We start from the raw sequence: 111,593 nt of genomic DNA, 5'->3' as shown, positions 1-111,593 counted from the left end.
CTTCAGCCCCCGCGAGGTGGTTGCCAGGGTCAAGGCCATCCTGCGCCGTGGCCCCCAACTGCTGAGCAGTACCCCAGCGCGACTGCTGATCGACGAAACGCAGTACCGCGCATCACTCGACGGCGTCGCTTTAGACCTGACGCCTTTGGAGCTGCGACTGCTGAGCACTTTTGCACGTTCCGCCGGCCGGGTATTTTCCCGCGACCAACTGCTCGACAAGCTCTACTCCGACCACCGCGTGGTCACCGACCGCACGGTGGACAGTCATATCCGCAACCTGCGGCGCAAGCTGGAGCAGGCGTGTCCAGGGGAAACGCCCATCGAGTCCTTGTATGGGGTGGGCTATCGGTTTCAGTTGTCCGGCGCCTGAAGACCCGCTGGGCGCCGGTCGCCGAACAAAACGACATGAGTCTATTGAGTGGCCCTAGGTAGAACGGCCCTCGTTACGATTTTGTTGTTTTTTAACGCCTTTCCCGTTCCTTCGCTCATGTTGGTGGTGAATGAACCAGGCGACCAAAAGTAGACCTGCCACACCAAAAATGAACAACAACAGCTCTATTGCGGGACCTTCGTGTGAAAACATGTTTCGTTCCTCGTCCTGAAGTATCGCGCCTCAAAAACCAGCGCCTCCGAAATTATTCGTAACAATCCATACATTTTCAGAGTAATCGCCAAAACCAGAGGTGACAACCCTAAAAGCCTCATAACCCTTGATCCAGACACGTCACTCGTCGAAAAACCGCGAACGCACAACATAGGCTGACGCCGTAGACAACCCCTCACCGCTCCACACTGAGCAATGACGGCCAGAGATTGCGCCAGCCGTGAACCGCCGGCACTTTTTCAACTGCGGCATGTCAACTTCACATCAATGCCGAGTGATAGCTCATCATGCACAGCTGGAAGAAAATGTCGTTGACTGAGGGTTTAGAGCGGAGCCTGCCCGGGCATCAGGTAGATTGCATCCTGGTGAATGGCTGGACTGCGACCATACTGGTGCGACAGCCCGACCATGACGCTATGTTCTGCACGACAGGTATCAATCTTGCCACGCTTGCAGATGCCCCAAGCATTCAGAAGCTTGCTGATGAACTTGTGTTTGAGATCGATATGTCGAAGGGAGGGAGAGCGGGCTAGCTCTCCCCTACACATTTATTCTGCGGTACTTACGAGAAATTCGCCCGCTCTGCGAACAAGCCTCCTCCACTCCCTCTCATTGATGAGGCCGGTGCTCTCCATATCGTCGGCCCTCCTCAGCAATTTGAAATATTTATCCTCAATATCCTGTTCGTCTACCGCATGGGCGTAGATATCTGCCCAGGCTTTTACCGCAGAACGCCGCGCTGATGGTTGCATTTGAGCACCTGATTATGTCCGCGGAAATAGAGCGGTGCCCAGCAAAAATCGTTCATCCGTGCGGCAGTCGATCCGACCAGTGGTGGCATGTAGCCATGGTTGATTCTTATTCCCTGGAGTGCCGGGACATGGAACTCTTCCCGATATCACCACGCCCCAGGCGACGAGCACCTGCAAGCGCGCCGCTTGATGATCAGCATGCGCCAGGCGGTATCCCATCCTTGTTGAAATCCTTCAGGCGCTCGCGCTCTTTCTCAGTCGAATGCGCCGGGGTTTCTTGCTCGGGCTCGTTGTTCTTTTCTTCAGTCATCAGGATGTCCTCTGGGTGGTAGTTGTTTCGGCAGCTGCCGGAATCAGCAGTTCAAACCAATACCACTCCACCTTACACAGTGCTCGAAAAGCGCCGCCCCAATTGATTAGCGCGCAATCATTTGGCGCACCTATTACCTCAATACATTTTTTTGCATTCTTCGTTTCAAGCACAGCCCGCAAGCTGCAACTGGAAATCACTGTGCTGCATGTAAAGGCCGCCTTTGTTCGTGATCAACGAAATGACGTGGGAATGCCACGCCACTAAAACCCGGCCCTCGGAGGCCTATATGAAATTAAGATCCTTGAGTATCGCGCGAAGAGCTTTTGTCTGCTTTGGCCTAATTACATGCCTGCTCATGAGCTTGGCAGGCTTCTCTTATCTGCAAATTGATCGGCTACGCGCTGCAGAACAGGGCATCGAGCTAAACTCCCTCCCCAGTATCCAGGTCATTGACGATATCCAAATCGCCCTCCTTCACGCCCGTCTTGAAAGTATTCGCATGCTCTCAAGCACCACCCGCGATGTGCATGATTTCTCGCTGGCAAAGGTCCAAGAAGCAATACAGACACTTCAGTCGAAGACTGATTATTATCGCGCGCACCTGATGTCTGGGGAGCAAGACGAAATCCAGTTCGCAAAAGCCAATGAGGCTATGACTGCCTATATCGACGGCCTCAGAAAAGTCATTGCAATGGATTCATCCGACCATGATCAAGCGGTTATTTTTGCCAATACTGACCAAGCGCAAAGAGCCACCGTCTATCAAGAGCAACTGACACTTCTGCGCGAGCAAAATGCACGCCAGGCCGTGGCGTCTGGTGTGGACGCTACCAACGTATACAACCATAGCGTCCAAGTGTTGGTAGCGGTGCTGATCGTGGCGTTTATCTTAACCATCGTACTGGCTGTTTTGTTCACTAACAGCATCGTCAGCCCCATCAGCTCATCCCTTAAGTTGGCGGAGGATATCGCTGCGGGCGACCTTACCCATGATCTTGAAGTAACAGGTTCAGATGAAGCTTCGCGCTTGATGCATGCACTCAATCTGATGCAGAAAAACTTACGACACACCATTTTAGAAATCTCAGGAGCATCGTCCCAGCTGAGTACCGCTGCCGTTGAAATGACCTCGATTACTGAAAGTGCTGATCGCACACTTCAGCAGCAGAACAGCGAAATAGAGCAAGCCGCCACCGCGGTCACTGAAATGAGTGCCGCGGTCGAAGAGGTTGCCCGGAACGCCAACTCCACCTCTGAAGCCGCAATGCAGTCGAGCATCGCCGCAGACCTCGGCAATCAAAAAGTCACTGAAACATTAACGGCGATGCGCGGGTTGACGGGCTTGGTTGAAGTGTCATCGGATCAGGTGAAAGAACTGGCAGCCCAAGCTCAAGACATTAGCAAAGTCCTAAGTGTGATAAGGGCAATTGCTGAGCAAACCAACCTGCTTGCCTTGAATGCCGCCATTGAAGCGGCTCGTGCAGGAGAACAGGGTCGCGGTTTTGCAGTAGTCGCAGATGAAGTTCGAGCGCTGGCACACCGAACACAAACATCGACGCAAGAAATTGAACAGATGATATCCACGATTCAAACAGGCTCTTCTGCCGCGGTCGAATCCATGCAAAAGAGCACGTCCGAGGTCTATAGCACGCGAGACACTGCAGAACATGCAGGCCAGTCACTGCGCCAAATTATCGATTCGGTGCTTGAAATTAACGACCGTAATATCCAGATTGCAACCGCCTCAGAGGAGCAAGCTCACGTGGCGCGGGATGTTGATCGCAGCCTGATAAGCATCCGCGACCTTGCAGTACAGAGCAGTGAAGGCACTCGCCAAACACTGACCGCGAGCAACGAACTTTCTCGCCTGGCCGTCAACTTAAACGATTTGGTTCTTAGATTCAGAACCTAGGAAATCGCTGGAACGCAATTTTAGGTGTGTGGCAGGTTCTCTCTCACGCCAATGCGACGCGCCCCGCTAAACACAGCATAGGTGAAATATGGACAAGCCCGAAATCACCTTGCACGCTGTGCTTAATTCAGATGAGCGATCAGCGTTGGCTGAGATTGAGGCTACCACTAGCATTTTAAAGCTCGTTACACGGATTACGGGCATGCGGTTTGCCGGGATTGCGAAATTCACCGAAGCAGACTGGGTCGTCTGCTCAGCTTACGACCCGCTGCATATGGGGATAGAGACGGGTGACACGCTAGCGCTAGAAATCACGCTTTGCAGCGAGCTCCGGAGAGACCCTAAGGCACTTTTTATTCCTAAAGTCAGCGAAGACGGCAGGTACTCAAGTCGTGCGGTAGTTAAACGGTATGCGATCGAAAGCTATGCCGGCGTTCCCATCTTCCTTCCAGATGGACGGCTATTTGGTGCTCTATGCGCCCTGGATTCGCGCTCAATATTATTTGAAGATCCAGATCTGGAGGAGACTTTGGTTTTATTTGCCAGGTTGATCGGAAGCGTTTTTTTCACTAATTCGCTGCTGAATTAGACACGTTGCTGCCACTGGCTGAATCCGTGGCATCGATCGGCGTTTCCGCTTCTCCTATCGAGCAGCTTGACCCGTTCATTGGCGATCTGCCGTTCACGCACCTGTTGCTCACCGAACTGCCGAACCCTCTGCTGAGGACTCGGCGGGCGGAGTGAAAAAGCAGGCATGAAGAGCGGCGATGAACGCTTGGTGATCCTGGATCAATGTGGCGATGTGCATCATCGATGGCCAGCGCTGACCCTATTGAGGAGGAAGTCGGGATGATCCCCCGCAAAAGTCCCCACGCATGAAAAAGCCGAACGGGTAAGCGTTCGGCTAAGTCATTGAATAATATGGTCGGGACGGAGTGATTCGAACACTCGACCCCTAGCACCCCATGCTAGTGCGCTACCGGACTGCGCTACGCCCCGACTAGGCGTGTTACTGGGTTCGCTTCTTGACGAAGCGATCCGGAATATACCGCAAGCTTTTGAAATGTGGAAGTATTTTAAAAGCCGGAATTACTTTTTCAGAACCACCAGCACATCTTCGAGCTCGGAGATCATCTGGCGGATCAGTTGCTTGTATTGGGTGGTGTCGTCTTTGGCTTCATCACCGGACATGCGCTGGCGTGCGCCGCTGATGGTGAACCCCTGGTCGTACAGCAACGCGCGGATCTGTCGGATCATCAGCACATCCTGGCGCTGATAATACCGACGGTTCCCGGTGCGTTTGACGGGGTTGAGTTGAGGAAACTCCTGCTCCCAATAGCGCAGCACGTGCGGTTTTACCGCACAGAGCTCGCTGACTTCACCAATGGTGAAGTAGCGTTTGCCTGGGATGACGGGTAGCTCGTCGTTATGACTTGGTTCCAGCATAAGCCTCAACTCGGGCCTTCAACTTCTGCCCTGGACGAAAGGTGACCACACGGCGAGCCGTGATCGGGATTTCTTCTCCCGTTTTTGGATTGCGGCCAGGCCGCTGGCGTTTGTCCCGCAGGTCAAAATTGCCGAAACCGGACAATTTGACCTGTTCGTTGTCTTCCAGAGCGTGTCTGATCTCTTCAAAAAACAGCTCAACCAATTCCTTAGCTTCGCGTTTGTTCAGACCCAACTCTTCGTACAGACGTTCCGCCATCTCAGCTTTCGTCAAAGCCCCCATACGTCACTTCCTTAACGTGGCGTTCAACCTTTGTTCGAGCGAGGTGAGGATATTTTGTGTCGTGGTATTCACCTCATCGTCATTAAGAGTGCGCGATGGATGCTGCCAGGTCAAGCCAACTGCGAGGCTTTTTCTATGCGGATCAATACCTTTACCCTGATAGACGTCAAATAGCCTGAGGTCTGTCAGCCATTCCCCTGCATTTTCACGGATTACGTCCAGAACGGCAGTGGCGGCCACTTCGCGGTCGGCGATCAGCGCCAAATCGCGGCGTACTTCAGGGAAGCGCGACAGCTCGCTGAATTTAGGCATTTTGCCCGAGGCGACTTCAGCCAGGACCAGTTCGAACACGAAGACCGGACGGTCGAGACCGAGGGTTTTCGACAGCTCAGGGTGAATGGCACCGACGAAGCCCACCAGGCGCCCTTCGCGCTCGATACGTGCCGTCTGGCCAGGGTGCAATGCCGGATGGCTGCCAGGAACGAAGGTGAAGGCATCCAGAGCACCGGCAAAGCCCAGCACCGCTTCTACGTCAGCCTTGACGTCGAAGAAGTCCACGGCATCGCGGCCCTGCGCCCAGCCTTCCGGCAGACGGCTACCGCACACCACGCCAGCGAGCATTGGCTCTTGTTTCAGGCCGTCGAGCTGGCCGACAAAACGCAGGCCGCTTTCGAACATACGCACGCGATCTTGCTGACGGTTCAGGTTATGGGAAAGTGCTTTCACCAGGCCTGGCCACAGGGACGAACGCATGGCCGCCATGTCGTTGGAGATCGGGTTCGCCAGCAGCAGCGGCTCGACGCCAGGGTTGAACAGCTCGAACTGTTTAGGATCGATGAAGCTGTAGGTCACCGCTTCCTGGTAGCCACGGGCAACCAGCAGACGACGCAGCTCAGGCAGGTGCGCACGCGCCTCGGCCTTGGGTTGCGGCGCCAGGCGCGCTTGCGGGTAACGAACCGGCAGGCGGTTGTAGCCGTAGAGGCGAGCCAGTTCTTCGATCAGGTCGACTTCCAGGCTGATATCGAAGCGATGACTTGGCACTTCAACGGTCCACTGCCCTTCCCCGCCTGCGGAAATACCCAGGCCGAGAGCGGATAACAGTTGCTCGATTTCAGCCGGCGCGATGACCAAGCCGAGCATCTGCTCGACACTTTTGGCGCGCAGGGTGATCGGCGCAACGGACGGCAAGTACTGCTCGCTGACGGTTTCGGTGATCGGACCCGCTTCGCCGCCGGTGATTTCCAGCAGCAGGCCAGTGGCGCGCTCCATGGCTTCACGCGCCAGCTTCCAGTCCACGCCGCGCTCGTAGCGATGCGACGCATCGGTGTGCAGACCATAGGAACGGGCTTTGCCGGCGATGGCGATCTGGTCGAAGAAGGCACTCTCAAGGAACACGTCGCGGGTGGTCTCGGACACACCGCTGTGCTCGCCACCCATCACGCCGGCAATCGCCAGGGCGCGGGAATGGTCGGCGATGACCAGGGTGTCGGCACGCAGGCTGACTTCCTGGCCGTCGAGCAGCACCAGCTTCTCGCCTTCTTCCGCCATGCGTACGCGGATGCCGCCGTTGATTTCGGCGAGGTCGAACGCATGCAGCGGTTGGCCCAGCTCCAGCATCACGTAGTTGGTAATGTCGACGGCCGCGTCGATGCTGCGCACGTCAGCACGGCGCAGGCGCTCAACCATCCACAGCGGGGTTGGCTTGGACAGATCGACGTTACGGATCACACGACCCAGGTAACGCGGGCAGGCGTTTGGCGCCAACACGTCGATCGGGCGTACTTCATCGTGTACCGCAGGCACGGCGGCAACTACCGGGCGGGTGACCGGGGCGTTGTACAACGCGCCCACTTCACGCGCCAGGCCGGCCAGGGACAGGCAGTCGCCACGGTTCGGGGTCAGGTCGACCTCGATGCTGGCGTCTTCCAGCTCCAGGTAGCCGCGGATGTCCTGGCCCACCGGCGCATCGGCCGGCAGTTCCATCAGGCCATCATTGCCCTCGCCGACCTGCAGCTCCGCCTGGGAGCACAGCATGCCGTTGGACTCGACGCCACGCAGCTTGGCTTTCTTGATCTTGAAGTCGCCTGGCAGCTCGGCACCGATCATGGCGAATGGGATCTTCAAGCCCGGGCGCACGTTAGGCGCTCCGCACACGACCTGGAAGGTTTCCGCGCCATTGCTGACCTGGCACACACGCAACTTGTCGGCATCGGGATGCTGCTCGGTGCTCAGCACCTCGCCCACTACGACGCCGCTGAAAACGCCGGCCGCCGGAGTGACGCTATCGACCTCAAGACCGGCCATCGACAGACGAGCAACCAGCTCGTCGCGATCTACCTGCGGGCTTACCCAGCCACGCAGCCATTGTTCACTGAATTTCATCCTGCTCTCCTAAAGATTCGTTACGACTAGCGAAATTGCGCGAGGAACCGCAAGTCGTTGTCGAAGAACAGACGCAAGTCGTTCACGCCGTAACGCAGCATGGCCAGACGCTCAACGCCCATGCCGAAGGCAAAGCCCGAGAACTCTTCTGGATCAATGCCGGACATGCGCAGCACGTTGGGGTGAACCATGCCGCAGCCCATCACTTCCAGCCAGCCGGTCTGCTTGCAGACGCGGCAGCCTTTACCGCTGCACATCACGCACTCCATGTCGACTTCAGCGGAGGGTTCGGTGAACGGGAAGAACGATGGACGGAATCGCACCGCCAGCTCTTTCTCGAAGAACACCCGCAGGAATTCTTCGATGGTGCCTTTGAGGTCGGCGAAATTGATATCGCGGTCAACCAGCAGGCCTTCGACCTGGTGGAACATCGGCGAGTGGGTGATATCGGAGTCGCTGCGGTACACACGGCCTGGGCAGACAATGCGAATCGGCGGCTTGTTCGCTTCCATGGTGCGGACCTGTACCGGGGAGGTATGGGTGCGCAACAACATATTCGCGTTGAAATAGAAGGTGTCGTGCATCGACCGGGCCGGGTGATGACCTGGGATGTTGAGCGCCTCGAAGTTGTGATAGTCGTCTTCGACCTCAGGGCCTTCGGCGATACCGTAGCCAATGTGGGTGAAGAACTGCTCGATACGTTCCAGAGTCCGGGTGATCGGGTGCAGACCGCCCGAGGCCTGGCCACGGCCAGGCAGGGTTACGTCAATGGACTCGGCGGCGAGCTTGGCCGCAAGATCGGCCTCCTCGAGCGACGCCTTGCGCGCATTGAGAACCTCTGTGACACGCTCCTTGGCGACGTTGATCAGCGCACCGACTTGCGGACGCTCTTCAGCCGGCAAATTCCCCAGGGTCTTCATCACCTGAGTCAATTCACCTTTTTTGCCAAGGTAGTGAACCCGGATTTGCTCCAGGGCATTTACATCTTCAGCGCTTTGCACTGCCTCAAGGGCTTGAGCAACGAGCGCGTCCAGGTTTTCCATGTACAGACTCCAGATACAAAATAGGGGAAGAGCTTGAAGGCTCTTCCCCTATTTATGACGTTTACCACCGTGGACTACAGGAGTAGCCCAGGGTGACTGTCGGGGGTACTTAAGCCAAGGTGGCTTTAGCTTTCTCGACAATCGCAGCAAACACCGCTTTTTCGTTCACGGCCAGTTCAGCCAGAACCTTACGGTCGATTTCGATGGACGCTTTTTTCAGGCCAGCGATGAAACGGCTGTAGGACAGACCGTTAACACGTGCACCGGCGTTGATACGAGCGATCCACAGAGCGCGGAACTGACGTTTTTTCTGACGACGGTCGCGGTAGGCGTATTGGCCTGCCTTGATTACCGCTTGCTTGGCAACACGGAATACGCGTGAACGCGCGCCGTAGTAGCCTTTAGCAAGTTTCAGAATTTTTTTGTGACGTTTACGGGCAATGACGCCACGCTTTACACGAGCCATGAGTTACTTCCTCTATTCTTGATCCAAAAATTAACGAAGGCGCAGCATGCGCTCGACTTTTGCCACGTCAGACGGATGCAGCAAGCTGCTACCGCGCAGTTGACGCTTACGCTTGGTCGACATTTTGGTCAGGATGTGGCTCTTGAAAGCGTGCTTGTGCTTGATACCGTTAGCAGTTTTCAGAAACCGCTTAGCAGCACCACTTTTAGTCTTCATCTTTGGCATGTTCGGATACTCCGCATTCAGTTGATAAACATAATCAGAAGGCCTGCCGTGCCCTGTTGATTACTTCTTCTTTTTCGGGGCGATGACCATGATCAGCTGGCGTCCTTCCATCTTAGGATGCTGCTCGACGGAACCGTACTCCAGCAGGTCAGCTTCAACCCGCTTGAGGAGTTCCATCCCCAGCTCCTGGTGGGCCATCTCACGGCCGCGGAATCGCAAGGATACCTTGGCCCTGTCCCCATCACTCAGGAAACGTACCAGGTTGCGCAGTTTTACCTGGTAATCCCCTTCCTCCGTCCCTGGACGAAACTTGATTTCTTTTACTTGAATCTGCTTCTGGTTCTTCTTCGCTGCGGCAACCTGCTTCTTCTTTTCGAAGATCGACTTGCCGTAGTCCATCACCCGGCAAACGGGTGGGATTGCATCGGCGGAAATTTCCACCAAGTCCAATTTGGACTCTTCAGCAATACGAAGCGCTTCATCAATCGAGACGATGCCAATCTGCTCGCCGTCAGCGCCAATTAACCGAACCTCGCGTGCCGAGATATTCTCGTTGATCGGGGCTTTCGGTGCAGCTCGTTTATCTTGTCTCATTTCACGCTTAATAATAATTACTCCGAATCTGGGCGACCACGCCGGGAAACCGCTTGCGCGAGGAACTCAGCGAACTGGGCGACGGGCATCGAGCCCAGGTCAGCACCTTCACGAGTACGCACAGCGACAGTCTGCATCTCGACTTCCCGATCTCCGATAACCAAGAGATAGGGAACCTTGAGCAAAGTATGCTCGCGGATTTTAAAGCCGATCTTTTCATTTCTCAAGTCGGACTTGGCACGAAATCCGCTTTCGTTGAGTGTTTTTTCAACTTCAGCGGCAAAATCTGCCTGTTTATCAGTGATATTCATGATCACTGCCTGAGTCGGCGCCAGCCACGCAGGGAATGCACCCTCGTAGTGCTCGATCAGGATCCCGACGAACCGTTCGAACGAGCCGAGGATCGCCCGGTGCAGCATAACCGGGTGTTTACGGCTGTTGTCTTCGGAGACGTATTCGGCTCCCAGACGGATCGGCAGGTTAAAATCGAGCTGCAGGGTACCACACTGCCAGACGCGGCCAAGGCAATCTTTCAGCGAGAACTCGATCTTCGGACCGTAGAACGCGCCCTCACCCGGCTGCAGGTCGTACGCAAGCCCCGCACTGTCCAGCGCTGCGGCCAATGCCGCTTCGGCGCGATCCCACAGCTCGTCGGAGCCGACGCGCTTTTCCGGACGAGTGGACAGTTTCATCTCAACTTCGGTGAAGCCGAAATCGCGATAAACGTCCATGGTCAGCTTGATGAACGCTGCGGATTCGGCCTGCATCTGCTCTTCAGTGCAGAAGATGTGGGCGTCGTCCTGGGTGAAGCCACGCACACGCATGATGCCGTGCAGCGCACCCGACGGCTCGTTACGGTGACAGGCACCAAACTCGGCCAGGCGCATCGGCAACTCGCGGTAGCTCTTCAGGCCCTGGTTGAACACCTGCACGTGGCATGGGCAGTTCATTGGCTTGATGGCGTAATCGCGGTTTTCCGACTGGGTGGTGAACATGTTGTCGGCGTAGTTGGCCCAGTGCCCGGATTTCTCCCACAGGCTGCGGTCAACGACCTGGGGAGTCTTGATCTCCAGGTAGCCGTTTTCGCGCTGAACCTTGCGCATGTACTGCTCGAGTACCTGGTACAGGGTCCAGCCGTTGGGGTGCCAGAACACCATGCCCGGCGCTTCTTCCTGGAGGTGGAACAGGTTCAGGCGCTTGCCGATCTTGCGATGGTCGCGTTTTTCGGCTTCTTCGATGCGCTGGATGTAGGCCGCCAGCTGCTTCTTGTCAGCCCAGGCAGTGCCGTAGATCCGCTGCAGTTGCTCATTCTTCGCGTCGCCACGCCAGTAGGCGCCGGACAGCTTGGTCAGCTTGAAGGACTTGAGGAAGCGTGTGTTCGGCACGTGCGGGCCACGGCACATGTCGACGTATTCTTCGTGGTAGTACAGGCCCATGGCCTGCTCGTCCGGCATGTCTTCCACCAGGCGCAGCTTGTAGTCTTCGCCACGGGCGGTGAACACGTCGATCACTTCGGCGCGCGGCGTGACTTTCTTGATCACGTCGTAATCTTTTTCGATCAGCGCGTGCATGCGTTGTTCGATGGCGGCCAGATCGTCCGGGGTGAAAGGACGCTCGTAGGCGATGTCGTAATAGAAGCCTTCGTCGATGACCGGGCCGATTACCATCTTCGCGGTTGGATACAGCTGCTTGACCGCGTGGCCAATCAAGTGAGCGCAAGAGTGGCGAATGATCTCCAGCCCCTCTTGGTCCTTGGGCGTGATGATTTGCAGGCTGGCGTCGTTGGTGATCAGGTCACTGGCGTCAACCAGCTTGCCGTCGACCTTGCCGGCCACGGTGGCCTTGGCCAGGCCTGCACCAATGGATGCGGCGACCTCGGCTACGGAAACCGAATGATCGAATGAACGTTGACTGCCGTCGGGAAGAGTAATAGTTGGCATGGCGCCTCCTCTCCTAGTGGTGACCCCTACCAAAGGTCACGTGGGTTGGGATGAGCCAGTACAAGATCCAACACCAGGCCGTTCAGTGATGAACGCCTGCCTTACAGCGGCAGGAGCCTTTCGGCCAACCGATAATCGAACCAGAGTGACTGGAGTGAGCTAAAAAGAACATGGCAAGGCGGCAATTGGCGCGCCTGGAAATAGCCAAGCGCAAGATCCTAGCACAGATGAACGGTCATCGCGGGGCTGCTATCTTGCGTAAAGACAAATTCCAGCCTTTATAGCTGCAAAAGTGAACTTGAGCTGTACGCAATGCCTCAAACCCACTGAGAATCGCCGTTCGTCCTCGACCCAAAGGAGCATCCTCATGATGCGTTTTACCTCCACCCTCGCTCTCGCCGCTTCCCTGACCCTCCTTTCCCTCGGCGCGCAGGCAGCAGCCCCGTCGAACTGGCCAGCCGGTGCCCGTGACAGCTTCGTCAGCGATTGCAGCGCAGCCGCCAGCCAGAACGTGGACGCCAAAACTGCCAAAGCCCACTGTGAATGTGGCGCTGACAAGATCAACGCCGAATTGAGCACTGCGGAAATCAAAGAGCTCATGACCAACCAGAACGCCAGCCCGGAGCTGAAAAACAAGGCAGTCGCGGCTATTTCGTCCTGCAAAGTCGTGAAGAAAAAGTAAGATTTGCCGCTGATCTCACGGCTTTTTTGGCGGTAAAACAGGCTTAAAACTGCCGTTTCTCACAAATTACGCAGCTTTTGCGGCTTTTTTTACCAGTTGATATTTCGAGCCAAAGCCCCGTAAATCGGGGCTTTCAGCCGGATCAGGCACTAAACGCAACGCTATTGATTAGCAAACAATGCCTTGGGGGGGCTCCCAAGCCGAACATTTCGACTATGATAGCCCGGTGTGCCCAGTTGGCCTGAGCAGCACAGCACTACTGAAAATATATGTTTCTTGGAGATACACCATGTCTAATCGCCAAACCGGCACCGTTAAATGGTTCAACGATGAAAAAGGCTTCGGCTTCATCACTCCTCAAGGTGGCGGTGACGACCTGTTCGTACACTTCAAAGCTATCGAAAGCGACGGTTTCAAAAGCCTGAAAGAAGGCCAAACCGTTTCCTTCGTGGCTGAGAAAGGCCAAAAGGGTATGCAAGCTGCACAGGTTCGCGGCGAGTAATTCTCCGCTGAGCTAAAAAAACCCCGTCCATGTGACGGGGTTTTTTATGGGCGCTGCAAAAGCCTTGAAAGACCTAGCCGCAATTGACTCGCGTGATCACCAGGTTGTCATCGGTGTTCAGGTTCAGGCGGTCGGAACGGTATTCCAGCGTGATCATGTCGTTAGGCTTGAGGATCCGTGCGTTCTGCGCACCGGCGCGGGTACGCGCCTGCTCCAGCAATTGGGGCGAAGCTTTCTGGCCGATGGTGAATTCGGCGGCCTTCGACTCACAGCGGCTATGACCGGTATCGGCCACGGCGGCGTCTTTGGCTGGCTCAGAGGCACCCGGGGTGCTGCAACCCGCCAACGCGAGTGCTGCCAACAAAGTACCGAATGATGCGAGCTTCCAAGGCATGAAGCCTCCTATGATAAAAAATGGACAGAGATCGTGCGACAGCGATTGGGCGGATTGGTTTCAAGACGTAAACCGCCGCAGGGCAAGTCTGCCTGACTCTCGGCAGGCATTCGCCCGGTCAATCGTGACCAGATATGAACGAAATCAGTAGATGTCGATGTAGTCAGACGCCGGCTTCGGCCAGTTTTCCTTCAGTGCATTCAAGATCTGCGTCACCCAGACTTCGTCGCTGGCGGCCACATTCCCTACGTATCCGGAGCCCTTGGCCCAGGTCTCCAGGCGAAACAGCAGCCCGTCGATGCCCACACCGCCCACCACCTTCCCTGAGGAGATATAGGCGATTCCGGCCTGGGTCACCCGCAGTTGGGCATGTTCGTCGTCATTAGCACTGGCGAGAAGCTGGCGCACATTCGCCAGCGTCAGGTTCTCGGGGTTGTTCAAGTCGATCTGCACGCGGTGTTCCCCGGCAATTAAACAGGCGGCCAGTGTCGCACAGGGCGACCGTCATTCCGAATCGCCTCATGCCTAAGTATCAGTGCCAAATACGATGCAAAATGGTTAACTGGGCCGGTAAGAACCGCGTTCCAGCGCACTGCCCAGTACTTTCAGCCCCGCGAGACAGTCATGACCACCGTAACGCTCCAAGCCGACATCAAAGCCAAGTGGCCCCAAGGACAGAGCTCCTACAGCCCCGGAAGCCCGGAGGAATTGGCGATCATTGGTATCGACCTGCTGGTCAAGGAGCTGGGTACACAAGCGGCGCAAGCGTTCATCGGCCAGATATTCGAGAAATACCCGGCCGACCACATGGGGGCACACAACCCCGAGCGCGAATAAGAACCGGCCGGCGAACGCCGACCGGTCAACACCTTACTTCAGACGCGCCAGGCGCTCGGTCAACAGATCGAAGAAGCCTTGGGCATCACCGTTCTCCACCCAGAACGCGTTCTTCGGTTGCTTCAGACCGTCGTACCAGTCGACGATGGTTTGGCCGAAGGTCGGGCCTTCCCGGCTGTCCACTACCACGTTGACTTCACGGCCGGTGAACAGTGAAGGCTTGAGCAGGTAAGCGACGACGGTCGCGTCATGCACCGGGCCGCCTGGAATACCGTAGTGCTCCATGTCGCCCTTGACGTATTCATTGAGAATATCGCTAACCACCTTGCTTGCGTTGTTCTTGAGGTCGGCGATCCCTTTCAGGCGGGCTTCGCTGGTCAGTACCTTGTGGGTCACGTCCAACGGAAGGTAGGTCAGCTTGACGCCACTCTTGAGCACAATCTCGGCCGCCACGGGGTCGGCAAACAGGTTGAACTCCGCCACCGGCGTAATATTGCCGCCGTTGAAGTGCGCGCCCCCCATCACCACCACTTCCTTGATGCCCTGGGTGATTTCCGGTGCCTGGGTCAGCGCCAGCGCCAGGTTGGTCTGCGGGCCGAGCATGGCGATGGTGATACTGTGAGGCTTGGCGGTGCTCAGGGTCTTGATCAGGTAGTCGACGGCATTGCCTTCAGCCAAGCCCTTTTTAGGCTCATGCACGGTGACACCGGAAATACCTTCCTTGCCATGGATGTTCTCGGCGTAGATCGGCGTGCGCAGCAGCGGCGCTGGCGCACCGGCGTACACCGGGATGTCCTCGCGCCCTGCCCATTCGCGGGCCAGGCGGGCGTTGCGAGAGGTCTTGTCCAGACGCACGTTGCCGGCGACGGTGGTCAATGCACGGATGCTCAGTTCATCCGGCGAAGCCATCGCGAACAGCAACGCCACCACATCATCAGCACCGGGATCGGTGTCGATGATCAGGTCGATTTTTTCCGCCGCCTGGGCGCTTGCAGCAGTGAGTGCGGACAAAAGCAGAACACTCCGGAACAGGTTTTTCAGGGTTGGGAGACCACGTTGCATAAAACACTCCTTGTCGTTGAGAACGTTAGAACGTTACGCCGGACACCAGCGCGATATTGCAGTAAGGCTGGCATTCGCCGGTGCGCACCACGGCGCGCGCCTTGCGGCTGAGCTGTTTGAATTCTTCATGGCTGACCAGGCGCCGCTCACCCAGGGCCGCTTCGTCGCTGAGCGTATTAAGCTCGTTCAGCGCCGGCGGCTGCTTGAGCAGGATTTCTTCGGCCAGCACATGGCTTTCCACTTGCATCTCGCTGAGCACGATGCGCAAGGTGCTGATGAAATCCGGGATGCCCTGGGTCAACGCCAGGTCAATCAACTCGACGCCCGGCGGCACTGGCAGGCCAGCGTCGCCGATCACCAGGATGTCACCGTGCCCGAGTGAGGCGATGACACGCGACAGGGCGATATTGAGCAGAGGTGTCTTTTTCATGAGGGCACAAAACCTTGTACGTCGTGCAGCGTTGGAATAGAGGGTTGCGCGCCGGCGCGGGTGACCGACAGTGCCGCAGCAACCTGGCCAAAACGAATGGCCTCGGCCTCGCTTTTGCCATTGGCAAGTGCCGCAGCAAAGCCACCGACGAAGGTATCGCCCGCTGCGGTGGTGTCGACCGCCTTGACCTTCGGCGCCAGCAGGTGCTCAAAGCCCTGGCCGTCAGTAAACAGCGCGCCCTGAGCCCCCAGGGTGATGATGACTTTGCCGGCGCCCGCCTGGATCAGGTGGGTTGCCGCTGCCTTGGCGCTGTCAATGGAGTCGACCGTCACGCCGCTCAGTGCGGTGGCTTCGCTTTCATTCGGGATCAGGTAGTCGATCGAGGCATACCATTCAGCCGGCAGCGGAGCGCTGGCCGGAGCCGGGTTAAGGATCACCGTCTTGCCCAGTTCACGACCGCGCTTGAGGGCATAACCCACCGTATTCATCGGCACTTCCAGCTGGCAGACGATCACGTCAGCCGCTTGCAGCACCGCATCGAACGCCTGCAACGAGGCTGGCGTCAGTTCGCCGTTACTGCCCGCCACGATCACAATCGCATTCTGGCTGCTGTCATCGACCACGATGAGGGCCACGCCACTGGAGCCGTCTACGGTACTGACGGCTTGGCAATCGATGCCCTCCACCTGCAACGCATCACGCAATTGCGTGCCATAGGCATCGGTACCGACACAGCCAATCATCGACACATCGGCCCCCAGGCGGGCCGACGCTACCGCCTGGTTCGCGCCCTTGCCGCCGGGCACGGTGGAGAACGTCTGGCCGATCAAGGTCTCACCGGCACGCGGCAACCGGCTGGCGCGGGTCACCAGGTCCATGTTCAAGCTGCCTACTACCACTACTTTTGCTGGCATACATCAGTACTCATCAATTCGGTTCAGCGGTATTGGGCGAACGTACCGGCGACGGGCGCCGTCGACTCACGCAACACGATGCTCGGCGTCACGATGCGTTGATCGATCGGCAGTTGGGGTGTCGCAATTCTACGCAGTAATAGTTCGGCCGCCGTCTCGCCCAGTTGCACGATCGACTGCCCGACCGTGGTCAACGCCGGGTAGACGTAACGGCCCATTTGAATGTCATCGAAACCGATCACCGACAGCTCACCCGGCACTCGGATATTGCGCTCGGCTGCCGCGCGCAATACGCCGAAACCTATCATGTCGTTGCTGGCAAAAATCGCGCTGGGCGGGTTGTTCGCCAGTAACTGCACGGCGGCGGCATAACCGCCCGTACTGGTGAAATCGCTTTCCTGGGTGCGATTGGCCGCCACTGCCACGCCCGCCTCTTGCAGCGCACGGTGATACCCCGCCAGACGCATTTGCGCGACACGGGTATGGGCAGGACCGCCGATGCAAGCGATGTCACGGTGGCCCAGTTCGAGCAAGTGCCGGGTCGCCAGGTAGGCACCCTCCTCGTGATCGATACGTACCAGGTCCACGTCTATGCCATCCAGCGCCCGGTCGACAATGACCATGGGCGTGCGCACCGCGCTCAAGCCTGCGGCCAGGCCACTGTCGTCGCCGCCAACCGAGGTCACGATCAAGCCGTCGATGCGCTTCTCCAGCAACACGCGCAAATAGCTGCGTTGCTTTTCCGCGTTATCGTCGGAGTTGCAGAGGATCACACAGTAACCGTTACGCTCGCAGTAATCCTCGATACCACGCGCCAACTCCGCAAAATACGGGTTGAGGCTGTTGGGCACCAGCAAGCCGATGGTGGCCGTGGTCTTCGCCTTGAGCGAACGCGCGACGGCACTGGGCACGTAGTCGAGCTGCTTGATCGCGGCTTCGACCTTGATGCGTACCGGCTCGCTGACCGGCCGTGTCTTGTTCACCACATGCGACACCGTCGTGTAGGAAATACCTGCAAGCGCTGCCACATCCTTGATCGTTGCCATGGTTCAGCCTCGCCGACTGGCGCGTTGGCTGCGGTAGGTATCGAGGACCACGGCAATCACGATCACGGCACCCGTGATGATGCGTTTCGTAGGTTCCGTGGCACCGATCTGCGCCAGGCCAGCGGCCAATACCGAAATAATCAACACACCAAAAAAGGTACTGATCACCGAACCGCGCCCGCCCATCAGGCTGGTACCGCCGATCACCACGGCCGCGATCACTTGCAGCTCCAGGCCTGAACCGGCGTTCGGGTCCGCCGCTTCCAGGCGCGAAATCTGGAACAACGCCGCCACACCGGCCAGCAGGCCCATGAGGCTGAACACCAGGATCTTGTACGGTTTGGGGTTGATGCCCGCCAGGCGCACGGCCTCTTCATTGGTGCCGATACCGATCAGGTAACGACCAAACACCGTACGCGTCAGTACAAGCTGCGCGGCGATAATCACCAGCAAGGCAATGATGAATGACGGCGAGATACCAAAGGCAATCGGGTTGGACAGCCAGGCAAACGAATCACCGATATAAGCGGTGCGCGAGCCGGTCATCTGGTACGCCACGCCACGGGCCATTTCCAGCACGCCGAGGGATACGATAAACGACGGGATGCGCCAGGCCACGGTGATCGAGCCGGTGATGGTTCCGGCCAATGCGGCACAGCCCATGCCCAGCACCGCAGCCGGTAGCACGCTCCACCCCCAGCTGAGAATCGCCACGCTGACCGCTGATGCCGCCAGTGCCAGCACCGAGCCCACCGACAGGTCAATACCGCCGATGATCAGGATGAAGGTCATGCCCACCGCCAACACCATCAGGTCCGGAATCTGGTTGGCCAGGGTGCTGAAGGTGTCATAGGACAGGAAGTGATCGCTGAGCACCGAGAACAGCGCAATCATCGCCAGCAAGGCGCCGGCCAGGCCCAGGTAAGTGCCCAGGCCGTAGAAGTTGCCGCCCGTTTTACCGGGGGAAGTTGTGGTTTTCATGGGGTTTCCCTAAGCACTGCGTCGTTGAGCAGCGCATCACGTTTCTGATAGCCGGCGAAGGCGGCGGCGAGCAATTCGTCCTGGGTCCAGCTGTCGCGCTCGAACGTCTCGATCAAGCGCCCGGCGGACAACACACCGATGCGGTCGCAGATCAGCATGAGTTCACGCAGATCGCTGGACACCACCACCAGTGCTTTGCCTTGACGGGTCAATTCGCCCAGCAAGGCATAAATATCGAATTTGGCACCGACGTCGATGCCGCGAGTGGGTTCGTCGAACAGCATCACCGAGCAGTCGCGCTCCAGCCAGCGGCCAATCACCACCTTTTGCTGGTTGCCGCCGGACAGTTCCGACACCAATTGCGCCGGACTGGAACTGCGGATGCGCATGGCATCGATCTGACGCTTGGCCAACGCCGTTTCGTCGCGGCTGTTGACCACGCCGCCGCCGGAGATTTCCGGCATGTTGCCCAGGGCAATGTTGGCGCTGATGGACTGAGTCAGCAACAGGCCCTCACCCTTGCGGTCCTCGGTGATCAGGGCAATGCCATGACCCACCGCGTCCACGGGCGAGCGAATGCTCACCACCTGGGCGGGCGAGCCGAGCGCCACAGTACCGCTATCGGCGAGGTCGGCGCCGAAGATCAGACGCAGCAATTCAGTGCGCCCGGCGCCGATCAGGCCGGAGATACCGTAGATCTCGCCCGCGCGCACTTCAAAGGACACGTCACGGACCTTGTCCGAGCGCGTCAGGCCTTTTACCGTCAGGGCCGGCCCACCGATGGTGCGCGGGCCCAGGTCAATGTGCTCGCCCAGCTCACGACCGACCATCAAGGTGACCAGTTGCTCGCTGTTGTAGTTGGCCATCGGCTCGACGCAGACCAGCTTGCCGTCGCGCAATACCGCAATGCGTTGGGCGACACGGGCCAGCTCTTCCAGCCGGTGCGAAATATAAATAATCGCCACGCCCCGGGCCTGCAGGCGGGTGATTTGTTCAAACAGCATCTCGACTTCACGCGCCGTGAGCATGGCCGTGGGCTCGTCGAGGATCAGTACGTGGCAATCGCCGATCAGGTTGCGGGCAATCTCGACCATCTGCTGATGGCCAATCCCCAGGCTGCCAACCAAGGTATCGGGGTCGATGGCGTCCAGGCCGACCTGGGCCATGGCCTCGATCGCAGCCTTGCGCAATTGTTTGCGACTGATCCAGCCACAATGGCTGGGCAGGTTATCCAGGAACAGGTTTTCGGCGACGGTCAGCGTCGGCAGCAGGTTGAGTTCCTGCATGACCATGCGCACGCCCAGCTCTTCGGCCTGGGTACGGCTGCCCGGCGTGTAGGCCTGGCCATTGAACTGCATGTGCCCAGTGGTCGGGGTGACCAGGCCGCCAATGATCTTCGACAAGGTACTTTTGCCTGCGCCGTTCTCACCGGTCAGCGCCAGCACTTCCCCGCGGTTGAGCGTCAGGGTGATGTCGGACAGAACCGGTTGGGCATAGGTCTTGCCGATACCGCTGACCGAGAGGACAGCGTTCGGGGCGGAAGATGACATAGGAAAATCTCCAGGCGCCCGCTCAGGACGAGCGGACGCTGTTGGGTGCTGCCAGGATTACTTCTTGAGGACGAGTTCGACCGGGGTTTCGATCACGCCATCCTTGGAGTCGACTTTCTCACCCTTGACCAACTTGAGCGCGTTCTGGATACCGAACACGGCTTGCTGGGCAGCAGCCTGGTCAGCGGTTGCCAGTACACGGCCGTCCTGCAGCATCGGCTTGATGGCTTCGATATTGTCGTAACCCACGACCAACACCTTGCCGGCCTTGCCTGCCGCACGTACGGCGGAGACAGCGCCCAGGGCCATGTTGTCGTTACCGGCCAACAGGGCCTTGAGGTCCGGGTACTCGCTCAGCATGGCGGACGCCACTTTCTGGCCCTGGTCGATTTCCCAGTTGCCGGATTGGGTGGAGACAATCTTCATGCCGGCAGCATCCATCGCATCCTTGAAGCCTGCGGTACGTTGCTGGGCGTTGGTGGTGGTCGGTACACCTTCAATAATGCCGACCTTGTCACCCGAGGCCAGTTGCTTAGCCAGGTAGTCGCCCACCAGCCTGGAGCCTTTGCGGTTGTCCGGGCCTACGAACGGAATATTGAGGTTTTTGCTTTTGAGCACGTCCGGGTCCAGGCGGTTGTCGATGTTGACGACCTTGATACCGGCATCCGAAGCCTTCTTCAGCACGGTCACCAACGCCTTGGAGTCGGCGGGTGCGATGACGATAGCGTTGACCTTGGAGAGGATCATCTGGTTGACGATGTCGATCTGCGCGCTGGTGTCGGTTTCGTTCTTGATCCCGTTGGTGATCATGTCGAAATCGGCGGCGTGATCTTTCTGATAGGCCTTGGCGCCATCTTGCATGGTCACGAAAAATTCGTTGGCGAGGGACTTCATCACCAGGCCGACCTTGGGTTTGGCGGCGGCGTCATCAGCAAATGCAGAGGAAAGAGGTAAAGCGGCGGATGCGGCAGCAAGCACAGCGACAGCGAGAAGACGTCCAGCAAATGGCAGCTTCATGGGTTCACTCCGATCTTATGATTATTGTGAGCAACGCTTGCACCGAAGAGCGCTTCGGCAGCCGTCCCACCTGGGTGGCTGATACGAGCTGTCACGATACTCCAGGAGTGTTCCGTGAAACATCTCGCAAACGTTTGCGTTATTCAAACTATGAGAACCTTGTCGAGATTTGTCAACGGTTGAAAACAGCCTTTCATCCAAGCCATCGAGCCCCGCCCTCTTGTCCTGCAAAGGCAGCCGCTAAACATCGCGCGCGCCCGGTCGTTCTCTAAAACGACAGGCTGTACGTGGCACTCACGCCTTAGCCGAGTGCGCACCGTCCACTTTTTCGGACAACCGAACGCAAGGCAGTCCGATGTTCGGAAAGCCGGACGCCTACTGGCGCCGTCGCCAAAAAACATCAATATAATCTGTTTTAAATCAATAAGTTGTTTTATATCCGCGAACACAATCAGCCTGGTACAGATCCTGCTCTACCCCATCACCTCGTGGCATTCAGAACCGCCCGGGTGTTCTAGATGAACCTGCTACAGCACTCATCAAAAACCAGAGAGAAAAATAATGAAATCTGCACTGAAGACTTTTGTTCCGGGCGCGTTAGCCCTGCTGCTGCTGTTCCCCGTTGCCGCCCAGGCAAAGGAAGCTGAAACCAAGACCAAACTGTCCAACGTGGTGATCCTCGCCACCGGCGGCACCATTGCCGGCGCCGGCGCCAGCGCGGCCAACAGTGCCACCTACCAAGCGGCCAAAGTCGGCATCGAGCAATTGATTGCCGGTGTTCCTGAGCTTAGCCAGATCGCCAATGTGCGTGGCGAGCAAGTGATGCAAATTGCATCCGAAAGCATCAACAATGAAAACCTGCTGCAACTGGGTCGCCGCGTCGCCGAACTGGCCGACAGCAAGGACGTGGACGGCATCGTGATCACCCACGGTACCGACACCCTGGAAGAAACCGCCTACTTCCTGAACCTGGTGGAGAAGACCGACAAGCCAATCGTGGTGGTCGGCTCCATGCGCCCAGGCACTGCGATGTCGGCGGACGGCATGCTCAACCTGTACAACGCCGTGGCTGTGGCCGGTAGCAAAGATGCGCGCGGCAAGGGCGTGCTGGTCACCATGAACGACGAGATCCAGTCGGGTCGCGACGTCAGCAAGATGATCAATATCAAGACCGAAGCGTTCAAGAGCCCATGGGGCCCGCTGGGCATGGTGGTTGAGGGCAAATCCTACTGGTTCCGCCTGCCGGCCAAGCGTCACACCATGGATTCGGAGTTCGATATCAAGAACATCAAGAGCCTGCCTGATGTTGAGATCGCCTATGGCTACGGCAACGTGAGCGACACGGCCTACAAGGCACTGGCTCAAGCGGGCGCCAAAGCCATCATCCACGCCGGTACCGGCAACGGCTCCGTTTCTTCCAAAGTCGTACCCGCCCTGGTGGAACTGCGTAAGCAAGGTGTACAAATCATTCGTTCTTCCCACGTCAATGCCGGCGGCATGGTATTGCGCAACGCCGAGCAGCCTGACGACAAATACGATTGGGTGGCTGCCCTCGACCTGAACCCACAGAAAGCCCGCATCCTGGCAATGGTCGCCCTGACCAAGACCCAAGACAGCAAAGAGTTGCAACGGATGTTCTGGGAATATTGATTCCCGGTGACACCTTGGCAGGGGCGGTTACCCGCCCCTGCTTCCTCGCAAAAAACCCTCGATACATACACTTTCGCCCTACATAAAATTGCCTGATCTGCTGTCAGACGAACTCCTTGAAGTTTAAGCAGTTGCGAAATCGCCTACAGTTAAATACTGTATGTGCGTACAGCAAACTAAGGAACACTCCGTGGCAAAGTCCTCTTCCGCAGTGCCAACCCCGCCCGATGCCTACCAACGCCTGGCAATCCGTGTGCAAAAGATCATCAATTCGACCAACGCCCAGAAATCCAAGGCGGCGTTGATCTTCCGCTTGCCGGATGAGCCAGAGGATGAGTGGGCGCGTTTGCTGGAGGAAATCGCGGAGAACGACAACGTCACCCTCGCCTATCGGGACGACGGTGGTGTGCAAATTTTCTGGGTTGTACCGAAGGAAGATTGATTCAATGAGTGTCCGTTTTATCGCGGTGTGCTGCCTGTTTTTCGCCGTCACCGCCCACGCCCAGGCCCCCCGAACGTTCAGCGAAGCCAAGAAAGTCGCCTGGAAGCTTTACGCCCCACAATCCACCGAGTTCTATTGCGGCTGTAAATACACCGGCAACCGCGTGGACTTGAAAGCCTGTGGCTACGTCCCACGCAAAAACGCCAGCCGCGCCGCGCGCATCGAATGGGAGCATATCGTTCCAGCCTGGCAGATCGGGCATCAGCGCCAGTGCTGGCAGGACGGTGGGCGCAAAAACTGCACGCGCCACGATGACGTGTTCAAGCGTGCCGAAGCCGACCTGCACAACCTGGTGCCGAGCATCGGCGAAGTCAACGGTGACCGTAACAACTTCAGTTTTGGCTGGCTGCCGGTGCAAAGCGGGCAGTACGGTTCATGCCTGACCCAAGTGGACTTCAAGGCCAAGAAGGTTATGCCGCGCCCCTCCATCCGTGGAATGATCGCCCGCACCTACTTCTACATGAGCAAGCAATACGGCTTGCGCCTGTCAAAACAGGATCGCCAGTTGTACGAAGCCTGGAACAAGACCTACCCGGTGCAGGCCTGGGAGCGCCAGCGCAACCAGACCGTGGCGTGTGTGATGGGGCGTGGCAATGAGTTTGTCGGCCCGGTGAACCTGAAAGCCTGCGGTTGAACGTGGGCAGGACTTGCGCCCCGCCAGGCCGTTACTGCGCGGTTTTATGCTCAACGACCTCTGAGATCGTGTCAGTTTTCTTGGCCCGCGCCATCTTCTCGTTGAGCAGCGTCTGCTTGGCCTCAGCCTCAGCCTTGGTTGCGAACGGCCCCAGCAGGACTTCGTCCTTGCCGTCCACTTTCACGATGTAGAAATTGAAACCGTGCTCCAGCAACCAGGCCGTCAGGTCGGTGATCGCCTGTAACTTGTGGTCAGGCGGGCCTACCCACACGTCCCATTCCTGGGCGGCAATCGCACCGGTCTGGGGCTGGCTTTCGGTCACGGCAGGCTTGGCCTTGGGCGCCTCGACGCTTTTGCCTTCACCGCAACCGGCCAATGCCAACACCGCAATTGCCATCGCTACTTTACGCACTGCCCTGCTCCTTAAAAGATAAAGAGGCGACTTTATCATTCACTGTCTATTCTGGCCGTCATAAACGTTGGCTTAAACAATGCGAATGATGTATCGCAGACCTGTATGATGCCGCCATGGGAATTAATGTCGCCTCTATGCGTCCTAAAAGAGGCAGTCACAGGGAAGCGCTTAGCAGTAAGCTACACACATCCGACACCTGCCCTGTCTGAAACATGTGTCCTTAAAAGTAATCAAGGAGAAGTCCATGCTTATACTCACCCGCAAAGTTGGTGAAAGCATAAACATCGGTGATGACATCACGATCACCATCCTGGGCGTCAGCGGCCAGCAAGTACGAATCGGCATCAACGCACCCAAGGATGTTGCCGTGCATCGCGAGGAGATCTACCAGCGCATCCAGGCTGGCCTGACCGCTCCGGACAAAAACCAGACGCCTTGAAGCCCCCTCAGTAGCCAGCCCTTTCGTTCACTGTAACGGCTGGCGAAAACGCCTTCGGACTGATCTTGTGTTGTTGCGTGATTGACCTCGCCGATGTGCTCATCTTCATGGAAAGATGAAACTGTCTTCACGCCTGGAACTTGTTGTTTCATTTACAGCCGAATCTCCTGACTGACACCCCCGCCATTCGTGTGCATTCAGGAGCACGTCGATGAGGCCTACGAACGCACCACCATTTGCCTACAGGTCTTGGATGATCGCCTTATTGATAGGGCTGGCCTTCCTCGGACTGGCTTATGCCTTAAGGTGTGCAATAGAAGACACGGGTTCTGCCGAACCCCACTCCTGGCTGGACCTGACGCTGATGCTCTGCGGGTACCTGTTCCTGTTTTGTCTCAAGCCTATCCAGAAGACCGTGCAGCGTAGATTGTGTCGACGGACTAATGGACAAACGACACGCTGAAGCGTCGTTCTCCGTAATTAGATCACCGGTATTTACAGCGCCGCAACAGGACCTATGCTTGGGCGTGCCCCCTCCGTAAAAGGCGCGCAAGCAGATGGACACCCTGAGTAAATCCCAAATCGAATCAGCACTGGCGGCCCGCCTGCCCAGCTATCAAGTGACCTGCACGTTGCACGCCGACGGGACTCTTTCAGCCGTGCTCAGCGGCCCGGAAACCGACCATTTCGCAATTACCGGAATCGTGCGCGCGCATTATCGTGGTGCCGAAGCGATTGCGCGGCTGGCGAATGAAATCCTCAGGGAGATGGTGCTGTCACGCCAGGGCATTAGGAATAATCGAATGCAACCCCCCGACCCAGCCAGCCTGGAACAAGGCCGAGACCGGTAACGGGCTCGGCCTTTTCGTATCAGCCCACCGCGTTCTGCACGTACAACAAGCCTTGCGTGTCGCGCTGTACGTTTAGCTGCACGTAACTGTCAATCGAAGGATGTTCGGTAACCATCGGCGTGTGATGCGTCGACGTCACGACCATCACATCCGCCCCCGCCGCCTCTCCCGCACGAATGCCCACCGTCGCATCTTCAAATACCAGGCACTCCTGCACCGGTACACCCAAACGTTGCGCACCCAGCACGTAACAGTCGGGGTTCGGCTTGCCGATGGCCACATCTTCGGCCGTGACCAGCACCGCCGGCGGCGCAATGCCCGCCGCTTGCAGTCGACGCAACGCCAATTCCCGGGGTGCAGAGGTGACCAGCGCCCATTGGTCACCCGGCAAGCTGCTCAGAAACGCGACGGCGCCGGGAATCGCTACAACCCCCTCGACATCATTGAGTTCAGCCTCGGTAATCCATTGCGCCTCAACCTCGGGGTCGACGCCAGGCAGTGCCTGGCGCGTGATGGTGTCAATCGCGCGGGCACCGTGAATGGTCTTCAAAAACGCTGCCACCTCCAGGCCATGGCGTTCAGCCCAGATGCTCCACACCCGCTCGGCGGCGGCGATGGAGTTGAGCAAAGTCCCATCCATATCAAACAGAAAGGCACGGTAACGGCGGTTGAATACGGCGGGACCTCGGATCGACACTGTGCGGTTCCTCATAGGCGGTGACAAATGATGAGCCCGGTGCAATCTACGGATCACGTCGGTGCTTGTAAACGCTACCGACATCGATTGCATTACAGGTTTGTAATCAAGCTGTAAGTCTTGTCGGCACCCTCACTTCATACAGTGGAGTCGTCAGTCGCCCTCACCGGATGACGCCACTTCCTACTGATGAAAAGGGGTACCCCATGAAACCTGCAAGCAAACTCTGCCTGATCGCCGCCAGCCTGCTGATGCTGGGCACGGGCACGGCACTGGCCGGCACTGTCGCGTCGGTCAAAGCCAATAACGTAGTGCTGGTGCACGGTTCCTGGGCTGACGGCTCCAGTTGGTCCGAGGTGATCACCCGCCTCCAAGCCGCCGGCCTGCACGTCACCGCCGTGCAGAACCCGCTGACCTCGGTGGCCGACGATGTCGCCGCCACCAAACGTGTGCTGGACCAACAGGACGGCCCTACCGTGCTGGTCGGCCATTCCTACGCCGGTACGGTAGTAAGCGATGCCGGAGTCGACCCGAAAGTCAGCGCCCTGGTGTACGTGGCCGCCCGCGCACCGGACGCCAATGAAGACTTCGTCGCGCTCTCCGCCCAGTACCCGAGCATGCCGGTGCGGTCTGGCGTTGAAGATCACGACGGCTACCTCACCTTGAGCCAGGACGCCTTCCTCAAGTACTTCGCCGCCGATGTACCGCAGGCCAAGGCCCTGGCGTTGTACGCCGTGCAGCAACCCATCACCAAGACCCTGTTCAGCGGCCGTACCGTCAATGCTGCCTGGCACACCAAGCCGTCCTGGTATGCGGTGTCGGCGAATGACCAGACGATCAACCCGGACCTCGAGCGCTTCCTCGCCAAGCGCATGAACGCCACGACCATCGAGTTGCCGTCGAGCCACTTGTCGCTGGTGTCCCACGCCAAGGAAATCACCGACCTGATCCTCGAAGCCTCTGGCCGCCCGCCCGAAGCCCTGCATTAAAAAACACTGCATTACAAACTTGTCATCCTTCTGTTGGTTGGCTGTTCGGGGCGCCTGGTTACTGTGAACTCACCGCCACGAACCGGCGGCCACCCCTTTAAAAGAGAGACCACCATGAAACTGTTTATCCTCGGCTTTGCCGCGTTACTCGCTACCGGCTCCGTACTGGCTGCTGAACCGGTGATCCACGACAAAACCGGCTTCTTCGTACACCTGGACGTGGCCAAAGTGCTGTCGAGCACCGACACCTACGGCCAATGCGGCATCGTCCCGGCGCGACTCGACTATCTGGACAGCCAGGGCCGCGAGCACGTGCTGGATTACCAAGTCCAAGGCATCGGTTGCGCCAGTGACAATTGATCGGGCTACACTTGCGCCACGCACTGAGACAGGACACTTCCCATGAACATTCTCGTCGTCGAAGACGAACCCAAGGCCGGCAATTACCTGCTCAACGGCCTGCAGGAACTCGGCTACTCCGTCAGCCTCGCCCGCGACGGTGTGGACGGCTTGCACCAAGCCCTTGAAACGCCGTTCGACGTCATCGTGCTGGATGTGATGATGCCGAAAATGGACGGCTGGGAAGTGCTGCGCCGTCTGCGCAAGGAAGCCGACACGCCGGTACTTTTTCTGACGGCCCGCGACGACATCGCTGACCGTATCAAGGGCCTGGAACTGGGCGCCGATGACTACTTGATCAAGCCCTTTTCCTTCGCTGAACTGGTAGCACGCTTGCGCACCCTGACCCGCCGCGGGCCAAGCCGCGAAGAGGAGCAGTTGCAGATCGCCGACCTGCAAATCGACGTGCTGAAGCGTCGCGTCACCCGCGCCGGCACGCGCATCACCTTGACCAACAAAGAGTTCGCCTTGCTGCACCTGTTCGCGACCCACCAGGACCAGGTGCTCTCCCGCTCGCTGATTGCATCGCGGGTGTGGGACATGAATTTCGATAGCGACACCAACGTGGTAGACGTGGCCGTGCGGCGCCTGCGCTTGAAAATCGACGACCCTTTCCAGCTCAAACTGATCCACAGCGTGCGTGGCATCGGCTACCGTTTCGATACCCAACCATGAATAAGCGCCGTCACTACTCCCTGACCCTGCGCTTGGCGTTAATCTTCGCCCTCCTCGCCTTCGCGCTGCTGGCGACCCTGGGTGTGGCGCTGTACCGCGAGCTGGAGCGGGAGTTGATCATGCGTGACGACGCGGCCTTGATCAACCGCATCGATCAATTGCGCAACCTGCTCAATGACAGCAATACCCTGGACCTGATCAAGACCAAGCCGGAACTGTTCCAGAACATGCTGGGCAACCGCGAGTCGGTACTGAGGATTGTCGCACCGGGGCAAAAGCCGCTGCTGACGGTCAACCCTGGCAATATCGAACTGCCATCCGTGCCTCCGGTCCCCAAGAACCACGCACTGACGTTCGCCGACGTGCACCATTTTCCCAGCATCAATGGCGTGCCCTTCGCCACCGTCGCGGCCTCCATCGACTCCGGCGACCTGGGCAGCCTGCAAGTCACTACGGGGCGCCTGATGACCGAGCGCACCGCCGTGCTCGCCAGCTATCGCTTGAGCGTTTATATCCTGGCGAGCATGGCCGCAATCATCCTGGCCGTGGTGGGTTACCTGCTGGTTCATCGCGGGCTTTTGCCATTGCGCCGTCTGGCCCGACACGCTCAGGGCATTGGCGTCGGTAACCTCGCCGAACGCCTCGACACCCACGGCGCACCGAAAGAACTGCTGCCGATGATCGACTCGTTCAACACCATGCTCGAGCGCCTGGCCAAGGGCTTTGTTCAACTGGGCCAGGTGTCCACCGACATGGCCCACGAACTGCGCACGCCCATCAACAATCTGCTGGGAGAAACCCAGGTCGCGCTGCAACAGAGCCGTAGCATCGAGAGCTATCAGCAACTGCTGGCATCTAATGTCGAAGAACTTGAACGCCTGGCGCGGATGCTCGACAACATGCTGTTCCTGGCCAGGACCGACCCGGCCAGCGCGCTGCGCCAGCGTCAGGAGCTGAGTGCAGCGGATGAGGTAGAACGCATCGCCGACTACTTTGAAGGTTTGGCGGGTGATGCGCAGATCAGCATTCACGCCGAAGGTGAAGGGGTGATCTGGGCGGAGCCGATGCTGCTGCGCAGGGCCCTGGCAAACCTGTGCGCCAACGCCATTAAATATGGTGCGCCGTGCACTGAACTGGTGATACAGGCGGTGCCCAATGCCGAAGGCATTCACCTTAGGGTCAGCAATCGAGGCGAAACCATTGCAGCCGAGCACCTGCCGCGACTGTTCGAACGGTTTTACCGAGTAGATGAGTCACGGGAACGCTCGGCTCAGTCCAACGGATTGGGCTTGTCGATTGTGGCAACCATCATGCAGCTGCATAACGGACGGTACAGTGTGAGCAGTGAAGCAGGGGTCACGTGCTTTGAGCTGTTCTTTCCACGGCGGGAGGACTCGCCGTAGAAGGCTGGTGTTATTTTGCAAAGGTTTGCCTCTTAACGTTGGACTCACGCCACACTACGCTCGCGTCTCAAGCACATTCTGGCTCAAGGCTGAGCCTGCAACAGCGAACATGGAGATTCAGGAATGGAAATACGATTGGGTGTACTGGAAAAGGGGCTGGCTGAGATGAAAGAGAAGCTGATCACCGTTTCGGGCCGGGCAGACTCCATGGATAAGCACTTCGCTTCCAAGGCAGACCTGGCAACCACTGAACTGAACCTTATCAAGTGGTACGTGGCAACCGCATTCGCAATGACAGGCCTGGCTTGCGCCATCACCTTCGGGCTGACCCGACTGTTTGCCGGTTGAGACGCGCCGGGCCGGTCAGCTGACCTGTCCGCCCGCTTCTTTCGCATCCACCGGTGTTTGCCACGCAGTCAGTACGGCGGCGTGCAATCCGGCGACGATTGTCTCCAGCGCCATCGAGGGCCGCTGCGAACCCATCACCTGCTCCGGCAGATACGGTACATGGATAAACCCACTGCGTACGGCCGTCGCGGCCAAAGCATGCTGCAATAAATAAAACACCTGATTACACACAAACGTGCCGGCCGTCTGCGATACCGAGGCGGCAATCCCCGCCCCGCGCACGGCCCTGACCATCGCCTTGATCGGCAGGGTCGTGAAATAGGCCGCCGGGCCGTCAGGCGCCACCGCCGTATCAATCGGTTGCTCGCCCAGGTTATCGGGAATGCGTGCATCGTTGACATTGATCGCCACCCGTTCGATGGAAATATCGCTACGCCCCGGCCCCAGGCCGGTAGCGATCACCATCTCCGGATGCAATTCGTCGATCAACTGGGCCAGGCGCGCGCCCGCCGTGGCAAACGCGCAGGGCAGTCGACGCGCAATAATTTGCACATCATCAGCCAGTTGCACCCCCTCCAATTGGCGAACCGCCTCCCAGGACGGATTCACCGGGTCTTGATCAAAGGGCTCGAAACCCGTCAGCAGTACGATTCGCATCTCGGCCTCACATCAACAGATAAAGCAGCACAATATTGACCACCAGCATCATCAGCGCGGTCGGCAGCTGGGCCTTGATCACCGCGTTCTTGTCGGGCAGTTCGAGCAACGCCGCCGGTACGATATTGAAGTTGGCCGCCATAGGGGTCATCAGGGTACCGCAGTAGCCGGAGAACATGCCGATGGCTGCCATCACTGCTGGATTGCCGCCGTAGATACCCACCAGCACCGGCACGCCGACGCCGCCGGTCATCACCGGGAAAGCCGCGAAGCCATTACCCATGATCACTGTAAACAACGCCATGCCCAGCACGTAGACCATCACCGCCACTAACTTGAAATCCAGGTTGATATAGGTCGTGGTCACATGCGCGACAGCCGTACCGACGCCGGCCTCGTTAAACAGCAAGCCAAGCATCGCTAACATTTGCGGAAGCACCATGGCCCAGCCCAGGGCTTCTGTCAGGCGCCGGGATTCGCGCAAGGCTTGCACCGGCGTATCGCGGGTCAGCCAGCAGGCCAGGCCAAGGGCGATCAGGCAGCCGATACCGAGGGAGACGAAGGTGGTGTTTTTCGGGTCCAACAGCGGTACGCCGCCGATCTCGGTGTGCTTGAGCACTACCGAGCCGATCACCGTGGTCAGCGGAATGGCCAGCGCCGGGATAAACAGCTTGTGACCCAGCCGACCGGCACTGGCACGGGACGCCTTGTCATGCAGCTCGACATGCGTGCCACGGCCGACACCGCCTAAACCTGCGATCAACGCCATCACCACTACGCCAGCGCCAATGACCACCGACGGCAGGCGCTCCCCCACCAGGAATGGAATGGCGAACAACAGCCAGAACAAAGCACTGGACCAGCGTTTAGGGTGGGTCCTGTCCAACAGGATCATACCCGCCGTGATCAGCAGCAGAACCCCGGCCAGCCAGTACAGGTATTGAATGGAAATGATCATTGCGCGGCCTCCACAGCCGTGGCGGCGGGCGTCATCTCACGGGTCAACCGTCGGTCGAACCGATGCAGGCGAATGGCATGGATGATGAAAGCGCAGATCGCAGTAGGAATTCCCCACACCGCAATATGCAGCGGCTCCACATCAATTCCCGAGCCGAGCAGGAAGGTGTGCATCAACGCGATCGCACCAAAGGCGACAAAAATATCTTCACCAAAAAACAGGCCGACGTTGTCCGTCGCGGCGCACATGGCCAACACCTTATGACGCAGTTTATCCGGCAGTTTGCCGTAGCGCTTTTCCGCCGCCCCCTCAGCCATCGGTGCCAGCAGCGGGCGCACCATCTGCGGGTGCCCGCCCAGGCTGGTCAAGCCCATGGCCGCCGTGGATTCACGCACAAACAGATAGATGATCAACAAGCGCCCCACGGTGGCGCGCTCGAACCGTGCAATCCAGTTCTGCGCATGCAGGCGCAACCCATGGCGCTCCAACAGGCCGATGACCGCCAGGGGCAATAACAGAATCAATTGCAGGGCACGGGTCTGAAGGAAGCCATCTCCCATGGTGGCGAGGATTTTTTCCAGCGGGAAATGGGCGGCAAGCCCGGTGGCGATAGCGGCGGCGGTGACCACCAACAGCGGGTTGAAGCGCAAAACGAAGCCAACCACGATCACAAGTACGCCGATCAACGGCCATAAGTTCACAACAGTTTGCATGGCGGTGAGGTCCTTAAGTGCGCGCTGCGGCGCCATTACAGCAGGATGTGAACAAAGGGTTCACAGCAGGAAGTGGCGTGCAGTCGGCTCGGTTTTTTATTGTTGACCCGAAAGGGTGAGCGTCAGTGGCGGCAACTTTGCTGCCTGAGAGCGGGAGGTGTCCAACAAGAAAAGTTGTTGCTGCGAACCAATAAATTTTGTGGGTGATTGAAGCGCGCGCATGTAACGAGATGTGGACAGACCAGCAGGGATTCGCGCATCTTAGCGCCGCCTGTTTTATGAGGCGTGCGCCTCAAATCAGCACACGTCTCCCCATTACTGTTATGGATATGGAAATTCTATGAAAACCCAAAAGGTCCTGATCGCGCTCTCCTGCGCTGTGGCGTTGTCCCTGCTGGGCGGATGTGCCGCCAAGGTCAAAAGCGGCGGCAGCGTCGCACTGGCCATCCCGGAAGCCGCCAAGCAAAACCTGGTGGTCAGCATCAAAGGCGACAGCCAGGTCGAGCAAAACCCGGACTGGAACCTGCTGACCCGTGACTGGAACAACGCACTCCAGGTGGAAGCCCGCCAGGCAGGTTTCAACGTCACGCCAAGTGCCTCGGTGACGCCGAGTGGCGAAGACGGTGTCGGCATCAGCATCAATGTGAGCAAGTTCCGTTACATCGAACCGGGCTCGCGGTACGTCGCAGGAGCGCTGGTCGGCAACGCCTGGGTGTTCTCCCGCGCCGACTACTCAGACCTGAAGACCGGCGCGCCCATTGGCTCGCGCACCTACGACACGTCATCGTCCGCCTGGGAAGGGATTGCCTCGGCCATGACACAGAAGCAAGTACAGGCCATTGCCAAGCAGATGATCAGCGACATCAAGAACGCCAAGGCCAAGTAAACCGTCACCGAGCGCGCATGCCTCGAATGTATCGGGAAGCACATCGGTTTGGCGTACAGGCGGCTTGAAGGGGTGGTGGTCGTTGAATCGGTGTTGCTGCAGATTTTCCTCGGAGATAGCGGCTGAGACGGCCACCCGGTATTGTCAGGCCCAAGCGACCTTCACTGAACAAGGGCCTGCATCGGTGACTACACCCCCTTCAGATACCCGCGCCGACACCGGCCTCAGCGTACAAACCCGCCTGATTGCCTTGGTGGTCGCGGTGACCTTCTTTATGGAAAACCTCGATGCCACGGTGATAGCTACCGCCCTGCCGACCATGGCATCGGCCTTCGGCGTGACGCCGGTCGACATGAACATCGGCATCACCGCCTACCTACTCGCCGTGGCGATCTTCATACCGCTGTCCAGCTGGATCGCCGACCGATTTGGCGCGCGCCAGGTATTTGCCGGTGCGATCATCGTCTTCACCCTCGCGTCACTGCTTTGCGGCCTGAGCCAGAACCTTGAGATGTTCGTGTTTGCCCGCGTCCTGCAAGGCATCGGTGGCGCGCTGATGGTGCCTGTGGGGCGTTTGGCGGTGCTGCGCAATACCGACAAAAAAGACTTGGTAAAAATGATCGCGATCATCACCTGGCCAGGGCTGGTCGCACCGATTCTGGGTCCATTGGCAGGTGGGTTGATCGTCACCCATGCCTCGTGGCCGTGGATCTTCTACGTGAACCTGCCGTTAGGCGCATTGGCACTGATCGCCGCGCTGTGGTTGGTGCCTGAAGGCCGCGAGGCCAGCGTACGCAAGTTCGACGCCAAGGGCTTTGTGCTGCTGGCAGGCGCCTGCGTGGCGCTGCTCGGCGGGCTGGAATGGCTGGGCAGCCAAGCTGGCGAAATGCTCATCCCTGGCGCCGGGCTGGTGGCGGCAGGCCTACTGCTGTCGGTGTGGGCAGTGCACCATTGCCGGCATTACCCCGATTCGTTGTTGCCGCTGGAAACCCTCTCCATCAATACCTTCCGCGTCAGCATCTACGGCGGCTCACTGTTCCGCCTGGCCATCAGTGCCCTGCCCTTCCTGCTGCCGTTGCTGTTCCAGGTCGCCTTCGGCTTATCGCCAGTGGACGCGGGTCTGTTGGTGTTGGCGGTATTCGCCGGTAACCTGGCGATGAAACCATTTACCACGACCCTCATGCAGCGCTTCGGGTTTCGCAAGGTGCTGATGCTCAATGGTGTGATCGGGGTGGTGTCAATTGCAGCCTGCGCCTTGTTCACCGCGCAGACGCCATTGGCAGTGATTGCGGCGGTGTTGTTCGTCGGCGGCCTGTCACGCTCGATGCAGTTCACCTGCTACAACTCGATTGGCTTCGCCGACGTGCCGAAAGCGCGGATGAGCGAAGCGTCGGCGTTGTTCAGCATGTCGTTCCAACTGGCCATGGGCATGGGCGTAACGGTGGCGGCGTTGTTGTTGCGCGCGTCCATGAGCGTGCAGGGGCATGACGTTCAAGCCCAGGTCACGGATTTTCGGGTAGCGTTTGTCGGGGTCGCCGTGTTGGGGATGTTGGCGCTGGTGGACGTGTATCGGTTACCGGCGCAGGCGGGGGAAAGCGTGTTGACGCGACGTTGAGTGAGCCAACTCGGTGGGTGGCGCTGTGCTTCAACGTTTATCCTGAACCTCAGGCGGCCAGGCGCTGAAGAAAAAAATCACCGCGGGGATCATCACATAGAGCCAGCGGTTGCTTGGATACGCAACCAATCCGATGATCCACATAATCAATAAAGCACCGCCTGCTCCTCGACGGCGCTTCGGCGTAAACCACGCCCGGAACGATTCAAGTTTTTTACTCGCCATGACCATCTTCCTTTTTGATTGGCGCTTGCAAACGTTTTTCAAATCACAAGCAACAAAAAAGGGCCCACCTTTCGGTGAGCCCTTCTAGACCGCCCAGCAGAGCGGATTTTGTTTGGTAGGCGCGATTGGACTCGAACCAACGACCCCCACCATGTCAAGGTGGTGCTCTAACCAACTGAGCTACGTGCCTGCTGTGAGGCGGCATTCTACGGAATTCCGGAGGGGTGTCAACATCTTTTTTGCAGCTAACCCTATGAATATGCGAATTTTTTATTTGCGTGGAGCACACCTGTGGATTTCGGGTGGCTGGCAGGCAATTTTCAACTCAGGTAGGATCGGCGCACTCGTAAAAAATATAAAACAGAGGTTGCAGGATGGCGAACACCCCCTACCCCCAGTCGTATTACGCCGCTTCCGCGAATGCCGTTCCACCTCGCCCCGTGCTGCAAGGCGAAGTCGAAACCGATGTGTGCGTGATTGGCGCCGGCTACACCGGTCTTTCCAGTGCGTTGTTCCTGCTGGAGAACGGTTTTCGCGTAACGGTGCTGGAAGCCGCCAAGGTGGGTTTTGGCGCCTCGGGCCGCAACGGCGGGCAGATCGTCAACAGCTACAGCCGTGATATCGATGTGATCGAACGCAGCGTCGGACCCAAACAGGCACAACTGCTGGGGGAGATGGCGTTTGAGGGCGGCAGGATCATCCGCGAGCGGGTGGCCAAGTATCAGATCCAATGCGACCTGAAGGACGGCGGTGTGTTCGCCGCCCTCAACAGCAAGCACATGGGCCACCTGGAGTCACAGAAGCGCCTGTGGGAACGCTACGGCCACACGCAACTGGAGTTGCTGGACGAGCGCCGTATCCGCGAAGTAGTGGCGTGTGACAACTATGTGGGCGGTTTGCTGGACATGAGTGGCGGGCACATCCATCCCCTCAACCTGGCACTCGGCGAAGCGGCAGCCGTGGAGTCTCTGGGCGGTACGATCTACGAGCAATCGGCAGCGGTGCGAATCGAGCGCGGCGCCAACCCGGTGGTGCACACCGCCGAAGGCAAGGTCAGGGCCAAGTTCATCATCGTCGCAGGCAATGCCTACCTGGGCAATCTCGTGCCAGAGCTGGCGGCCAAGTCGATGCCGTGCGGCACACAAGTGATCACCACCGCCCCCTTGGGCGACGAACTGGCAAAAACGCTGCTGCCGCAGGACTACTGCGTCGAAGACTGCAACTACCTGCTCGACTACTACCGACTCACCAACGATAAGCGCCTGATCTTCGGCGGTGGCGTGGTGTATGGCGCGCGCGACCCGGCGAACATCGAGGCGATCATCCGGCCGAAGATGCTCAAGGCGTTCCCGCAGCTCAAGGACGTAAAGATTGACTACGCCTGGACCGGCAACTTCCTGCTGACCCTGTCGCGCTTGCCGCAGGTGGGTCGCCTGGGCGACAACATCTACTATTCACAGGGCTGCAGTGGTCATGGCGTAACGTATACGCACCTGGCGGGCAAGGTACTGGCGGAGGCACTCAGAGGCCAGGCAGAGCGCTTTGATGCGTTTGCCGACCTGCCGCACTATCCGTTCCCGGGCGGGCAACTGCTGCGCACCCCGTTCGCGGCGCTGGGGGCCTGGTATTACGGGCTGCGGGATAAACTGGGGTTTTGAGCCAACTCAATCGTGGGAGCGCACTTGCTCCCACCGTTTGATGGAGGCGCACCCCGAGCCAAATCGCAGACACAAAAAACCCCAGTCTTTCGACCAGGGTCTTTGCTATCGGATCAAAGTAGCCAACGGCTTTCTTTGTGCTTCAAGGCGTTCAGTGGGCCTTGAGGCAGATATGGCGCAGCGGACGGGACTCGAACCCGCGACCCCCGGCGTGACAGGCCGGTATTCTAACCGACTGAACTACCGCTGCGTATCGCTTGACCAGCTGAGCTCAAAGCCTCAACCGTCTTTAAACATTTGACCGATCAGCCTTGGCTGTTCGATCTCAAGCCCGACGAATCGAACCTGGAAAATATGGCGCAGCGGACGGGACTCGAACCCGCGACCCCCGGCGTGACAGGCCGGTATTCTAACCGACTGAACTACCGCTGCGCGTCGGTGCAACCTTTAACGTTGCGTCTTGCCCTGGGGCAAAACTCTCAAGAAGTGGTGGGTGATGACGGGATCGAACCGCCGACCCTCTGCTTGTAAGGCAGATGCTCTCCCAGCTGAGCTAATCACCCTTTGCTTCGTTGAGGCCGCGAAATTTACGCAGGTAGCGGACCTAAGTCAATAGCCCGCTTGAAGTTTTTCTGAAAAAGACAAAATGGCTTCAAGACGGCTATCCGCTCTACTCGCTGTAAATCATCTTCTTGCTCATGCCACCGTCCACCACGAACTCTTGCCCGGTGACAAACCCCGCCTGGCGCGACAGCAGCCACGCCACCATCGCCGCCACGTCCTCCACGGTACCCACCCTGCCCGCCGGATGCTGGGCATGATCGGCATCACTCAACGGCTCGGCACGACGCGCTGCAGGATCACGCGCATCGATCCAGCCAGGGCTGACCGCATTGACCCGCACTTCCGGCCCCAGGCTCATCGCCAAGGCATGCGTGAGGGCCAACAGGCCACCCTTGCTCGCCGCGTAGGCCTCGGTGTCCGGCTCAGACTGGCGAGCCCGGGTCGACGCCAGGTTGACGATGGCGCCACCATGGGCCCGCAGATACGGCGCACAGTGCTTGGCCAATAACATCGGCCCACTGAGGTTCACGGCCAGCACACGATTCCAGTAGGCCAGGTCCAAGCTTTCCAGGGTCATATTGCGCGGGTCCGCCACCGCTGCGTTGCAGACCAACGCGTCCAGGCGCCCAAACTGCCCCAATACCTCGGCGACACCCTGGGCGACTTGCTTCTCGTCAGCCACGTCCATGCTGATAAACCAAGCGTTCTCACCCAGCACCTTGGACACCTTGGAACCGCGCTCGCGGTCCAAGTCGGTCAACACCACTTGCCAGCCTTCGCTGATCAGCCACGCGGCAATCCCGAGGCCTATGCCCCGCGCCGCGCCCGTGACCAGCGCAACACGCCCGTTACTGGCGGCCGCAGCTTCCATGGACCACTCGATCACAAGGCAGCCAGCCCGCGAGCCAGGTCAGCTTGCAAGTCAGCCACGTCTTCGAGGCCGACCGCGATGCGAATCAGACTGTCACGGATACCCGCCGCCTCACGTTCCTGTGGCGCCAGGCGACCGTGGGACGTGGTGCTCGGGTGGGTAATGGTGGTCTTGCTATCCCCCAGGTTGGCGGTGATAGAGATCAGGCGGGTCGCATCGATAAAGCGCCAGGCCCCGTCTTTGCCACCCTTCACTTCGAAGCTCACCACGGCGCCGAAACCTCGTTGCTGGCGCTGGGCCAACGCGTGTTGCGGGTGGCTCTTGAGGCCGGCGTAGTGCACCTTCTCGATACCGTCCTGCTGCTCCAGCCACTCGGCCAGCGCCTGGGCGTTGGCGCAATGGGCCTTCATGCGCAGGCTGAGGGTTTCCAGGCCTTTGAGGAAGATCCAGGCGTTGAACGGGCTCAAGGTCGGACCGGCCGTGCGCAGGAAGCCGACGACTTCTTTCATCTGCTCGCTGCGACCCGCAACCACACCGCCCATGCAACGACCCTGGCCGTCGATGAACTTGGTGGCCGAGTGCACGACGATGTCCGCGCCCAGCTTCAACGGCTGTTGCAGCGCCGGCGTGCAGAAGCAGTTGTCGACCACCAGCATGGCGCCCTTGGCGTGCGCCACTTCGGACAACGCCGCGATATCCACCAGCTCCGCCAATGGGTTGGAGGGCGACTCGACGAACAGCAGCTTGGTGTTGGCCTTGATCGCCGCCTCCCAGCCGGACAGGTCCGCCAGGGGCACGTAGTCCACTTCGATGCCGAAGCGCTTGAAATACTTCTCGAACAGGCTGATGGTCGAGCCGAACACGCTGCGCGACACCAGCACGTGGTCGCCGGCACTGCACAGGCTCATCACCACCGCCAGGATCGCTGCCATGCCAGTGGCCGTGGCCACTGCCTGCTCAGCACCTTCCAACGCCGCGATACGCTCTTCGAACGCGCGCACAGTCGGGTTGGTATAACGCGAATACACGTTGCCCGGCACTTCGCCAGCAAAGCGCGCAGCCGCATCGGCCGCCGTACGGAACACATAGCTGGAGGTGAAGAACATCGGGTCACCGTGCTCACCTTCCGGTGTGCGGTGCTGGCCGGCGCGCACAGCCAGGGTATCGAAAGCTACGCCATCGAGGTCGCTGTCCAACCGACCGGCATCCCATTCCTGACTCATGCTGCGACTCCTTACTCAATTCTTTATTTAAGATACAAAACCGGCCCCTCAGGGCCGGTTGTCACTCAGTTGTTGTACAGATCGATGATCGCACTGACCGCCTGGGTCTTGATCTTCGACGAGTCGTTACGCGCCTGCTCGATCTTGTTCAGGTAGGCCTCGTCGACGTCACCGGTCACGTATTTGCCGTCGAACACGGCGCAGTCGAACTGGTCGATCTTGATCTTGCCACCGCCGACCGCTTCGATCAGGTCCGGCAAGTCCTGGTAGATCAACCAATCCGCGCCGATCAGGTCGGCAACGTCCTGGGTCGAACGGTTGTGAGCGATCAGTTCATGGGCGCTCGGCATGTCGATACCGTACACGTTCGGGTAACGCACGGCAGGCGCAGCGGAACAGAAGTACACGTTCTTCGCACCGGCTTCGCGGGCCATCTGGATGATCTGCTTGCAGGTGGTGCCACGCACGATGGAGTCATCCACCAGCATCACGTTCTTACCGCGAAATTCCAGCTCGATGGCGTTGAGCTTCTGGCGCACCGACTTCTTGCGCGCAGCCTGGCCCGGCATGATGAATGTCCGGCCGATGTAGCGGTTCTTAACGAAGCCTTCGCGGAACTTGACGCCCAGGTGGTTGGCCAGCTCCAGCGCAGCGGTGCGGCTGGTGTCCGGGATTGGGATCACCACGTCGATGTCGTGCTCTGGACGCTCGCGCAGGATCTTCTCGGCCAGCTTCTCGCCCATGCGCAGACGTGCCTTGTACACCGAAACACCGTCGATGATCGAATCCGGACGCGCCAGGTAGACGTGTTCGAAGATGCACGGGGTGAGTTTCGGCGCCACGGCGCACTGGCGGGTGTGCAGCTTGCCATCTTCGGTGATGTACACCGCTTCACCCGGCGCGAGGTCGCGGATCAGGGTGAAGCCCAGCACGTCCAGGGACACGCTTTCGGAAGCGATCATGTACTCGACGCCTTCGTCGGTGTGACGCTGGCCGAACACGATCGGACGAATGCCGTGCGGGTCACGGAAGCCGACGATGCCATAACCGGTGACCATGGCCACTACGGCGTAGCCACCGACGCAACGGTTGTGCACGTCGGTGACGGCGGCGAACACGTCTTCTTCGGTCGGCTGCAGCTTGCCGCGCTGGGCCAGCTCGTGGGCGAACACGTTGAGCAGCACTTCCGAGTCTGAACTGGTGTTGACGTGGCGCAGGTCAGATTCGTAAATCTCCTTGGCCAGTTGTTCAACGTTGGTCAGGTTACCGTTGTGCGCCAAGGTGATGCCGTACGGCGAGTTGACGTAAAACGGTTGAGCTTCGGCCGATGTCGAGCTACCGGCAGTCGGGTAACGCACATGACCAATGCCCATGTGCCCGACCAGGCGCTGCATGTGACGCTGGTGGAACACGTCACGTACCAGACCATTATCCTTGCGCAGGAATAACCGGCCGTCGTGGCTGGTCACAATACCGGCAGCGTCCTGGCCGCGGTGCTGGAGGACGGTTAGCGCGTCATACAGCGCCTGATTGACGTTCGACTTACCGACGATACCGACGATGCCACACATGCGACGCAACCCCTACTTAATGAATCTTGACTGAACACAGCTTACTGAGGCGTTTTGGCCGGCAAGAGGTGTTCCTTGAACGGAAGATCAGCGGGTACGCTGATTCCGCTGGCCAGCCACTGACTGCTCCACCCCAGAATGAGGTTCTTGGACCAGTCTGCAACCAATAGAAATTTTGGCACGAGTACCGACTCCTGCCACCACGAATCCTGCTGTACCGGCCCCAGGCTCAACAGCCCGACCGCCACGACCACCAGCAACGCGCCACGCGCAGCGCCGAAAGCCATGCCGAGAAATCGATCGGTCCCGGAGAGGCCGGTGACACGTATCAACTCGCCAATAAGATAATTGACCATTGCTCCCACCAGCAGCGTGGCGATGAACATGATGGCGCAGCCCGCGATGACGCGAGCCGAAGGTGTCTCGATGTATCCGGCCAGGTAGACCGACAATGAACCGCCGAACATCCAGGCTACGACTCCTGCGATGATCCAAGTCAGCAACGACAATGCTTCTTTTACGAAGCCGCGGCTTAGACTGATCAAAGCGGAGATGGCGACGACTGCAACAATCGCCCAATCAACCCAGGTAAATGGCACGTTTGAGCCCACGGACGGATGAGGCGGCGCATTTTAGCAGAGCGCTGGGCTGTCGGTAAGCTGTGATTGCGGCTGCTTTGCAAATCAATAGTTTGTGGCGAGTGAATCCAATTTCAAGCACACCCTAAAACAACTGTGGGAGGAGACTTACCCCCGATAGCGGACTGCCAGCCAATACACACATGACTGATCCATCGCCATCGGGGGCAAGCCCCCTCCCACACTTGACTGCATTCCAAGCTCAAAGCGCTGCGAAATCAGCCGCGCTCAGGCTGGAAACGGGTCACAAACCCCTTCAGGTTCTGCTGGCGATCCAGCAAGTCCCGCAGGCGATCCGCCTCGGCACGCTCGATCAGCGGCCCGATAAACACGCGGTTCTTGCCATCGGCGCTGCGGATATAGGCGTTATAGCCCTGGCTACGCAGCTTCTTCTGCAACGCGTCGGCGCCTTCGCGATTGCCCAGGCTGGCCACCTGAATCGACCAACTGATCGGCAGACCATTCGGATCGATACGGCTCTGCCCCACCTCCGGCTTGCCCGGTGCGGCAGGTTGCGGCGCTACCGGCTTAGGTGCAGGCGCGGGCGCAGCGGGCTTGGCGGCGGGCGCCGGCTTGACCACTGGCACACTGGGTTGCACCGGCATCGACGGTGCCTGCTGCGCGGCCACTTCATCATCGGTCGGCACGGGTTCTTCTTCCGGCAACGCCTGAGGCTCAGGCACCACCACCGGCTCAACCTGAACCTGCGGCACCGCCGGGGCTTGTGGCGCGGCCGGAGCCTCAACCACCACCTGACGCTCTTCGTCCTGGCGAGAAAACAGCATCGGCAGGAAAATCACCGCCAGCGCCACCAGAACCAAGGCTCCGACCATTCGCTGCTTGTATGCGCTATCCAGTAATGCCATGTGCAGCTTCCTCCGTGGAGCGCCGGGCCAACCACTCAAGCGCCTCGGCAACACAATAAAATGACCCGAACAACAGAATCTCATCATCGGGCGTGGCAATGGCGCACTGTGCTTCAAGGGCATCGGTCACGCTTGCATACGACGCCACCGCTGCACCAAGGTTCTGCAAGGCCACTTCCAGTTCAGCGGCCGGACGGCTGCGCGGGGTATCCAGCGGCGCCACGGCCCAGGCCTGGACATTGCCCAACAAGGGCGCAACCACACCTTCCAGATCCTTATCAGCCAGCAGACCAAAGACCGCAAGGCGACGACCGACCGGCGGCGTGCGGGACAGCCGCTGCGCCAGGTACTCGGCCGCATGGGGGTTATGCCCCACATCCAGCAGCAGGTTCAGGCGCTTGCCTTGCCATTCGAACTCACGGCGATCCAACCGCCCGACCACGCGCGTGGCCAACAAGGTGGTGGCAATCTGCTCGGCGCTCCACGGCAGGTCCAGCAACAGATAGGCCTGCAGCGCGAGTGCGGCGTTTTCCATCGGCAGGTTCAGCAACGGCAGATCGTGCAACTCTACAGCCTGGCCACGGGCATCGCGCCCACGCCATTGCCAGTGCTGCTCACCGATCTCGAGGTTGAATTCGCGGCCGCGCAGGAAAAACGGGCAATCCAGCTCACGCACCTTATCCAGCAGGGTATGCGGCGGCTCCACGTCACCGCACAGCGCAGGCTTGCCCTGGCGGAAGATCCCGGCTTTTTCATAGGCCACGGATTCACGGGTATTGCCCAGGTAGTCGGCGTGGTCCACACCAATGCTGGTGACCAACGCCAGATCGGCATCCACCACGTTGACCGTGTCCAGACGCCCACCCAGGCCGACCTCCAGCACCACCACATCCAGTTGCGCACGCTCAAACAGCCAGAACGCCGCCAGGGTGCCCATCTCGAAGTAAGTCAGGGAAATCTCGCCCCGGCCCGCATCGAGTGCGGCGAAGGCTTCGCAGAGTTGCTCATCCGAGGCTTCGACGCCATTGAGCTGCACCCGCTCGTTGTAACGCAGCAGGTGCGGGGAATTGTAGACGCCGACTTTCAGCCCTTGGGCCTGCAGCAGCGCCGCGACAAAGGCACAGGTAGAGCCTTTGCCGTTGGTACCGGTCACCGTGATCACGCGCGGTGCCGGGCGGCCTAACCCGAGGCGGGCCGCTACCTGTTGCGAGCGCTCCAGGCCCATGTCGATGGCGGACGGATGCAACTGCTCAAGGTAGGCGAGCCACTCGCCCAGGGTACGCTGGGTCATAGGTTCGCAGGCACCGGCGGCACAACGATCGGCTCAACTTTAGGCGCGACGTAGACGGGCGTCGGCAGGCCCATCATCTGTGCCAGCAGGTTGCCCAGGCGTGGACGCAGTTCACCGCGCGGGATGATCAGGTCGATCGCGCCGTGCTCCAGCAGGAACTCGCTGCGCTGGAAACCTTCCGGCAGTTTTTCACGTACGGTCTGCTCGATCACACGCGGGCCGGCAAAGCCGATCAGCGCCTTCGGCTCGCCGACGATCACGTCACCCAGCATCGCCAGGCTGGCGGAAACGCCGCCGTAGACCGGGTCGGTCAGCACGGAGATAAACGGGATGCCTTCTTCACGCAGACGCGCCAGTACCGCGGAGGTCTTGGCCATTTGCATCAGCGAGATCAGGGCTTCCTGCATACGCGCGCCACCGGAGGCGGCGAAGCAGATCATCGGGCAACGGTTTTCCAGGGCGTAGTTGGCGGCGCGCACAAAGCGCTCACCGACGATGGCACCCATGGAGCCGCCCATGAACGAGAACTCAAACGCCGACACCACGACAGGCATGCCCAGCAGCTTGCCGCTGACGGAAATCAGCGCGTCTTTCTCACCGGTCTGCTTCTGCGCAGCGGTCAGGCGGTCCTTGTACTTCTTGCCGTCGCGGAACTTGAGACGGTCAACCGGCTCCAGGTCCGCGCCCAGCTCGCTACGGCCTTCGGCATCCAGGAAAATGTCGATGCGGGCGCGGGCGCCGATACGCATGTGGTGGTTGCACTTGGGGCAAACGTCCAGGGTCTTTTCCAGCTCCGGGCGGTACAGCACCGCGTCGCAGGATGGGCACTTGTGCCACAGACCTTCAGGAACCGAGCTTTTCTTCACCTCGGAACGCATGATCGAAGGGATCAGTTTGTCTACTAACCAGTTGCTCATGCTTTCTTTCTCCAGTACCGGTGGCTTGAACACAGCCCCGCGTATGCCCTTGAGCTAAATTCATATGTGGCGATGACACATGCTGGACGGGGTCAGACGTTCGACCGGCCTGTTCCCGCATGTATCCTCAGCCTTCCAGACAACCTGCCAGCGCAGGGTTGCCACTTCATTTCCGGGCCACCCACAGGCGGCGCCGGGCTGTTTTACACAGTGGTAGTTATGGACGGCGGCAGACTGCCAGCCGTCACATCGCACCGCTGCTGTTGCGCACGGCCTGCATGAACGCGCGAATCTTGCTGTGATCCTTGATGCCCTTGCCCTGCTCTACTCCACCGCTGACATCCACGGCATACGGTTGTACCTGCTCGATCGCCGCCCCGACATTCGTGGGGGTGAGCCCACCGGCCAGGATGATCGGCTTGCTCAACCCCGGGGGAATCAGCGACCAATCGAACGCCTCGCCGGTACCGCCAGGCACGCCTTCGACGTAGGTGTCCAGCAGGATCCCGCGAGCGCCACTGTAGGCGGCACACGCTGCCGCGATATCGTCCCCGGACTTGACGCGCAGCGCCTTGATATACGGGCGCTGGTAGCTTTCACACTCGTCGGGTGTTTCGTCGCCGTGGAACTGCAGCATATCCAGGGGCACGGCATCCAGGGTTTCGTTGAGTTCGCAGCGGCTGGCGTTGACGAACAAACCCACAGTGGTCACGAACGGCGGCAATGCGGCGATGATCGCCCGCGCCTGCAACACATTCACCGACCGCGGGCTCTTGGCGTAAAACACCAAACCAATGGCGTCCGCCCCCGCCTCGACTGCCGCCAGCGCGTCTTCTATGCGGGTAATCCCGCAAATCTTGCTGCGAACGGCTGACATGTCGTGGAAACCTCAGGGGTTGGGCCGAGAAAGTCCCGGATGGTAACAAAAGCTTTTCCGGGCGTCAGCCGCCAAGTTCGCTGAAACCTGTGAGGAAGTGTGGCCCGATGAAACGCTCCGGCAATTCGAACTCGTCGCGGTACTCCACATCCACCAGGTACAGGCCGAACGGATGCGCCGTGACCCCGCCGGTACGGCGAACCCGGCTTTCCAGCACTTCCTTGGCCCACGCCACCGGGCGCTCGCCGGTGCCGATGGTCATCAGCACCCCGGCAATGTTGCGCACCATGTGATGCAAGAAGGCCCCGGCGCGGATATCCAGCACGATCATCTTGCCGTGGCGGGTCACGCGCAGGTGGTGGACTTCCTTGATCGGCGACTTCGCCTGGCACTGGCCGGCACGGAAGGCACTGAAATCATGCACGCCCACCAGGTGCTGCGCGGCTTCGGCCATGCGCTCGGCGTCCAGTGGGCGGTGGTTCCAGGTGATTTCTTCGTTGAGGTGCGCCGGGCGGATCTGGTCGTTGTAGATGACATAGCGATAACGCCGGGCAATGGCTTTGAAGCGCGCATGAAAATGCGCAGGCATGACCTTGGCCCAGCTGACGCTGACATCATGGGGCAAATTGATATTAGCCCCCATCACCCAGGCTTTCATTGAGCGCTCAGCCTGGGTGTCGAAGTGCACCACCTGGCCGCAGGCATGCACGCCAGCATCGGTACGCCCGGCGCACATCAGCGACACTGGCGAGTCGGCAACTTTGGACAGGGCCTTCTCCAGGGTTTCCTGCACTGTCAGCACGCCGGATGCCTGACGCTGCCAGCCGCGATAACGCGAGCCCTTGTATTCCACGCCCAGCGCGATGCGGTAAAAGCCTGCAGCCGCCATTTCGGCGGCCGGATTATCTATATTTGCCAAGAACTGAGAGCCTGATGAGTTGCGCGAAGGCGGCCATTATAAAGGCGACTACACAGTGGCGGGCGCTTTTGTAATGGATTGGCTTGAGCCAATGTGGGAGGGGGGCTTGCGGTGGTGGGCGGGGTTATTCCTCCAGATCTAGTGGGGCTGCTTCGCAGCCCAGCGCGGGGCAAGCCCGCTCACCACAGGAAGCCCGATCACCACAGCGAGCCCGATCACCACGGCAAGCCCCACACTGGATTTGCGTCGCCCGTTAAATACGGCCGAGCATTTCCTTGGCCTCGCCACGCTGTGCCTCGTCACCCTCGGTCAGCACTTCGGAGAGGATGTCCCGTGCGCCGTCCGCATCACCCATGTCGATATAGGCCTGGGCCAGGTCGAGCTTGGTTGCCACTTCGTCTGTGCCGGAAAGGAAGTCGAACTCCGGCTCGTCATCGCCCATTGCCGCGTCTTCCGCGGTGAACGATGGTTCGATGGACGGGTGTTCCAGACTCTGGGACAGACGGTCCAGCTCGGCGTTGACATCATCCAGCTCCGACGCGAACGCATCAGGCTTGGCGCCCGCTTCCGGCTCATCGGCCAGGGACAGGTCGAAATCTTCCGGCAGGTCGAAGTCGTCCAGTGCCGCAGGCGTCAAGGTCGGCGGCTCGACGGCCGGCACGTCCTTCATCTGGTCTTCCAGGCCTGATAGGAAGTCGTCATCGGATTGCGCCGAAGCCGGCGCATCCAGTTGCAGGTCCAGGTCGAAGTCCGACAGGTCATCGGGGCTAGCGTTGGCTTCGGTCTGCTGCTTCAGAAGCGACTCGAAGGTCTGCTGATCGTCCTTGACCTCCGCTGGGGAGGCTTCTTCCAGGTCGTCCAGGCTCAGATCGAAATCGGTGTCGAAAGCCTCCGGTTGCGCAGGCGCCGGCTTGTCTTCGAGCAAATCCTTAACGTATTGAGCATCCAGGGCAGCGGCGGCCACCGCCGCGCTGACACCCGCCGCCAACACGGCCATGGCCGGGAAGCGACTCTTGAGCTGCTCGACCTGGGCATGGTTTTCACCATTGGCCACCAGTTGACGCTCCTGGCTCACGAAGCCGTCCTTGTCGTTTTGCAAACCGTAGACTTCCATCAGCTTCAAACGCAGATCGCTGCGTTTGGGCTCATGCTTGATCGCCTGCTGCAATACATCGGCGGCCTGGTTCAGGTGGCCACGATCGATATGGGATTGAGCTTGGGCCAACGCATCGTTGGCGTTTACCGGGGCAACAGCAACGGCCAGCGGCGCCAGCACGGAAGCAACGGTCGGCACAGCGACAGCCGGCTCAGCCACCGGGGCCGGTGCTGGCGCGGCGGCCAGCTTGACGTTTGGCGGCGGCACTTCCAGGCCTTCGAAGCTGTCCGGCGGCAGGTCGTGGTCGATGTTCGAGGTGAACACCGGCTCTTCAGCCAGGGCCCGCGCCATGCGCAGGTGCTTTTCCTCTTCGAGGCGTGCGTTGCGATGGCGCGCCCACAACAGCAGGAGCAACAGCACCAGCAGGCCAGCCGCACCGCCGACCACGCCGAGTACGATCGGGTTGGTCAGCACGTCATTGAATTTACCTTCGGTGCTGTCAGGCGCTGCATCCGCCTTGACGGGCTCAGGCGCGGGCGCGGCGGGCGCAGGGGTCGCGGTGGCGGCATCCGGCGCGGCAGGGGCAGACGGGGCAGCCGCCGGCTCGCCGGCCAACTGCGCAGGCATCGCCGCCGTGGCCGCCGTGGCCGCCGTGGCCGGGACACCCTTTTCAGCCTGCAGACGCGCGAGTTGATCGTTTTTCAGTTGAATCAGCTTTTGCAGCTTGTCCAACTGGCTTTGCAGGTCGGCAGCGCGGCTTTTCAGCTCTTCGTTGTCGCGACGGGTGGTGTCCAGTTGCTCCTGGGTCATCGCCAGTTTGTCGCTCAGCGCCGCGCTATCGCCCGCCTTGCCCTTGGCGCCCTTCTTGGCCGCCTCGGCCGACACCAGGCTCAAGTTGTCCTTGGCGTTGGTGCTTGCAGGCGCATTGCCAGCCTGGGTGCGCTTGGTGGCGTCCAGCTGCTGCTTGCCCGCCGCAGGATTGGTTGCGGCACGTCGCCCCTGGCGCCAGGCGGCGTTCTGCGCGCTCACTTCGGCAATCGCCTGGGGTTGCGGCAGCGCGGTGCTTTGTACGGTATCCGGCAGGCGCAGGACGTGACCGGTTTTAAGGCGGTTGATATTGCCGTCGATAAACGCGTCCGGGTTCAGCGCCTGGATCGCCAGCATGGTCTGCTGAACCGAGCCGCCGTTACGGTTCTTCGCGGCAATTTCCCACAAGGTGTCGCGGGGCGTGGTGGTGTGCTGTGCGGGTTTGCTCACGGCCGGCGCTGTGCTGGACGGCGCTGCCAGGCGCGGTGCCGGCGCGGCGGTCGTCGGTGCGGGCTGGTCGAACTTGGCCGGGTCGAGCAAAACGCTGTAGTCGCGCATCAAACGGCCATTAGGCCATTGCACCTGCAGCAGGAAACGTACGTAGGCGTCCGGCAACGGCTTGCTGGAGGTGACACGCACCACGCTGCGGCCGTTGGGATTGACCACCGGAGTGAACGTCAAGTCATTGAGAAATGCCTGGCGATCAACACCGGCATCCACAAACGCCTGGGACGAGGCCAGGCTCGGGGTGATCTCGGAAGCCGTGAGGCCACCGACATCGAGCAATTCGATTTCCACCGCCAACGGCTGGTTCAACTTCGACTTGAGGGTCATCTCCCCCAGCTGCAGCGCCTGCGCCATACCGGAGGACAGCGCCGAGGCGGCCGCTATTGCTAACACCAGTTTGCGAACTTGAACCATAGCCTCATCCTTTTTGAACACTCCCCGGCCTGCGAGAAGGTTGGTAACCGCTGCCATAAGGCATGGCGAGCCGATAGGTCACCGACGCGCAACTTTTCCTACCTGGGGCCAAGCATAGCGCCTGGCTAGAATCAATCTACAAATTGCCGCCAAGTATCTTTTACGCAAGGCCTTTTATCAACAACTGCGCCAGCTGTACGGCATTCAGCGCGGCGGCTTTGCGTACGTTATCTGACGTCAGCCACAGATTTAGTTCCGCCGGGTCATCCACGCCCGCACGAACCCGCCCTACATAGATCACATCCTGGCCCACGGCGTCACCCACCGCCGTAGGGTAGTCGCCCTCGTCCACCAGCTCTATACCTGGGGCTGCGTCGAGTAGGCGGTTCACGGCAGCGAGGTCCACCGGTGCTCCCAGTTGCAGAGACACAGTCAGGCTATCGCCAAAAAACACCGGGGCTTGAACGCAAGTTGCGGAAATCTTTAGCAAAGGTAATTCCAGCACTGCGCGCAGTTCGTGTACCAGGCGCTTTTCCAAGGCGGTATGACCTTGGGCGTCCGGCGTGCCGACTTGTGCCAACACATTGAAGGCGACCTGGCGATCAAAGAATTTCGGCTCCAGCGGGCGCATATTCAGCAGCTCGGCGGTTTGCCGGGCCAGCTCGCTGACGGCCTCACGGCCCTGGGACGACATCGCCAGGCTGGCGGTGACGCTCACGCGCTGGATATCCAGCACGCTACGCAAGGGGGCGAGGACGACTGCCAAGTTGGTCGCCGACGGGCTTGGGCTGCCGAGCTGGAACGGCTTACTCAGGCCGTCCAGCACATGGGCATTGGCTTCCGGCACCACTTGCGGCGCCTGCTCGGCCGGCAATGCGCCAGACAGATCAATCAACGAGCAGCCCGCCGCCGTGGCGCGCGGCGCAAAACTTGAGGTGACCGCCGGCCCCGCCGCAAAGAACGCCAGCTGGACTTTACTGAAGTCGAACTCGTCAACCTCCCTCACCCGCACGTTCTTGCCGCGAAACGGCACCGATGCACCGGCGGAGTTGCTGCCTGCCAGCAGATGCAGGGTGCCGACCGGGAAGTCCAGCTCTTCGAGGATCTGCACCAGGGTTTCACCTACGGTGCCGGTGGCGCCGATCACGGCGATATCAAAGGTCGGGTTCATGGGGACTGCCTCGGGCATTGCGGGGGGAGCGGCACTTTACCGGGTGGTGGGGGGCGAGGCAATTAAGCTGGGATTTGTGGCGTGGCTGATGGCCATATCGGGGGCAAGCCCCCTCCCACATTTGGGCGCGTTCGCCAATCAAGGGTGGGAGGGGGCTTGCCCCCGATAAGGCCCGACCAAACAACAAAAAACCCGCGCCTGTCACCAGTCGCGGGTTTCTCTCATTGCCTCAAACTATCAACGTTCCAGCAGAATCCGCAGCATGCGGCGCAGCGGTTCGGCCGCGCCCCACAGCAGCTGGTCGCCTACGGTGAACGCGCCCAGGAACTGGCTGCCCATGTTCAGCTTGCGCAGACGGCCTACCGGTACATTCAAGGTGCCGGTGACCTTGGTCGGGCTCAGCTCCTGCATGCTGATGTCGCGGTTGTTCGGCACCAGCTTGACCCAGGGGTTGTGCTGGCTGATCAACGCTTCGATATCGGCGATCGGCACGTCTTTGTTCAGCTTGATGGTCAGCGCCTGGCTGTGGCAGCGCATCGCGCCGATACGCACGCAGATGCCGTCCACCGGGATCGGGCTCTTGAAGCGGCCGAGGATCTTGTTGGTCTCGGCCTGGGCCTTCCACTCTTCGCGGCTCTGGCCGTTCGGCAGCTCTTTGTCGATCCAGGGGATCAGGCTGCCGGCCAATGGCACGCCGAAGTTCTCGGTCGGGTACGCCTCGCTGCGCATGGCTTCAGCCACACGGCGGTCGATGTCGAGGATCGCGCTGGCCGGGTCGGCCAGTTGATCGGCGACGGCAGCGTGGGTCGCGCCCATTTGCTTGATCAGTTCGCGCATGTTCTGCGCGCCGGCCCCGGAGGCCGCCTGATAAGTCATGGCGCTCATCCACTCGACCAGGCCGGCTTCGAACAGGCCACCCAGGCCCATCAGCATCAGGCTGACGGTGCAGTTGCCGCCGACGTAGTTCTTGGTGCCGGCGTCCAGTTGCTGGTCGATGACCTTGCGGTTCACCGGGTCAAGGATGATCACCGCATCGTCCTGCATGCGCAGGCTGGAGGCGGCGTCGATCCAGTAACCCTGCCAGCCGGCTTCGCGCAGCTTGGGGAAGACTTCGCTGGTGTAGTCGCCACCCTGACAGGTCAGAATCACGTCGAGGGTTTTCAGCTCTTCAATGTTGTAGGCGTCCTTGAGCGGAGCAATATCCTTGCCCACGGACGGCCCTTGGCCACCCACGTTCGAAGTGGTGAAAAACACCGGCTCAATAAGATCGAAATCCTGCTCTTCCAGCATCCGCTGCATGAGCACGGAACCGACCATACCGCGCCAACCGATCAGACCTACACGTTTCATCGCAACTACACCTTGTTAAAAAGTGGGCCGCCTTGCAGCAACAACTGCAAGTGGGCCCGAGAGATTACAGATTCCGCAGCGCGGCGACTACTGCGTCGCCCATTTCTTGCGTACCGACCTTGGTGCAACCCTGCGACCAGATGTCGCCGGTGCGCAGGCCCTGATCGAGTACCAGGCTCACGGCCTTCTCGATGGCATCCGCCGCGTCGCTCAGGTTGAAGCTGTAACGCAGCATCATGGAGACCGACAAAATGGTCGCCAACGGGTTGGCAATGCCCTGGCCTGCGATGTCCGGCGCCGAACCGTGGCAAGGCTCGTACATGCCCTTGTTGTGGGTGTCCAGGGACGCCGACGGCAGCATGCCGATGGAACCGGTGAGCATCGACGCCTGGTCGGACAGGATGTCGCCGAACAGGTTGTCGGTGACGATCACGTCGAACTGTTTGGGTGCACGCACCAGTTGCATGGCAGCGTTGTCGACGTACATGTGGCTCAGTTCGACGTCCGGGTAGTCCTTGGCCACTTCTTCGACGATTTCGCGCCACAGTTGGCTGGAGGCCAGCACGTTGGCCTTGTCCACCGAGCAGACCTTCTTGCCACGCACGCGGGCCATGTCGAAACCGACACGGGCGATACGGCGGATTTCGCTCTCGCTGTACGGCAGAGTGTCGTAGGCCTGGCGCTCACCATTTTCCAACTCACGCACACCGCGTGGCGAGCCAAAGTAGATACCACCGGTCAGCTCGCGCACGATCAGGATATCCAGGCCCGCGACCACTTCCGGCTTGAGGCTCGAGGCGTCCGCCAGTTGCGGATAGAGGATGGCCGGGCGCAGGTTGCCGAACAGGCCCAGTTGCGCGCGGATTTTCAGCAGGCCGCGCTCAGGGCGGATGTCACGTTCGATCTTGTCCCATTTCGGGCCGCCCACGGCGCCGAGCAGCACGGCGTCGGCCGCGCGTGCACGGTCCAGGGTCTCGTCGGCCAGCGGTACGCCGTGCTTGTCGATGGCAGCGCCGCCGATCACGTCGTGGCTCAGCTCGAAGCCCAGGCTGTACTTGCTGTTGGCGAGCTCCAGTACCTTGACCGCTTCGGCCATGATTTCCGGACCAATGCCGTCGCCAGGGAGAATCAGAATCTGCTTGCTCATGCGTTCCTCATTTCATCAAGCGACCCGCCCGTGGGCAGGTCGGGAAAAATCAATCAGCGTTCGGCAAAGACCACCAGCACGTCGGTGCTGAAGGTGCCGTCGGCTTGAATTTCGTAGTAATCGCGCACTTCCTGGCCCATCGCCTGTTGCAGCTCAAGGATCGCGGCACGCAACACCTCTGGCGTGCGCATGCGCTCGACCCAGGAGGTGTATTCCAGGCGCAAACGCTGGCGGCTACTGTTGCGCACGTGCAGACCGGTTTCGCTGAGCTGCTGCATCCACTCGGCGGCGGAGTAATCGCGCACGTGGCTGGTGTCGCGCAGCACTTCGGCGGTTTGCAGGTAAGTGTCCAACAGCGGGCTGCCCGGTGACAAGACGTCGACGAACGCCACCACGCCGCCCGGCTTGAGCACGCGTCGCACTTCGCGCAGGGCCAGGCGGAGGTCGCTCCAGTGGTGGGCCGAATAACGGCTGAACACGAAGTCGAACTCACCGTCGGCGAACGGCAGGCGTTCGGCGGCGCCCTGTACGGTGCGGATGTTCTCAAAGCCGCGGTCTACCGCAGCGGTGGCGACGACGTCGAGCATCTGCTGGGAGAGGTCATAGGCCACGACCTCTTTAACCAGCGGCGCCATATTGAAACTCACATGACCGGCACCGCAACCCAGGTCCAGCAGTCGCGCAGCGCCCTGCCCGACCAGTTCGGCCTGTAACAGCGCGAATTCGGTGCCTTGGGCGTGTACGGCACTGCTCAGGTAGGCCGAGGCTTGCTCGCCGAATTGTTTTTGCACGACTTGGGTGTGGACGGTGGCGGTCATGGTGGTTTTCCTTGGGTTTTGGGGTGGTTGTACGGGCGCAATCGCAGGCAAGCCAGCTCCCACATTGATCGGTGTTCTCCTGAACAACTCGGTCAACTGTGGGAGTCGGGCTTGCCCGCGATGGGGCCAGCACGACCTACCTCATATCAGGCATCACGAAACAACCAAGGCTGGCTCGCCCGGTGCTTGACTTCAAACGCGGCAATCGCATCGCCGTCCTGCAAGGTCAGGCCGATATCGTCCAGGCCGTTGATCAGGCAGTGCTTACGGAACGCATCCACTTCAAAGTGATACACCTTGCCGTCCGGACGCGTCACGGTTTGCGCGGCCAGGTCGACGGTCAACTGGTAGCCCTCTTCGGCTTCCACCTGCTTGAACAGCTCGTCGACTTCGGCATCGCTCAAGATGATCGGCAACAGGCCGTTCTTGAAGCTGTTGTTGAAGAAGATGTCCGCGTAGCTCGGCGCGATGATGCTGCGAAAGCCATATTCTTCCAGCGCCCACGGCGCGTGCTCACGGCTGGAGCCGCAGCCGAAGTTTTCCCGCGCCAGCAGCACGCTGGCGCCCTGGTAACGCTCGGCGTTGAGCACGAAGTCCTTGTTCAACGGGCGCTTGGAGTTGTCCTGGTAGGCGTAGCCCACGTCCAGGTAGCGCCACTCGTCGAACAGGTTCGGGCCGAAACCGGTGCGCTTGATCGACTTCAAGAACTGCTTGGGGATGATCTGGTCGGTGTCGACGTTGGCACGGTCCAAAGGGGCGACAAGGCCAGTGTGTTGAGTAAAAGCACGCATCGGGTATTCCTCAGATCAATTCGCGAACGTCGATGAAACGACCGTTGACGGCAGCGGCAGCGGCCATGGCCGGGCTGACCAGGTGGGTACGCCCGCCGGCGCCCTGACGCCCTTCGAAGTTACGGTTGGAGGTGGACGCGCAATGCTCGCCCGACTCCAGGCGGTCGGGGTTCATCGCCAGGCACATCGAGCAGCCCGGCTCACGCCATTCAAAACCGGCTTCGAGGAAGATCTTGTCGAGGCCTTCAGCTTCTGCCTGGGCTTTCACCAGGCCTGAACCCGGCACCACGATCGCCTGCTTGATGGTCGAGGCGACTTTGCGGCCCTTGGCGATCACCGCAGCGGCGCGCAGGTCTTCGATCCGCGAGTTGGTGCAGGAACCGATGAATACGCGATCCAACTGAATGTCAGTAATCGCCTGGTTGGCTTTCAACCCCATGTACTTCAACGCGCGCTCGATGGAGCCCCGCTTGACCAGGTCAGCCTCTTTAGCCGGATCCGGCACGTTCTGGTCAACCGCCAGAACCATTTCCGGCGAAGTGCCCCAGCTGACTTGCGGCTTGATCTGGGCCGCGTCCAGCTCGACCACCGTGTCGAACACCGCATCGGCGTCGGACACCAAGTCTTTCCAGGCTTCGACCGCTGCATCCCAATCCGCGCCTGCAGGTGCGAATGGACGCCCCTTGACGTAGTCGACGGTCTTTTCATCCGCCGCCACCATACCCACACGGGCACCGGCTTCGATGGACATGTTGCAGATGGTCATGCGGCCTTCGATCGACAAGTCGCGAATCGCACTGCCGGCAAACTCGATGGCATGGCCGTTACCGCCCGCTGTACCGATCTTGCCGATCACCGCGAGCACGATGTCCTTGGCGGTCACGCCGAACGGCAACGTGCCTTCGACCTTCACCAACATATTCTTCATCTTTTTGGCGACCAGGCACTGGGTGGCGAACACATGTTCCACCTCGGAAGTGCCGATGCCGTGGGCCAAGGCGCCGAACGCACCGTGGGTGGAGGTGTGGGAATCGCCGCAGACCACGGTCATGCCCGGCAAGGTGGCGCCCTGCTCCGGGCCGATCACGTGCACGATGCCTTGACGCACGTCATTCATCTTGAATTCGGTGATGCCATATTCGTCGCAGTAGTCGTCGAGGGTCTGCACCTGCAAACGCGACACTTGGTCGGCAATGGCTTCGATACCGCCCTTGCGCTCAGGGGTGGTGGGTACGTTATGGTCCGGGGTGGCGATGATGGAATCGACGCGCCAAGGCTTGCGCCCGGCCAGCCGCAGGCCTTCGAACGCTTGGGGCGAGGTCACTTCATGGATGATGTGACGGTCGATATAGATCAGCGACGAGCCATCGTCGCGCCGTTTCACTTCATGGGAATCCCAAAGCTTGTCGTAAAGCGTTTTGCCGGCCATCAGTCGGTCCTCATCAGCGGTGTTTCTCTATGCCGGGCTTTTCAATAACCCTTTGGCTTGTGAGGCTGATGGTATGGCGCTACATTAAATAACTCAAATTCATATTTTTTATGCTTTGGATTACCAACTGGAATACCACCATGGACTTGGCCAACCTCAATGCCTTTATTGCCATCGCCGAGACCGGCAGTTTCTCCGGCGCCGGTGAACGCCTGCACCTGACCCAGCCGGCCATCAGCAAACGCATCGCCGGCCTGGAGCAACAATTAAAGGTGCGCTTGTTCGACCGCCTGGGCCGTGAAGTCGGCTTGACCGAAGCCGGACGAGCCCTGCTGCCACGCGCCTATCAGATCCTCAACGTGCTGGACGACACACGTCGCGCCCTGACCAACCTCACCGGTGAAGTCAGCGGGCGCCTCACGCTGGCCACCAGTCACCACATTGGCCTGCACCGCTTGCCGCCGGTGCTGCGGACCTTTACCCGGGAATACCCGAATGTGGCGCTGGATATTCAGTTCCTCGATTCAGAAGTGGCCTACGAAGAAATCCTCCATGGTCGCGCCGAAGTGGCGGTGATCACCCTGGCGCCCGAGCCCCACCACCTCGTGCGTGCCACACCCGTGTGGGACGATCCACTGGATTTCGTGGTGGCGCCGGAGCACAGCCTGATCAGCAATGGCCGTGTCAGCCTGGCCGATATTGCCGGCCACCCGGCGGTTTTCCCCGGTGGCAACACCTTTACCCACCATATTGTCAGCCGGCTGTTCGAGGCCCAGGGCCTCACGCCGAACATCGCGATGAGCACTAACTACCTGGAAACTATCAAGATGATGGTGTCCATCGGCCTGGCCTGGAGCGTATTGCCGCGTACCATGCTCGATGATCAGGTAGCAAGTATCGCTTTGCCGGGCATACAGCTCAGTCGCCAGCTAGGCTATATCGTGCACACCGAAAGGACGCTGTCGAACGCTGCGCGGGCTTTCATGAGCCTATTGGATGCACAGGTCGATCTGCCAGGGATACCGGCATGAAACCGTGCGGCCTCAGGGCCTGAATAAACCGCGCTATACGCCCATCGAGCCAAGGCCCTTTGATAATGCGCAACCCCGTCGATTCCGTGCCACCCCTGCCCCGCATTTACGCCCTTGACCCTCAAGAGGCGGAGCAAAGCTGGGACAGCGCCCCGCAACTGCTGGCTGCCCTTAATGCTGCCCGGCTGGGTGCGTGGTGCTGGGAAATCGACACCGGGCGCATCAGTTGGTCACGGGGCACCCAGGCGCTGTTCGGCTTCGACCCCCGCCAGCCGCTGCCCAAGGACCTGGATTACCTGGACCTGCTGGCCCCGCAGGATCGCGGCCGGGTGATACGGGCTTTTCACGCGGTGCTGGCTGGGGAGCCGTTCGAACAGGCCATGCACCACCACATTCAATGGCCGGATGGCACCCATCACTGGCTGGAAATCAACGGCAGCCTGGCGCCGGACAAGGCCGGGCGGCGCCGCATGATCGGGGTGATCCGCGAGACTACGCGCCAGCGTGAACGCGAGCACGCCCTCAGCCACTCCGAAAAACGCTTCGCCACGCTGTTCCACCTGTGCCCCAACATGGTCCTACTGACCCGCCAGGCCGACGGGCTGATCAGCGAAGCCAACCAGTATTTCGAAATGCTCTTCGGCTGGCCGGTGGCCGACGCTATCGGGCGCACCACCCTGGACCTGGGCCTATGGCGCCACCCCGAGCAACGCGCGCAGTTGGTCAAGGCCACACAGCGCAAGGGCGAGCCCATCACCATGGAGGTGCAGTTTTGCGCCAGTAATGGCCAGATCCACGATGGCACCCTCAGCGCGCAAAAGGTCGAACTGGAAGGCGAGGCCTATTTGCTCAGCACCTTCCTCGACACCACCGAGCGCAAAAACGCCGAACAGGCGCTCAAGGACAGCCAGGAACGCCTTGACCTGGCCCTGGACTCGGCGCAACTGGGCACCTGGGACTGGCACATCCCTACCGGCATGCTCTACGGCTCGGCGCGCGCCGCTCAGTTACACGGCCTGCCGCCGGAACCGTTCCACGAATCCTTCGATGCTTTTTTCGAGGGCATGCCCGGTGAAGAGCGCGAAAACATGCGCAACGCTTACCGAACCCTGCGCGAGGGCCCGGCCGGCAACTATCAACTGACCTACCGGGTGCCCATGGAAGACGGCAGTTCACGTTACCTGGAAAGTCGCGCCCGCCTCTACCGCGACGCCCAAGGCGCGCCACTGCGTATGGCCGGGACCTTGCTGGACATCACCGACCAAGTTGAACGTGAACAACGCTTGACCGCCTCCGAAGAAAAATTCGCCAGCCTGTTCCAGGCCAGCCCCGACCCCATCTGCGTCACCTGCCTGGACGGCGGCGCGTTTATCGAGATCAACCCCGCCTTTACCCAGACCTTCGGCTGGACAGCGGCCGAGGTGATCGACAAAAGCGCCGAGCAGATTGGCCTGTGGGACGAGTCGAGCAAGCGCCTGGAGCGTATCGAACGGGTGATCCGCGAGCAGGCGCTGAACAATGTGGCGATCATGGTGCATCACAAAAACGGCCAAAGCCTGACCTGCGTGATTTCCAGTCGCCTGATCAAGGTCGGCGACCAGCGGTGCATTGTCACCACGCTGCGCGATATCACCCAGCAACAACGCTCGGAAGCGGCCCTCAAGGCCAGCGAAGAGAAGTTCGCCAAGGCCTTCCATTCCAGTCCCGACGCCATTTCTATCACCGAGCGCGATACCGGGCGTTATGTGGAGGTCAACGATGGTTTCTGTCGCCTGACCGGCTACCGTGCCGAGGAGGCTATCGGCCTGACCCTCTACCAGATCGGTATCTGGGCCGATGAAAACCAGCGCTCGGCGCTGTTGGCCGAGTTACAGATCAAAGGCCGCATCCACCATCTGGAAATGCTTTGGCACAACAAGCGCGGCGACTTGCTGGCAGTGGAAGTGTCGGTGGAGCCCATCACCCTGAATGAAACCCCGTGCCTGCTGCTGACCGCCCGCGACGTGAGCCTGCTCAAAAACGCCCAGGCGCAGATCCGCCACCTGGCCTACCACGACCCGCTGACCAACTTGCCCAACCGCGCCCTGTTGATGGACCGCCTCAGCCAGCAGATCGCCCTGCTCAAGCGCCATAACCTGCGCGGCGCGCTGCTGTTCCTCGACCTCGACCACTTCAAGCACATCAACGATTCCCTCGGCCATCCGGTGGGGGACACGGTGCTGAAGATCGTCACCGCACGCCTGGAAGCCAGCGTGCGCATGGAAGACACCGTGGCGCGCCTGGGGGGCGATGAATTTGTGGTGCTGCTCAGCGGCCTGGACGGTTCGCGCATGGAAGTCAGCGCCCAGGTACAGGAACTGGCCGACACCCTGCGCGAATTGCTCTCGGAACCCATGTTCCTCGATGGCCACCGCCTGCAGGTCACGCCGAGTATTGGGGTGGCGCTGATTCCCGATCATGGCTCCACCCCCGCCGACTTGCTCAAGCGCGCCGACATCGCCCTGTACCGCGCCAAGGATTCAGGGCGCAACACCACGCAGATGTTCCACAACAGCATGCAAAAAACCGCCAGCGAACGCCTGCGCATGGAGACCGACCTGCGCCTGGCCCTGTCACGCGGCGAGTTCAGCGTGCACTACCAGCCGCAAGTGGACGCGCGCGGCAACAAGATCGTCGGCGCAGAAGCCCTGGTGCGCTGGCAGCATCCGCAACTGGGCGCGCAGTCGCCCGCCGAATTTATCAAGGTGTTGGAGGACAGCGGCCTGATCCTTGAAGTCGGCACCTGGATCCTTGATGAAGCCTGCGCGGCCTTTCAACAGCTGATCGCGGAGGGCTTGGTGGACCCGCTGAATTTCAGCCTGTGCGTGAATATCAGCCCGCGGCAGTTTCGCCAGAACGATTTTGTCGAACGGGTGGAGCGCAGTCTCAAGCAACACCAACTGCCATTCAGCCTGTTAAAGCTGGAAATTACCGAGGGCATCGTGATCCAGAACCTGGACGACACCATCAGCAAAATGCGCCGCCTGAAAAAGCTCGGCGTGAGCTTCGCGATGGATGACTTCGGCACCGGCTACTCGTCGCTCACGTACCTCAAACGCTTGCCGGTGGACGCGCTGAAGATCGACCAATCCTTCGTGCGTGACGCCACCCATGACCCTAACGACGCCGAAATCATCCGTGCCATCGTGGCCATGGCCCGCAGCTTGAACCTGGAGGTGATTGCCGAAGGTGTGGAAACCCAGGAGCAATTGGCATTTCTGCAAGGCCTGGGTTGCCATCTGTACCAAGGGTATTTGCACAGCCGGCCACTGCCTATGCTCGGATTCAGGGAGCGCTTGATCGCAGGCGACGGCCGGGCCTAAATCAGTTTGAGTGCAACGCCGCCCTTTTGCATCCATTCCGAGCCTTGCAAGTCGCGCTTGGCGCCATATTCATCCAGGGCGCCCTCGACCACCACCACGGAGTGCCAGAAGTTCGCCAGGGTGCCTGGCACGCCTGACGCGAGTTCCTGCACACTGCTTGGCCGAGTAAAGGCGTACAAGCCAAGGCGGCGCAATGCATCGCCGGGCATCTCACCGTCGTTCAGCGTTTGCAGCGCAGCGCCAAAGCTGCCCCCGGCCTTGAACTCATGATTCTCCCGTTGGGCGCGCTTGGCGCTCACCGCATAAAGGAACACAGCGTCGTCAACCAGGCCCTTATCCTCCCCCTTTAAGTTGGCGGCTGCTCGTGCCATTTCCAGCTCGGCATGGGTGAGCGTCACCGTGCAGGCGTCGCGCATGGTGATGGTGAAACCTTCCGATGTTTCAGTCACTCGCTTGTAGATGCCCAGCGGGTTTTGCCCGTACTTCATCATCGCCGCCTTGATCGCCGACACCGTGACACAGTTGCCCTCCACGCCTTGATAGAACCCGGCCCAGATATCGGCAGGCGGAACGCCTACAGGCGCCGCCGAGAACTGTGCAGGCCTACCCTTGTGGGGTTCGCCGGGTAAATCCGCAGCAAGTTGATAGCCGTAGTCCTTCACGACAGCCGCTTTCCCACCCTGACCATGCTTGATGCCCTCGACGACCAACTCGCCTGAAAAGTTGAACGTATTGGTGACGCCGACGCTGTGTGGTTCAAGCAACTTGCCGGGTGGTGCAACCCGCAAAAAACCGATCAGGCCCATGCCCCTCAAGACGTTGTAAGGCGTTTCTCCACGCAAAGTGCCCGATAACGCCGAATCAAACTGAACATTGCGTTCAATTTGCTTGCGCTTGGCAAACGCGGCCAGCATGAAATGGGCGTCCGTGATCATTTGCGCGTCCGGGCCGGTAAACCGTGATGCTTCGCTGGCACGCTGCAGCTCTTGCCGGGATAACGTCAGTTCAAACCCATCCTTCATGGTGACGCTGTACCCGCTCTGCGTACCCTCGACTTTTTCAAACATGTCGGAGGGCGACCGACCGAACCTGAGCATCATCAGTTTGATGACGGCGGCATGGCTACTCAGGTCGAATACTTCACCAAAGTTTCGCGAGGACGTGGTGAAACCCTGCAACACCTCGGCGACCTGGGGGCGGACATTCTTCGTGGGCGGGTCGGCTTCGGGCACGACGACCGGCGTGACAGGGGACGGGATGATGCGGGGCTTCGGCGCGCTATCGTTCACCAACGTGTACAGATAACTACGATCAGGTGAGCTCTCCCTGCCGAAGCGGTGTGCCTTTCCAGCGTGAATCAGGGACGAACCCGCATCATAGCTATCTGCCACACCGTTACCCCCTTCGCCGACAACCGTCGCGGTGGGTACATATTGGAGATGACCGGATAACCCCATGCCTTTGAGCATGTTAAACGTCGTCTCCCCCTGCAAAGACTCGGTCAATACCGCCTCAAAACCTGCCAGGCCAGCGGCGTTGCCACTGCCGAGTTGTTTGCGTTTGATGAATACAGCCAGCGCGAAATAGGCACTGCTCAAGATATCGCTATCATTGCCGGCAAAACGCGACGCGGCGGCCGCCTGCTGCAACTCCTGCCGGGAAAGATGCAGCTGGATACCATCTTTCATGGTCACGTCATAACCCTCACCGGTGCTGCGTACATCATTGAACATATCGGTTGGACGCGCGCCAAAGGTGAGCATCATCAGCTTGATGACTGCACTGTGTGAACTCGCGTTGAAATGCTCGCCAAAGCGACGCTCCGGCGCATCAAATGCAGTGAGGGGCATAACTTGTTTTTCCAAGTGACTCGACAACAGCGGCGCCAGTGACATTGAGCGAGCAGAAGAACCCGTTGCGAACGTACTCATATCATTAACTCTTAAATGAAATAGTCGGGCGAATCCGTGACCGATAATTCGTGCCGTCGAACGGCGTTATCAGATCAACGCAATGGCTTGCCCCTCGGTGGGTCGGCCGCCTTTACGTCCGTAGATCTCCTCACTCCCGTTCACCACCGCAACCGAGTGCCGGCGCCTGTTGACCATCCCGATCAACGATTGGTCAGCGAACTCACGCACCGACACGCGCTTCATATGAGCTTTTAACCCCAGGCGTTTGAAACCTTCCCCCGGCCCGTATTCATCCTCACCATTATTGAGGGTGGCGATGGCCGCATTAAAACTTCTATTCGCCCAGCCGTCGTTGTTCTCCATTTGCGCTCGCTTGGCAGAACACGCAAACAGGAAGTGCGCATCCTTTAGCATTCCAGGATCATTAAGTTGCACAAATTTGGAACCACGAATAGCGCTATTCAACTCTGACTTCGTCAGTTTCAACTCAAACCCATCGCGCATAACGACTTTAAAACCCTCTGCGACCGGCTCAACAGACGTGTAGATAGCCTTTGGGCTTTGACCAAACTTCGCCATCGCCGCCTTGATGGCGGAAACGGTTACGCAATTACCATCCTTTCCTTGCCGAAAGCCATTCCAGATATTGTCGGGTTTTTCACCTTTACGCTTAGTGGAAAGTTCGGGGATCGGCTCGCGTCGCTTATCGGTGGGTGTTGTATCAGGAGCCGGTAGCACACGGGGTTGTGGTAGAGGTACGTCATTGTGGGTCGAATCAGGTGGGGGTACATCTTTACGCAAAAGCCTCTGCAACTGGTTGAAGAACTGTGCGAACAGACCTACCAGCATCCCCATCAAGGCCGTAGGGTCTGCGTTGTTACCAAAGCCTTGGGGCGTCACGTTTGTACGGGGCGCCGGTGTCGCATCATTTGCGCTGGCCCGGTTAACGGAAGCCGGTGCGCCGCGAGTACCAGGGTCAGGGACTCGGAAGGGCTCGATGGAAAGTCGTGCAGCAGGGTTATGGCTTATCGATGACATGCTTCAAATCTCTCTGAGTGCTCCCTGACCGCATGGCCAGGGAGCGGACATTGATGCTCAACGCCTCAAGACAGCAGGCTCAGAAGCGTGGACGGAGGCTGGGCCTTGCAGCTCGATGGTTGTCGAAACGGTTGTGCGAAGCCTTGTTGAAACCGTCCACGTCATCCGGTGCGGGGCAGGTAATGTCCGGAGTGGGCGGAGTGTCGGGCTTCGGGTCCACGGTGGACGGGGTAACCGGAGACTGTGGCACCGGTCGCTTATCGACATTCGTCGTCACCGGCGGCTGTGGCGCCGGTTGCTTATCGACATTCGTCGACACCGGCGGTTGTGGCGATGGTCGCTTATCGACATTCGTCGTCACCGGCGGTTGTGGCGATGGTTGCTTATCGACATTCGTTGACACCGGCGGTTGTGGCGATGGTTGCTTATCGACATTCGTTGACACCGGCGGTTGTGGCGATGGTTGCTTATCGACATTCGTTGACACCGGCGGTTGTGGCGATGGTTGCTTATCGACATTCGTTGACACCGGCGGTTGTGGCGATGGTTGCTTATCGACATTCGTTGACACCGGCGGTTGTGGCGATGGTTGCTTATCGACATTCGTCGTCACCAGCGGCTGTGGCGCAACTTTTTCACCGGTATGCGGGCAGTGACAGCCCTGGACCTGCACGGTCAGGTTGATCTCCGAAGACTGTTTATTATTCTGTTCAACACGGGTGAGAGGCGTTAATTCCGGCTTGCTACTAGGCAAGAGCGTGAGTGGCACGCTCGTAGTCGTAGCCGCTTTGGAATCCTGGCCCGGCTTCGTGTTGGCCTTGGCATCCCCTTCAGTAACAAGCTTGGGTAGCACGCTGGTCTGCGTAGTCGCCTTGGAATCCTGTTCCGGCTTCGTTTTGGCCTTGGCATCCCCTTCAGTAACAAGCTTGGGTGGCACGCTCGTCTGCGTAGTCGCTTTGGAATCCTGCTCCGGCTTCGTGTTGGCCTTGGCATCTCCTTCAGTAACAAGCTTGGGTGGCACGCTGGTCTGCGTAGTCGCCTTGGAATCCTGTTCCGGCTTCGTTTTGGCCTTGGCATCCCCTTCAGTAACAAGCTTGGGTGGTACGCTCGTCTGCGTAGTCGCTTTGGAATCCTGCTCCGGCTTCGTTTTGGCCTTGGTATCGGCTTCAGGAACAAGCTTGGATGGCACGCTCGTATTCGTAGTCACTTTGGCGTCAGGGCCCGGCTTGGTTTTGGTCTTTGCATCCGTTTCGGGAGTCCCTTTGTCGGATACGCCCGTGTCCGCAACAACCTTGGAATCGGCGCCAGGTTTCAGTGGGGGCTGGGCATCCAGTTCACCGGGCAACTTGGGCAGCACCCCCATGCCGGCGAGCATGCTACGCATCGCCTTCACCGCGAACTCAAACATGGCAAACAACTTTTCCAGGGACTCCTTATTCACGCTCACATTGTTTTCTTTTGGCGCAGGATGACTGTCTTTCAGAAACTTATTCGCGCTGTCCGTGGACGAGGTCAGCTCACGCGGATTATTCATGGGCACTGCTGATTGATTAAGTTGTGCGTAATCCGTGTTCATCGGCACGAACTGTTTGGTCGATACATTAGACATATTTTTATTCCTTAAGCTGTGCCATCCCCCGCACTGACAGAGGAGGCACACTGAGTGATTTAGAGTATGAAACAACCGTGAGCACTACAAACTCGCAAGATTCGTGGGGCGTAACGGAGATGAGTTCCGAAAAACCGCAGCTCATATAAGGAAACCAAATGACCGATGGAAACTTTTACCTATGGACATCCAGCGAGAAATCAAGGCTGAGCGTGGATCATTCGCCTCTTTAACACACACATCGGGTAACACCCCGGCAAAAAAGCAATTTAAAGAAAACATTCAACTTAATTAGCTCATCCAACGTATGTTAATTGACGCGCACGCAATGACTTGGGCAGCCGAGCGACAAAATCACGCATTAAAACTTAGTAGCAGTCGAGCCAGCCACTCATGGTTACTTTCATATATCCCGCAACACCCCAACAACTGTCCAATGACTATGAATACTGAAAATCGCCCCAGACATCATGCCGTTACGCCCCACGTAACTTTTCAGGCAAAAAAAGGCGCCTTTCGGCGCCCGTTACAGCAAAGGATGAAACACTTATATATGTAAACTTAATCTTGCAACACCGCTGACTGCTCTCGTTGACCGGGCATACCCAGCAAACGTCCGACCTGCTCCAGGTCTGTCTCCCTGCGCATCAGGGTAAATAACTCCACAGCCTCAGGGTAGTTGCGCGTGAGCATCGCCAGCCATTGCTTCAAGCGGCCCGGTGCTTGACGTTCGGTCAGTTGCGCCACCGACTGGGTCCAGAAATCCTGAAGCATGGGCTGCATCTCTGCCCAGGTCATCTCGACCACTTCCTCGCCCGCCCGCGCCGCTGCGATCTGCCGCGCCAAGTCCGGACGTGCTACAAGGCCACGACCCAGCATGATGTCTTCGACGCCGCTGATTTCCCGACAACGCCGCCAATCTTCGACGCTCCAGATATCACCGTTGGCGAACACCGGCACCTTGACCACGTCCTGGACTCGCGGGATCCATTCCCAGTGGGCCGGCGGCTTGTAGCCATCGGTCTTGGTGCGCGCATGCACGACAATATGTGCCGCGCCGCCTTCGGCCAGGGCGGTGGCGCAGACCAGGGCGCCGTCCGGGCTGTCGAAACCCAGGCGCATCTTGGCAGTGACCGGTATGTGAGCCGGTACCGCGCGGCGCACGTGCTCAACGATTTGATTAAGCAGCTCCGGCTCCTTGAGCAGCACCGCGCCGCCCCGGGATTTGTTGACGGTCTTGGCCGGGCAGCCGAAGTTGAGGTCGATGACTTGCGAACCCAGCTCACACGCCAGGGCGGCGTTTTCCGCCAGGCACACCGGGTCAGAGCCGAGCAATTGCACACGCAGCGGCACGCCCGCAGCGGTGTGGGCACCGTGCAGCAGTTCCGGGGCGAGCTTGTGGAAATACGCTGGGGTGAGCAGGCGGTCATTGACGCGGATAAACTCGGTCACGCACCAATCGATACCGCCGACGCGGGTCAGCACGTCCCGCAGGATGTTGTCGACCAACCCCTCCATGGGCGCCAAAGCAATTTGCATGGAAAACACTCAACAAAAATCGTGGCGCAGTTTACTGGGTTTCCCACAGCAACCGTTAACCCCCTGTCAGGGCCGGGCCGTAACCGTCGAGAAACTCGGCGGGCATGCGCTTGGGCTTGCCGCTGGACAGTTCGATGCAGACAAAGGTGGTGTGCGCGCGCAACAGCGTTACGCCGTCACGCGGCCGGACCAGCTGAAAACGCCGGGTCATCTTCAGGCGCTGGTCCCAGTCGACGATCCAAGTGGCCAGTTGCAATTCGTCGCCTTCATAACCTGCGGCCAGGTAGTCGATCTCGTGCCGCACCACGGCCATGGCACGGTCCAGGCGGCGATATTCGGTAAGGTCCAGCCCCAGGCGCTGGGAGTGGCGCCAGGCGCAGCGCTCCAGCCAGGACACGTACACCGCGTTATTGGCGTGCCCCAGGCCGTCGATGTCTTCAGGCGCAACCTGCAGATCGATGATAAACGGCGTTGCCAAATCCCAACCCATGCCTTGCTCCCAGTCGATTAATGTCGGCGGGGAGAGTGTATCAGGCGCTTTGCAGCGCCTGTAAACGACGGCCGGCCAACAACGCCAGCACAGCGTCGATCACACGCGGATCAGCCAGCACTTTTTGGTGACCGCCCTGCTCCAGGCGCAGCAAGCGGCTGTCGAACCAGGCTTCGTGGATGGCCTGAGACGCCTTGACCGGGACGAAGGTATCGTCTTCGGCATGCACGATCAGGCCGGGAATATTCATCTGGTAATGGGCCACGTCCAAGTGTTTGAGCGGCATCCCGAACGTCAACTCGACTTCCTGGATAAATGCCGAACGCGCCCGCGCCGGCAAACCGACCATCTGGGTAAAGCCGCGCAGCACGTCCAAAAAGCGCGACGGCGAGGCAATACTCACCAACGCCTCGGTGCGCAACCCCAACTGCACCGCGAGCATCGCACTGGCGCCCCCCATGGAATGGCCGATCACGGCGTGCAGCGGCGGCAACTCGGCGGCGGCTTCTAGCATGGCGCGGGCAAACAGCAGCACATGGGCTTCACGCCCTGGCGAACGGCCATGGGCAGGACCGTCCAGGGCAATCACCGAGTAACCATTGTCGACCAGCGCAGTGATCAGGCTGGCAAACTGCGTGGGCCGGCCTTCCCAACCGTGCATCAACAACACCGCAGGCCCTTGGCCCCAGCGCAGGGCGGACAACCCGAAACGCAAGGTGATGCGCTCCGATTGCGCCAGCAGCGGCAGTTCCCAGTCGCGCGGTGGCAGGTCGCGTGGCGTCATGAAGGCGCGACGCATCCGATTGGCCACGGTTTGGGGGGCCAGGCGCCCCAGCGTGCCGTTGAAGCGACGAATCCAGGTCAACGTGCCCATCATGCAGCCCTCTTCTAGCGCACGGCCGACTTGGCGGCGCGCAGCACACGGTCAGACAGTTCCCCCGGCCCCAAGGCGCGGGCCAAGGCCAGGCCACCGATCATCAGCGCCATGTCAGCCAGGGCTTTGTCGGTGTCTTCAGGGCCCGCGGCGAGTTGCGCCGCCATCAGCTCGCAGTGGTCGTTCAGCGCCTGGCGGAATTCATCCGGCAGTCGGCTCATCTCGCCGACGGTCGCGGGGATCGGGCAGGCCTGGGCGGTTGAGTCACGGTGCTTGCGCGACAGGTAAAATGCCGCCACCAGGCCTCTGCGCTCCTCGCCGGTGAGCTGTGAGTCCATGTCGTCAATCGATGCGCGACGCTTGGCCAGCAACTGGGTGAAGGCCTCCAGCATCAGCGCGTCCTTGCTTTCAAAATGCGCGTAGAAACCACCGACGGTCAGCCCCGCCGCGCCCATGACTTCACCCACACTCGGTTCGGCCGGGCCACGCTGGATCAACGCGGCGCTGGCGGCCTGCAAAATACGTTCGCGGGTTTGCGCTTTTTTATCGCTCATCATTGCCTCCGTCGTTCATGGGTTGAATATTATTACCATAATAATATTTGGCAAGCGACAGGCATGACCGTCGGTCAGAAGAGAAAGCAGGAAGGGAAGAAAGAATTGGCCAAACGCCAGACAAACAAAAGGGCCATTCAATAATTGAATGACCCTTAAAAATCCCGCAGAGCGGGTAATCGTGGCGTCCCCTAGGGGACTCGAACCCCTGTTACCGCCGTGAAAGGGCGGTGTCCTAGGCCACTAGACGAAGGGGACACAAACCTTCTGTACATTGATCAGGCTGAGACTGATCGATTCAAGGACGGTGTGGCCGGAACCTTGAACCTGTAAATTGGTGGAGCTAAACGGGATCGAACCGTTGACCTCTTGCATGCCATGCAAGCGCTCTCCCAGCTGAGCTATAGCCCCGGATTTTTCGTCTCGCGACGCAGCAGACCTTTCGAGCTGCTTGTTGAAACTGGCGTCCCCTAGGGGACTCGAACCCCTGTTACCGCCGTGAAAGGGCGGTGTCCTAGGCCACTAGACGAAGGGGACAAAACCTTCTGTACAGCTGATCAGCGCTGAGAACTGATCAATTCAAGGACGGTGTGGCCAGACCTTGAACCTACAAATTGGTGGAGCTAAACGGGATCGAACCGTTGACCTCTTGCATGCCATGCAAGCGCTCTCCCAGCTGAGCTATAGCCCCTCATCGGTGAGGACGGGGCGAATCTTAATGGCGGTTTGGAAGTGTGTCAAATTTATTTTCAACAATTTCCAAAATTTTTTGCCGGGATAACAATCACTTACCGGCGAAACCCCGGAAAACCGGGGTTTCGTCGTTTCAACCGCTTGCTCAGGCGATAGCGCCCAGCAGTTTTTCCCACTCTTTGTTTTCTTTCTTCGATACACCACCAAGCAAATCAAGGGCTTGGCGCAGACGGAAACGCGTCAGGTCCGGGCCGAGGATTTCCATTGCATCCAGCACCGACACCGAACTGGCCTGCCCGGTGATCGCGGCGAACATCAGCGGCATGGCGTCGCGCAGTTTCAATTCCAGGGATTCCACCACCGCCTGGATCGTCGCGGTGATCGCATCCTTCTCCCACTGGCGCAGGCTTTCCAGCTTCCACAGGATCAACTGCATCAACTGGCGAACCTGGTCGCCCGAGAGCTTCTTGGACTCGAACAGCTTGGGATCCGGATTAACGCCACCGGCAAAGAAGAAACTGGCCAAAGGCGCGACCTGGCTGAACGTCTCCACCCTGCCCTGCACCAGCGGCGCGATCTTCATCATGTACTCAGGGTTCAACGCCCACTGCTGCACGCGGCTGGCGAACTCTTCGACCGGCAAGTCACGCAGCCACTGGCCGTTGAGCCACGACAGTTTCTCGATGTCGAAGATCGGCCCGCCCAGCGACACGCGGGACAGGTCGAAGTTGTCGACCATTTCCTGCAGCGAGAACTTCTCGCGCTCGTCCGGCATCGACCAGCCCATGCGCCCCAGGTAGTTGAGCATCGCCTCAGGCATGAAGCCCATGCGCTCGTAGAAGGTCACCGAGGTCGGGTTCTTGCGCTTGGACAGCTTGCTCTTGTCCGGGTTACGCAGCAGCGGCATGTAGCACAGCTGCGGTTGTTCCCAGCCGAAGTATTCGTAGAGCAGGATCAGTTTCGGTGCCGATGGCAACCATTCTTCGCCGCGCAGTACGTGGGTGATGCCCATCAAGTGGTCGTCGACCACGTTGGCCAGGAAGTACGTCGGCAGGCCGTCGGTCTTCATCAGCACCTGCATGTCCATGCGGTCCCACGGGATCTCGACGTCACCGCGCAGCATGTCCGGCACCACGCACACGCCTTCGCTCGGCACTTTCATGCGGATCACGTGAGGTTCGCCAGCCGCCAGGCGCTGGGCCACTTCTTCCTTCGACAGCAGCAGCGCGCGGCCGTCGTAGCGCGGGGTTTCGCCACGGGCCTGTTGCTCGGCGCGCATCTGGTCCAGTTCGTCGGCGGTGCAGAAGCACGGGAACGCGTGGCCCATGTCGACCAGTTGCTGGGTGTACTGCTTGTAGATGTCGCTGCGCTCGCTCTGGCGATACGGGCCGTGCGGGCCGCCAACGTCCGGGCCTTCCGCCCAGGTAATGCCCAGCCAGCGCAAGGCATCGAAAATCTGCTGTTCCGACTCACGGGTGGAGCGCAGTTGATCGGTGTCTTCGATCCGCAGGATGAATTCACCGCCGTGCTGCTTGGCAAAGCAGTAGTTGAACAAGGCGATGTAAGCAGTGCCGACGTGGGGATCCCCAGTAGGCGATGGCGCAATGCGCGTGCGGACGGTGGTCATGGCTGGTCTCGAATGGGCGATAAAACTGAAAATTGAAACAAGGGGCGGATGGTAACAGCCTGGGTGGTTTCTGGAAAACCGAGGCGCGGCCATCGGGGGCAAGCCCCCTCCCACATTTAACCGAGGTCCAACATGGAAATGCGGTCCAGTGTGGGAGGGGGCTTGCCCCCGATGAGGCCGGTAAAACCACCGTAAATCAGACGGCAAGCAAGCGCTCACGCAACTTGCCAATCTCATCCCGCGTCTGCGCCGCCGCCTCAAACTCCAGATCCCGCGCCAACTGGTACATCTTCTCTTCCAGCTGTCGAATCCGCTTGGTGATCTCACTCGGCGAGCGCAGTTCGTTTTCGTACTTGGCGCTTTCCTCGGCAGCCTTCGCCATGCCCTTGCGCTTCTTGCTGCGCGAGCCGGGCACGGTGGCGCCTTCCATGATGTCGGCGACGTCCTTGAACACGCCTTTCGGGGTGATGCCATTTTCCAGGTTGAAGGCAATCTGCTTGTCACGACGGCGTTGGGTCTCGCCAATCGCGCGCTCCATAGACCCGGTGATGCGGTCCGCATAAAGAATCGCCCGCCCGTTGAGGTTCCGCGCGGCGCGACCGATGGTCTGGATCAACGAGCGCTCGGAGCGCAGGAAGCCTTCTTTGTCGGCATCAAGGATCGCCACCAGCGACACTTCCGGCATGTCCAGGCCTTCGCGCAGCAGGTTGATCCCCACCAGCACATCGAAGGTGCCCAGGCGCAGGTCGCGGATGATTTCCACCCGTTCCACAGTGTCGATGTCCGAGTGCAGGTAGCGTACGCGCACGCCGTGGTCGGCCAGGTAGTCGGTCAAGTCTTCGGACATGCGCTTGGTCAGCGTGGTGACCAGCACCCGCTCTTCGAGGGCCACGCGCTTGGTGATTTCCGAGAGCAAGTCATCCACCTGGGTCAACGCCGGGCGGATTTCGATTTCTGGGTCGACCAGCCCGGTCGGACGCACCAGTTGCTCGATCACGCGGCCCGCATGCTCGGCCTCGTAGTTGCCCGGCGTGGCCGACACAAAGATGGTCTGCGGGCTGATGGCTTCCCACTCATCAAAGCGCATCGGCCGGTTATCCAGCGCCGACGGCAGGCGGAAACCGTATTCCACCAAGGTTTCTTTACGCGAGCGGTCGCCCTTATACATCGCGCCGACCTGCGGCACGCTGACGTGGGACTCGTCGATCACCAGCAGCGCGTCGGGCGGCAGGTAATCGTAGAGGGTCGGCGGCGGCGCGCCCGATTCACGGCCCGACAGGTAGCGCGAGTAGTTTTCGATACCGTTGCAGTACCCGAGCTCCAGGATCATCTCCAGGTCAAAGCGGGTGCGCTGCTCCAGGCGCTGGGCTTCCACCAGCTTGTTGTTGGAGCGCAGGTATTCCAGGCGCTCGGCCAACTCGACCTTGATGCCCTCGATGGCGCCCATAAGGGTTTCACGCGGGGTCACGTAGTGGCTTTTCGGATAGAAGGTGAAGCGCGGCAGCTTGCGGATCACTTCGCCGGTCAACGGGTCGAAGGCCGACAAGCTCTCGACTTCATCGTCAAACAGTTCGATGCGGATCGCTTCCAGGTCGGATTCGGCCGGGTAGATGTCGATCACGTCACCACGCACCCGGAAGGTGGCGCGGGCAAAGTCCATGTCGTTGCGGGTGTATTGCAAGCTGGTCAGCCGACGCAGCAGCTCGCGCTGGTCGAGCTTGTCGCCGCGATCAACGTGCAGCACCATCTTCAAATAGGTTTCCGGGCTGCCCAGGCCGTAGATGCACGACACCGTGGTGACGATGATCGCGTCCTTGCGCTCCAGCAGCGCCTTGGTCGCCGACAGCCGCATCTGCTCGATGTGGTCGTTGATCGACGCATCCTTCTCGATAAAGGTATCGGAAGACGGCACGTAGGCTTCGGGCTGGTAGTAGTCGTAATAGGAAACGAAATACTCCACCGCGTTGTTCGGGAAGAACGCCTTGAACTCGCCGTAGAGCTGCGCGGCCAGGGTTTTGTTCGGCGCCAGCACCAGCGTGGGGCGGTTGATCTGCGCGATCACGTTGGCGATGCTGAAGGTCTTGCCCGAACCGGTCACCCCGAGCAGCGTCTGGTGGGCCAGGCCGGCCTCGATGCCTTCGACCATCTGGCGAATGGCTTCCGGCTGATCGCCAGCGGGTTCAAAGCGGGTGACGAGTTGGAAATCCGACATAACGTACCTCGTGTAGTCACCCCAGACTGTAAACCCGTCGAGGACGAAATAGACCACCACCCGCGAAGATTCAGCGCGGATCGTAGGAAAAAACCATGATAGCCATAGAAGTGGTGGCGAATGTGGCGGGTTTCAAGGCAATCGTCCTGACTGCCGTCTACGATCAACGTTGCAATAAGACTAACGGTCGGCAAATAAACCGAAAAACTTGGCCGAAAAGCCGTTTCGGTGGTCGCCCTCGGCAGTGAGGGCCTCTATACTAGCTCCCCGTTTGTGCACCGCTCTAGTGCATTCGGCTGGAGCGCGACACGTCCCTCCATTCCCCCATAGAGCTGCCGCAAAAATGAGCCTGTTCTCCGCTGTCGAAATGGCACCACGCGATCCTATCCTGGGCCTCAACGAAGCATTCAACGCCGACACACGGACCACCAAGGTCAACCTTGGCGTGGGCGTTTACTGCGACGAGGAGGGGAAGATTCCACTCTTGCGTGCCGTTGCCGAAGCGGAAGCCATTCGCGTGGCGCAACACGCCGCCCGTGGCTACTTGCCGATCGACGGCATCGCGGCCTACGACAAGGCCGTGCAAACCCTGCTGTTCGGCGCTGAGTCGCCCCTGCTCGAAGCCAACCGCGTCGTCACCGTACAAGCGGTCGGCGGCACCGGCGCGCTGAAAATCGGCGCCGACTTCCTCAAGCAACTGCTGCCCAACGCCGTCGTCGCCATCAGCGACCCGAGCTGGGAAAACCACCGCGCGCTGTTCGAAACGGCCGGTTTCCCGGTGCAGAACTACCGCTACTACGACGCCGCCACCCACGACGTGAACCGTGCCGGCCTGCTCGACGACCTCAATGCCCTGCCGCCACAGTCCATCGTGGTGCTGCACGCCTGCTGCCACAACCCGACCGGCGTCGACCTGAGCCCGGCCGACTGGCAGAACGTGCTGGACGTGGTCAAGGCCAAGAACCTGGTGCCGTTCCTCGACATGGCCTACCAGGGCTTTGGCGATGGCATCCACGAAGACGCCGCCGCGGTGCGCCTGTTCGCTGAGTCGGGCCTGACCTTCTTTGTGTCCAGCTCGTTCTCCAAGTCGTTCTCCCTGTACGGCGAGCGCGTTGGCGCACTGTCGATCGTCAGTGAATCCAAGGAAGAAAGCGCGCGCATCCTGTCCCAGGTCAAGCGTGTGATCCGCACCAACTACTCCAATCCGCCGACCCACGGCGCGGCCATCGTGGCAGCGGTACTGAACAACCCTGAGCTGCGCGCCCAGTGGGAAGCCGAGCTGGCTGAAATGCGCCTGCGCATCCGTGGCATGCGCGAGCAGATGGTCGCCGAACTGGCCAAGGCGGCTCCGGGCCACGACTTCAGCTTCGTCGGCCGTCAACGTGGGATGTTCTCCTACTCCGGCCTGACCGTTGAGCAAGTCACCCGCTTGCGCAGCGAGTTTGGCATCTACGCACTGGATACCGGGCGTATCTGTGTGGCGGCGTTGAACCAGTCGAACATTGGTGCGGTGACCAAGGCGATTGTTCAGGTGTTGTAAGCCTGAAACAGGTGTGATGAAAGGGAAGCCATTCACGGCTTCCCTTTTTTATGGGCGAATGCCGAACCTGTGGTGAGCGAGCTTGCTCGCGCTGGGCTGCGCAGCAGCCCCATCCCCTGCCACCTGGAACTTCCTGAGAGAACGCGGTGCCTGAACAAGGGGCCGCTGCGCGCCCCAGCGCGAGCAAGCTCGCTCACCACAGGTTCAGCGCTCGCCACGGGAATTGCATCGTTTGCAAAAAATTCACTGGGCGCAGCACTCAGCCCCTAAACTGACCGTCGATTGCCCCTTTGCTGTGAGATCCCTATGAGAAACGACGACCTGGACCTGCGTGCCGACCGCGACGAGCTGGACCACTTCACCCCACGCGCGCCGCAAGCCAAGCGCCAGAAGAGCCTGGTGCTGCAAGTGGCACTGGGTGTGTTCCTCGGTGGACTGGCGCTGTGGCTGGTGCAATTGGGCGCGACGGCGATCATGGCGAAATTGGCCATGGGCACCCTGCAATTCGGCGGCTGATACCTCCCACATTAGATCTAGGAGGCAACCAGGTCGCGTTCCTCCAACAGCTTTACGAAGCTGTTCAAACTCTGCGACACCGTGCCCCGGCGCCAGATCAGCCAGGTATGCAGCGTGCGAAAACTGTCCGTCAGCGGCCACAGGCTCACCGTGGTAAACCCCGGCATGCTTTCCAGCATGCTGCGCGGCATCAGCGCCAATCCGGCGCCGGCGCTGACGCAGGCGAGCATGCCGTGATAGGACTCAATCTCGAAAATCTTGCCTGGCACCGCGCCGTCCTGTGAGAACCAGCGCTCGAAGTGGTGCCGATAGGAACAGTTGGAGCGGAAGGTGTAGATGTTCTCACCATTCACGTCCTGGCCCCGGGTGATGGGCGCGTGATGCAGCGGCGCGATCACCACCATCTCCTCCTCAAACACTGCCACGCCTTCCAAGGTGGAATGCAGCACCGGCCCGTCGACGAACGCAGCCGTCAGCCGCCCCGACAGCACGCCCTCGATCATCGTGCCCGAGGGCCCGGTGCTCAGGTCCAACTCAACCTTGGTGTGCTTCTGGTTATACGCCGCCAGCAACGCCGGGATACGCACGGCCGCGGTGCTCTCCAGCGAACCGAGGGCAAACGCGCCCTGGGGCTCCTCCCCCGCCACCGTCGCGCGGGCTTCCTGCACCAGGTCGAGGATGCGCCGCGTATAGCCGAGGAAATTCCACCCGGCCGGTGACAGGCGCAGGCGACTTTTCTCGCGGATAAACAATTCCACACCCAGGTCCTGCTCCAGTTGCTTGATGCGCGTGGTCAGGTTCGATGGCACGCGATGAATCAACTGCGCGGCGGCGCTGATGCTGCCTTGCTCGGCAACGGCCTTGAAGATTTCCAGCTGCACCAGATCCAAGTCATTCTCCAATCGTGAACGTATTGCTTAATATTATTCAGTTTCCAGAAAACATGCATCCCCGTAGGCTTACCCCATTCCACTCATTCAGCCGGACGGTGCCATGAACGCTATTTCTCATCAGACTCACGCCCTGTCGATCAACCCCGCCACTGGCGAAACAGTCGGCAGCTACCCCTACGAAAGCGCGTTGCAACTGGACGCCGCCCTCGACCGCGCCACCGAAGCCTTCCGCACCTGGCGCCGCCAGCCGGTGAGCCAGCGCGCCGAAAGGCTGCTGGCCCTGGCCGGCGCCTTGCGCGAGCAAGCCGAAGACATGGCGCAGATGATCACCCTGGAGATGGGCAAACCCATCGCCCAGGCCCGTGCCGAAATCGAGAAGTGCGCGCTGCTCAGCGAATGGTACGCCGCCCATGGCCCGGCCATGCTCGCTCCAGAACCGACCCTGGTGGACAACGGCAGCGCCCAGATCGAGTACCGCCCGCTGGGCCCTATCCTCGCCGTGATGCCGTGGAACTTCCCGGTGTGGCAAGTGCTGCGTGGCGCCGTGCCGACCATGCTCGCCGGCAACACCTACGTGCTCAAACACGCCCCGAACGTGATGGGCAGCGCCTACCTGATCAAGCAGGCCTTCCAAAAAGCGGGCTTTGCGGAAGGCCTGTTCGAAGTGATCAACGTGGCCAACGACGGCGTGTCCGCAGCCATCGCCGACCCACGTATCGCCGCCGTCACCCTCACCGGCAGCGTGCGTGCCGGGATCGCCATCGGTTCACAAGCCGGTGCTGCGCTGAAAAAATGCGTGCTGGAGCTGGGCGGCTCCGACCCCTTCATCGTGCTCAACGACGCCGACCTCGACGCCGCTGTGCAAGCCGCACTGATCGGCCGCTTCCAGAACAGCGGCCAGGTCTGCGCCGCCGCCAAGCGCCTGATCATCGAGGAGGGTGTGGTAGAAGCCTTCACTGCCAAATTCCTCGACGCCAGCCGTGCCTTGGTCATGGGCGACCCGACATCAGCGGCCACCTACATCGGCCCGATGGCCCGTTTCGATTTGCGTGACGAGCTGCACGGCCAGGTCCAGGCCACGCTGGAAGAAGGGGCGACCCTGCTGCTGGGCGGCCACAAAGTGCCCGGCGCCGGCAATTACTACGCACCGACCGTACTGGCCAACGTCACCGACCAGATGACCTCGTTCAAACAGGAACTGTTCGGTCCCGTTGCCTCGATCATCACCGCCCGCGACGCCGACCACGCCGTGGCCCTGGCGAATGACAGCGAGTTCGGCCTCACCGCCAGCATCTTCACCACCGACGCGGCGAAGGCACGGGACATCGCCAACCAACTGGAAACCGGCGGTGTTTTCGTCAACGCCTTCAGCGTCTCCGACCCTCGGGTAGCGTTTGGGGGGATCAAGAAGAGCGGCTTCGGGCGTGAGTTGTCGCACTTCGGCGTGCGGGAATTCTGCAACGCGCAGACGGTGTGGCTGGATCGCAAGTAAGCGAAGCCTCACCGCCTGTCGCAACGGCACCGCTCAACTGTGGGAGGGGCAAGCCCTAATGCCCTTAGCTGACTGGCATTAGGGCTTGCCCCCTCCCCCCAGTTAAATCACCTGAAGCTATTGCTTCCCCAGCCCGGCCACCAATGCCTCCAGTACCACGCGTACCTTGGGCAACGCCTGGCGGCTTTTGACCCAGCCCAATGTGATTGCCGCCCCTTGGGTGGCCAGGTGGGGCAACACCTCGACCAGCGCCCCTTCCTGCAGCGGTTGCTGGACCATCCACGAGGGCAATTGCACGATGCCGCAACCGGCCAAGGCGGCCATCAACAGCCCGTCTCCATTGCCCACCACCAGTTGCGGGGTGATCTGCCGGCGTCGAGGAGCGCCCTGTTCATCCGCGAAATTCCATGGGCTGGTGCGCCCGTCCACCCAGCCGTAGGCGATGCACTGATGGTGCTCAAGATCGTCTTCCGACAGCGGGGTGCCGTGCCGCGACAAGTAGACCGGCGAGGCATACAAGGTATGCCATTCATGGGCGAGCACACGCTGTCCGACGGTTTCCGGCCAGGCATTCGTGCCGCCGATACGCACCACAATGTCCACGCCTTCCTCGAACGGCTCGATGAACCCGTCGCCAAACGTGAGGTGCGCCAAAAGCAGCGGATGCGCCTGCAAAAAAGGCAGTAACACCGGCAGTACCTGCGCGCGCCCCAATGCGCTGGGCAGGTCGATGCGCACACGACCGCGGGCCTCGGTATTTTCCACGTGCAGTAAAAGCTCGGCCTCTTCCAAGTCGGCCAGTACGCCCGTGCACGTCCGGTAAAACGCCACACCGGCATCGGTGAGGGACAAGCGCCGCGTGGTGCGCTGGAACAGCCGAACACCCAAGCGTTTTTCCAGCCGCGCGATGCTTTTACTGATGGCCGAGGCGGTCAGGTTCATTTTCTCCGCGGCGGCGGTAAAGCTGCCGTGGTCCGAGACACACACAAACACATCGATACCTTTCAAGCGTTCGGAAGAAAACATGCACATCCTGTATTGGTGAATTCAGTTCAGGCAACTTGGTAAAAAGCATCCTAAATCAGAAATCAGCTCAACAGTAAGCTATGACCGGATAAACCCTGGCACTGAGGCTCGGATGCTGACCACGCTGAAAAACTACCCCCTGGCCGTCAACCTGCTACTGGGCGCGTCCCTGGTGTTGACGCTCGCCAGGGCGATCACCCTGCCCTATCTGGTGATCTACCTGTCGAGCCAGTTCCAGTTGGGCGTCGCCGACATCGGCCTGGTGATCGGCAGCTCGCTGATCATCGGCTCTTTGTTAAGCCTGTATGGCGGTTTTCTGGTGGACAGCCTGCCCGGTCACCGCCTGATCCTCGGCTGTTGCGCGGTATTCACCAGCGGGTTTCTAGGGGCGTTTGTCGCTCAGGATCTGTGGGTGTTCTACGTCTGCCTGGTCGCGATCAACCTGGCCTATGCCGTCATCGATATCGCGGTCAAGTCCGGGTTTGGCCGGCTGCTTCCCACCGAGGCGCGCAGCGAAGCGTTTTCGATCAAATACACCCTGACCAATATCGGCTATGCCGTCGGCCCGTTCCTCGGTGCTGGGCTAGCCGCACTGGCTATCAGCCTGCCCTTTTTGGCCTCGGCCGTGCTTGGGGCTGGGTTCTTCATGGTTTATTGCGTGTGGGGCGACAGGCACTGGGCGCCACGCCACGCCAGCCAGCCCGCCGCGCCCTTCCTGGCGGTGGGCAAATTACTGCTGAGGGACTACCGCCTGGTGTGCTTTACCTTGGGCGGCATCCTCAGCGCCGTGGTGTTTGGCCAGTTCACGGCTTACCTCTCGCAATACCTGGTCGTCACCACCACGCCCGAGGCGGCCTACCGGATTATCAGCAGCGTGGTGGCCACCAACGCGCTGATGGTGATCAGCCTGCAATACACGATTGGCAAGCGGATCACCCATCAACACCTGCACCTGTGGCTCGCCGGAGGGCTGGGGATGTTCATCGTCGGGTTGGCGGGGTTTGGCTTGTCCACCTCGCTGACGTTCTGGGTGGTGTCCATGGCGATCTTCACGCTGGGCGAAATCATCGTGTTCCCCGCCGAATACATGTTTATCGACATCATCGCGCCCGATCATCTGCGCGGCATGTACTACGGCGCGCAAAACCTCGGCAACGTCGGCGCGGCACTGGGGCCGGTACTGTGCGGGATGGTGCTGGTGTCACAGCCGGCCCATTGCATGTTCTACCTGCTGGCGCTGTTTGTGATCGCGGGCGGGTTGCTCTACTGCCTGGGCGCGTCCCTCGCGGACAAGGTGCACGCCCCGAGCTGAACCTCAATCACGGATATGCCGCCGCACGCACTGCACCAGGCCGTCCAGCGCCTGCGACTTCACCGGCGCGAGCACACAGACGGTGTGCTCGCGCTGGCCTTCTGTCACGGTCAGCGTGTAATGCACCTGGCCCGGATTACCGGGGGTCGGTGCGTTGCTTTGCGGCAGCTGGAAGAAGTCGGCGGCCTCGATAAGCTGCCGCAACTCCTGCTGGTCCTGCTCGGGCAGTGTGGCCAGTTCCACCGTACGCGGCTTGGCCAGGCCCGGAAAATACCCGGCCCCGCCGTTTTCCTTGATCGAAATGTGCATGGTTGTTCCTCACGTCAGACAGAAATGCCGACCGCCTTCCAACCGTCCTTGACCGCCTTCTGTTCATCCTTGTTCGCGCCGTAGAGTCGACCGGCAACATCGTAGGTAATGCGCGCAAAACGCAGGAACCCCGAATTGGGCCGCAACCGCGCATCGCGCAGCGCGTCATACCAGATGCGCCCAGCGCGTTCCCAGGCAAACCCGCCGAGTTTTGTCGCGACCTGGTAGAACGCATGGTTGGGAATGCCGGAATTGATATGCACCCCGCCATTGTCCTCGTAGGTCTGCACAAAATCATCCATGTGCCCCGGCTGAGGGTCCTTGCCCAGCAGTTTGTCGTCAAACGCCGTGCCGGGGGCTTTCATCGAGCGCAGGGCGGTGCCTTTGATCTTTTTGGTGAACAGCCCTTTGCCGATCAGCCAATCGGCGTCCTCTGCGGTTTGCTTCAACGCGTATTGCTTGATCAACGAACCGAACACGTCCGACAGCGACTCGTTCAATGCGCCGGATTGGTTGAAATACATCAGTTTGGCCTCGTCCTCGGTCACGCCATGGGCCAACTCATGGCCAATCACATCGAGCGCCACCGTGAAACGGTTGAACAGTTGCTCATCGCCATCACCAAACACCATCTGGGTCGAGTTCCAGAACGCATTGTTGTAGTTCTGGCCAAAGTGAACGGTAGCGTCCAAGGCCATGCCGGCATCGTCGATGGAGTTACGGTCGAACACCTGATCGAAAAAATCGAAGGTGGCGCCCAGGCCATCATAGGCCTCGTCCACCGCGGCATCACCACTGGCGGGCTGGCCTTCGCCACGCACCAGCTTGCCGGGCAGGCTATCGGTGCCTTCGGCGCTGTAGATCGAACGCCGTTTGTCGGCGCCCATGACCAAGGCCATGCGGGCCGGGCCCTTGGCGGGCACCGCGACCATGCGCAGCGAGCGGAACGTGCTGTCCTTGGCGCGGGTGCGCAATGCGACATCCCGTTGCGCCTTATCGCCATTACGTGCGATCTGGTCGAGCATGTACGGCGGAATCAGGCAGAAAATCGGGTGACGGGGGTGGCGAACACACATGGTCAGGCTCCATTGAGTATGTGACAACGTCCAGGCAACCGATTCAGGATAGCCCCGAGACGTTAACGCGTGTCATCAATTGTCATTAACCTATGTTGCAGTCGTGTTTATCCAAGGAGGACTTACCGATGCCTGCCCGTAAAGCCAAAATCGATCTTTCCCACCGTCCACGGCTCGCCGACCTGCGCCCGTTGATTGCGCCCAGCCCCACCCTCTTGGAGGCCAGGGCGGCGACACCCCACGTCACACCGGCCAAAGACTTGAAGGACCGGCGCGGCTACACAGAGGACTTTCTCGGCAATTTCGTGGTGCCCTGGCCCACGGTTGAAGAGGCCTTGGCGGGGGATGCACAGAAGGAGCGCCTGGACTACACACACTTCTCGATAACAATGTCCCGCTCAAAACGGCTCGCGCTGTATGTAGGCGTCAACATCGACGGCGGGCAGCATGTGGACATCGTGCGCAGCAACGACACCTGGGCCTATGACGGCCGCCTGCCCATCGACGCGCAGGTGGGCGAAGCGCTCTACGCCAGCAACGGCCTGGATCGCGGCCACCTGGTACGCCGCCAAGACCCCAACTGGGGCGACGACGCAAAAACCGCCAACCTCGACACCTTCCACTTCACCAACTGCTCGCCGCAAATGAGCGGGTTCAACCAGAAGACCTGGCTGGAACTCGAAGACTACATCCTCGACAACACCCAGCGCTGGAAAGCCCGCGCCACGGTGTTTACCGGCCCGGTATTCGCCGATGACGACCGCGTCTACCGGGGCGTGAAAATCCCCAAAGCGTTCTGGAAAGTGGTCGCCTACCTCAGCGACGACGGCAAGCCTTCCGCCAGCGCCTACATGATCGACCAGAGCCGCGAACTGGGCCAACTCGATCTGGTGTTCGGCCAACTCCGGACCTACCAGCGCAGCGTCATCCAGATCGAACGCCTGACCGGCATCCGCTTCGCCAACCTGGCCGACTACGACGGTTTCAGCAACGAAGAACGCGCCACGGGGACACGGATTGAAGCACTGATACAAGGTCCAGAAGACATTCGGCTCTAAGCTTCACATATTGATCTGCGTTAACAAACCAACGCCAACCACGATGCGAAGCGAGCCGCTCTTGATCTTGATCTTGATCGTGCTTTTGATCTTAGGCGCCCCGTCAAACACGCTGGCCGAACGTAGGCTTGAATCCGTGGGTAACCCGGCAGGACGCCGGGTTAGCCGCCCCGCGCCATGGATGGCGCGTGGCGGCGGCCCACGGATTCAAGCCGGAGTGAGGGCACACCGAGCCTAAGCGAGGTGCCGAGTGTTGGGGCGAAGCGTTTTTGGTTACTTTTGGCGCTCTTCCAAAAGTGACCCGCCGTAAGGGCGGAACCCACAGCGGCCGTTACCGCAGCAACGGATATGTACCCGGTCTGATCCAACATCCAGGCCATCTGTCAGGCCGCCAGCGGGAGCAAGCTCCCTCGCCACAGGTCCAGCACCGTACCCAGAGTTATCAGGCCAACGGGCAAACCTTCATTGCGCATTGATGTAATGAAACTGCGCCTGCGTTTTCTCGACCGCCGCACGCACCGTGTCCTTCTGCGCCTCAGTGCCCGAGTAGTAAATCTGCATCCCCTTCAAATCCTGCCCTTCGACTGCTTTGCCGATCACCGCAACATCAACCGGCGTGCCGGCACCGATAATCAAAAAGAACACATCGCCCAAGCGTTTAGCATCGAGCAACTCTCCCCTAAGGCGAGCGGCGTTTTGCTCACCCGCCATGGAAATCGCCAGGGTATCGCCGAACATCCCGCTTTTGGGGATGCTCATCGTGTGCAAACGGAGTTTGTCCGACCCGGCCGGCATCGACGCGACATACGCGGTGGCGGCCTCGTCAAGAATCTGCTTTTCAGATTTACCCTGGGTGGCACAACCGGCGAGCGTGGCGACGAGGGCGAACGCGAGAAATAATTTCACTGTGTATTCCTTGTGATAAAGCGATCCATTGGCTGCGCATCATAGGAGCCCCACCGCCAAAGAGCCACCGTTGGCGTCACGGCCTCCCGTTCAACCTCGCGATCGACTACCATACCGCGCCGGTTCCCAAACGGGACTAATAGGGAATCCGAAGCGCGGTCCCCCCGCGTCAATCGGAACTGCCCCCGCAACTGTAGGTGCTGAGCCTGCTCCTCGATGCCACTGGACCTTGTCCGGGAAGGCCGGAGCGTGGCGACGACGCATCAGTCAGGAGACCTGCCGGCTCAAGCTCAATCACTAACCGGCGGGGTGTCCGGGAAGGACATTCTTGCCTGTCTCTACCACAGCGCTCGAGGGTGTATTTCCGAACCGTACCTCCCCAGTTGCACGTACGGTTCACTCGGAGATCGTCCCATGCTGCCACGCGTTACCGCCCTGCTCACCGGCATTGGCTTCTGTGCCCTGGCCCACGCCGCGCCCACCCACTACCCGCTCACCGTGGAAAACTGCGGCAGTAGCCTCACCTTCCAGCAGGCGCCGGCGCGCAGCGTGACCATCGGCCAAGCCGCTACCGAGATGCTCTACGCCTTGGGCGTGGGCGATAAAGTGGTCGGCACTTCGCTGTGGTTCAACAGCGTGTTACCGCAGTACAAGGCACAGAACGACCGCATCGAGCGCCTGGCCAACAACGAGCCGAGCTTCGAAGCCGTGATCGCCAAACGCCCGCAATTGGTGGCCGCCGAGCTGGAATGGGTGGTCGGGCCGCAGGGCGTGGTCGGCACCCGCGAGCAATTCCATGAACTGAAGATCCCCACCTACCTGCTGCCCTCCGACTGCGAAGGCAAGGACAACCTGGTGGGCGCCGACGGCACGCGGCTGGAGCCGTTCCGTATCGAGACCATTTATAAAAGCATCAGCCAATTGGCGCAGATCTTCGACGTACAGGATCGCGGCCAGCAATTGAACGACGAACTCAAGGCGCGCTTGGCCAAATCCGTCGCCACCGTGCAGAGCAAAGGCCTCAAGCACGCCAGCGCGTTGGTGTGGTTCTCCAGCTCGGAGATGGCCAGCGACCCGTACGTGGCCGGCCACAAAGGCATTCCCGAGTTCATGCTGCAAATCCTCGGCCTGTCCAACGTGGTGCAGTCCGATGAAGAGTGGCCCGCCGTCGGCTGGGAAACGATTGCCAAGGCCAACCCGACCTTCCTGGTGATCGCCCGCATGGACCGTCGCCGCTACCCCGCCGACGACCATGAAAAGAAACTCGCCTTCCTGCGCAGCGACCCGGTGACCCGCAACATGGACGCGGTGAAAAACAACCGCATTATCATCCTCGACGCCCTGGCGTTGCAGGCCAGCATCCGCATGTTCGACGGCCTTGAACAACTGGCCACGGCCATCGACGGCTACGACCTACCAAAATGATGCGCACCCTATTCGCCCTGGCATTGCTGCTGATCGCCGTACTCGCCGGCGTGGCCATCGGCGAAACCGCCATTTCGCCGCAGGTCGTGCTCCAGGTGCTCGCCAACAAACTGTGGGCGGCCGGCTACGTGCTCGACCCCATCGATGAAGGCGTGGTGTGGAACTACCGCCTCACCCGCGCGCTGGTCGCTGCCGCCTGCGGTGCGGGGTTGGCGACGTGCGGGGTGATCCTGCAATCACTGTTGCGCAACCCGCTGGCCGATCCGTACCTGCTGGGCATCAGCGCCGGCGCATCGACCGGCGCGGTATTGGTGGCGTTGATGGGCGTGGGCGGCGGGTTGATTTCGTTATCGGCCGGCGCGTTTGTCGGTGCGATGGCGGCGTTTGCGCTGGTGATCCTGTTGGCCCGCGCCAGCGGTTCGGCCAGCGGCACCGGCCAGATCATCCTCGCGGGCATTGCCGGTTCGCAGTTGTTCAATGCGCTCACCGCGTTCCTGATCACCAAATCGGCCAGTTCCGAACAGGCACGCGGCATCCTGTTTTGGCTACTGGGCAACCTCAGCGGCGTGCGCTGGCCGTCGGTGTGGCTGGCGGTGCCGGTGGCGGTCGTGGGTTTGGCCGTGTGCCTGTGGCACCGTCGAGCGCTGGATGCGTTTACCTTTGGCAGCGACTCGGCAGCATCCCTCGGCATTCCGGTGCGCCGGGTGCAGTTTGTGCTGGTGGGCTGCGCGGCCCTGGTGACGGCAGTGATGGTGTCGATTGTCGGCTCCATCGGCTTTGTCGGGCTGGTGATTCCGCATGCCGTGCGCCTGCTGCTCGGCACCGGGCATTCGCGCCTGCTGCCGGCGAGCGCCTTGGGTGGCGCACTGTTTTTGATTGCGGCGGACGTGCTGTCACGCACGCTGATCAAGGGCCAGGTGATTCCCGTTGGCGTGGTCACGGCGCTGGTGGGCGCGCCGGTGTTTGCACTGATCCTGATCGGCCGGAGGAACGCGCGATGACGGTTCTGAGCTGCACCGGGCTGGGTTTCAAGGTGCGCGAGGCCGAGCTGCTGCGCGACATTCATCTGGACGTACACCTGGGCGAAACCCTCGGCATCGTCGGCCCGAACGGCTCGGGCAAATCGACCTTGCTCAAACTGCTGGCAGGCCTGCGTACACCCGCGTCCGGCGAAGTGTTGCTGGGCGGCCGGCGCCTGGGCAGCCTGTCCCGCCGCGCCATCGCGCAGCAACTGGCGGTGGTGGAACAACAGGCCGACACCGACGACGCCATCCGCGTGTTCGACGCCGTGGCGCTGGGCCGTACGCCGTGGTTGTCGGCGTTGAGCCCGTGGTCCTTGGATGACGACGCCATCGTGAACCAGGCCTTGCACGACGTCGACGCCACCCACCTGAGCCAGCGCGCCTGGCGCAGCCTCTCGGGCGGTGAACGCCAACGCGTGCACATCGCCCGTGCATTGGCGCAACGGCCGCAGATCCTGTTATTGGATGAGCCGACCAATCACCTGGATATCCAGCATCAACTGGGGATTTTGGAGGGCGTGCAACGGTTGCCTGTCACCACCTTGATTGCCCTGCATGACCTGAACCAGGCGCTGACCTGTGACCGCTTGGCGGTGCTGGACCACGGGCGGTTGGTGGCGCTGGGCAAACCCCTGGACGTGCTGACGCCACAGCGGTTGCAGGAGACGTTTGGGGTGCAGGCGCACTACCTGACAGACCCGTTTGATGGGGCGCAAATCCTGCGGCTACGCCCAATCTAAAGCCTGAGTAGAGCGTTACTGTAGTGAGCGGGCTTGCCCCGCGCCGGGCTGCGCAGCAGCCCCAATAAGGCCGCTGCATTCCTCCAGGTCGAACCGGGGCGTATGGCTTCAGGGGCTGCTTCGCAGCCCAGCGCGGGGCAAGCCCGCTCACTACAACAAGCCCCCCCAGAGCAATAAGCCCCCCGGAGCATTGGTCTATAAAGCCCTGTGCATATGCGTCGTCCGCCACACCGGGTCTGCTTCCACATCCACGACCTCAAACCCCTGCCGAACCCAAAATTCAATTGCCCCCGGCAAAAACGGATGGGTATGCAAGTACATCACCTCCACCCGATCGGCTTGCGCCATCGCTTCCAGCGCACGGTACAACTGCCCCGCCAAGCCAAAACGGCGAAACGCTGGTGCTACAAACAAGCGCACCACTTCCACCGTCTTGCGGCCTTGGTAATTCAACTGCGCAAAACGCCCGTCATAGGGCAGATAACCCATGGCGGCGACGATTTGGGCCTCATCGCGCGCGATAAGAAAACGCCCATCGCCCTGCAGATAAACCGCCTCGAACCGCGCCAGGTCCGCCGGCATCCCTGTGGCGCTGAGCGTGGGAAACAGCTCGGCACGAGCGTGCAGCACGAACCTCAGCACCTCGGGGATATCCGCCGCCGTGACCGCCTGAATAATGGGACTTGTGCTCATGCAACCTCTATCTGCGTAATCCCTACCACCTGCGCCTGCTCCAGAATTTGCTCCGGCAGCGCATCCGCAGGCGGCAGGATCAAGCCATTTTCCGCATCGCCAAAATGCAACTGCAGCAGGTGCAACGCCGCCTCGTGTACCCGCAACTCAGGCTGGTTGAGTTCGAATGCATGGGTGCGGGGTTCGCCGTTGAACAGATAGTTGATGGTGTATTCGCGCATGGGGGTCCTTGTTATGTGAGAGAGGCAACTGATCAGCCGGATCAGATCACCAAGTTTCAAGCTCCCAACCCGCTCTTGGCAAAGATAGCCAGGTTACTCGTTCAGACAATTCCCGGAGGCAAAAAAAGTAAAACCCAATATCCTGGACCACCATTAAGCTGCTGGAAGTCACGCAAACGTATCAGTCAAATGAGTGAGTCGAGAGTGATAAATATGAATGAACTACCGGGGCCCGGCGCCCGACAGAATGATAAAAACCGCAAGACCATCCAGACCACCGTAGCGGCAAGAAACCTGGCCGGCGCGGCAAACAACACCAAGTGGAACGAACTGATTACACACATGCGCCAGCGCTCGGAGTGGGTACCTTCGTATCGCTCAAAATGCATCACAGGCCATATCTCGGGATGGGATGTGGAATGGTTTTACCACCTGCCGTTCCCTTTTGCGTATGTCGAATGGCTCGACATCGGCTTGTGGCAAGAGGCGCCTTCGTTGGGCGTATTATTGCCACGAACGTATATTGACCATACCGAGGAAATCTCTCAGATTGTCTCGCAGATAGGCTTCGAATTTGAAGTAAAGGCCGATGTGCTGAGAATATGGGGCTACCTTCCAAAATCCTACGATGACTTTCCGCCGGTATAACGTACAGCGGCGGATTCTGCGGCGACGCCGCTTCAGCCACCCTCACTGTAGTGAGCGGGCTTGCCCCGCGCTGGGTGGCGAAGCCGCCCAAACCCAGGCGCCCCGGTGTGTCTGGGATACCGTTGCGACCCTGGCGCGGGGCAAGCCCGCTCACCACAAGTTACAGTCGGCATGGCCGCTTGAATGATCATCCCGCCGTCATCCCCAGTCGGGCACTGATCCACTGGCGGCTATAAGCAAGCACGCTCCCCCCCATCGCCACCGAAAAATGAATAAACCCATGCGCCGCCTCCGGCAACAGGTGCGCCTCAGCCCCCGGCCACCGCTCAGCGATCAACAGCGTGTCGTCTTTCAACGGGTCCAACTCACCCACAAACATCAACGCCGGCGGCAAGCCGCCGAAATCGCCATACAACGGTGACAACGGCGGCTGGCGACGTTCCTCATCGCTCAACCCCGGCGTCAGCCTGCGCAGTGCCTCGACCATGCCCGGCCCGTCCAGCAACAACGTGTGCTTCCCCGCCGTGCGCACGCTCGGGGTACCGGTCAGGTCGTAGACGCCGTAATACAGCACCGCTGCGCTCACCCGCTTGAGCACGTCCGGCCATTGCTTCAACGCCAGCAACGTCGCCGCCGCCAAATGCCCACCGGCCGATTCGCCGACGACGATCACCGGCAGGTCGGCAAATTCATCGGTGGTCAGCAACCAGCGGGCGGCCGCCAGGCAGTCGTCCATCAGGCCCTCGACCGGCGTGTCGACTGCCAGCCGATAGTCCACCGACACCACCGTCACGTCGCAGGCATTGACCATGCCGAGGTTGAGGTCGTCGTTCATCTGCGCATTGCCGATCACCCAGCCGCCGCCGTGGATGTCCAGCACCACGCCCTTGGGCTTGCCGCTCGGCCGCAGGATGCGCACCGGGACTGAGCCCACGAGTCGGGTCTCAGCCACCGGCGCCCGCTTGATCTTTTGACTGGCGCGCAACAACGCCTGGATCAGGCGCGGCGTAACGCGATTGCGGATTTTAAAACGTGGCATCCACGCGAGTTTCTGGTTGAAACGGCGCATCTCGGCGCGTTCAGGCTCACTGGCGGGCCAGGGTGTGTAGGCCATCAACGGTTATTCCGCAGGATCGAGAAATTCAGCGCTGCCGCTACACACAGCCACGCTAGGTAAGGGAACAGGATCAAGCCGGTGATCAGGTCCAGGCGCACCGCCAGCACCACCATCGCCGCCACGGTCACCCACAGCACCGCGATAATCACCATCCCCGCCAGTAAGCGATGGGCGCCGAAGAACACCGGCGTCCACAGCGTATTCAACGCAATCTGCGCCGCCCACAGGGCCAACACCATTTGGCTACCTGGGATAAGGCTCAGGCGATAACCGGCCCAGGCCAGCAATAGGTAGATGATCGTCCACGCCACCGGGAACAGCCAATTGGGCGGGGTGAAGCTGGGTTTGACCAGGGATTCGTACCAGGCGCCGGGTTTGAAGATGACGCCGGTACTGGCAGCGGCGGCGCAGGCGAGCAGGAAGATGAAGAAGGTCATGGTCAGTCCTTGGCTGGGCATTTCAAGCTTGGACGCGTAGGACACGGGTAAAAGTTCACTGCAATTCAGGGCATCACGATGTTCAGCCAAGGCCACCGCGCCTGATAACTGCGGGCCTTCTGCACGAACAACTCCCGCTCCGGATGCAGCGGGTTGATGCGCAGCACACCCTGCTCCACATCCTCCAAACCATACGGCGCATACACCTCACCCGTCGCAATCTCCAAGCCGATGCACGTACCCGCCACCAGGTAACGATCAATCCCCTGCTTGGCCGTGTGCAACTGCGGATACGGCCGACCAAACCGCTGGCCATACCACAGATGAACCCGCGCCTGGTTCTTCACTTCAACATTCACGCCCAGGTCCTGGAACAGCACCTCGGCCGCGCGGATCACCGCATCCTCAGCCTCGTAGGACAGGTCCGTATCGAAGTAGAAAACGTCGTAGTCCTTGACGCCCTGGTCAGCAGGCAGGTTCGACTGATGATTCCACACCGCCTGGAACAGGCAGCCCGCCGTGAGAAAGCACTGGTCCACGCCAAGGTCGGGCAGGCGCGCGGTAATCTCGGCATTGATGGGGTTGGCCATGGCCAGGTTGAGCAAAGCGTCGACGGTCAATGTCATGCGCATTCCTTCTTGAGCTACCCGCAGCGCCCCTTGTGGCGAGGGAGCTTGCTCCCGTTGGGGCGCGAAGCGGCCCTCATCGGCGTCCGTGTTTTGCCTGATAACCCGCGTCAGCCGGTTTTGGGTTGCTGCGCAGCCCACCGGGAGCAAGCGCCCTCGCCACCAGGAGGACCGACCGATGATCAAGCCTTCAACTCACCCGCACGGTGAGTCGCTGCGTCATCGTAAACCACATACAACGACTCGGCGACCTGGCTTTTGATGGCCTTGGTCGACTCAAGGCCCAGCACAAAACCCTCGGCTTTACCGCCGGCACGGTTGAGTTCTTCAGGGGTGGCGGCGCCGGTGATGGCGTCGAAAAGCTTGGTGGCGTGGGGGCCTACGCCTTTGGGCAGGCTGATCTGGTCGATGGACATGGGCGATACCTTAAAAGAGAGAGATCGGTAGCGCGTGGAACCACTGCCGGGGGTGGCATGGTAGACCGGCTGGAACAGAAAGGGGCGGCTTTTGATTAACCTGCGGTCAGGGCGCCGACTTGAACCGGCCTTGAAACGCGATGCGCAGGCATGCCCAGGCGATATAGCCCACGATCACCACCTCGACCACGCCGATGAGCAGGTTGAATGAAAAGGTGACGGGTTGCTCCGCCCAATAAAAGGTCGTTGCACGGGATCGAAAACCACTGACCCGCAGTCGCCCCGTGAACAGCGCGGGCACCAGTGCGAAGAGCTGCGACAGCTCCAACACCGCCAAAAACGCACCCAGCAGGCCCAGCAGACCGCGTGCGGGCATGCCAACAGCCTCGGTCGACTCCGCTGAAGGCGCAGGCTCTTTTGCTTTTTGCGCGCGGGCGACCTTGGCCGGGGATCGCGCAGGCCTATAAGGCGGCTTGCGCGGCGCCGACGCATCGATCACGTCGGTTGGCACCGCCATGTTCAGGTAGCCGGCCAATTCCGCCAGCCACCGCTCGGTACGCGGGCTGCCCGGTACCACCGGAACATTGTCGGTGGTCAGGCGGTGCTCAGTGCCATCGCGCATCACCAACCACAGCTGGGTGTAAATCGGCTCGGCCTGTGGGCGGCGGCGCAGTTCGAGGGCGTGTGGGTGATCGAGTCGAAACGCCTGACGCACCCGCTCGCGGCGCCCAAAGGCATTGCGGGTCAGGCGTTGCCCCTCCCCGTCGTGTCGCGACAAACGCAAAGTCTCGCGAATGCCGGTGTACACCATCAGGAACAGCCCCATGGCCGGCATCAGCAGCAACGCGAGCACGATCAGCAGCGAGGACAGCGGGTGCAGGCCCACCAGCGGCAAATAGCCCTCGATGATCCCGCACACCACGAACACCACCGGCACGCTCAAGGCCAGCCCGCCTACCCACCACACGACAGCACTCTGCACAGGGTTGTGCGAGTGGATGAGCAAATCATCCTGCACCGTTCGCTCGAACCGATGGCCAATCCACATGCCGCTCTCCTGATGTACGTGCGTGGCCCCGGATGATACGTGAGCGCGCCCATTTGTTTCATGACCCTCCCCACAAAACCGTGATATCGATAAGCTTGATCCCCCACCCGCCGCGCAGGCCCCGCACCATGACCCTCTCTCCCGACTTCACCCCCTGGGCCTCCCTGCTCGGCGGCGCACTGATCGGCCTCAGCGCCGGCCTGTTCATCCTGCTCAACGGCCGCATCGCCGGCATCAGCGGCCTGCTCGGCAGCCTGCTGGCCAAACGCGGCGAAGGGCGCGCTGAAAAAGGCCTGTTCCTGCTCGGCCTGCTCGCCTCGCCCTGGCTCTGGTCACTGTTCGGCACCCTGCCCAGCGTGTCGATCCAGGCCGGTGGCGCTGCGTTGGTGCTGGCGGGGCTGCTGGTCGGCATCGGCACACGCTACGGCGCCGGGTGTACCAGCGGGCATGGGATCTGCGGGCTGTCGCGTTTGTCGTTGCGCTCGCTGGTGGCAGTGGGTTGCTTCATGGGCAGCGGGTTTGCCGCTGTCTACGTGACTCGCCACCTGATAGGAGCCTGAGCATGCGCAAACTGACCGCATTAATCGCCGGCCTGATCTTTGGCCTGGGGCTGTACCTCAGCGGCATGACCAACCCGGCAAAGGTGCTGGGGTTTCTCGACCTGGCCGGTGAATGGGACCCTTCCCTGGCGCTCGTCATGCTCGGTGCGCTCGTGGTCAGCAGCGTGTTCTTCTACTTCGCCAGGCTCCGACGCACCTCGTTACTGGGCGCGCCGATGCAGATGCCGAGCCACCGCACAATCGACCGGCGGCTGGTGCTCGGCAGCGTGGTGTTCGGGGTTGGCTGGGGGATCGCCGGGTTGTGTCCGGGGCCTGCGGTGGCATTGTTGCTGACGGGGCAATGGCAGGTGGGGGTGTTCGTGCTGGCGATGGGGGTGGGAATGTGGGTGTTTGAAGGAATGGAGTCGCGCAGGTCGGCCAAGGCTTGATACGCGGGCAAGACGTTCTGCTTTATCTCACACCGTCCCCGGCCTACATTGAACGCCTCATGGATCAATACCGAGGTCAACATTCATGGCACGCATAGTCAGGATTCACGCCTACGGCGACGCCAGCGTCTTGAAACTGGAAGACGTGGACGTCCCCGCCCCCGCCGCCGATGAAGTGCAAATCGACGTCAAAGCCTTCGGCCTCAACCGCGCCGAAGTGATGTTCCGCAACCACGCCTACCTGCAGGAAGCCGAATTCCCCAGCCGCCTGGGCTACGAAGCCGCCGGCGTGGTGATCGCAGTCGGCGCCGATGTCACCGACATTCAAGTGGGCGACGCCGTCAGCGTCATCCCACCGCTGGACATCGCCCGCTGGGGCACCTACGGCGAAGTGGCCAACGTGCCCGCCCACCTCACCGTCAAACACCCGCAAACCCTCAGCTTCGTGCAAGCCGCCGCGTCCTGGATGCAATACGTCACCGCCTGGGGTGCCCTGGTGGAACAGGCCAAACTCACCCAGGGCGACGTAGTGTTGGTGACCGCCGCCTCCAGCAGCGTCGGCCTGGCCGCCTTCCAGATCGCCCGCAGCGTCGGCGCCACCGCCATCGCCGTGACCCGCACCCGCGCAAAAAAACAAGCGCTGCTGGATGCCGGCGCGGCCCATGTCATCGTCAGCGATGAAGAGGACCTGGTCGAACGCGTGATGCAATTGACCGACGGCCAAGGCGCCCGCGTGGTGTTCGACCCCATCGGCGGGCCGGGCTTTGAAGCGCTCACCCAGAGCATGGCCAGGGGCGGGATATTGCTGGAGTACGGCGCGCTGAGCTCGGAGCCGACACCGTTTCCGTTGTTTACCGTGCTGGGGAAATGTTTGACGCTCAAGGGGTATCTCTACGCCGAGATCGTGGCTGACCCGGTGGTGTTGGCACGGGCCAAGGTGTTTATTTTAGAGGGGCTGGCGTCGGGGGCGTTGTCGCCGGTGATTGCGAAGACGTTTGGGTTGGATGAAGTGCAGGAGGCGCATCGGTTTTTGGAGGCGAACCAGCAAGTGGGCAAAGTGGTGGTGACGGTGTGAGGGCGGCGTCCTAGGACAATTCCCAAAGCTGGGGAGTGGGTTGCCCGATTGCCTACGCGTGCGTCAGAATCCGCCGGCTTGTGCGCTGGGGTGGTCGAATCTAAGGTGGCGCGGTCGCTGAATTTCTCGGTGATCGGGTTTAGTAGCCCGGATCGGTTATCTAAATGTGCATGAGCTTCATCAGTCAGACATCGCGTCTGTGCTTGATGGCGGCTGTGCGCAGGGCGTCCTCGGACGCGCCGGTTTTAGATATCCACCGGTCTACTAACCTGCGTACAGCTGCCACCCTCTCGTTTAGTAGCGGGGAGGTGGTGGCATAAGCCAGGATATCTTTTATGTCTAAGGTCATACCGGATTCAACCGCGCTTTTCTGCGTTGCTCCAGACGCCAGCAATGAAGCCCTCGTTACCAATAGCTACGAGACCTTCGCCTCGGTCAGCACCCTTCTGCTCGACCTCTCCGAAGGCCTGAGTGGCAAACAGCGTGACGTCGCGCTGGCAATTCACCAACTGAGTGAATTGGGCGTGTTACTCACAGCCAAGCTTCTTGATCGTGAGGCCCCCTCCGCTGGCTGATCATAGCTATCCAGAAGGCGAGGCGGATCAGTCGCTGAGTCGTAGTACGAAAAAAGGAGGACGGATTGATCCATGAAGAATCGTTTCGTCCCCTTTTCAATGGTCTCAAAACGGCCTTTCATGAATGGCTACTCTCGGCCAAAAGCCGTCATTGCGTGGACGCTGAGTGGCATACGGTAGATTCTTGACTTGTTGAGGGTTCGAATTGCTTCTTCATTGCCACATTCTTAAAACGCTATCCCATGATTTTTATATAGAAGATAGATGGTTTGTGGTTTTTTTGCGTCCAAAAAATAGCCCCATGGGACCACCATGGAACTGGCGCGTATTTTGGGTGCGTTTTTTACTCGCAAGACGGGTGCACTTCGTTCCTTTATGAACTTAGTGTTAGGCCCACTACTCCCTAGAGAGGAGCGCAGATTCGTAAGCGTGTCTTCAACGTTTTGAGACCGAGGGTAAGAATTGATGTCTGTTGCCAGGGGCGATGTTCATCACGTGAATAGCGTGTCGACTCATTTACTCGCCGGGATTGCGTGCGCGCCCACCACACTTGAAGCACGGAGGCGTGAGATTCGCACGCATGACCTGATTTTTAAGCTTCAACTTGAAGAGACTATTTCCAATCTTGATGCAGACAATCTACGAATCTTGTTCAGAGGGGCGCTTGAGAAGCGCCTCCGTGAAATTTTGAGCGAGTAAAAAATTTTGGTATTGCCTAGGTCGACATAACGCCGCTTATGTTCAAAAGGCTCGTACACGTTAGCCCGGTGTGGGGGCCTTTTTAATGGCTGCGGTAACCAATGCCCCCTACACTGGCCTACCAGTGCCCCTTGTACTGGTAAGCGCATAACCCGCGCTTAAACGCTCTTGGCCGGCGCAAGCAGAGGTTTGGGCAAAGCATTGGTTGAGGGGCTGGGTGAGAATGAGGACACGCTGATTGGTATCTCCTGTACTGATCCAGTGGAGGAGCCCCTGGAGGAGTAACCATCTCGCCATATGGCCCACGGGAAGTTTAACCTTCAGAGCATTTCTTTCTGTGCCCACCGCAGAGGATCGCCGTTCCACACGCGTTCATCGGTCTCAAGGATCTGGCTAATCAGGTTGCACACAATCGGTAGCCTCTCATGGCGGCGAAACAAAGCTCCAACCTCTGAAAAAATGGGAGGCCCAGCTATCTCCCTAAAGACCACATTTGGCAGTTGAACAGTTTGAATCAGAACGCTGGGAATGACTGCTATACCAACACCCAGTGCCACCTGTGTCAGCACTGCGACCAGACTTCCGGGAGCCGAACCAATGTGTGGATCGAATCTCCCGCGCTTGGCCACTTCACGCAACCCTAACCCCTGTTCAGGTAGCACAAACAACTCGTCAGCAAGCGCACTCGGGCGAATGTCATCAACTGTCTTTGCCAGGATATGGTCCGCAGGCAAAGCAACGCAGAATCGGTCTCGGGCCAAAATACGGCTGGAGATTGCGTCGGGCAAATGCACCGGCATCCGTACAAAGGCCACGTCAATCCGACCGTCCTCGAGAAGTGCCGTGAGCTGCTCGGTAGGGAGTTCCTTGGTGTTCACCATGACGTCTGGCCACTGATTGCGAAAGCGCTTGATCTGGTCCTGGAGTACCCCGAAAAAGGCGGCTGAACCCACGTATCCGATTTCCACTCGGCCAACCTGGCCTCGGCCTGCACGTTGGCCCACGTTAACAGCTCTCTCGAATTGTTCGAGAGTAGCGCGGGCTTCTGTCAGAAACGCTTCCCCAGCTGGCGTCAAAGCGACAGATCGCTTTGTTCTATTAAAAAGCCGAGCTTCTAACAAGCTCTCCACTTCCTGAATCTGCGCAGTGAGTGTTGGGGCAGAAACGCCCAGCTGCTCGGCCGAGCGTGAAAAATGTAGATTTTCCGCCACTGTTACGAAAGAGCGGAGATGGCGAATGTCCATGGCAGCGGAACCTAGTATTCAGTTTTTCTGAATTATAAAGCCATCAAGCTTTGTTGTACTGAATTATTCCCCCTGTTCCAATCATTGGACTCACTACATTAGGAGTTCACTATGTTCCGCCTTCCTCACATCGCGACTGCCTTGGCTCTTTCTGGAACGCTTGCTCTGCTCTCTCTGCCAGCAGCAGCATCGGATTTGCCTAGCCAGCCAATTCTGACGCTTGCCGCCGCTCAACAGATCCTCACAGCAGCGCAAACACAAGCGCAAAAGGCTGGTTGGCCGTGCGTGATCGCAGTTGTCGATAGTGCTGGTTTGCCTATTCTCCTCGCTCGAATGGACAACGCCGCTGTCCCAGCGGGTGTAGAACTGGCTCCCGGAAAAGCTCGTACAGCCGCTCTGTTCCGACGTCCTAGCGGCTCGCTAGAAGATGCCGTCAACGGCACCCGACCTGCCGTCATCACGGCCCAAGGCTTTGTGCTGATGCGTGGTGGTTTTCCGATCATCATCAACGGACACACCGTTGGGGCTGTAGGGGTATCTGCGGACACACCACAGCACGATGAAGAGATCGCTCAAGCCGGGCTAGCTGCATTCAAATAAACGCCCGTTTCAAAAAGTGCAGTTACCGTTCCCGCTATCAGAAGAGACTGTCATTCCATGAGAAAAGAAGCGGCCATACTGGTTGTCGCGTCGGCGGGCTGTGCCATGACAGTTCTAGATACGAACGTTGTAGGCATTGTTTTGCCAACCATTGCCAGGGATCTTCAGGCATCGTTTGCAGAGGTCGAGTGGGTCATAAGCACCTACGTGCTCTGCTTCGCTGCCCTCCTGCTTCCGGCTGGCTCCATCGCTGACCGGTATGGCCGACGACGCGTCTTTCTGTTCGGAATAGCGCTCTTTGCAGTCTCTTCTCTGGCCTGTGGTTTGGCGCCTTCAGCGTCAGGCCTTTATCTGGCGCGAGCGGTACAGGGAGTCGGAGCCGCTTTCCTGCTTGCTCCTGCCCTAGCCATCATCGGACACACCTTTCACGATGAAAAAGCGCGTAGCCACGCATGGGCGATCTGGGGCGGCATCATGGGACTCACAATGGTTGTGTCGCCGCTCATTGGTGGAGTGATCAGTAGTTCACTTGGGTGGCGCTGGGCTTTCTATATCAACATCCCAGTCTGCTTATTGCTGGCGGCAGCGGTCGTGACGCTGGTGGATGAATCTCGTGACCCCATTCCGAGAACATTGGACATCCCGGGAATTGCGCTGTTCGCGCTAGGGATGTTCAGTGCCACATGGGCACTCATAGCCGGTCCCAGTCATGGATGGTCCAGTATCCCTGTCCTCGTGAGCATGATCGGGGGCCTGCTGTTTTTCGCAGTCTTTGTCTGGGTCGAAAAACGCCGCACCCACCCAATGCTTGATCTCGAATTGTTCACAGCCAGGCCCTTCGTTGGCGCAGTACTCGCGATGCTAGCCTACGCCTCATCTGCTCAAGTCATGGCATCGCTGTTACCGCTCTTTCTACAAAATGGCCGTGGCAACGGAGTACTCCAAGCGGGTATCGCCATGCTTCCATTTGCCATTGCGATGCTGATTTTCCCCCAAGTAGGTAGGCGACTTTCGCCTTACCTTGACAGCGCGGGCATCCTGGCACTGGGCCTCTTAATCGTTGCACTGGGTAACCTTATTCTGATGTTCTCCGCCATTCAGCAGGGAGAACTATTGCTGATTTCCGGCATGGCTATTTTGGGAACTGGTGGAGGATTGCTGAATGGCGAAACCCAGAAGGCGATCATGGGCACAGTTCCTCGGAGTCGCGCCGGAATGGCATCCGGCATCAGCACCACATCCAGATTTACCGGCATATTGCTGGGTTTCGCCGGGCTGGGAGCGGTACTCGCCAGCGGAGTGAAATTGGCGATCGAAAGCAGGCTGATAGACGCGGGAGTGTCTGCTAAACCCGGATTTTCCGAATACGTGATGGCAGGCGACTTCGCACGTGCTATCGCAATGTATCCCCACGACTTAACCAAAACGCTGAATGGGCTCGCTCAGCAGAGTTACAGCCAGGGATTCGCGGGCGCATTTGTGATTGCCGCTGTGTTCTCGCTACTCGCATCCGGTGCGGTGTATGTGCTGATGCGTAGCAAAAAAAGCCATAGCCCGAGCCCTGCCATCTAGCCACAGCCCTGCAAAACGTGAGTAAAGATATATGTCGATAAATGAACTGAAAATTGCACACCCGATTCAGGCCGACGCAATTATTTTTGACCTTGACGGTACTCTCGTTGACTCTGCGGACGACATGACAGCGCAATTGAACGCAATTCTGATCGAGCGGAATCTTGAGCCAATTTTGGTCGCAACAACTTCATTATTCCTCGGTGACGGAATGCGGTCATTTGCCAGGCGAGCGTTCTACTTGCGTGGAATAAATAACATAGAAGAAGCGATTGATACCTTCATCTCGCGTTACGAACACACTGACCATCCGATGACAAAACCTTATGACGGGGTAATTGAAACCCTTAGCGCGTTGCGAGAAGCGGGGTGGCAAATATCTGTCTGTACGAATAAGGACGAATCGATTGCCATCGATATTCTCAAGCAAACCAACCTGTTGAAATTCATGGATGTGGTCTGTGGCGGGGATACCGTGTCCTTTATGAAGCCTGACCCCAGACACCTGGGGGCATTGGTAGCGCGTGCCGATTACGGAAAGCTCCCCAAGATAATGATCGGGGACAATAGGAACGATTTTGAAGCCGCACGCGGATACGGAATACCGTTTGCTTTTGCCAGTTGGGGCTATGGATCTGTGCCTGACGATTGCAAAGCCCTTAATCTCAAAGAATTCAGAGATATTCTCGACATCGTTGGCTTGCCTGGCCACTGAGCGGCAGCTAAGGATCGACTCCCGTCCTCGTCGGTCTACTAAATTCCGGATTCTTAGCAGGTAGCAAGGTCAGAGGTTTCCAATGGTGTTCATGGTGGATTCCTCCTCCTCAGGAGAGGACTAGGGTGGATCAGGTACAGTACTCCGTCATCGATATTCGTCCCAGAATTGCCGCTCACTGATTTGGCTTCAATTGACTCCGTGCGGCACTGCGCGGAAGGGTTCAGTTGAGTGCTCACGTCACCCTGACGTCTCTCGTATCCCCGAGGATCCGCCCCGCATCTTTTGCAGGGGGTAGCCCGAACACGCGAGCATAATCGCGACTGAATTGCGTGGCACTTTCGTAGCCAACCTCGAAGGCCGCAGCCATGACGCTCTTGGCATTTGCCACCATCAGTGTTCGCGCCTGGAGCAAGCGCACGCGCTTCTGATACTGCAAAGGGCTCAAATTGGTAACAGCCTTGAAATGGCGATGAAATGCCGAGACGCTCATCGATGCTCGTTCTGCCAAGCGTTCTACGCCGATGGGCTTGGCAAAGTCGCGGCGAATCCATTGAATAGCCATGTTAACGCGGGCCATTGCGGTATCAGGCGCTGCGATCTCTCTGAGCATCCACCCATGCGGTCCCTGTAGGACGCGGAAGATGATCTCCCGCTCGTAAACCGGGGCCAAAGCTGCGATGGCATCTGGATCGCCCATCAGTCGGAGCATTCGTATCCAAGCGTCCATCAGCTCGGTCGTAACTGAGGCCACCGAAAAGCCGGGATTATTTTCCATGCGGACAGCAGGTTTGGGCAAGTCGCCGAATAATGTCGACAGGACTGCCGGATCAAGCGTCAGACTGACTGCCAGATACGGCTCGCCTGATGCGGCGGGATGTACTGAACCCACGGCTGGTAGGTCGATGGACATGACAAAGTAGGTCGCAGGATCATATTTAAGCGTGCGGTTACCCACCGTCATGCTTTTGCTGCCTTGCAGAATCAGATTGATCATGGGGTCATAGACCGCCGCCAGCAGGTGCTCTGGGATCTTGCCCTGAACCATGGCTACGCGCGGGATGCCTGTCTCGGTTCGGCGGTTTTCAGCGCCGGCCGCCAGTGATCTAAGTTCTTTGAGTTGGTTGTCCATGATTAGCATGCTGAAGGTATAACGACTCCTCGTGCAAGCAAAAAGCAGAAACAGGCATGTTTAGAGTAGGAACGGATATGACCCCCTAGGCGCTGATTATTACTCTGGATGCACATTCCAACCACAGAGGAAACAGATATGGGCGTCATCGTGATCACAGGCGGCAGCCGCGGAATCGGTGCCAGTGCCGCCGAGCATATTGCCAAAAAAGGGATGGGCGTCATCCTGACCTATAACGCCAATCCCCAGGCGGCGGCTTCGGTTGTGGAGCACATCAAAGACGCAGGTGGGAAAGCCATAGCGCTCAAGCTCGATGTCTCGGATGTTGGCAGTTTCGAGGCATTTCGCGAATCAGTAGTGGTAGCTCTGCGGGAGACGTGGAATGCCACAACGCTGAGTGGCCTGGTCAACAACGCCGGCTATGGCTTGTTCAACCCGTTGGCCTCCGTCAGCGAGGCGCAGTTCGACGACTTGTTCAAAGTGCATCTTAAAGGCCCGTTTTTTCTCACTCAGGTATTGCTGCCGCTGCTGGCGGAAGGCGCCAGTATCGTCAACCTGACCAGCGCCACTACTCGCGTAGCCACCGCCGGAGTTGCACCGTACGCCGCGTTCAAGGGCGGGCTCGAAGTGCTCACCCGCTATATGGCCAAAGAGTTTGGTGAGCGGTACATACGGGCCAATGCTGTATCACCGGGTGCTATCCGTACTGAGCTGGGCGGCGGGCTGAACGACGAGTTCGAAGCGATGCTGGCGGCGCAAACAGCGCTTGGAAGGGTGGGTGAGCCCGAAGATGTTGCGCGGGTTATTGCCATGCTGCTGTCCGAAGAGGGCACTTGGATCAATGCCCAGACTATTGAAGTCGCCGGCGGCTACAACATCTGAACATACGGGGGTACACCATGCTTGATCATATTTTTTTGTCGGTAAGCGACATCGCACGCTCTGTCAGTTTCTATGAGACTGTACTGAAGCCGCTGGGCATCACCGCGCGTTTGGACTACGACGGCAAGGACGGCCCACCGGGGCATCCAGACCTGAAAGGTTTTGGCAGCAATGGCCGAATGTTTTTCTGGTTGCGTGAAGGTGTATCTGGAGGGCGGGCTGTGCACGTTGGTTTCGTCGCGAACAACAAGGTAGAAGTTGATGCTGCCTACGCCGCGGCCATAGCGCAGGGCGCCATCGATAATGGCGCGCCGGGCGCCCGCTTACACTACGACCCCGATTACTACGCAGCCAATGTCCTGGACCCGGATGGGTACAGCCTGGAATTCGTCTATAAAAAATGGCAACACGTCCAATGAGCGCACTTCTGATCTACGGAGCCACGGGCTACACCGGTCGTATGGCGGTCAAGCGGGCAAAAGCGCTTGATCTGAATTTTGAAATCGCAGGGCGCAGCAAGCAGCAGCTTGCGATCCTTGCAGCGCAGTTGGACGTGCCATATCGAGTGTTCGATGCTGGCGCAGTTCTCGAAACTGATCTGTCTGGCATCTCGGTATTACTAAACTTCGCGGGGCCATTCGCGCAAACAGCAGAGTCATTGATGAACGCGTGCATCAAGTCTGGGGTCGACTATCTGGACATCACCGCCGAGATCAACGTTTACCGGCTAGCTGAGAGACTGGGCGTTCAAGCCGCTGCCAATAAGGTCATGCTTTTGCCAGGCGTTGGTTGGGACGTCGTCCCCACTGATTCGCTGGCGGTGCAGGTTGCTAGGCGCGTTGAAAATCCGCTTGCAATGAGCATCGCACTTCAGGTCCCAGGATCAATGTCCCGTGGGTCGGCCATGAGCGTTAGTGAGATCATCGGTGCAGGCCTACTCGCAAGGGTGGACGGCGAATTGGTTATGGCGCCCGATGCGACGCCACGGGACTTTGACTTTGGTCAGGGGCCGGTCCTTTGCGTGCCGCTTTCTTTCGGTGACCTGATCACAGGCTGGCATTCGACGGGCATTCCTAATATCGCGATGTATGTGCATATCGCGGGCGATGCGTTTCCAGAAGGTGATCTGTCGCAACTGCCTGACGGACCCACGGCAGAGCAACGGGATGCGCATCGCGCCCGCGCAGTGGTTGAGGTCATAGACGCTAATGGAGTAACCGCAACGTCTGTGATCGAAACCGTGAACGGCTATTCCTATACGCCATTGGCAGCGGTGGAAGCTGCGCGCCGGGTATTGAACGGTGAACGGCGCCCGGGATTTGCGACACCGGCCACGGTCTTCGGAGATGGATTTGCCGAGAGCATTGCCGGGACGGTAATTACCGACTTCTAACGTGGTGTTGGCGATTCAAATGGCCGCTGTACGCTCTGTAGCGGAGGCCGGGCGGACCAAATATCGCAGCATCGCACGCAGATGGCAGGCCAAAAAGCCGTGAGTACGCTCGGTTGAATTACGAGGCGCTTTTAAACCCCACCGTATTGGTGACCGGCCGCTTCTGGCCGATTGCTGCCCGTCGCGAGCGGCGGCAATCGCCCCATAGCTGACGGTCGGCTTGGCTCAGATTCACATTGAGCAAGCCGGTCGCTCACCCAACCGCTCTACCAGCCTTACGAGATAACCGTCGGGATCCTGAACGATGAATTCGCGTTGGCCTACTTCTATATCGTCAGCCCGATACCAGGTGTCTTTGCATTCTCGATAGAGTGGACATCCAGCCTGAACAAGTTTTTGGATGATGGGTGCGACAGCCTCAACATCAATCTGTAGGTTGATGCCTCTTCCAAACGGTTTGGTCAACGGCGCAGTCAGCCATTGACCCGCGTCCGGATCAATCTGCTCCAGCATTACTTGAGCACCATTCAAATCAAGGTACGCAAATCCGTCATCCGAACGTTGATAAGCTACTTTGAACCCCAGACGAGAAACCCAAAAAGCCAGGCTGCTATCCAGGTTGGTGACCATTAACTCCGGAACCAGTTTGTTACGTTCGAACATGAGATGACTTCCATTTCAAAATGCTTTTTTTTTGGGCGGGCAGGTTCTGCACCTACGGCTTCGCTGCCAGGGCGGGATCGTGGTGAGCATGATGATGCACGGTTGGGTGGGAGTTATCGAGTCGCGTTGAGTGGCAGCTTCTGGCCCAGAGTGTGTAAAACAGATGGTGCAGCCAACCAACGGCAGTGAGCCAAAGATCTCACTGCGGGATCTACTGAAAATTTTCCAGAGGGAGGCTGGCGGTTTACTTGGCTCAGGCCAAATGTCGGCCTAAAAATCGTTTAGTCGAACTCCACATCTGGTGCGAGTTCTGGATACTCGATCTTCATGTCTTCAAGGATTTTTTGCATCAGCTTCGCATCCCCCGGTAAACGTCTGGATAAAGTATTCCACCCTGAGATTTTCAAGTGTATGGGCATTTCAACAAGTGCCGTAATTGCGTCCCAGAAAGCATCCCAATTACAGCCGTACCAGCCAGGGAATCCGAGTTCATCTTTCAAGATGGAATGGAGTTCGTCAGAACTCGTCACCTCACTTAAGTCAATCTTTACAACCTGTAAGCGGGCCATCGTCAGCACCTCCAAAATTGTTCGCCAGTAAGAGGGGTAACTGGAGTCCGCCTCTGTCAGGGAGCCTATGCCGCTATACACCTTTGCTATGATTTTCCGAGGTATTTAACTCAGGAATCGTCAATGAAGCGCTTCATTCAAGGCGAACATCGCGGCCAAAGCACCTTGCTTCCCGAGAGCCTTGACGACTACGTCAGCGATACCAACCCGGTGCGCGTAGTCGACGTCTTCGTCGATGAACTCGACCTAGGGGAATAGGGGTCAGACCACGTTTTCAATAATGGTGGTCTGACCCCTATTTCATTGTTCACCTTCAGCCCCTCGTATTTCCAACTCAGTAACACATGGGCTCTGACCGTTTTTTCACGCACGGCTTACAACCCAAGTCCGTACTGAAACAACGCCATGTCCATCACCCGCGCCGTAGGATACGGCAGTTCCAGGCGTCCCGTTTTCAACGGCAGGGGTGAAAGATTCAGTTGCTCCACCACCCCCACCAACGCCGTCAGCCCCTTGCCGCTGGCGGTGGTGATGAATGCGCGGCGGGGGAACAGATCGCGGCAGGCCGCAATGTAGAAACGGTCCAGCGCCGGGCACTCCCCCCACACCCCCATCAGGATTTTGGTCTTGAGCGTATCGGTCCAGGAGACGTTGGTGGCCAAGGTCTCCATGGAGGCCAATACCCTGTCCAACAGGGCTTGGTTATAGGCCAGGTCCGGTGCGCCGGGTGCGAAATTATCCAGGGAGAGTTCAAACAACTCCGGGCCCTGGCCGGTAAAAATGCACTTGGCCAACGCTTTCATCAGGTCCAGGTTGCTGTTCTGCAGCAGGCCCGAGGAGCCACGGAACATCCCCCAGTTCGCCAGGTAGAACCCAATATGCAGGGCTGTCGTGTCTATGTGTTCTTCGCTGATGAGGTCAGCCCACCGAGGGCGGGATTCGTCCCAGATGTATTCATAGAGAAACTCCCACGCCTTGAGTCGCGGGTAGTCGTTACCCGGTGAGGGCTGGATATTCTGGTAGTAGATTTGGGCATAGCGATTGACATCAAAAATCATCATCTGGCTTCCTGCGCACGGCGTTCCTGTTGATCACCTCAGCAGAGGTTATCGACAGCGCGGTCGAGATATTGAATACGCAGCCCCCAAGGACCCGCCCCACGTTTACACTGGCACCTTTTGCGCCGCTCACTCAGGGAAGCACTCAATGTCCACCGATCCGCTATGCCTGGTTTTTGTCCCCGCCCTTGTGGCTGTGCTCACCGCCGCCGAGGCGAAAAAGGGCGTGCCGTTGACCGAAGCTGAAGCGTTTGAAATCCGCGATGCAGCCACCTGTATTGCGCTGCCGTTCAGCACCGCGCTGGCGATGGAAACCGAACGGGGTTATCCGGATATCGTCGCCGAGGACTGCTGGAATGAGTGGCAACGGGTGCGTGTTTCGGTTGCCTAACCACGCTTATCGACCCCCTTACGAATGGAATCGACACCATGAACAACTCCCCGCGCCCGCTCAACCCCCTCATCTGCCTTACCCTCCTCGCCGCCCTCACCGGCTGCGGCGCGTTGACGGATGTGCGCTCCTTCTCCACGCCCTACGCCACGCCCACCAGCGCTGAAACCGTGCGCCTGCGTGTGATGAGCGATGGCATGGTGCGCGCCGTGCCCAATTCCAACTGCATCAACTTCCGCCTGCCCGGCGCGGGGGTGATGGTGGTCAATCGAGATGGCTACGCAGACCGCAATGGCGAAAGCTTGGGCATGGCGCCCGTCGAGGGGGGTTCGGATGCCACGGTGATGAGTGAGCTGCGGGTGCCGGCCGGGCAGCCCATCGCGTTTCATTACATCGGCAATCGTTGCTACAACATGTTCACTTTCGTGCCGGAGGCGGGGATGGATTACGAACTGGATGCAGCGGGTCGCTATAAGTGCGGGGTGACGCTCAAGCGCATGTTGGTCGGCAAGACTGAGGGCACCCGGGTGCCATTGGGTGAGAGCAAGTTGTGCAACTGGGGCGATAACTTCTGAGCCACGTCTCGCCCTCAGCTATGCAACGGCAACGCCACCCCAAACAACACGAAGAACCCACCGCAGACTTTATTGAACCGCCGCCCCGTGCGAGCCAACCATGGCCGTACCCGGTGAGCGGCGCTGGCCACCAGGTATTCGACCACAAACTCCACCACGGCGTAGGTCAGCGCGATGATGGCGGTCTGCGTGATGATGTTTCTGTGGGGGTCCAGGAAGGGTGGGATAAACGCGGTGAACAGCAGCAGCGCCTTGGGGTTTGAGAGGGCCGAGACCAACCCCTGGCGGAACAGCGACCAGCGTCGCAGGCCGGTGGTAGCCGCCGTTTCCAGGGTGACGGGGCCGGCGCGCCACAGTCCGTAGCCCAGCCAGATCAGGTAGAGCCCGCCGGCGATCTTCAAGGCCGTGAACGCGCTGGCCGAGGCTTGGATCAGTGCCCCCAGGCCCAGCGCGCACAGCGCAAGCACCAGGGCAAAGCCGAGCACGCCGCCGCTGATGGTGAACAGGGTTCTGCGACTGCCGTGCAGCGCGCCGTGGGTCAGCACCAATAACGCATTCGGGCCTGGCACCACGGATATCCCGCAGCAGGTGAACAGGTAGAGCAACCAGGTCTCGAAGGGCATGGTCAGGTCCTTAATGGGTAGGTTCTGGCCGCTATCTTGCGAATGAACAACTACCGTGAAAAGCGCATAATTCACGGCGTAGCCATTCGATTAACGAATAAAGGTAACCACCATGTCCTCCAGCGATTTGCAGATCGATTGGCTCAAGTGTTTTGTGGCCGTGGTGGATGCTGGCTCGCTTTCGGGTGCGGCCCATGAGGTCAATCGGTCGCAGTCCGCCGTCAGCATGCAGATGAAAAAACTGGAGGCTGCGCTGGGCCGGCCCTTACTGAACCGTGGCCCCCGGCACCTCCAACTGACCGACGACGGCCAGACGTTGTTGGGCTATGCCCGCCGCATGCTCGCCTTGCACGCCGAAACCCAGGCGGCGTTTCACGGTGAAGCGTTGACCGGGCGCATCCGCCTTGGCGTTGCCGAGGACTACGCGGCCAAGTACCTCACGCCAGTGCTGAAACGGTTTGCGCCACGGTATGCGGGGGTGGACATCGAGCTGACCTGTGAACAGTCGACCGCCCTGATCCCGCGTGTGCGCAGTGGCGACCTCGATCTTGCGCTGGTGTCCAGGGACTCGGCGCACACGGGGACTTTTCTGTTCAAGGAGCCGATGGTCTGGGTAGGTTCCCCACAGTTCGAACTGTGGCGCCGAGACCCGGTGCCTATCGCCGTCTACGAAAGCGAAAGCCTGGCGCGCCGGTACGCGGTGAATTCACTGGCGCAACAGGGCCGTCAATTTAAGGTGGTGTACAACAGCTCCAGCCTGGCCGGCCAGGTCGCCGCCGTGGAAGGTGGGCTGGCGATTGCTGCGATTACCCAATGCACCGTGCAGCCATCCTTGCAGGTCTTGAGCGGCGAACACGGCTTGGGCGCTATCGAACCCATGGAGGTGTCGATTCTACGTAGTAGGGCCTCGCGCGGGTCCAAGGCCGTCAACAGCCTGCATGGGTTTATCATCAGTGCACTTAGAGCTCAGGCATAGCCCTGTCGCGTACCGCTATCAAAAGGAAGGTTCACACCCTTATGGATATCCAAGACCTCAAACAACGCCTGGCCCGCCCGGCGCTCAAACTCATCGCCGGCGGTTTTCGCCCTGCGGGAACTGATGAAGAAAGCTGGCTGGGTAACGTCTTTCTGTTCCGCGCCGATGAAGGCATCCCCACCAACAAGGCCGGGGAACCGTTGTTGCCCTACGCGCAGTTCTACTTGCCCGCCCTGCCCTTCAACAGCCCGGCGCTGAAGGGCGTTCGGGTGTTGACGCTGTTTGTGTCGAACCCGTTCCCCGAGCATTTTGAACCCATGGGGGATAACTGGCTGATACGCGAATACGGACCGGACGATGTGCTGGTGCGTAAAACCCTGCCGGTGCCGGGCGCGTTTCTCAAGCCGTTCCCCTTGAAGGCGGAACCCGTGCCGGAGGATTACCCGTTGTGGGATGGCGGCGGTGTGCCTGCTGAGCTAGAGCAGGAAATACTCAAGCTGGAACGCGCCGGGGAGATACAGAGTTACTACGACCTGGTGACCCACACCTATGAGCATAAGCTCGGCGGCTATCCGTCGTTCTGCCAATCGGGTGTCGATCCCGGTGAGGGGTTCGAGTTTGTGTTCCAGATTTCGTCGGACGCAAAAATCCAGCTGAATGTGGTGGATAGCGGGAGCTTGATGTTCTGGAAGCACCGCATCACGGGGGAGTGGGCGCTTTATTATGATTTTTATTGAGCGGGATGCGACACACAGGCTGCGGGAGATGACCCCATCGCGGCCTCGCGCAAGCTCGACAACGCCTACCATTGATCTGCATTCGGAGCATTACATGGCCCTGTCCAAACATGAAATCGCTGGTATTGAACGCCAACTGGTCGCCGCGCTGACTGAGGCCTGCGAAACCGCCAAGGCTGAAATCCCGGGGTTCGAATGGCTGACGCATACGGTCAACTACACCGCGTTCCCCCAGAGCCTGCGCATCACCTGGGTATTCGACACGCGCGCCAGCAAGGACCACGCCCTGGCCAGCGGCCTCGACCAGCGCATGCGCGCGTTGACCGCCACTGCGTTGCAGGACGCTGACGTCCCCGCCGTGCCGTTGGACCGCTGCGTGCACTTCGACTCCGAAGAGGAATGCCACGTGCAGCACGGCGGCGATTGGGGTGTGCGGCTGGCTCGCGCGGCCAGTGTTGTCAGGCCTGTGCGGTAAACCGCTGCGCGCCACGCCGCTCAAGCATCGCCGCTTCCGTCTCGCGTGTGGCGACTGTGCCTTTGTTGGCCAGTTGGTTTATAAACAACCCGGCTGAATATTCCTTGGGCGGCAAAGAGCCGGGGCGATTGAACAGTGCGGCCAGGTCTAGCGTGGCGGCGAAGTTTTCCTGGGTCAGGCTGTAGTAGCCCATCAGGTTTCCCGACCAGGGCGAGTCGGCGTCCAGCATATCGATCGTCGCCTCGCGGTATTGGATCGACGCGGGCTTCAGGTCGCGGGACTGATTAAGCAAATCGCTGAGCCGTTGAGTGTCCGAAGGGCTGAACTGGCCCGCCGTGTCGAGCACCTTCAGCGTGTCATTGGCCTCGACGGTGAAGCCGAACTTTTTGTTGACCAGGTCTGCCGGCAGTGCGGCCCGAAAGGTCTCAACTGCGGCTTTCAGCGTGCTTGTTGCGCCCTGGTAACGTTGTACGAATCGAGGCAAGTCCGGCGATGCCGAGCGGCCGACCCACGTGTCGATGGCTTCCAGGGGTTGCGCGGTGATCGAGGTGTTTTCGCTGGGGTGGTAGATGGCCGCCGGGGCCGCGTTGGCCAAGGCTGCCTTGGCGGCGTCCGTCATCGGCTCGGGCGTGAGCTTTTGGCCGGAAGGCTTTAGGGCGGTATTGGCAGGTGGGATAGAGGCAGAGCTGAGGATAAGGGCCATTTAATCAGTCCATGATTGGCGGGGTCTTTCGGGTTATCGGCGGCGACGGGGCAAGCCTTAAGTCAGTCGTCACGATAAGCGCTAGAGCCCACTCGACAATCTCTGGATAATGCCCCTCCTCCCGCCTCGATACGGAAATCCCACGCTATGAAGTTGCCCGCGTCCGCCGTCGCCCTCGCCGCAGCCTTGCTGTTGCCTTCCCTCGCCCACGCCGACGACGCCGCACTGGTCGACACCCTCAAGGCCTTCACCCGCTGCGACGCGAGTTTTTTCAGCAGCCTGAATACCCACCGCGACGCCTGGCGGGCCTACGCCCCGCTCAAGCAAGAGAAGGACTTCAGCTGGATCGCGGTGCGCGATCGCACCGACCCCAAGGCCACCGCAGTGCCGGTGAGCGCGCCGGCCATCGCTGGTTTGAAGTTGCTGTCCTACAACGATGAGGTCAGCGATCTTGGCCCGTTGGGCCTGTATTACTTCTGGGGTTTCACGGTGGACGGCAACATTGATGACGTCGCCCAGCGCTTCGCGGCACTGCTGGACCCACCCGGTGCGCTGCAAAAAGGCGAGGGGCAATACACGCGCAGCGAACTCAAGGTGGGCAACAGTTGGCAGGCGATCAAGCCGATGCCAGGCAAGGCGCCGGGGCTGCGCCATGTGGAGCGGGTGCTGATCGTGGAGCCGGAGGGTAATCATTCCCGCGTGAGCTGTTCGGTGCAGGGCGGTGTGACGCCCGGCTTGGTGGCGCTGCTGCGGCCGGACATTGCGCCGGTCGATTACCCGCGCACGGTGGCCGACACGAATCTCGCCGATGTGCCGGTGCCGCCCACTGTGCTCCAGGGCCTCGATGCACCGTTGTTGCAGCCCAAGTTCAAGTCGCTGAACTACACTTATCTGTCAAAAAATGACGCGGGCAAGGAGGCGCCGATCACCATCCGGTTCAAGGCTGAAGGCGGTTTGCTGGTCAAGAATGAGGCCTATGGCAACGCCTTCAATGTGGACCGGTTAATGGTGGCGGACCTGATCCAGCTGAAATCTAAAATGAACGGTGTCGGTGAAGGCCAGGTGCTGCAGACCCGCGAGGCCGAGGTCAAACTACCGACCCGTTGGGCGCCGGGCCAGACCTTGAGTGCCCACCTGAAGATGGCCAATGTGCCGGTCAAGCCCACTGACAAACCGACCGAGACCACCTTGACCTGTAAGGTCGGCGAGCGCTTCCCGGCGCGCGAGGTGTTCGCGTCGTTGACGGGTGATGCCATCCGGCTGGCCTGTGAGCAGGACGGCTACACGTCCTCACGGGCGTTTATCGAGGACCTGGGCGTCGCCCTGACGCTGGAGTCGACGTCGAGCCAGACCCACTATGTGAATGAAATCCAGGCGCTGGATGTGGTGCGCTGACTAAAGCTCCACGCCGCGCAAGAACACATCGACACGGCCACTGATCGCCCATTGTGTTTTAGCCGCGGTCGCACTCGTGGTGAGCGGGCTTGTTGTAGTGAGTGGGCTTACTGTGGTGAGCGGGCTTGCCCCGCGCTGGGTGGCGCAGCCGCCCCAATAAAAACACCGCATTCTTTCAGACAGAATGCGGTGCCTGGGTTTGGGGCGGCTGCGCCACCCAGCGCGGGGCAAGCCCGCTCACTACAGGAAATGGAGGGGCGGTTAGAAGTGGTGTATGAGCGCGCCAAACAGGTCGCCTTGCGGCATTTTGCTCAACGCAATGTCGGCGTTCTCGAACCACTGCGCGCTGGCTTCGGGATGCGGGCCGCTCAGTATCACCACGCCCTTCTCGAAGGTGTACCGCGCGGCCGCGACGTCGCCGTTGCGGTAGGTGGCGATGGCCGTGTAGGGCGCGACCTTGGGGAAGTAAGGGCCGTCCTGGAAGAACACCTGGTCAGGCTTGCCGTCCCACGTGACCTGCACGGCGGCGTCGGCGATGTCGGGCACTTCGAAGCCGGGGCGGCCGGCTTCGCCGTCGAGGTCCACCGGGATCAAGCCGAGGTTGCTGTCATCCGCCAGGTAGGCGCCCATGCACAAGCCCAGGTAGCGCCCGCCGTTGGCCACGTAATCACGGATCGCCTCGCTGCGCGCATCCCCCAGGCTGCGCAGGGCACCGGGAATGTCCTGGCCGCCGC

At 59.8% G+C, this 111,593-nt stretch carries 116 protein-coding genes, 9 tRNA genes, 2 pseudogenes and 1 riboswitch (2 of these 128 cut by a window edge); of the genes and pseudogenes, 49 read left to right on the top strand and 78 right to left on the bottom strand.

Annotated elements, in window-relative coordinates; all coding sequences use genetic code 11:
- Positions 1-370 carry the 3' portion of a response regulator gene (locus BM403_RS00890; protein ID WP_015884913.1) on the top strand. The gene continues 314 nt to the left of window position 1, outside the view, so the window shows 370 of its 684 coding nt (coding positions 315-684); its start codon lies off the left edge, out of view; it ends in the stop codon at positions 368-370.
- A gap of 782 nt (positions 371-1,152) precedes the next feature.
- Here the strand turns inward: BM403_RS00890 and BM403_RS00880 are convergent.
- Positions 1,153-1,356, bottom strand: a complete 204-nt coding sequence (locus BM403_RS00880) for a hypothetical protein (protein ID WP_093541213.1) — start codon at positions 1,354-1,356, stop codon at positions 1,153-1,155.
- Between the two features lie 599 nt (positions 1,357-1,955).
- On the opposite strand from BM403_RS00880, the gene BM403_RS00870 reads away from it, so the two are divergent.
- Together BM403_RS00870 and BM403_RS00865 are read left to right on the top strand one after the other, a co-directional pair.
- Positions 1,956-3,581 carry a methyl-accepting chemotaxis protein gene (locus tag BM403_RS00870; protein WP_043206296.1) on the top strand — a complete coding sequence of 542 codons (1,626 nt, stop codon included), beginning with the start codon at positions 1,956-1,958 and terminating at the stop codon, positions 3,579-3,581.
- Positions 3,582-3,669: 88 nt separating this feature from the next.
- Complete coding sequence (locus tag BM403_RS00865) at positions 3,670-4,170, top strand: GAF domain-containing protein (RefSeq protein ID WP_093541211.1); 501 nt, start codon at positions 3,670-3,672, stop codon at positions 4,168-4,170.
- Positions 4,171-4,503: 333 nt separating this feature from the next.
- Here the strand turns inward: BM403_RS00865 and BM403_RS00860 are convergent.
- The 9 genes from BM403_RS00860 to thrS all read right to left on the bottom strand — a co-directional run bounded on the left by BM403_RS00860 (position 4,504) and on the right by thrS (position 11,960).
- Positions 4,504-4,580: transfer RNA gene (locus BM403_RS00860), tRNA-Pro, on the bottom strand.
- A gap of 90 nt (positions 4,581-4,670) precedes the next feature.
- Positions 4,671-5,027 carry a MerR family transcriptional regulator gene (locus BM403_RS00855; RefSeq protein WP_003174972.1) on the bottom strand — a complete coding sequence of 119 codons (357 nt, stop codon included), beginning with the start codon at positions 5,025-5,027 and terminating at the stop codon, positions 4,671-4,673.
- Positions 5,008-5,310 (bottom strand): integration host factor subunit alpha, encoded by a 303-nt coding sequence (gene ihfA, locus BM403_RS00850; protein ID WP_002553164.1) that lies wholly within the window; start codon positions 5,308-5,310, stop codon positions 5,008-5,010. The genes BM403_RS00855 and ihfA overlap by 20 nt, the downstream gene beginning before the upstream one ends.
- A 3-nt stretch (positions 5,311-5,313) precedes the next feature.
- Entirely contained in the window at positions 5,314-7,692 is a 2,379-nt protein-coding gene (pheT, locus tag BM403_RS00845) for a phenylalanine--tRNA ligase subunit beta (RefSeq protein WP_093541209.1), read from the bottom strand.
- A 26-nt stretch (positions 7,693-7,718) separates the two neighbouring features.
- Positions 7,719-8,735: a phenylalanine--tRNA ligase subunit alpha gene (gene pheS / locus BM403_RS00840; RefSeq protein WP_003192486.1), complete on the bottom strand. Its 1,017-nt coding sequence runs from the start codon at positions 8,733-8,735 to the stop codon at positions 7,719-7,721.
- A gap of 109 nt (positions 8,736-8,844) precedes the next feature.
- Positions 8,845-9,201, bottom strand: coding sequence for a 50S ribosomal protein L20 (gene rplT, locus BM403_RS00835; RefSeq protein WP_003174975.1), 357 nt, complete (start codon positions 9,199-9,201; stop codon positions 8,845-8,847).
- Positions 9,202-9,231: 30 nt separating this feature from the next.
- Entirely contained in the window at positions 9,232-9,426 is a 195-nt protein-coding gene (rpmI, locus tag BM403_RS00830; protein WP_002553160.1) for a 50S ribosomal protein L35, read from the bottom strand.
- Positions 9,427-9,486: 60 nt separating this feature from the next.
- Positions 9,487-10,038, bottom strand: a complete 552-nt coding sequence (infC, locus tag BM403_RS00825) for a translation initiation factor IF-3 (RefSeq protein WP_015884933.1) — start codon at positions 10,036-10,038, stop codon at positions 9,487-9,489.
- Positions 10,038-11,960, bottom strand: coding sequence for a threonine--tRNA ligase (gene thrS, locus BM403_RS00820; RefSeq protein WP_093541207.1), 1,923 nt, complete (start codon positions 11,958-11,960; stop codon positions 10,038-10,040). The genes infC and thrS overlap by 1 nt, the downstream gene beginning before the upstream one ends.
- Before the next feature lie 367 nt (positions 11,961-12,327).
- Between thrS and BM403_RS00815 the strand changes: the two genes are divergently transcribed.
- Together BM403_RS00815 and BM403_RS00810 are read left to right on the top strand one after the other, a co-directional pair.
- Positions 12,328-12,642: a hypothetical protein gene (locus BM403_RS00815; protein ID WP_015884935.1), complete on the top strand. Its 315-nt coding sequence runs from the start codon at positions 12,328-12,330 to the stop codon at positions 12,640-12,642.
- 289 nt (positions 12,643-12,931) lie between these two features.
- Entirely contained in the window at positions 12,932-13,144 is a 213-nt protein-coding gene (locus BM403_RS00810; RefSeq protein ID WP_003234260.1) for a cold-shock protein, read from the top strand.
- Between the two features lie 73 nt (positions 13,145-13,217).
- Here BM403_RS00810 and BM403_RS00805 read toward each other — a convergent pair whose 3' ends face one another.
- Together BM403_RS00805 and BM403_RS00800 are read right to left on the bottom strand one after the other, a co-directional pair.
- The gene (locus BM403_RS00805) at positions 13,218-13,538 is read right to left on the bottom strand and encodes an I78 family peptidase inhibitor (protein WP_015884936.1); all 321 of its coding nucleotides are present in this window, start codon (positions 13,536-13,538) and stop codon (positions 13,218-13,220) included.
- 144 nt (positions 13,539-13,682) lie between these two features.
- On the bottom strand, positions 13,683-13,991 hold the full coding sequence (locus BM403_RS00800) for a hypothetical protein (RefSeq protein ID WP_093541205.1): 309 nt from the start codon (positions 13,989-13,991) through the stop codon (positions 13,683-13,685).
- 171 nt (positions 13,992-14,162) lie between these two features.
- On the opposite strand from BM403_RS00800, the gene BM403_RS00795 reads away from it, so the two are divergent.
- On the top strand, positions 14,163-14,375 hold the full coding sequence (locus BM403_RS00795) for a hypothetical protein (RefSeq protein WP_015884938.1): 213 nt from the start codon (positions 14,163-14,165) through the stop codon (positions 14,373-14,375).
- 33 nt (positions 14,376-14,408) lie between these two features.
- On the opposite strand, the gene BM403_RS00790 is transcribed toward BM403_RS00795, so the two are convergent.
- Genes BM403_RS00790 through BM403_RS00760 form a run of 7 tightly spaced genes read right to left on the bottom strand, consistent with a single transcriptional unit; the run spans position 14,409 to position 21,375 of the window.
- Positions 14,409-15,437: a nucleoside hydrolase gene (locus BM403_RS00790; RefSeq protein WP_015884939.1), complete on the bottom strand. Its 1,029-nt coding sequence runs from the start codon at positions 15,435-15,437 to the stop codon at positions 14,409-14,411.
- 25 nt (positions 15,438-15,462) lie between these two features.
- Entirely contained in the window at positions 15,463-15,867 is a 405-nt protein-coding gene (rbsD, locus tag BM403_RS00785) for a D-ribose pyranase (protein WP_064053338.1), read from the bottom strand.
- Positions 15,864-16,781 (bottom strand): ribokinase, encoded by a 918-nt coding sequence (gene rbsK, locus BM403_RS00780; protein ID WP_046035335.1) that lies wholly within the window; start codon positions 16,779-16,781, stop codon positions 15,864-15,866. Before rbsK ends, rbsD begins: the two co-directional genes overlap by 4 nt.
- A 23-nt stretch (positions 16,782-16,804) precedes the next feature.
- Positions 16,805-17,827, bottom strand: a complete 1,023-nt coding sequence (locus tag BM403_RS00775) for a LacI family DNA-binding transcriptional regulator (protein WP_064053336.1) — start codon at positions 17,825-17,827, stop codon at positions 16,805-16,807.
- 3 nt (positions 17,828-17,830) lie between these two features.
- Positions 17,831-18,808, bottom strand: coding sequence for an ABC transporter permease (locus BM403_RS00770; RefSeq protein ID WP_015884943.1), 978 nt, complete (start codon positions 18,806-18,808; stop codon positions 17,831-17,833).
- Complete coding sequence (locus tag BM403_RS00765) at positions 18,805-20,358, bottom strand: sugar ABC transporter ATP-binding protein (RefSeq protein ID WP_046035334.1); 1,554 nt, start codon at positions 20,356-20,358, stop codon at positions 18,805-18,807. Before BM403_RS00765 ends, BM403_RS00770 begins: the two co-directional genes overlap by 4 nt.
- 57 nt (positions 20,359-20,415) lie before the next feature.
- Entirely contained in the window at positions 20,416-21,375 is a 960-nt protein-coding gene (locus tag BM403_RS00760) for a sugar ABC transporter substrate-binding protein (RefSeq protein WP_015884945.1), read from the bottom strand.
- A gap of 561 nt (positions 21,376-21,936) precedes the next feature.
- Here BM403_RS00760 and BM403_RS00755 point away from each other — a divergent pair.
- From BM403_RS00755 to BM403_RS00745, 3 genes are all read left to right on the top strand, one after another.
- The gene (locus tag BM403_RS00755; RefSeq protein WP_015884946.1) at positions 21,937-23,025 is read left to right on the top strand and encodes an asparaginase; all 1,089 of its coding nucleotides are present in this window, start codon (positions 21,937-21,939) and stop codon (positions 23,023-23,025) included.
- Positions 23,026-23,215: 190 nt separating this feature from the next.
- Positions 23,216-23,467, top strand: a complete 252-nt coding sequence (locus BM403_RS00750) for a DUF1654 domain-containing protein (RefSeq protein WP_015884947.1) — start codon at positions 23,216-23,218, stop codon at positions 23,465-23,467.
- A gap of 4 nt (positions 23,468-23,471) precedes the next feature.
- Positions 23,472-24,161 (top strand): endonuclease, encoded by a 690-nt coding sequence (locus BM403_RS00745; RefSeq protein WP_015884948.1) that lies wholly within the window; start codon positions 23,472-23,474, stop codon positions 24,159-24,161.
- A 31-nt stretch (positions 24,162-24,192) separates the two neighbouring features.
- Here BM403_RS00745 and BM403_RS00740 read toward each other — a convergent pair whose 3' ends face one another.
- Entirely contained in the window at positions 24,193-24,558 is a 366-nt protein-coding gene (locus BM403_RS00740; protein WP_043205649.1) for a hypothetical protein, read from the bottom strand.
- Between the two features lie 262 nt (positions 24,559-24,820).
- On the opposite strand from BM403_RS00740, the gene csrA reads away from it, so the two are divergent.
- From csrA to BM403_RS00725, 3 genes are all read left to right on the top strand, one after another.
- Positions 24,821-25,015, top strand: a complete 195-nt coding sequence (gene csrA, locus BM403_RS00735) for a carbon storage regulator CsrA (protein WP_003192511.1) — start codon at positions 24,821-24,823, stop codon at positions 25,013-25,015.
- 211 nt (positions 25,016-25,226) lie between these two features.
- A complete protein-coding gene (locus BM403_RS32055) occupies positions 25,227-25,478 on the top strand; it encodes a hypothetical protein (RefSeq protein ID WP_015884950.1) in 252 nt (83 codons plus the stop codon).
- A 94-nt stretch (positions 25,479-25,572) separates the two neighbouring features.
- On the top strand, positions 25,573-25,866 hold the full coding sequence (locus BM403_RS00725; RefSeq protein ID WP_015884951.1) for a hypothetical protein: 294 nt from the start codon (positions 25,573-25,575) through the stop codon (positions 25,864-25,866).
- A gap of 19 nt (positions 25,867-25,885) precedes the next feature.
- Here BM403_RS00725 and BM403_RS00720 read toward each other — a convergent pair whose 3' ends face one another.
- Entirely contained in the window at positions 25,886-26,563 is a 678-nt protein-coding gene (locus BM403_RS00720) for an HAD family hydrolase (protein WP_093541203.1), read from the bottom strand.
- 206 nt (positions 26,564-26,769) lie between these two features.
- Between BM403_RS00720 and BM403_RS00715 the strand changes: the two genes are divergently transcribed.
- From BM403_RS00715 to BM403_RS00695, 5 genes are all read left to right on the top strand, one after another.
- Complete coding sequence (locus tag BM403_RS00715; protein ID WP_093541201.1) at positions 26,770-27,552, top strand: alpha/beta fold hydrolase; 783 nt, start codon at positions 26,770-26,772, stop codon at positions 27,550-27,552.
- Between the two features lie 114 nt (positions 27,553-27,666).
- Entirely contained in the window at positions 27,667-27,912 is a 246-nt protein-coding gene (locus BM403_RS00710; RefSeq protein WP_046035329.1) for a DUF2790 domain-containing protein, read from the top strand.
- 42 nt (positions 27,913-27,954) lie between these two features.
- Positions 27,955-28,626, top strand: coding sequence for a heavy metal response regulator transcription factor (locus BM403_RS00705; protein ID WP_015884955.1), 672 nt, complete (start codon positions 27,955-27,957; stop codon positions 28,624-28,626).
- Positions 28,623-30,029, top strand: a complete 1,407-nt coding sequence (locus BM403_RS00700) for a heavy metal sensor histidine kinase (protein ID WP_093541199.1) — start codon at positions 28,623-28,625, stop codon at positions 30,027-30,029. Before BM403_RS00705 ends, BM403_RS00700 begins: the two co-directional genes overlap by 4 nt.
- Before the next feature lie 123 nt (positions 30,030-30,152).
- On the top strand, positions 30,153-30,377 hold the full coding sequence (locus BM403_RS00695; RefSeq protein ID WP_064055135.1) for a hypothetical protein: 225 nt from the start codon (positions 30,153-30,155) through the stop codon (positions 30,375-30,377).
- Positions 30,378-30,392: 15 nt separating this feature from the next.
- On the opposite strand, the gene pcp is transcribed toward BM403_RS00695, so the two are convergent.
- Genes pcp through BM403_RS00680 form a run of 3 tightly spaced genes read right to left on the bottom strand, consistent with a single transcriptional unit; the run spans position 30,393 to position 32,705 of the window.
- Entirely contained in the window at positions 30,393-31,034 is a 642-nt protein-coding gene (gene pcp, locus BM403_RS00690) for a pyroglutamyl-peptidase I (protein WP_093541197.1), read from the bottom strand.
- Positions 31,035-31,041: 7 nt separating this feature from the next.
- Complete coding sequence (locus BM403_RS00685; protein ID WP_093541195.1) at positions 31,042-31,992, bottom strand: DUF979 domain-containing protein; 951 nt, start codon at positions 31,990-31,992, stop codon at positions 31,042-31,044.
- The gene (locus BM403_RS00680) at positions 31,989-32,705 is read right to left on the bottom strand and encodes a DUF969 domain-containing protein (RefSeq protein WP_015884960.1); all 717 of its coding nucleotides are present in this window, start codon (positions 32,703-32,705) and stop codon (positions 31,989-31,991) included. Before BM403_RS00680 ends, BM403_RS00685 begins: the two co-directional genes overlap by 4 nt.
- Positions 32,706-33,045: 340 nt before the next feature.
- Between BM403_RS00680 and BM403_RS00675 the strand changes: the two genes are divergently transcribed.
- Together BM403_RS00675 and BM403_RS00670 are read left to right on the top strand one after the other, a co-directional pair.
- Positions 33,046-33,591, top strand: coding sequence for a DUF4410 domain-containing protein (locus BM403_RS00675; protein WP_093541193.1), 546 nt, complete (start codon positions 33,046-33,048; stop codon positions 33,589-33,591).
- Positions 33,592-33,775: 184 nt separating this feature from the next.
- The gene (locus BM403_RS00670; protein WP_015884962.1) at positions 33,776-35,206 is read left to right on the top strand and encodes an MFS transporter; all 1,431 of its coding nucleotides are present in this window, start codon (positions 33,776-33,778) and stop codon (positions 35,204-35,206) included.
- 30 nt (positions 35,207-35,236) lie between these two features.
- Here the strand turns inward: BM403_RS00670 and BM403_RS00665 are convergent, their stop codons facing one another.
- Both BM403_RS00665 and BM403_RS00660 read right to left on the bottom strand, forming a co-directional pair.
- Positions 35,237-35,431, bottom strand: coding sequence for a hypothetical protein (locus BM403_RS00665; protein WP_043205656.1), 195 nt, complete (start codon positions 35,429-35,431; stop codon positions 35,237-35,239).
- Between the two features lie 113 nt (positions 35,432-35,544).
- Positions 35,545-35,621, bottom strand: a tRNA-Val gene (locus BM403_RS00660).
- Positions 35,622-35,805: 184 nt separating this feature from the next.
- On the opposite strand from BM403_RS00660, the gene BM403_RS00655 reads away from it, so the two are divergent.
- Positions 35,806-37,089 carry an NAD(P)/FAD-dependent oxidoreductase gene (locus BM403_RS00655; RefSeq protein ID WP_064055137.1) on the top strand — a complete coding sequence of 428 codons (1,284 nt, stop codon included), beginning with the start codon at positions 35,806-35,808 and terminating at the stop codon, positions 37,087-37,089.
- Between the two features lie 173 nt (positions 37,090-37,262).
- On the opposite strand, the gene BM403_RS00650 is transcribed toward BM403_RS00655, so the two are convergent.
- The 19 genes from BM403_RS00650 to leuC all read right to left on the bottom strand — a co-directional run bounded on the left by BM403_RS00650 (position 37,263) and on the right by leuC (position 56,356).
- Positions 37,263-37,339: transfer RNA gene (locus BM403_RS00650), tRNA-Asp, on the bottom strand.
- 105 nt (positions 37,340-37,444) lie between these two features.
- Positions 37,445-37,521 (bottom strand) — tRNA-Asp (locus tag BM403_RS00645).
- A gap of 55 nt (positions 37,522-37,576) precedes the next feature.
- Positions 37,577-37,652: transfer RNA gene (locus tag BM403_RS00640), tRNA-Val, on the bottom strand.
- A 107-nt stretch (positions 37,653-37,759) separates the two neighbouring features.
- The gene (locus BM403_RS00635; RefSeq protein ID WP_043205657.1) at positions 37,760-38,524 is read right to left on the bottom strand and encodes an SDR family oxidoreductase; all 765 of its coding nucleotides are present in this window, start codon (positions 38,522-38,524) and stop codon (positions 37,760-37,762) included.
- A gap of 11 nt (positions 38,525-38,535) precedes the next feature.
- The gene (locus tag BM403_RS00630; protein ID WP_014719150.1) at positions 38,536-39,747 is read right to left on the bottom strand and encodes an O-succinylhomoserine sulfhydrylase; all 1,212 of its coding nucleotides are present in this window, start codon (positions 39,745-39,747) and stop codon (positions 38,536-38,538) included.
- Between the two features lie 65 nt (positions 39,748-39,812).
- Positions 39,813-41,318, bottom strand: a complete 1,506-nt coding sequence (gene purF, locus BM403_RS00625; RefSeq protein ID WP_015884965.1) for an amidophosphoribosyltransferase — start codon at positions 41,316-41,318, stop codon at positions 39,813-39,815.
- Positions 41,319-41,359: 41 nt separating this feature from the next.
- The gene (locus BM403_RS00620) at positions 41,360-41,917 is read right to left on the bottom strand and encodes a CvpA family protein (RefSeq protein ID WP_015884966.1); all 558 of its coding nucleotides are present in this window, start codon (positions 41,915-41,917) and stop codon (positions 41,360-41,362) included.
- 257 nt (positions 41,918-42,174) lie between these two features.
- Positions 42,175-42,822 carry an SPOR domain-containing protein gene (locus BM403_RS00615; RefSeq protein WP_093541191.1) on the bottom strand — a complete coding sequence of 216 codons (648 nt, stop codon included), beginning with the start codon at positions 42,820-42,822 and terminating at the stop codon, positions 42,175-42,177.
- The gene (gene folC, locus BM403_RS00610) at positions 42,806-44,113 is read right to left on the bottom strand and encodes a bifunctional tetrahydrofolate synthase/dihydrofolate synthase (RefSeq protein WP_015884967.1); all 1,308 of its coding nucleotides are present in this window, start codon (positions 44,111-44,113) and stop codon (positions 42,806-42,808) included. The genes BM403_RS00615 and folC overlap by 17 nt, the downstream gene beginning before the upstream one ends.
- Positions 44,110-45,030, bottom strand: coding sequence for an acetyl-CoA carboxylase, carboxyltransferase subunit beta (accD, locus tag BM403_RS00605; RefSeq protein WP_015884968.1), 921 nt, complete (start codon positions 45,028-45,030; stop codon positions 44,110-44,112). Before accD ends, folC begins: the two co-directional genes overlap by 4 nt.
- A 244-nt stretch (positions 45,031-45,274) precedes the next feature.
- Positions 45,275-45,907, bottom strand: coding sequence for a phosphoribosylanthranilate isomerase (locus BM403_RS00600; RefSeq protein WP_015884969.1), 633 nt, complete (start codon positions 45,905-45,907; stop codon positions 45,275-45,277).
- A gap of 64 nt (positions 45,908-45,971) precedes the next feature.
- Positions 45,972-46,796 (bottom strand): tRNA pseudouridine(38-40) synthase TruA, encoded by an 825-nt coding sequence (gene truA / locus BM403_RS00595; RefSeq protein WP_043205660.1) that lies wholly within the window; start codon positions 46,794-46,796, stop codon positions 45,972-45,974.
- A gap of 283 nt (positions 46,797-47,079) precedes the next feature.
- A complete protein-coding gene (locus BM403_RS00590; RefSeq protein WP_093541189.1) occupies positions 47,080-49,650 on the bottom strand; it encodes a FimV/HubP family polar landmark protein in 2,571 nt (856 codons plus the stop codon).
- Between the two features lie 160 nt (positions 49,651-49,810).
- Complete coding sequence (locus BM403_RS00585) at positions 49,811-50,821, bottom strand: aspartate-semialdehyde dehydrogenase (protein WP_043205661.1); 1,011 nt, start codon at positions 50,819-50,821, stop codon at positions 49,811-49,813.
- A 237-nt stretch (positions 50,822-51,058) separates the two neighbouring features.
- Positions 51,059-52,171, bottom strand: coding sequence for an aspartate-semialdehyde dehydrogenase (gene asd / locus BM403_RS00580; protein ID WP_015884973.1), 1,113 nt, complete (start codon positions 52,169-52,171; stop codon positions 51,059-51,061).
- Between the two features lie 64 nt (positions 52,172-52,235).
- The gene (gene leuB, locus BM403_RS00575) at positions 52,236-53,318 is read right to left on the bottom strand and encodes a 3-isopropylmalate dehydrogenase (RefSeq protein WP_049712330.1); all 1,083 of its coding nucleotides are present in this window, start codon (positions 53,316-53,318) and stop codon (positions 52,236-52,238) included.
- Between the two features lie 53 nt (positions 53,319-53,371).
- Positions 53,372-54,136: a class I SAM-dependent methyltransferase gene (locus tag BM403_RS00570; RefSeq protein ID WP_015884975.1), complete on the bottom strand. Its 765-nt coding sequence runs from the start codon at positions 54,134-54,136 to the stop codon at positions 53,372-53,374.
- A 146-nt stretch (positions 54,137-54,282) separates the two neighbouring features.
- Positions 54,283-54,927 carry a 3-isopropylmalate dehydratase small subunit gene (gene leuD, locus BM403_RS00565; protein WP_093541187.1) on the bottom strand — a complete coding sequence of 215 codons (645 nt, stop codon included), beginning with the start codon at positions 54,925-54,927 and terminating at the stop codon, positions 54,283-54,285.
- A 10-nt stretch (positions 54,928-54,937) separates the two neighbouring features.
- Positions 54,938-56,356, bottom strand: a complete 1,419-nt coding sequence (gene leuC, locus BM403_RS00560; RefSeq protein WP_015884977.1) for a 3-isopropylmalate dehydratase large subunit — start codon at positions 56,354-56,356, stop codon at positions 54,938-54,940.
- 140 nt (positions 56,357-56,496) lie between these two features.
- Between leuC and BM403_RS00555 the strand changes: the two genes are divergently transcribed.
- On the top strand, positions 56,497-57,387 hold the full coding sequence (locus tag BM403_RS00555) for a LysR family transcriptional regulator (RefSeq protein ID WP_015884978.1): 891 nt from the start codon (positions 56,497-56,499) through the stop codon (positions 57,385-57,387).
- A 65-nt stretch (positions 57,388-57,452) separates the two neighbouring features.
- The gene (locus BM403_RS00550) at positions 57,453-60,749 is read left to right on the top strand and encodes an EAL domain-containing protein (RefSeq protein ID WP_093541185.1); all 3,297 of its coding nucleotides are present in this window, start codon (positions 57,453-57,455) and stop codon (positions 60,747-60,749) included.
- On the opposite strand, the gene BM403_RS00545 is transcribed toward BM403_RS00550, so the two are convergent.
- The 13 genes from BM403_RS00545 to uvrB all read right to left on the bottom strand — a co-directional run bounded on the left by BM403_RS00545 (position 60,746) and on the right by uvrB (position 73,298).
- Positions 60,746-62,680 (bottom strand): hypothetical protein, encoded by a 1,935-nt coding sequence (locus tag BM403_RS00545; RefSeq protein ID WP_093541183.1) that lies wholly within the window; start codon positions 62,678-62,680, stop codon positions 60,746-60,748. The two genes, BM403_RS00550 and BM403_RS00545, sit on opposite strands and share 4 nt — an antisense overlap.
- Positions 62,681-62,749: 69 nt before the next feature.
- Positions 62,750-63,700: a hypothetical protein gene (locus BM403_RS00540; protein ID WP_371913986.1), complete on the bottom strand. Its 951-nt coding sequence runs from the start codon at positions 63,698-63,700 to the stop codon at positions 62,750-62,752.
- Between the two features lie 79 nt (positions 63,701-63,779).
- Positions 63,780-65,309 carry a hypothetical protein gene (locus BM403_RS00535; RefSeq protein ID WP_093541179.1) on the bottom strand — a complete coding sequence of 510 codons (1,530 nt, stop codon included), beginning with the start codon at positions 65,307-65,309 and terminating at the stop codon, positions 63,780-63,782.
- A 561-nt stretch (positions 65,310-65,870) separates the two neighbouring features.
- Entirely contained in the window at positions 65,871-66,848 is a 978-nt protein-coding gene (locus BM403_RS00530) for a tRNA dihydrouridine synthase (RefSeq protein WP_015884983.1), read from the bottom strand.
- Positions 66,849-66,903: 55 nt separating this feature from the next.
- Complete coding sequence (locus tag BM403_RS00525) at positions 66,904-67,338, bottom strand: acyl-CoA thioesterase (protein WP_015884984.1); 435 nt, start codon at positions 67,336-67,338, stop codon at positions 66,904-66,906.
- 40 nt (positions 67,339-67,378) lie between these two features.
- Entirely contained in the window at positions 67,379-68,212 is an 834-nt protein-coding gene (locus BM403_RS00520) for an alpha/beta hydrolase (RefSeq protein WP_043206304.1), read from the bottom strand.
- A 14-nt stretch (positions 68,213-68,226) separates the two neighbouring features.
- Positions 68,227-68,766 carry a TetR/AcrR family transcriptional regulator gene (locus BM403_RS00515; RefSeq protein ID WP_043205666.1) on the bottom strand — a complete coding sequence of 180 codons (540 nt, stop codon included), beginning with the start codon at positions 68,764-68,766 and terminating at the stop codon, positions 68,227-68,229.
- A 182-nt stretch (positions 68,767-68,948) separates the two neighbouring features.
- Positions 68,949-69,024, bottom strand: a tRNA-Glu gene (locus BM403_RS00510).
- Between the two features lie 77 nt (positions 69,025-69,101).
- Positions 69,102-69,177 (bottom strand) — tRNA-Ala (locus BM403_RS00505).
- Positions 69,178-69,227: 50 nt separating this feature from the next.
- Positions 69,228-69,303: transfer RNA gene (locus tag BM403_RS00500), tRNA-Glu, on the bottom strand.
- A 78-nt stretch (positions 69,304-69,381) separates the two neighbouring features.
- Positions 69,382-69,457 (bottom strand) — tRNA-Ala (locus tag BM403_RS00495).
- A gap of 147 nt (positions 69,458-69,604) precedes the next feature.
- Entirely contained in the window at positions 69,605-71,086 is a 1,482-nt protein-coding gene (gene gltX / locus BM403_RS00490) for a glutamate--tRNA ligase (RefSeq protein WP_093541177.1), read from the bottom strand.
- A gap of 196 nt (positions 71,087-71,282) precedes the next feature.
- The gene (gene uvrB, locus BM403_RS00485; protein ID WP_010209048.1) at positions 71,283-73,298 is read right to left on the bottom strand and encodes an excinuclease ABC subunit UvrB; all 2,016 of its coding nucleotides are present in this window, start codon (positions 73,296-73,298) and stop codon (positions 71,283-71,285) included.
- A gap of 343 nt (positions 73,299-73,641) precedes the next feature.
- Here uvrB and BM403_RS00480 point away from each other — a divergent pair, with 343 nt between their 5' ends.
- Together BM403_RS00480 and BM403_RS00475 are read left to right on the top strand one after the other, a co-directional pair.
- Positions 73,642-74,838: an amino acid aminotransferase gene (locus BM403_RS00480; protein ID WP_015884988.1), complete on the top strand. Its 1,197-nt coding sequence runs from the start codon at positions 73,642-73,644 to the stop codon at positions 74,836-74,838.
- 306 nt (positions 74,839-75,144) lie between these two features.
- Positions 75,145-75,354, top strand: coding sequence for a hypothetical protein (locus BM403_RS00475; protein ID WP_017847720.1), 210 nt, complete (start codon positions 75,145-75,147; stop codon positions 75,352-75,354).
- A 17-nt stretch (positions 75,355-75,371) separates the two neighbouring features.
- Here the strand turns inward: BM403_RS00475 and BM403_RS00470 are convergent, their stop codons facing one another.
- Complete coding sequence (locus BM403_RS00470) at positions 75,372-76,244, bottom strand: putrescine utilization regulator PtrR (protein ID WP_043205670.1); 873 nt, start codon at positions 76,242-76,244, stop codon at positions 75,372-75,374.
- Between the two features lie 103 nt (positions 76,245-76,347).
- Between BM403_RS00470 and BM403_RS00465 the strand changes: the two genes are divergently transcribed.
- Positions 76,348-77,739, top strand: coding sequence for an aldehyde dehydrogenase family protein (locus tag BM403_RS00465; protein ID WP_093541174.1), 1,392 nt, complete (start codon positions 76,348-76,350; stop codon positions 77,737-77,739).
- A 117-nt stretch (positions 77,740-77,856) separates the two neighbouring features.
- Here the strand turns inward: BM403_RS00465 and BM403_RS00460 are convergent, their stop codons facing one another.
- Positions 77,857-78,765: a LysR family transcriptional regulator gene (locus BM403_RS00460; protein ID WP_093541172.1), complete on the bottom strand. Its 909-nt coding sequence runs from the start codon at positions 78,763-78,765 to the stop codon at positions 77,857-77,859.
- A 112-nt stretch (positions 78,766-78,877) separates the two neighbouring features.
- On the opposite strand from BM403_RS00460, the gene BM403_RS00455 reads away from it, so the two are divergent.
- Complete coding sequence (locus tag BM403_RS00455) at positions 78,878-80,077, top strand: MFS transporter (RefSeq protein WP_093541170.1); 1,200 nt, start codon at positions 78,878-78,880, stop codon at positions 80,075-80,077.
- A 3-nt stretch (positions 80,078-80,080) separates the two neighbouring features.
- Here the strand turns inward: BM403_RS00455 and BM403_RS00450 are convergent, their stop codons facing one another.
- Together BM403_RS00450 and BM403_RS00445 are read right to left on the bottom strand one after the other, a co-directional pair.
- Positions 80,081-80,386: a protealysin inhibitor emfourin gene (locus BM403_RS00450; protein ID WP_015884993.1), complete on the bottom strand. Its 306-nt coding sequence runs from the start codon at positions 80,384-80,386 to the stop codon at positions 80,081-80,083.
- Between the two features lie 14 nt (positions 80,387-80,400).
- The gene (locus tag BM403_RS00445; RefSeq protein WP_015884994.1) at positions 80,401-81,462 is read right to left on the bottom strand and encodes a M4 family metallopeptidase; all 1,062 of its coding nucleotides are present in this window, start codon (positions 81,460-81,462) and stop codon (positions 80,401-80,403) included.
- A gap of 128 nt (positions 81,463-81,590) precedes the next feature.
- On the opposite strand from BM403_RS00445, the gene BM403_RS00440 reads away from it, so the two are divergent.
- The gene (locus BM403_RS00440) at positions 81,591-82,520 is read left to right on the top strand and encodes a DNA/RNA non-specific endonuclease (protein WP_093541168.1); all 930 of its coding nucleotides are present in this window, start codon (positions 81,591-81,593) and stop codon (positions 82,518-82,520) included.
- Between the two features lie 462 nt (positions 82,521-82,982).
- Here the strand turns inward: BM403_RS00440 and BM403_RS00430 are convergent, their stop codons facing one another.
- On the bottom strand, positions 82,983-83,426 hold the full coding sequence (locus BM403_RS00430) for a hypothetical protein (RefSeq protein WP_015884996.1): 444 nt from the start codon (positions 83,424-83,426) through the stop codon (positions 82,983-82,985).
- A 103-nt stretch (positions 83,427-83,529) separates the two neighbouring features.
- Positions 83,530-83,725, top strand: a riboswitch (cobalamin riboswitch).
- 115 nt (positions 83,726-83,840) lie between these two features.
- Between BM403_RS00430 and BM403_RS00425 the strand changes: the two genes are divergently transcribed.
- From BM403_RS00425 to BM403_RS00415, 3 genes are read left to right on the top strand one after another with little or no spacing between them, the layout of a single operon-like run.
- A complete protein-coding gene (locus BM403_RS00425) occupies positions 83,841-84,851 on the top strand; it encodes an ABC transporter substrate-binding protein (RefSeq protein ID WP_093541166.1) in 1,011 nt (336 codons plus the stop codon).
- Positions 84,848-85,852, top strand: coding sequence for a FecCD family ABC transporter permease (locus BM403_RS00420; protein WP_015884998.1), 1,005 nt, complete (start codon positions 84,848-84,850; stop codon positions 85,850-85,852). The genes BM403_RS00425 and BM403_RS00420 overlap by 4 nt, the downstream gene beginning before the upstream one ends.
- Complete coding sequence (locus tag BM403_RS00415) at positions 85,849-86,613, top strand: ABC transporter ATP-binding protein (protein ID WP_093541164.1); 765 nt, start codon at positions 85,849-85,851, stop codon at positions 86,611-86,613. The genes BM403_RS00420 and BM403_RS00415 overlap by 4 nt, the downstream gene beginning before the upstream one ends.
- A gap of 195 nt (positions 86,614-86,808) precedes the next feature.
- On the opposite strand, the gene BM403_RS00410 is transcribed toward BM403_RS00415, so the two are convergent.
- Both BM403_RS00410 and BM403_RS00405 read right to left on the bottom strand, forming a co-directional pair.
- The gene (locus BM403_RS00410; protein ID WP_093541162.1) at positions 86,809-87,306 is read right to left on the bottom strand and encodes a GNAT family N-acetyltransferase; all 498 of its coding nucleotides are present in this window, start codon (positions 87,304-87,306) and stop codon (positions 86,809-86,811) included.
- Positions 87,303-87,527: a hypothetical protein gene (locus BM403_RS00405; protein ID WP_043205671.1), complete on the bottom strand. Its 225-nt coding sequence runs from the start codon at positions 87,525-87,527 to the stop codon at positions 87,303-87,305. Before BM403_RS00405 ends, BM403_RS00410 begins: the two co-directional genes overlap by 4 nt.
- Positions 87,528-87,740: 213 nt before the next feature.
- Between BM403_RS00405 and BM403_RS00400 the strand changes: the two genes are divergently transcribed.
- On the top strand, positions 87,741-88,175 hold the full coding sequence (locus BM403_RS00400; protein WP_093541160.1) for a DUF6678 family protein: 435 nt from the start codon (positions 87,741-87,743) through the stop codon (positions 88,173-88,175).
- Positions 88,176-88,362: 187 nt separating this feature from the next.
- Here the strand turns inward: BM403_RS00400 and BM403_RS00395 are convergent, their stop codons facing one another.
- The 5 genes from BM403_RS00395 to BM403_RS00375 all read right to left on the bottom strand — a co-directional run bounded on the left by BM403_RS00395 (position 88,363) and on the right by BM403_RS00375 (position 91,819).
- On the bottom strand, positions 88,363-89,289 hold the full coding sequence (locus tag BM403_RS00395; RefSeq protein ID WP_093541158.1) for an alpha/beta hydrolase fold domain-containing protein: 927 nt from the start codon (positions 89,287-89,289) through the stop codon (positions 88,363-88,365).
- Complete coding sequence (locus BM403_RS00390) at positions 89,289-89,729, bottom strand: tryptophan-rich sensory protein TspO (RefSeq protein ID WP_064052843.1); 441 nt, start codon at positions 89,727-89,729, stop codon at positions 89,289-89,291. The genes BM403_RS00395 and BM403_RS00390 overlap by 1 nt, the downstream gene beginning before the upstream one ends.
- Before the next feature lie 65 nt (positions 89,730-89,794).
- Positions 89,795-90,355 (bottom strand): nucleotidyltransferase family protein, encoded by a 561-nt coding sequence (locus BM403_RS00385; protein ID WP_093541156.1) that lies wholly within the window; start codon positions 90,353-90,355, stop codon positions 89,795-89,797.
- Between the two features lie 182 nt (positions 90,356-90,537).
- Entirely contained in the window at positions 90,538-90,771 is a 234-nt protein-coding gene (locus BM403_RS00380) for a hypothetical protein (RefSeq protein WP_046036616.1), read from the bottom strand.
- Positions 90,772-90,877: 106 nt separating this feature from the next.
- Positions 90,878-91,819 (bottom strand): hypothetical protein, encoded by a 942-nt coding sequence (locus tag BM403_RS00375; RefSeq protein WP_093541154.1) that lies wholly within the window; start codon positions 91,817-91,819, stop codon positions 90,878-90,880.
- Positions 91,820-91,947: 128 nt separating this feature from the next.
- Here BM403_RS00375 and BM403_RS00370 point away from each other — a divergent pair, with 128 nt between their 5' ends.
- The 5 genes and pseudogenes from BM403_RS00370 to BM403_RS32050 all read left to right on the top strand — a co-directional run.
- Positions 91,948-92,379 carry a YeeE/YedE family protein gene (locus tag BM403_RS00370; protein WP_093541152.1) on the top strand — a complete coding sequence of 144 codons (432 nt, stop codon included), beginning with the start codon at positions 91,948-91,950 and terminating at the stop codon, positions 92,377-92,379.
- A gap of 2 nt (positions 92,380-92,381) precedes the next feature.
- Positions 92,382-92,807 carry a DUF6691 family protein gene (locus BM403_RS00365; RefSeq protein ID WP_093541150.1) on the top strand — a complete coding sequence of 142 codons (426 nt, stop codon included), beginning with the start codon at positions 92,382-92,384 and terminating at the stop codon, positions 92,805-92,807.
- An 85-nt stretch (positions 92,808-92,892) separates the two neighbouring features.
- Entirely contained in the window at positions 92,893-93,882 is a 990-nt protein-coding gene (locus BM403_RS00360) for a zinc-dependent alcohol dehydrogenase family protein (RefSeq protein ID WP_093541148.1), read from the top strand.
- Positions 93,883-94,217: 335 nt separating this feature from the next.
- Positions 94,218-94,457, top strand: a complete 240-nt coding sequence (locus BM403_RS00355) for a DUF6124 family protein (RefSeq protein WP_093541146.1) — start codon at positions 94,218-94,220, stop codon at positions 94,455-94,457.
- An 867-nt stretch (positions 94,458-95,324) separates the two neighbouring features.
- Positions 95,325-95,417 (top strand): annotated as a pseudogene (locus BM403_RS32050) (SDR family NAD(P)-dependent oxidoreductase); the annotation flags it as partial.
- A 59-nt stretch (positions 95,418-95,476) separates the two neighbouring features.
- Here the strand turns inward: BM403_RS32050 and BM403_RS00345 are convergent.
- Positions 95,477-96,400: a LysR family transcriptional regulator gene (locus BM403_RS00345; protein ID WP_015885010.1), complete on the bottom strand. Its 924-nt coding sequence runs from the start codon at positions 96,398-96,400 to the stop codon at positions 95,477-95,479.
- 111 nt (positions 96,401-96,511) lie between these two features.
- Here BM403_RS00345 and BM403_RS00340 point away from each other — a divergent pair, with 111 nt between their 5' ends.
- Genes BM403_RS00340 through BM403_RS00330 form a run of 3 tightly spaced genes read left to right on the top strand, consistent with a single transcriptional unit; the run spans position 96,512 to position 99,287 of the window.
- Positions 96,512-97,000, top strand: a complete 489-nt coding sequence (locus BM403_RS00340; protein ID WP_043205677.1) for a GlcG/HbpS family heme-binding protein — start codon at positions 96,512-96,514, stop codon at positions 96,998-97,000.
- A 57-nt stretch (positions 97,001-97,057) separates the two neighbouring features.
- Positions 97,058-98,572 (top strand): MFS transporter, encoded by a 1,515-nt coding sequence (locus tag BM403_RS00335; RefSeq protein ID WP_015885011.1) that lies wholly within the window; start codon positions 97,058-97,060, stop codon positions 98,570-98,572.
- 31 nt (positions 98,573-98,603) lie between these two features.
- Positions 98,604-99,287 (top strand): HAD hydrolase-like protein, encoded by a 684-nt coding sequence (locus BM403_RS00330; protein WP_093541142.1) that lies wholly within the window; start codon positions 98,604-98,606, stop codon positions 99,285-99,287.
- A 235-nt stretch (positions 99,288-99,522) separates the two neighbouring features.
- Here the strand turns inward: BM403_RS00330 and BM403_RS00325 are convergent, their stop codons facing one another.
- Complete coding sequence (locus tag BM403_RS00325; protein WP_043206307.1) at positions 99,523-100,419, bottom strand: AraC family transcriptional regulator; 897 nt, start codon at positions 100,417-100,419, stop codon at positions 99,523-99,525.
- Between the two features lie 138 nt (positions 100,420-100,557).
- Between BM403_RS00325 and BM403_RS00320 the strand changes: the two genes are divergently transcribed.
- From BM403_RS00320 to BM403_RS00310, 3 genes are read left to right on the top strand one after another with little or no spacing between them, the layout of a single operon-like run.
- Positions 100,558-101,301 (top strand): SDR family NAD(P)-dependent oxidoreductase, encoded by a 744-nt coding sequence (locus tag BM403_RS00320; RefSeq protein WP_043205680.1) that lies wholly within the window; start codon positions 100,558-100,560, stop codon positions 101,299-101,301.
- 17 nt (positions 101,302-101,318) lie between these two features.
- On the top strand, positions 101,319-101,720 hold the full coding sequence (locus tag BM403_RS00315; RefSeq protein ID WP_015885015.1) for a VOC family protein: 402 nt from the start codon (positions 101,319-101,321) through the stop codon (positions 101,718-101,720).
- Positions 101,717-102,694 carry a saccharopine dehydrogenase family protein gene (locus tag BM403_RS00310; RefSeq protein ID WP_015885016.1) on the top strand — a complete coding sequence of 326 codons (978 nt, stop codon included), beginning with the start codon at positions 101,717-101,719 and terminating at the stop codon, positions 102,692-102,694. Before BM403_RS00315 ends, BM403_RS00310 begins: the two co-directional genes overlap by 4 nt.
- A 231-nt stretch (positions 102,695-102,925) precedes the next feature.
- Here the strand turns inward: BM403_RS00310 and BM403_RS00305 are convergent, their stop codons facing one another.
- Positions 102,926-103,357, bottom strand: a complete 432-nt coding sequence (locus BM403_RS00305; protein WP_046036605.1) for a bleomycin resistance protein — start codon at positions 103,355-103,357, stop codon at positions 102,926-102,928.
- Positions 103,358-103,638: 281 nt separating this feature from the next.
- The gene (locus tag BM403_RS00300) at positions 103,639-103,926 is read right to left on the bottom strand and encodes a barstar family protein (RefSeq protein ID WP_093541140.1); all 288 of its coding nucleotides are present in this window, start codon (positions 103,924-103,926) and stop codon (positions 103,639-103,641) included.
- 123 nt (positions 103,927-104,049) lie between these two features.
- On the opposite strand from BM403_RS00300, the pseudogene BM403_RS32045 reads away from it, so the two are divergent.
- Positions 104,050-104,178, top strand: a pseudogene (locus tag BM403_RS32045) (hypothetical protein); the annotation flags it as partial.
- Positions 104,179-104,300: 122 nt separating this feature from the next.
- Here the strand turns inward: BM403_RS32045 and BM403_RS00295 are convergent.
- Positions 104,301-104,984, bottom strand: coding sequence for a hypothetical protein (locus BM403_RS00295; RefSeq protein ID WP_175538047.1), 684 nt, complete (start codon positions 104,982-104,984; stop codon positions 104,301-104,303).
- A 148-nt stretch (positions 104,985-105,132) separates the two neighbouring features.
- Here BM403_RS00295 and BM403_RS00290 point away from each other — a divergent pair, with 148 nt between their 5' ends.
- Together BM403_RS00290 and BM403_RS00285 are read left to right on the top strand one after the other, a co-directional pair.
- Positions 105,133-105,375, top strand: a complete 243-nt coding sequence (locus BM403_RS00290) for a hypothetical protein (RefSeq protein WP_093541136.1) — start codon at positions 105,133-105,135, stop codon at positions 105,373-105,375.
- A 38-nt stretch (positions 105,376-105,413) separates the two neighbouring features.
- Entirely contained in the window at positions 105,414-105,950 is a 537-nt protein-coding gene (locus BM403_RS00285) for a hypothetical protein (RefSeq protein ID WP_256577102.1), read from the top strand.
- Positions 105,951-105,964: 14 nt separating this feature from the next.
- Here BM403_RS00285 and BM403_RS00280 read toward each other — a convergent pair whose 3' ends face one another.
- On the bottom strand, positions 105,965-106,573 hold the full coding sequence (locus BM403_RS00280; RefSeq protein ID WP_093541132.1) for a LysE family translocator: 609 nt from the start codon (positions 106,571-106,573) through the stop codon (positions 105,965-105,967).
- A gap of 112 nt (positions 106,574-106,685) precedes the next feature.
- On the opposite strand from BM403_RS00280, the gene BM403_RS00275 reads away from it, so the two are divergent.
- The 3 genes from BM403_RS00275 (at position 106,686) to BM403_RS00265 (ending at position 108,761) form a co-directional block, all read left to right on the top strand.
- On the top strand, positions 106,686-107,549 hold the full coding sequence (locus BM403_RS00275; RefSeq protein ID WP_093541130.1) for a LysR family transcriptional regulator: 864 nt from the start codon (positions 106,686-106,688) through the stop codon (positions 107,547-107,549).
- Positions 107,550-107,590: 41 nt separating this feature from the next.
- The gene (locus BM403_RS00270) at positions 107,591-108,286 is read left to right on the top strand and encodes a DUF1963 domain-containing protein (RefSeq protein ID WP_093541128.1); all 696 of its coding nucleotides are present in this window, start codon (positions 107,591-107,593) and stop codon (positions 108,284-108,286) included.
- Between the two features lie 94 nt (positions 108,287-108,380).
- Positions 108,381-108,761, top strand: a complete 381-nt coding sequence (locus BM403_RS00265; protein WP_093541126.1) for a hypothetical protein — start codon at positions 108,381-108,383, stop codon at positions 108,759-108,761.
- Here BM403_RS00265 and BM403_RS00260 read toward each other — a convergent pair.
- Complete coding sequence (locus BM403_RS00260; RefSeq protein ID WP_093541124.1) at positions 108,745-109,464, bottom strand: hypothetical protein; 720 nt, start codon at positions 109,462-109,464, stop codon at positions 108,745-108,747. The two genes, BM403_RS00265 and BM403_RS00260, sit on opposite strands and share 17 nt — an antisense overlap.
- Before the next feature lie 147 nt (positions 109,465-109,611).
- Between BM403_RS00260 and BM403_RS00255 the strand changes: the two genes are divergently transcribed.
- Entirely contained in the window at positions 109,612-110,859 is a 1,248-nt protein-coding gene (locus BM403_RS00255; RefSeq protein ID WP_046036596.1) for a hypothetical protein, read from the top strand.
- A gap of 261 nt (positions 110,860-111,120) precedes the next feature.
- Here BM403_RS00255 and BM403_RS00250 read toward each other — a convergent pair whose 3' ends face one another.
- Positions 111,121-111,593 carry the 3' portion of a BPL-N domain-containing protein gene (locus BM403_RS00250; RefSeq protein WP_015885029.1) on the bottom strand. 253 nt of this gene lie beyond the right edge of the window, so 473 of the gene's 726 nt are visible here — the last part of the coding sequence; its start codon lies beyond the right edge, outside the window — the gene reads right to left on this strand; it ends in the stop codon at positions 111,121-111,123.

Source organism: Pseudomonas sp. OV546 (assembly GCF_900116845.1).
Lineage (GTDB): Bacteria > Pseudomonadota > Gammaproteobacteria > Pseudomonadales > Pseudomonadaceae > Aquipseudomonas > Aquipseudomonas petroselini.
This window is presented reverse-complemented; position numbering and strand designations above follow the sequence as displayed.

Coding starts and splice junctions, on each gene's coding strand:
- BM403_RS00345 (WP_015885010.1), bottom strand. CDS start 96,400: ATGGACATTCGCCATCTCCGCTCTTTCGTAACAGTGGCGGAAAATCTA.
- BM403_RS00355 (WP_093541146.1), top strand. CDS start 94,218: ATGTCTAAGGTCATACCGGATTCAACCGCGCTTTTCTGCGTTGCTCCA.
- BM403_RS00570 (WP_015884975.1), bottom strand. CDS start 54,136: ATGACCGCCACCGTCCACACCCAAGTCGTGCAAAAACAATTCGGCGAG.
- BM403_RS00300 (WP_093541140.1), bottom strand. CDS start 103,926: ATGGCCCGCTTACAGGTTGTAAAGATTGACTTAAGTGAGGTGACGAGT.
- BM403_RS00395 (WP_093541158.1), bottom strand. CDS start 89,289: ATGGCCTACACACCCTGGCCCGCCAGTGAGCCTGAACGCGCCGAGATG.
- BM403_RS00700 (WP_093541199.1), top strand. CDS start 28,623: ATGAATAAGCGCCGTCACTACTCCCTGACCCTGCGCTTGGCGTTAATC.
- BM403_RS00530 (WP_015884983.1), bottom strand. CDS start 66,848: ATGCAAATTGCTTTGGCGCCCATGGAGGGGTTGGTCGACAACATCCTG.
- BM403_RS00870 (WP_043206296.1), top strand. CDS start 1,956: ATGAAATTAAGATCCTTGAGTATCGCGCGAAGAGCTTTTGTCTGCTTT.
- BM403_RS00335 (WP_015885011.1), top strand. CDS start 97,058: ATGAGAAAAGAAGCGGCCATACTGGTTGTCGCGTCGGCGGGCTGTGCC.
- BM403_RS00290 (WP_093541136.1), top strand. CDS start 105,133: ATGTCCACCGATCCGCTATGCCTGGTTTTTGTCCCCGCCCTTGTGGCT.
- accD (WP_015884968.1), bottom strand. CDS start 45,030: ATGAGCAACTGGTTAGTAGACAAACTGATCCCTTCGATCATGCGTTCC.
- BM403_RS00600 (WP_015884969.1), bottom strand. CDS start 45,907: ATGTCAGCCGTTCGCAGCAAGATTTGCGGGATTACCCGCATAGAAGAC.
- BM403_RS00555 (WP_015884978.1), top strand. CDS start 56,497: ATGGACTTGGCCAACCTCAATGCCTTTATTGCCATCGCCGAGACCGGC.
- BM403_RS00410 (WP_093541162.1), bottom strand. CDS start 87,306: ATGAGCACAAGTCCCATTATTCAGGCGGTCACGGCGGCGGATATCCCC.
- BM403_RS00320 (WP_043205680.1), top strand. CDS start 100,558: ATGGGCGTCATCGTGATCACAGGCGGCAGCCGCGGAATCGGTGCCAGT.
- csrA (WP_003192511.1), top strand. CDS start 24,821: ATGCTTATACTCACCCGCAAAGTTGGTGAAAGCATAAACATCGGTGAT.
- rbsK (WP_046035335.1), bottom strand. CDS start 16,781: ATGCCAGCAAAAGTAGTGGTAGTAGGCAGCTTGAACATGGACCTGGTG.
- BM403_RS00260 (WP_093541124.1), bottom strand. CDS start 109,464: ATGGCCCTTATCCTCAGCTCTGCCTCTATCCCACCTGCCAATACCGCC.
- leuC (WP_015884977.1), bottom strand. CDS start 56,356: ATGGCCGGCAAAACGCTTTACGACAAGCTTTGGGATTCCCATGAAGTG.
- BM403_RS00275 (WP_093541130.1), top strand. CDS start 106,686: ATGTCCTCCAGCGATTTGCAGATCGATTGGCTCAAGTGTTTTGTGGCC.
- BM403_RS00390 (WP_064052843.1), bottom strand. CDS start 89,729: ATGACCTTCTTCATCTTCCTGCTCGCCTGCGCCGCCGCTGCCAGTACC.
- BM403_RS00310 (WP_015885016.1), top strand. CDS start 101,717: ATGAGCGCACTTCTGATCTACGGAGCCACGGGCTACACCGGTCGTATG.
- BM403_RS00615 (WP_093541191.1), bottom strand. CDS start 42,822: ATGGCATTACTGGATAGCGCATACAAGCAGCGAATGGTCGGAGCCTTG.
- BM403_RS00865 (WP_093541211.1), top strand. CDS start 3,670: ATGGACAAGCCCGAAATCACCTTGCACGCTGTGCTTAATTCAGATGAG.
- BM403_RS00315 (WP_015885015.1), top strand. CDS start 101,319: ATGCTTGATCATATTTTTTTGTCGGTAAGCGACATCGCACGCTCTGTC.
- BM403_RS00665 (WP_043205656.1), bottom strand. CDS start 35,431: ATGGCGAGTAAAAAACTTGAATCGTTCCGGGCGTGGTTTACGCCGAAG.
- BM403_RS00880 (WP_093541213.1), bottom strand. CDS start 1,356: ATGCAACCATCAGCGCGGCGTTCTGCGGTAAAAGCCTGGGCAGATATC.
- BM403_RS00440 (WP_093541168.1), top strand. CDS start 81,591: ATGCCTGCCCGTAAAGCCAAAATCGATCTTTCCCACCGTCCACGGCTC.
- BM403_RS00370 (WP_093541152.1), top strand. CDS start 91,948: ATGACCCTCTCTCCCGACTTCACCCCCTGGGCCTCCCTGCTCGGCGGC.
- BM403_RS32055 (WP_015884950.1), top strand. CDS start 25,227: ATGAGGCCTACGAACGCACCACCATTTGCCTACAGGTCTTGGATGATC.
- BM403_RS00760 (WP_015884945.1), bottom strand. CDS start 21,375: ATGAAGCTGCCATTTGCTGGACGTCTTCTCGCTGTCGCTGTGCTTGCT.
- BM403_RS00725 (WP_015884951.1), top strand. CDS start 25,573: ATGGACACCCTGAGTAAATCCCAAATCGAATCAGCACTGGCGGCCCGC.
- BM403_RS00810 (WP_003234260.1), top strand. CDS start 12,932: ATGTCTAATCGCCAAACCGGCACCGTTAAATGGTTCAACGATGAAAAA.
- ihfA (WP_002553164.1), bottom strand. CDS start 5,310: ATGGGGGCTTTGACGAAAGCTGAGATGGCGGAACGTCTGTACGAAGAG.
- BM403_RS00545 (WP_093541183.1), bottom strand. CDS start 62,680: ATGAGTACGTTCGCAACGGGTTCTTCTGCTCGCTCAATGTCACTGGCG.
- BM403_RS00705 (WP_015884955.1), top strand. CDS start 27,955: ATGAACATTCTCGTCGTCGAAGACGAACCCAAGGCCGGCAATTACCTG.
- BM403_RS00520 (WP_043206304.1), bottom strand. CDS start 68,212: ATGGGCACGTTGACCTGGATTCGTCGCTTCAACGGCACGCTGGGGCGC.
- BM403_RS00405 (WP_043205671.1), bottom strand. CDS start 87,527: ATGCGCGAATACACCATCAACTATCTGTTCAACGGCGAACCCCGCACC.
- gltX (WP_093541177.1), bottom strand. CDS start 71,086: ATGACCACCGTCCGCACGCGCATTGCGCCATCGCCTACTGGGGATCCC.
- pheS (WP_003192486.1), bottom strand. CDS start 8,735: ATGGAAAACCTGGACGCGCTCGTTGCTCAAGCCCTTGAGGCAGTGCAA.
- BM403_RS00680 (WP_015884960.1), bottom strand. CDS start 32,705: ATGCAAACTGTTGTGAACTTATGGCCGTTGATCGGCGTACTTGTGATC.
- BM403_RS00285 (WP_256577102.1), top strand. CDS start 105,414: ATGAACAACTCCCCGCGCCCGCTCAACCCCCTCATCTGCCTTACCCTC.
- BM403_RS00695 (WP_064055135.1), top strand. CDS start 30,153: ATGGAAATACGATTGGGTGTACTGGAAAAGGGGCTGGCTGAGATGAAA.
- BM403_RS00515 (WP_043205666.1), bottom strand. CDS start 68,766: ATGAGCGATAAAAAAGCGCAAACCCGCGAACGTATTTTGCAGGCCGCC.
- leuB (WP_049712330.1), bottom strand. CDS start 53,318: ATGAGCAAGCAGATTCTGATTCTCCCTGGCGACGGCATTGGTCCGGAA.
- BM403_RS00425 (WP_093541166.1), top strand. CDS start 83,841: ATGCTGCCACGCGTTACCGCCCTGCTCACCGGCATTGGCTTCTGTGCC.
- folC (WP_015884967.1), bottom strand. CDS start 44,113: ATGACCCAGCGTACCCTGGGCGAGTGGCTCGCCTACCTTGAGCAGTTG.
- BM403_RS00445 (WP_015884994.1), bottom strand. CDS start 81,462: ATGTGTGTTCGCCACCCCCGTCACCCGATTTTCTGCCTGATTCCGCCG.
- BM403_RS00655 (WP_064055137.1), top strand. CDS start 35,806: ATGGCGAACACCCCCTACCCCCAGTCGTATTACGCCGCTTCCGCGAAT.
- BM403_RS00465 (WP_093541174.1), top strand. CDS start 76,348: ATGAACGCTATTTCTCATCAGACTCACGCCCTGTCGATCAACCCCGCC.
- BM403_RS00460 (WP_093541172.1), bottom strand. CDS start 78,765: ATGTTTTCTTCCGAACGCTTGAAAGGTATCGATGTGTTTGTGTGTGTC.
- BM403_RS00365 (WP_093541150.1), top strand. CDS start 92,382: ATGCGCAAACTGACCGCATTAATCGCCGGCCTGATCTTTGGCCTGGGG.
- BM403_RS00265 (WP_093541126.1), top strand. CDS start 108,381: ATGGCCCTGTCCAAACATGAAATCGCTGGTATTGAACGCCAACTGGTC.
- BM403_RS00295 (WP_175538047.1), bottom strand. CDS start 104,984: ATGATTTTTGATGTCAATCGCTATGCCCAAATCTACTACCAGAATATC.
- BM403_RS00765 (WP_046035334.1), bottom strand. CDS start 20,358: ATGTCATCTTCCGCCCCGAACGCTGTCCTCTCGGTCAGCGGTATCGGC.
- purF (WP_015884965.1), bottom strand. CDS start 41,318: ATGTGTGGCATCGTCGGTATCGTCGGTAAGTCGAACGTCAATCAGGCG.
- BM403_RS00790 (WP_015884939.1), bottom strand. CDS start 15,437: ATGCAACGTGGTCTCCCAACCCTGAAAAACCTGTTCCGGAGTGTTCTG.
- BM403_RS00385 (WP_093541156.1), bottom strand. CDS start 90,355: ATGACATTGACCGTCGACGCTTTGCTCAACCTGGCCATGGCCAACCCC.
- BM403_RS00330 (WP_093541142.1), top strand. CDS start 98,604: ATGTCGATAAATGAACTGAAAATTGCACACCCGATTCAGGCCGACGCA.
- BM403_RS00745 (WP_015884948.1), top strand. CDS start 23,472: ATGAGTGTCCGTTTTATCGCGGTGTGCTGCCTGTTTTTCGCCGTCACC.
- BM403_RS00740 (WP_043205649.1), bottom strand. CDS start 24,558: ATGGCAATTGCGGTGTTGGCATTGGCCGGTTGCGGTGAAGGCAAAAGC.
- BM403_RS00770 (WP_015884943.1), bottom strand. CDS start 18,808: ATGAAAACCACAACTTCCCCCGGTAAAACGGGCGGCAACTTCTACGGC.
- BM403_RS00325 (WP_043206307.1), bottom strand. CDS start 100,419: ATGGACAACCAACTCAAAGAACTTAGATCACTGGCGGCCGGCGCTGAA.
- BM403_RS00805 (WP_015884936.1), bottom strand. CDS start 13,538: ATGCCTTGGAAGCTCGCATCATTCGGTACTTTGTTGGCAGCACTCGCG.
- BM403_RS00400 (WP_093541160.1), top strand. CDS start 87,741: ATGAATGAACTACCGGGGCCCGGCGCCCGACAGAATGATAAAAACCGC.
- asd (WP_015884973.1), bottom strand. CDS start 52,171: ATGAAACGTGTAGGTCTGATCGGTTGGCGCGGTATGGTCGGTTCCGTG.
- BM403_RS00375 (WP_093541154.1), bottom strand. CDS start 91,819: ATGTGGATTGGCCATCGGTTCGAGCGAACGGTGCAGGATGATTTGCTC.
- BM403_RS00420 (WP_015884998.1), top strand. CDS start 84,848: ATGATGCGCACCCTATTCGCCCTGGCATTGCTGCTGATCGCCGTACTC.
- BM403_RS00305 (WP_046036605.1), bottom strand. CDS start 103,357: ATGTTCGAACGTAACAAACTGGTTCCGGAGTTAATGGTCACCAACCTG.
- rpmI (WP_002553160.1), bottom strand. CDS start 9,426: ATGCCAAAGATGAAGACTAAAAGTGGTGCTGCTAAGCGGTTTCTGAAA.
- BM403_RS00450 (WP_015884993.1), bottom strand. CDS start 80,386: ATGCACATTTCGATCAAGGAAAACGGCGGGGCCGGGTATTTTCCGGGC.
- rbsD (WP_064053338.1), bottom strand. CDS start 15,867: ATGAAAAAGACACCTCTGCTCAATATCGCCCTGTCGCGTGTCATCGCC.
- BM403_RS00340 (WP_043205677.1), top strand. CDS start 96,512: ATGTTCCGCCTTCCTCACATCGCGACTGCCTTGGCTCTTTCTGGAACG.
- leuD (WP_093541187.1), bottom strand. CDS start 54,927: ATGCGTGCTTTTACTCAACACACTGGCCTTGTCGCCCCTTTGGACCGT.
- BM403_RS00380 (WP_046036616.1), bottom strand. CDS start 90,771: ATGTCCATCGACCAGATCAGCCTGCCCAAAGGCGTAGGCCCCCACGCC.
- rplT (WP_003174975.1), bottom strand. CDS start 9,201: ATGGCTCGTGTAAAGCGTGGCGTCATTGCCCGTAAACGTCACAAAAAA.
- BM403_RS00635 (WP_043205657.1), bottom strand. CDS start 38,524: ATGGAAGCTGCGGCCGCCAGTAACGGGCGTGTTGCGCTGGTCACGGGC.
- BM403_RS00675 (WP_093541193.1), top strand. CDS start 33,046: ATGAAAACCCAAAAGGTCCTGATCGCGCTCTCCTGCGCTGTGGCGTTG.
- BM403_RS00525 (WP_015884984.1), bottom strand. CDS start 67,338: ATGGGTTGGGATTTGGCAACGCCGTTTATCATCGATCTGCAGGTTGCG.
- pheT (WP_093541209.1), bottom strand. CDS start 7,692: ATGAAATTCAGTGAACAATGGCTGCGTGGCTGGGTAAGCCCGCAGGTA.
- uvrB (WP_010209048.1), bottom strand. CDS start 73,298: ATGTCGGATTTCCAACTCGTCACCCGCTTTGAACCCGCTGGCGATCAG.
- BM403_RS00550 (WP_093541185.1), top strand. CDS start 57,453: ATGCGCAACCCCGTCGATTCCGTGCCACCCCTGCCCCGCATTTACGCC.
- BM403_RS00455 (WP_093541170.1), top strand. CDS start 78,878: ATGCTGACCACGCTGAAAAACTACCCCCTGGCCGTCAACCTGCTACTG.
- BM403_RS00710 (WP_046035329.1), top strand. CDS start 27,667: ATGAAACTGTTTATCCTCGGCTTTGCCGCGTTACTCGCTACCGGCTCC.
- BM403_RS00630 (WP_014719150.1), bottom strand. CDS start 39,747: ATGAGTCAGGAATGGGATGCCGGTCGGTTGGACAGCGACCTCGATGGC.
- BM403_RS00795 (WP_015884938.1), top strand. CDS start 14,163: ATGACCACCGTAACGCTCCAAGCCGACATCAAAGCCAAGTGGCCCCAA.
- BM403_RS00715 (WP_093541201.1), top strand. CDS start 26,770: ATGAAACCTGCAAGCAAACTCTGCCTGATCGCCGCCAGCCTGCTGATG.
- BM403_RS00540 (WP_371913986.1), bottom strand. CDS start 63,700: ATGTCATCGATAAGCCATAACCCTGCTGCACGACTTTCCATCGAGCCC.
- BM403_RS00775 (WP_064053336.1), bottom strand. CDS start 17,827: ATGGCAACGATCAAGGATGTGGCAGCGCTTGCAGGTATTTCCTACACG.
- BM403_RS00855 (WP_003174972.1), bottom strand. CDS start 5,027: ATGCTGGAACCAAGTCATAACGACGAGCTACCCGTCATCCCAGGCAAA.
- pcp (WP_093541197.1), bottom strand. CDS start 31,034: ATGCGAATCGTACTGCTGACGGGTTTCGAGCCCTTTGATCAAGACCCG.
- BM403_RS00475 (WP_017847720.1), top strand. CDS start 75,145: ATGAGAAACGACGACCTGGACCTGCGTGCCGACCGCGACGAGCTGGAC.
- BM403_RS00360 (WP_093541148.1), top strand. CDS start 92,893: ATGGCACGCATAGTCAGGATTCACGCCTACGGCGACGCCAGCGTCTTG.
- BM403_RS00280 (WP_093541132.1), bottom strand. CDS start 106,573: ATGCCCTTCGAGACCTGGTTGCTCTACCTGTTCACCTGCTGCGGGATA.
- BM403_RS00535 (WP_093541179.1), bottom strand. CDS start 65,309: ATGTCTAATGTATCGACCAAACAGTTCGTGCCGATGAACACGGATTAC.
- BM403_RS00255 (WP_046036596.1), top strand. CDS start 109,612: ATGAAGTTGCCCGCGTCCGCCGTCGCCCTCGCCGCAGCCTTGCTGTTG.
- thrS (WP_093541207.1), bottom strand. CDS start 11,960: ATGCCAACTATTACTCTTCCCGACGGCAGTCAACGTTCATTCGATCAT.
- BM403_RS00585 (WP_043205661.1), bottom strand. CDS start 50,821: ATGAACCCGACCTTTGATATCGCCGTGATCGGCGCCACCGGCACCGTA.
- BM403_RS00815 (WP_015884935.1), top strand. CDS start 12,328: ATGATGCGTTTTACCTCCACCCTCGCTCTCGCCGCTTCCCTGACCCTC.
- BM403_RS00685 (WP_093541195.1), bottom strand. CDS start 31,992: ATGATCATTTCCATTCAATACCTGTACTGGCTGGCCGGGGTTCTGCTG.
- BM403_RS00480 (WP_015884988.1), top strand. CDS start 73,642: ATGAGCCTGTTCTCCGCTGTCGAAATGGCACCACGCGATCCTATCCTG.
- BM403_RS00755 (WP_015884946.1), top strand. CDS start 21,937: ATGAAATCTGCACTGAAGACTTTTGTTCCGGGCGCGTTAGCCCTGCTG.
- truA (WP_043205660.1), bottom strand. CDS start 46,796: ATGGCGGCTGCAGGCTTTTACCGCATCGCGCTGGGCGTGGAATACAAG.
- BM403_RS00590 (WP_093541189.1), bottom strand. CDS start 49,650: ATGGTTCAAGTTCGCAAACTGGTGTTAGCAATAGCGGCCGCCTCGGCG.
- BM403_RS00415 (WP_093541164.1), top strand. CDS start 85,849: ATGACGGTTCTGAGCTGCACCGGGCTGGGTTTCAAGGTGCGCGAGGCC.
- BM403_RS00270 (WP_093541128.1), top strand. CDS start 107,591: ATGGATATCCAAGACCTCAAACAACGCCTGGCCCGCCCGGCGCTCAAA.